Here is a 98,139-nt window from a genome sequence, read left to right as displayed (position 1 = left end):
CGTGGTTTGACGGGGCGCCTGAGATCAAGATCACAAGCAGATCAAGATCAAGAGCGGCTCGCTTCGCATCGTGGTTAGCGGGGGCGGATACTGCTCATATTGTGTATATGGATTTTTCCGAGCAAAAGGCGGTCAGTATCATTACAGCCCGTCCCCTCCTTGCGGAAAATCGCCGGGCAGATAGCGCAAAATGCAGGATGCACGATGGCCCTTCATGCAAATTGCACGAAAATGAAAATCTTGTAAATTTGTAACACGCTGATTTATAACGATTTTTTACAATACCCAATACTGGCACAATCACTGCACCTATCACTCCATGCTTGCCAACTTGAGCCAATGGAGCTGATAGACATGAGCCTGATCCAAGATAAATTCGCTTCGGTATTCTCCAACTACGACGTCACCACCCAGCCACGTCCGGACGGCGGTATCCTGTTGACCCTGCGTAACAGCGAAGGTAAGCAGGTCAAGCGCTCGATCTCTTATCAGCAGCTGCACACTGCCGACCAACTGACTTGGGTCATCAGCGCCATTCGCCGTGACTTGGCCGAACAAGCCAGCGAACTGCCGCAGATTTCGATGTTGCAAAGCCAGAACCGCTTTGCGCTGCCGACGTATCATTCGGCCTAAGCTACAAACCTGAAAAAGGGCCGCGACGCTACCAGCGTCGCGGCCCTTTTTCATGTCGTTAACATAAGCCCTGGCGGGCGGCCTCATTCTTTGCCTGCACACGGTTGGTGACATCCAGCTTTCCGTAGATGTTGCGCAGATGAAATTTCACGGTGGCTTCAGAGGTGGCGCGAATCTGGCTGATTTCCCAGACAGTCTTGCCCTCGGAGGCCCATCGCAGGATTTCCAGCTCCGTGGCAGTCAGGGGCTTGCCGCACAAGCTCAGGCGTTTTCTGATAGCCGTCGGTACAATAACCAACGGGCGATACGTCTCCTCGGGGCCACTCATTGTTCTCTCCTTTATGTCTGCTGATGCGCTGCCACCTTTCGGATTCCTCCTATTGACAGATGGCATAAACATTGGCGCTGAACAGAGAGTTACATAACGAGTGGAGTCAAAGCGCACAGCACAGAACAAACAGCTTTGCCCTACAAATAATTAAGTTTCTTCCCACAGCAACTTCCAACTTGCCAGGGTTGAACATTCAACTATTTATGCTTAGTCATCCAGCCCTGGAAAACGCGCGGCAATCTCATTGCCCGTAAACGAGGGCACACTGCCTTGGGCCGTGTTGAACAAGCGCAGTGTCACACAGTGCGGGTTTTCGCCCATGTCGAACCAGTGCGGCACACCGGCAGGGATGATCAGCAAGTCATTCTTCTCACAGCGCAAGCTGTACACGTAGTCGCCTATGTGCAGCGTAAACAGCGCCTGGCCTGCGATGAAGAAACGCACCTCGTCTTCACTGTAGGTACGTTCGGCCAGGAACTGTGCACGTAACTCGTCCTTCTGTGGATGGTCTTGGGTCACGCGCACCACTTCCACAGCGGCGTAGCCGAGGGCTTTGATCTGAGCCTGGTAGGCGGCAATCATTTGAGCATCCGTGGCGCCCTTTTCTATTGGGCTGGGCTGCCAGCGTTCGAACCGTACACCGTGCTCGGCCAGGGTCGACTGGATGTCGTCGGCATGGGTCAACACTTTGTTTGGGGTGTCCGGGGTGGCGATGGAGTAGACGGCTACATAGCTCATTGCACGGTTCCTTGGTTCGGCTCTTGCAATCGAAGGCCAATGATAATGGCGGCGGCCAGCGCCGCGAGGCTGGCGATACTGAACGTGAAGGTTGGCCCCAGCAGGTTCCAGCTGTAGCCGGAATACAAGGCGCCGAGCGCGCCGCCGGTGCCGGCCAGCGCCGCATAAAGGGCCTGGCCCTGGCCTTGCTGGCGGTCGCCGAAGCTGCGTTGCACAAAGGCAATCGCCGCCGCGTGGAAGCTGCCGAATGTGGCGGCGTGCATCAGTTGCGCCACCAGCAGCAGCCAGAAAACCTCGGCAAATGAACCCAGCAGCCACCAGCGCAGCGCGGCCAGCAGGAAACTGGCGAGCAGCACCCGGCGCACCGAAAAGCGCGCAAAGATACGGCTCATGGCCAGGAACATCAGCACTTCCGCCACCACCCCCAGCGCCCACAGCAGGCCGATCACGCCACGGCTGTAGCCCAAGTGTTCCAGGTGCAGGGTGAGGAAGGTGTAATACGGGCCATGGCTCATTTGCATCAGCGCCACGCAGGCATAAAACGCCAGCACGCCGGGGCTGCGCAATTGCTTGAGGAAACCCTCACCGGCCAAGCGGTTGCCGTGGCTGGCAGGCTGCGCATTCGGTACCCAGAGGCTGGCGCCGATGATGCCGGCCATGATCACCACGACCGCCACCGGGTAAATATCCAGGCTCAGCCAATCGAACAGGCGCCCCATGACCACCACGGTGAGGATGAAACCGATGGAGCCCCACAGACGGATCTGGCTGTAGCGTGAGGTTTGCGTGTGCAGGTGGGCCAGGGTGATGACTTCAAACTGCGGTAGCACCGCGTGCCAGAAGAACGCGTGCAGGGCCATCACCAGCGCCAGCCAGGCGTAGGTCTTGCTGACAAAAATCAGGCAGAAGCTGGCCAGGGTGCACACCGCGCCGAACCGCACGATGGCCAGGCGCCGACCGGTGTAGTCGCCGATCCAGCCCCACAGGTTGGGGGCCACGCAGCGCATCAGCATCGGGATGGCTACCAGTTCGCCGATGCGTGCGCTGGAGAAACCGAGGTGATCGAAGTACAGCGCCAGGAACGGCGCGGTCGCCCCCAGCAGGGCGAAGTAAAAGAGGTAGAAGCTGGAGAGGCGCCAGTATGGGAGGGCTGGGGTCATTTTATGTGGGGCTGCTTCGCAGCCCAGCGCGAGCAAGCTCGCTCGCCACAACAAGCGTGCTTGCCGGAAGCGATCACAGCTGGCCCAACACCGGCGTGGTCACGCGCACATCGGCATTTTGCCCACGGTTACGCAGCAGGTGGTCCATCAGCACGATGGCCATCATGGCTTCGGCAATCGGGGTGGCGCGGATGCCGACGCAGGGATCGTGGCGGCCCTTGGTGATCACGTCCACCGGGTTGCCGTGTACATCGATCGAACGGCCTGGTGTGGTGATGCTCGACGTGGCCTTGAGCGCCAGGTGCGCCACGATCGGCTGGCCGGAAGAAATACCGCCGAGGATGCCGCCCGCGTTGTTGCTGAGGAAACCTTCAGGGGTCAGCTCATCGCGATGCTCGGTACCGCGCTGGGATACGCAGGCGAAACCAGCGCCGATTTCCACGCCTTTCACCGCGTTGATGCTCATCAGTGCGTGGGCCAGTTCGGCGTCGAGGCGGTCGAAGATCGGCTCGCCCAGGCCCGGCTTCACGCCCTCGGCCACTACAGTGATCTTCGCGCCGACCGAGTCCTGGTCGCGGCGCAACTGGTCCATGTAGGCTTCCAGTTCCGGCACCTTGTCCGGGTCGGGGCAGAAGAAGGCGTTGTCTTCGACGCTGTCCCAGGTCTTGAACGGGATTTCAATCGGGCCCAACTGGCTCATGTAGCCACGGATGACGATGCCCTGGGTGGCCAGGTATTTCTTGGCGATGGCACCGGCCGCCACGCGCATGGCGGTTTCGCGCGCCGAGCTGCGGCCACCGCCACGGTAGTCGCGTTCGCCGTATTTGTGGTGGTAGGTGTAGTCGGCGTGGGCCGGGCGGAACAGGTCCTTGATCGCCGAGTAGTCCTTGGACTTCTGGTCGGTGTTGCGAATCAGCAGGCCAATGGCGCAGCCCGTGGTGCGGCCTTCGAACACGCCGGAGAGGATTTCGACTTCGTCCGGTTCCTGGCGCTGGGTGGTGTGGCGGCTGGTGCCGGGCTTGCGGCGGTCGAGGTCGCGCTGCAGGTCGTCCAGGCTCAGCTCAAGGCCTGGCGGGCAGCCGTCGACAATGGCGACCAACGCCGGGCCATGGCTTTCGCCCGCGGTGGTGACAGTGAACAGCTTGCCGAAGGTATTGCCGGACATGCAGGGCGCTCCGTGAAATCAGTTGAATCAAGTCAACCGTAATAACTTAAGGCGGCCAGTATACGCAGGCTAACCGACTAGTTCATCCTCGAAACCTTACCGGTAGACGTTGGTCCAACCGGCACCTCTCCAATGATGGCGCTATGATGCTGCGAGCTCTGCTGTTCACCCTCACCCTGTTTACCGCCGTGGCCCAGGCCGCCTCCCCTGTAGTGCTGCAACGCCCGATCAGCCTGGACACCGGCAGCGGCCAACTCTTTGGCTCGTTGCTGTTGCCGCAATCGGATAAACCGGTGCCGGTGGTGCTGATCATCGCCGGTTCCGGCCCCACCGACCGCAACGGCAACAGCGCCGACGGCGCGCGCAATGATAGCCTCAAGCGCCTGGCCTGGGTGCTGGCCCGGCATAACATCGCCAGCGTGCGCTACGACAAGCGCGGCGTGGCCGCGAGCCTGGCGGCCACGCCAGACGAGCGCAACCTGACCCTGGAGGCCTATGTGGCCGACGCCGTGGCCTGGGGCAAGTTGCTCAAGGCCGACAAGCGCATGGGCCCGCTGATTGTGCTGGGCCACAGTGAGGGCGCGCTGGTCGCCGCCCTCGCCGCGCCGCAACTTGAACCGGCCGGAGTCATTTCCTTGTCTGGCAGCGCCCGCCCGGTGGACCAGGTGATCCGTCAGCAACTGGCCGATCACTTGCCCCCTGCCCTGTTGCTGCGCAGTAATGAAATCCTCGATCACCTCAAGGCCGGCCAGGTGGACGCCGATGTGCCGCGCCCGCTGGAGGGCATTTTCCGACCCAGCGTGCAGCCGTATCTGATCAGCCTGTTCCGCGCCGATCCGTCGGCCGCTTTTGCCCGCCTGGACATGCCGGCGCTGATTATCCAGGGCACCAACGATATCCAGGTTGGCGTAGGCGATGCCCGACAACTGAAGCAGGCCAAGCCCGACGCGCAGTTGACGGTGATCGAAGGTATGAACCACGTGATGCGCATCGTGCCCAATAACGTGAAGCAGCAACTGGCCTCCTACAACGACCCGAAACTACCGCTGGCTGCGGAGCTGGGCCAACGTATCGTCAGCTTTATCGAAGGACTTCAACCCCGTTAAGAGGCAATTGGCCTCCAGTCCTGGAAAAAACGGCCGATAAGTCCAGAGTCGACAGTAAAAAGACTGTCGGCTCGCAGGGCTTGGACAGGATCGCGCCGCATGACAACCACCGAAACAACACCCGAATCTACCGCCGAGACCCCGGCCGCAACCGAGGCTAGCGCAGCAGCGGCACTGCCGTGGGCCGACGTTCACGCCGAACATTTCAAGATGCTGCGCCTGGCCCCACTGGCCACCGACCGCGCCACCGGCGCACGGCCATTGCGCTTTGTGCAGTTCGGCTATGCCGAACGCCATGACAAACACCACAGCCTGTTGCGCATGATCATCCAGCTACCGGGCCAGCGCGTACGGCGCGAGCAGAACCACCTGGATATCTGGGTCGATCACGATAAACACCGCGTGCACTTTGGCCCCGGCAACAGCCTGGAAATCGAGCCGGCCAACCGCGGTCTCGGGCGCTTCCTGGTGGCCCAAGGCGCTGCGTGGGCGAAGAAGAAGTGGTCACACTACCGCGTCGACGGCGTGGACCTGGCCAACAAGGACGCCCTCAACGAAGCCACGCGCTTGCGCCGCGATCACTTCCTGCGTATCCAGGGTTTCGATGTGGCCTACGCCGATGTGCAGCACCTCAAAGGCAATGTGCAACCGGGCAAGGTCAGCGACGTGCTGGACAGCTGGAATACCGAGAAAGTGCAGTTCGTGGAGATCCTGGAAGCCGCGCAAATGCTGCAACAGGCCGAGCAGAACCTGGCGGAGCAGGAAGTGAAGCTGCGCAAGGAAGAGGAAAAAGTCACCAAGTTCAAGCGAGAAGACAGCGGGCTGCGCTTTACCATCACCTGCCTGGTGGCGTTTACGGTGTTTCAGGCGGGGTTGTTGATCTGGATTGCCACACACCGTTAACAGGCTGAAATACAACCAGGCATGTGGGAGCTGGCTTGCCTGCTCCCACAGTAGACCGCGCCCGGCCATACACTCCACGATGCGAAGCGAGTCGCTCTTGATCTGCTTTTGATCTCAGGCGCCCCGTTAAACCACGCTGGCCGGAATTCGACAGGGATTTGGGGGGTAAACCGGCAGGGATGCCGGTTTAGCCGCCCCGCGCCATGGATGGCGCGTGGCGGCGGCCCCCCAAATCACTGGCTAATTACGGGCACACCGAGCCCAAGCGAGGTGCCGAGTGGTGGGGCAAGAGCGTTTTGCTTACTTTGCCGCTTTTGCAAAGTGAGCCGCCGTCAGGGCGGAACCCTAAGTGGCCGTTACCGCAGCAATGGATATACACACAATCCAACTGTGTTGACTGCCAAGCCGCCTTCGCGAGCAAGCCCGCTCCCACAGTTGGATTGTGGGGTGTCAGGTAGATAGATGTCGGCTGGCAGGCCGCTATCGCAGGCAAGCCAGCTCCCACATTGACCGCGTTTGTGCAGTTATACCCGCGCGGCAAATACTGCCTGATGCGCACGGCACTGTTCAGCCGTGAGCATGAACACCCCATGCCCACCGCGCTTGAAGTCCAGCCAGGCAAAGTCCACTTCCGGGTACAGCGCCTCGACATGCACCTGGCTGTTGCCCACTTCGACAATCAGCAAGCCCTTCTCGGTCAGATGGTCCGCCGCTTCAGCCAGCATCCGGCGTACCAGATTCAGGCCGTCGTCACCGCAGGCCAGGCCCAGTTCCGGTTCGTGTTGGTATTCGTCGGGCATGTCGGCGAAATCTTCGGCATCCACGTAGGGCGGGTTCGACACAATGAGGTCGAAACGCTGGCCGGGCAAACCGTCAAAACCATCGCCCTGCACGGTGTAGACGCGCTCGTCGACGCCATGGCGCTCGATGTTCTGGTTCGCTACTTCCAGGGCTTCGAAGGACAAGTCTCCCAGCACCACTTCGGCCTCGGGGAATTCGTAGGCACAGGCGATGCCGATGCAGCCGGAGCCGGTGCACAAATCGAGGATACGTGCCGGCGGCTGGGCCAGCCAGGGTTCAAAGCGGTCTTCAATCAGCTCGCCTATGGGTGAGCGCGGAATCAGTACGCGCTCATCGACGATAAACGACATGCCGCAAAACCAGGCTTCGTTCAACAGGTATGCGGTAGGGACACGCTCATGGATACGGCGATGCAGCAAGCGCTGCACGTGGGAGATTTCCTCTTCTTCCAGGTTGCAATCCAGATAGCTGTCGGCGATTTCCCACGGCAGGTGCAAGGCGCCCAACACTAATTGCCGGGCTTCGTCCCAGGCATTGTCGGTGCCATGGCCAAAAAACAGGTCTTCCCCATGGAAACGGCTGACAGCCCAACGGATATGGTCGCGCAAGGTGCGCAGGCGGGAAGTGATCACGGGGCAAGCTCCTGGAAAAAACGACTGGCGATTCTAACAGCCTTCACCTGTACCGACGATGTACGAAACACCTGGCACCGTACGTCGGATTTCATCCAATTTGCCCGCATTGTGTTAAACAGGCCTGCCTCTTGACATGGCTGCACGCCAGCAACGGCGTACCTTACGATAGTAGCGATTCACAGAAGCGCTCAGCCAGTGGACAATGTCGCAAAAGCCCCACTCACAGGAGCCCCAGAATGTCCGTTCCAAAGACGATGTTTCAACTCAGCGGTCGCGGTTACGCAGCAGCCAACCTCAATCATGCGACCCTGGTGATCATCGACGCCCAGAAAGAATACCTCAGCGGCCCGCTCGCCCTCTCGGGCATGGACGCGGCGGTGCAGAACATCAAGCAACTCGTGACAGCAGCGCGCAGTGCCGGGCGCCCGATTGTGCACGTGCGCCACCTGGGCACCGTGGGCGGCCTGTTTGACCCCCAGGGCGAGCGCGGCGAATTCATTCCGGGCCTTGAGCCTGAGGGTGACGAAACCATCATCGGCAAACTGCTGCCCAGCGCCTTCCATGGCACCGGCCTGGAAAAACACCTGCAAGACCTCGGCTCCCTGGACCTGATCGTCTGCGGTTTCATGAGCCACTCCAGCGTCAGCACCACCGTGCGCGCGGCCAAGAACCTGGGCTTTCGCTGCACCCTGGTGGAAGACGCCTGCGCCACCCGCGACCTGCCGTACAAAGGTGGCATCCTGAGCGCCGAGCACGTGCAGCAAACTGAAATGGCCATCATGGCCGACAACTTCGCCACCCTGGCGCTGGCCAAAGATCTGATCTGATCCTGCTGGCGGTGAGCGGCGTGTTTATTGCTCCGCTCATCCGCAAAGCCCTTTCATTTGGCGCATTTACCCCTCCCCCCGGAACAACCTGTGTATCTTCCGGTCGAAGGGCCGATACCCTGGAGGAAAGGTCGGAATGAAGATATCCGATGGTTTTGATGCTCGTCGCTTGCGCCCCAAGGGCCCGAGCAATTGGCGTCTGCGCCTGGTAGCGTGCATTGCCGCGTTGCTGGCGATAGTAGGCTTGTTGTTGGCGGGCGCTGGTGGCGCCGGCCTGTTTGGGCATTCGCCGGCACTCGGCGAACTGAATGCCAGCCCGGGCGGCTCGGCACTCCTGCTGGGTGTCGGCTTGTTGGTGCTGTGGTTGGGTGTGTGGCTGTGGCGTCGCAGCCGTCGGAAAATGCGCCAACCGTTGTCGTTGAATATCGCCTCTCACCTGATGAAAAAGCACGACTGATGGCGCTTGGATAGCGTTTCCTGCGCCCTGGCCGCCGCGATTTAGGTAAACTGCCCGCCCTTCGCGGAGGCTGACATGCAAGACGACGATTTTTCCCTGTTCAAAAACGAGCTGCGCGGCGTCAAGCCGATCAAGCACGACCGCGCCGACACCGGCAAACCCAAGACTGACCGGGCGCAGATCGCCAAGCTGCGCCAGGCCGCGACCGTGCGCACCGATGCCACCACCGTGGATGGCCTGTCGGACCAGTTCGTGATCGACGTCGGCCCCGAAGATGAGCTGATGTGGGCCCTCGACGGCGTGCAGGAAAGCCAGATGCGCAAGCTCAAGGCCGGCCAGATCCCGTTCGAAGGCAGCCTCGACCTGCACGGCATGACCGTGGAAAAAGCCCGGGAAACCCTCTGGGCCTTCCTGGCCGAAGCGACCAAATTCGAAATTCGCTGCGTGCGCGTTACCCATGGCAAGGCTGTGCGGCTGGACGGCAAGCGGCCGATGATCAAGAGTCACGTCAACACCTGGCTGCGCCAGCATGCCCAAGTGCTCGGTTTTACCTCCTGCCAGGCTCGTCACGGCGGTGCCGGCGCGGTGTATGTGATGCTCAAGCGCACCATGATGGAAGGGCGCGACGAGTAACAAGTGCCATCGTCAGGCTTGCAGCGATGTGTCCGCCACCGTAACCTTGCGCTTTGCGAAAATCCCACAGGTAGTTTCATGTCCCTGGAACAGAATTACACCGCGATTCTCGGCCAACTCGGCGAGGACGTGTCCCGCGAGGGCCTGCTCGACACGCCAAAGCGTGCCGCCAAGGCCATGCAGTACCTCTGCCGCGGCTATGAACAGACACTCGAAGAAGTCACCAACGGTGCCTTGTTCAGCTCTGACAACAGCGAAATGGTGCTGGTCAAGGACATCGAGCTGTACTCGTTGTGCGAGCACCACCTGCTGCCGTTTATCGGCAAGGCTCATGTGGCGTATATCCCGAGCGGCAAGGTGCTGGGCCTGTCAAAGGTCGCGCGCATTGTCGATATGTATGCGCGCCGCCTGCAGATCCAGGAAAACCTCAGCCGCCAGATCGCCGACGCCGTGTTGGAAGTCACAGGCGCCCTGGGCGTGGCCGTGGTGATCGAGGCCAAGCACATGTGCATGATGATGCGCGGTGTCGAGAAACAGAATTCGTCGATGATCACCTCGGTGATGCTGGGTGAGTTCCGCGAGAACGCGGCCACCCGCAGCGAATTTCTCAGCCTGATCAAGTAACCGGCCAGGCAGGAAAAAACCGGCGTTCATCGCCGGTTTTTTTTCGCCTGCAGAAATCAGGTAAGCTGCGCCCCCTCAGTCATGGGCAAGAGGTTTCAGCCATGTTCGTCAAAGCACTTCGAGTGGGCCTCGGCCACGTCATCATCGCGGGCGACTTTCTTACCCGCCCACGCAAAAAACAACGCCCTGCCGAGCAACAGGCCAAGGTCAATGCTGCCGCCAAGGACCTGACCCTGTATCAGTTCCACGCCTGCCCATTCTGCGTGAAGACCCGCCGCACCCTGCACCGCCTGAATGTGCCGGTGGCCTTGAAGGACGCGAAGAACAACGAACAGGACCGCCAGACCCTGCTGGAGCAAGGCGGCAAGATCAAAGTGCCGTGCCTGCGCATCGAAGAGAACGGTCAGACTACCTGGATGTATGACTCCAAGGTGATCATCGAGTATCTGGACAAGCGCTTCGCTGCGATCTGAAGCACACGGCGATCAATGTAGGAGCGAGCTTGCTCGCGAAAAACTCACAGGCACCGCGTTTATTCAGGCCGCCCGCGTTATCGTTGACGTTTTTCGCGAGCAAGCTCGCTCCTACAGAAATCAGGTGGGTATTGTCAGGTCGAGATCCAGCAATGCCGAACCCAGGCACTTGCCGTGGGCGTCCAGGGCCAGCGAGCGGGTTACGCCGCCGCGCAGGATTCCCGGCAGGACGAAGTTCAGCGCCTGCACGTTCGGCAACTCATGGCGCTGAACCGGTGCCGCATCGGGATCGCGTAAATCGGCAAAGAACTCGGCCACGCGCTCAGCCGTCAGTTGTTCACACAGCAACGGATAATCCTCGGCGCGATAGGCAATGATCGAGATGTTCGACGTATCGCCCTTATCCCCGGTGCGGGAATGGGCCAGCGTGTGCAGTTTCATTCTTCAATCCTCGGTTTGACCGCTTCACGGGGCAACAGCAACGACGCCACCGCCACCACTTGACGCACGCCCTTGCTCGCCCCGCCGCCGCCGGCCGGGCCGTTGGTGTAGAGGGTCTCCACTTCATTACCGATCCGCACCGCTTCGCCGCGCTCTTCACAACGGGCGGCGACCCGCAGGCGCACCTCCCAAGGCTCGACGTTGCTGCGTGGGCCGTGCAGTGAATCCATGCCGATCAACTCGGCGCGCAGGTCCTGCATCTTTACGCCGATCAACGCGAGACGCTTGAGTACCACGTCCCGCGCCAACTCAGCCCGTGCGACAGCACCGGGACCGCCGTAGGACATCTGCCCCTCACCGATCCAACCGTCCAGATAACCGACGCTGACCTTCAGTTGATCAGGCCGGGCACGCCCGCTCGCCCCCCCAGCGCGCACCCGGTCCACGCCCTCCTCGACAAACCCCACCTGGGAAAAGTCGGCCGTCACATCCGGGGTCAAGTAGGCTGCCGGGTCGTGAACTTCATAAATCAGTTGTTCTGCGCAGGTCGCGCGGCTGACCCGCCCACCGGAGCCTGCCACCTTGGTGATCACTGCATTGCCGTCGGCGTCGACCTCGGCCAGGGGAAAGCCCAGGCGTGCCAGATCCTCCACATCCTTGAAGCCGGGATCGGCGAAGTAACCGCCACTGACCTGCCCTGCGCACTCCAGTAAATGCCCGACCAACGTGCCCCGGCCCAACCGCTGCCAATCATCGAAGGCCCAGCCGAACTCAAACATCTGCGGCGCCAGAAACAGCGAAGGGTCGGCCACGCGCCCGGTGATCACCACATCGGCGTCGGCGCGCAACGCTTCAATAATGCCCTCCACACCCAAGTAGGCATTCGCGGAAATCAGCCGCTCGCCCAGCGCCCCCACGGTCTGGCCGTTATCCAGCAACTGCCCGGCAGGCAAGGCGTGCAGTACGTCATCGCCGACCACGGCCACGACCTTGAGGCCCAGGCCCAGCTCGCCCGCAATACGCCGTACCTCCCTGGCCGCCGCCAGCGGGTTGGCCGCGCCCATATTGGTGATCACTCGCAGGCGTCGACGCCCCGCCCGCTGCCCCACAAAGGGCAAGACACGGCGCATGCGCTCAGCGAGCAGCGGGTCATAACCGCTCTGCGGGTCGCTGATACGCGCCTGTTGCGCCAGGGCGATGGTGCGTTCGGCCAGGCATTCGAAGACCAGGTAATCCAGGTCGCCGTGTTCGGCCAGTTCCACGGCAGGTTCTATACGGTCGCCGGAGTAGCCGGCGCCGGAGCCGATGCGCAAGGTATTCATCTCAAATCACTCCCAGAAGCAACGCCGTCAGGGTCATCAACACCGAGGCGGCAAACAGGAAAGGAATGGTGAAGCGCTGGTGATCGGCCAGTTCGATCTTGCACAGGCCCACCAACAGGAAGGTCGCAGGGGTCAGCGGGCTGACCGGGAAACCGGTGGTGTGCACGCCCAGCAGCGAAGCCTGGGCCACCTGCAGCGGGTCGACGCCCAGGGCCTTGCCGACTTCGGCGATCACCGGCATCACGCCGAAATAGTAGGAATCGGGGTCAAACAACATGCTCAGGGGCATGGACAAGAAGCCCACGACGGCCGGGATCAACTTGCCGTGGCCCGCCGGAATCTGCGCCACCGCGACTTCGGCGATGGCCTTGAGCATGCCGGTGCCTTGCATGATGCCGGTAAATACCCCGGCGGCGAGCAGGATACTGGCCATGGTCAGGGCGGTTTTCGCATGGGCGTCGATGCGCGCACGCTGGGCGTCCACGTTGGGGTAGTTGATGCACAGCGCAACCACGGTGCCGAGCATGAACATCACCACCGGGTCGACCCAGCCGGCGATCATCACCACCATCACCAGCACGGTCAGCACCAGGTTGACCCAGAACAAGCGTGGACGGCGCAGCTTGATGTCGTCATCGCTGAGCACTCGTTGCGGCACCGCCTCCACGCTGGAACCCGCGCCCAGGCCCAGGCGCTTTTCTTCGCGATGGCCCAGCCACCAGGCGCAAGCGAAGACAAAGATCAGCCCGACGATCTGCACCGGGATCAATGGCTGGAACAGGTCGGCCACCGGCACATGCAGCGCCGCCGACGAGCGCAGCACCGGGCCGGTCCAGGGCAGGAAGTTGACTCCGGCCGCCATCGCACACACGCAGGCGAGGATGCGTTTATCGATGCCGAGGCGCGTATACAGCGGCAGCATCGCTGGCACCGTCACCAGAAAGGTCACCGCCCCTGAGCCGTCCAGATGCACCAGCAACGCCAGAGTCGCGGTACCCACCACAATCCGCGTAGGACGCGTCCCGACCGTGCGCAAGATGCGATCAATGATGGGGTCGAGCATGCCCGCATCGGTCATGATCCCGAAAAACAGGATCGCGAACACAAACATGCCAACCACGGGGGCGACGTTCTTGATACCGGTAATGATGAAAGCGCTGGTCTGCAGGCCAAAGCCACCGAGCAGCGCAGCGATGATCGGCAAGGCGATCAGGGCCACCAGCGGCGAGAGGCGCTTGCTCATGACGGCAGCGAGCAGGCACAGAATGGTGATGACACCCAGGGTTGCGAGCATGGGTTACTCCAGGGCGGCCTGGTTGGCCGGTTATTGTTTTCCCTGGAGTATTGGAATCGCGCTAGGCTTTGTAAATTGCAATATTCAGCCACCGGCGTTCGGAAAAACAAAATGAAGCGACGCTTATGAAAAACAGCATCCAGCACATTCAAGCTTTCCTTGCGGTTGCCCGCACAGGCAGCTTCACCAAGGCGGCTAACGAACTGCATCTGTCGCCGTCGGCCCTCACCGTGCAGGTGCAGCAACTGGAAGACTGGCTCGGCGTCGCCCTGCTCGACCGCAGCCCGCGCCACGTGAGCATTACCGCCGCAGGCCAGGACGCGCGCGGGCCTATGGAAAAACTGCTGTTGGACCTGGACAACATCGTCACCGGCTCCCGCGACCTCGCTGCATTGCGCCGTGGCGTAGTAACCATCGCCGCACTGCCCTCAGTATGCGCTGGCGCGCTGCCCCCGGCCTTGCGCCTGTTTCGCGAACGCTTCGCCGGCATCGAAGTGCGCCTGCATGACCTGGTGGCCCAGCGCATTCACGCAAAGGTTCGCAACGGCGAAGTGGATTTCGGTATCGGCGTGCGCGCCCGCCTGAGCCACGGCCTGGACTTCGTGCCGGTGCTCAATGATCGGCTGTGCGCGTTTGTGCCGTCGGGTCATACGCTCGCCCGCCACCGCCAACTGACTCTGGAACAACTGGCAGACCAGCCGATCATCCTGACCGGGCGCGACAGCAGTGTGCGCGAGCAAGTGGATACGCTGTTCGATGAGACACGGCTGACGTTGAACGCCGGCATGGAAGCCAACTACATGTCGACCGTATTGGCCCTGGTGCGCCAGGGGTTGGGCATCAGTGTGCTGCCGGAGTCGGCGGCGGATAGCCTGGAGGGTTTGCAGCGGATCAGCATCGACCATCCCGGGGTGAATCGGGAGATCGGCTTGATCAGCCGTAGCGGCATGGGCTTGAGCCCGGCGGCGCAGCGCTGCTTTGAACTGCTCAACAACGCATTACCTGACACGCCGTCGCGCTGAATGTGGGAGCTGGCTTGCCTGCGATAGCATCACCCCGGTGCCACGGATAAACCGAGGCGCCTGCATCGCAGGCAAGCCAGCTCCCACATTGGACCGAGTAAGTCAGTCGAGCATCGGCGCATACCGAGGATGGCTGGCCACCCGCTGCAACCATGCCTGTACACCCGGATAAGCGTCCAGATCAAAGCCGCCCTCTTGGGCCACATGGGTATAGGCATATAACGCCACATCGGCGATGGAGAATTGGTCGCCTACCAGATACGGGGTCAACTGCAGTTGGCGCTCCATTACCTTAAGGGCCTTATAGCCGCCTTTGTGCAGTTTCTTGTATTCCTCCAGGCGATCTTCCGGCAGCCCCAGGTAAAACTGAATAAACCGCGCCACCGCAATGTAGGGCTCATGGCTGTACTGCTCGAAAAACTGCCACTGCAATACCTGGGTACGCAGGCGCGGTTCGGTGGGCAAGAATTCGCTGCCATCGGCGAGGAAGTTAAGGATCGCGTTGGACTCCCACAGGCAGGTGCCGTCTTCGAGCTCCAATACCGGGACCTTGCCATTGGGGTTCTTGGCCAGGAACTCAGGGGTCTGGGTATCGCCCTTGAGGATATCGATATCGACCCACTCATACGGAATGCCCAACAGAGTAAGCATCAATTTGACCTTGTAGCAATTGCCCGACTTGTAATCGCCATAAACCTTGTACATGGGGGCTCCCCTTTTCGCCGCGCTGACCGAATGCTTGCGCCCACAAGGTGCGGGTATCGAGGGCTTGTTTCAAGGCGTCGCGCAGAATAAATCCCCTGGCGTGGGCCTTTCATCCCTTTTCGCCGAGATAATCGAAAACATTATTTGCTTTATTTGTATACAAAAGCATAATTCGCTTCGTGCGAGTTCCTGACCTTTTGGTCAACAAACCCGCCAGTACCTCAAAGCGCTGTTGCCCACTCATGTGACCGGCGCTGGAAATAACAATAAAACGATTGAGGAGTACTCGCTGTGGATAGCCGCAAAACCGAAGCCCCCACGTTGGACCTGGCCGCGCCCCGAGGCGGTTGGTTGGAACGCCTGTTCAAACTGCGCTTGCATGGCACCACAGTGAAGACCGAGCTGATCGCCGGCCTCACCACCTTTATCACCATGGCCTACATCATCTTCGTCAACCCCAATATCATGGCCGATGCCGGTATCGATCACGGCGCGGCCTTCGTCGCCACCTGCATCGCCGCAGCGCTGGGTTGCCTGCTGATGGGCCTGTACGCCAACTGGCCCGTGGGCCTGGCGCCGGGCATGGGCTTGAACGCGTTTTTCACCTACACCGTGGTCGGTACCATGGGCTACACCTGGGAAACCGCCCTCGGCGCGGTGTTTATTTCCGGCGTGCTGTTCATGATTCTGACGCTGTCGCGCATCCGCGAGTGGCTGCTCAACAGCATTCCGGTCAGCCTGCGCCACGCCATGGGCGCCGGTGTCGGCTTGTTCCTCGGCGTGATCGGCCTGAAAACCGCCGGCATCATCGTCGAGAGCCCGGCCACGCTGATAAAACTCGGTTCCCTGCACGAGCCGGCGCCGCTGCTGGCGGCCGTGTGTTTCTTGATGATCGCCATCCTCAGCTATCACCGCGTCTTCGGCGCCATCCTGATCAGCATCATTGCGGTGACGCTGGCCGGCTGGGGCCTGGGCCTGGTGCACTACAACGGCATTCTCGCCACCCCACCGAGCCTGGCACCGACCTGGATGGCAATGGACGTGATGGGTGTGTTCAATGTGAGCATGATCAGCGTGGTATTTGCCTTTCTTTTTGTACACATGTTCGACACTGCCGGTACACTGATGGGCGTTGCGCAACGCGCAGGCCTGGTGAATGCCGATGGCAAGATCGACAACCTGTCTCGCGCCTTGAAGGCTGACAGTGCGTCCAGCGTGTTCGGCGCCATGGTCGGTGTACCGCCTGTGACCAGTTATGTAGAGAGCGCTGCCGGTGTGGCTGCCGGCGGCCGTACGGGGTTGACCGCGGTGACCGTGGGCGTGCTGTTCGTGGCGGCGATGTTCTTCGCACCACTGGCCGGCATGATCCCGGCCTACGCAACGGCCGGCGCGCTGATTTATGTAGCAATGCTGATGATGGCGAGCATGGCCCATATCAATTGGGATGAGGCCACCGACAGCATTCCGGCGATCGTCACCGCGATCATGATGCCACTGACGTTTTCGGTCGCCGACGGCATCGCCCTGGGCTTTATCACCTATGTGGCGTTGAAGGCCGGCACCGGCAAGTACCGCGAAATTTCCATCAGCCTTTGGGTGCTGTGCGCGATCTTTATCGCCAAGTTCGTGTTTTTGTAAAAACAGCAGCAAGTTTTCAGCTACAAGCTACAAGCTTTAACTTGCCGCTTGAAGCTTGTAGCTGACTACTGGAGAAATGAAATGACGACTGATACCTGGCTGCTGTTCAGTGGCGCCGCGCTGGTGGTGATCCTGATCCCAGGCCCGCTGTCCCTGCTGATGATCAGCAACAGCCTCAACTACGGCCTGCGCCGCTCGTACCCGGCGTTTCTGGGTGGCGTGTTCGCCTCGATCTGCCTGTTGAGCGCCTCGGCCCTCGGCCTGGGCGCGCTGTTGCTGGCCTCTGAGCAATTGTTCAGCGCATTGAAGATCGTCGGCGCACTGTACCTGTTCTACCTTGCCTGGCAGAGCTGGCAGCAGTCGCGCCAGCCAAGCCAGGGAGCAGTGGTACCGCAAACACCCACTGTGCCGCGCTTTCGCGCCTTGTTTGGCCGCGCATTTGTGCTGGGTGCCAGCAACCCCAAGGACATTCTGTTTTTCGCCGCCTTCCTGCCGCAATTTCTCAGCGCCCAGCAGGCCTTTTTACCGCAACTGCTGATCATGATCGCCACCTGGACGGTGCTCGACCTGCTGTGCAAGCTGGCTTATGGCCTCGGCGCCCATGGCGCAGCGCGGTACTTGCGATCAGGCGCTGGCCAGAGCTGGTTCAACCGAGTCAGTGCGGCCTTGTTTGGCGGTGCAGGTGCAGCGGCACTCCTCAACGCTAGGGCTTCAATTTGACGAAGTAAACGGTTGGATTGAGGTTTCCCTTGGTGGCCCATTGGATGCCAGCCACAATCCGCACCAAGCGCTGTTCTTTCATCGCGCGGTGGACCGCCATTAATAGAAGAGAGTCGGGGTGTGCGTTGATTGCTACCCGAATCCACTTGTCCGTAAGTTTCGTTCTCACGGTCATTCGCCCATGTTCAAGCCATTGGTAGGCCACGTAATAAATTTTGTTCGAATGGGGATGAGTCACGACTGATTCGGTATTGGGCTCTCCGGCACGCCCCCCACGACGCCGAACTGACAAGTCCTGAACGGTGAAACCCTGCTGCTCCAGCACGGTCCTGACTGCAGCGCGCTCGGCATCGAGCCGCTGCGTCCTGACCGGCGTGACACCAAATTGGAGATCGGGGTTTAACGGATGAGGCGGTGTGAAATCAACACGCGTGAAGCCAGGCGCCTTGCCTTCATAACCGACATATAAATATTCGTTGCGCCTTTCATTAACCCGCAACAGCTGCAGTAGATCGTCCGTCTGGCCACGCCTCCCCTGCACCGACGTCAACCAGTCATCGAGTGTTGCTCGAATGTTCAGCAGATGGCTGGCCGTCGCCAGTTGCGGCGGACCAGACAGCTCAATCAGCCTGGCGACTGCGAATTCTCGGCTTGCGCTTGTCATGGAGGAAAAAGCCGTGTGCACGTAGTACTCCAACGGCCTATCAAACAAAGGCGCATGGAACAGCCATTCGCCCGTAGCGGTACGCGATACCGGAATGGGCTGATCGCTCATCGCAGTACTTGTCCAGCGCTCAATCTGAGTGCGGGCCAATACAACCGACTGCGTATCCCGGGTAACAAACGCAATATCGGTCAACGGCGCCTGATCACCGCTGTCGAGTAGCCTGTAATACCCAACTCCCGATCCGCCCGCCTGCGTGTCATACCTGGCCCCCACATAGATGGCATTGTAAAAGGCTCCTGGGGTAGCTAACTGAACATGGTAGACGCCGGGTATCGCTGAATCCGACAGCTGGGTTGCCTGAACTTGAACACGCCAATCAAACCAGTGGGTCGCTACCATGGAAGACTGAACAATGCGGTTTTTTGTAGCTGCACGCACCATCGGTGGGTACCAGTCCCGCAGCGGCTCTACCTGCACGCGCCAAGGGTTGAGCACACCCGAACTGGGGCCCGGTTGAGGGGCGTCCGCGCCCAGCAACCACTCTGGGGGCTGATGGATATTCAATACCAGTTCATTTTGCGACTCTTTAAAGCGCACGACTGATTCGGCCTTGCGCTGATACACCGTGTAGAGCTCGCCCCCCTCGGCAAGCAACTGCTGGCCATTCTTCACGTACTGAGTCTTGCTTGCTGGCCTCTTCAACTCAACGGCGCCTTCCAATACGTCGGTTGATTTGAAGCGCGCAAGCAGATGAGTCGGCTTGGTCGACGGTGCCTTCAGGCCTGTGAGAGCGAGTGTGTTGCCTTTATAGCGAGGCAGAGCGCCCCGTGCGACGCGAGCACCCTTGGGGCCTGGGGCGAAGGTAGACAGCCCATCAATAAATGCAAAGAGCGTCAAAGCCACCACATCTACCGCGTCATGACCAGAACCGCTCAAATGATAGCGCCGCGCCGCCAGCAGCATCTCATACAAGCTGATGCCCACCCCTAGCACTGGAATAAATGCCAGTAACCCACGAATCGTGGCCTCGAACTGTTCTCTCAGGCGTCGCTCACGGTACTCCTCCATTCCCTGGGAGGAATTGGAGCGGGCCTGCGTACGCCGTTGCAGCTCGAACATCCGGGCATGGGCCAGCAGCGCCGTGGGATTGGAATAGGAGGTGGCCACAACCTCCAACCAACGTTCTGGTTGCAGCGCAATCTGCTCCTTGATTTGCGCTTCGACAGCTTCAAGCCCGGCCGCCGGGACTTTATGCTTGAGCAGGAAAAATTCAACGAGAACAGCCACCAAGCGTACCCCGCCGGGTGGAAGCTGCTCGGAGTAAGGCAGCCTGGGCTCTACCCCGAGGCTTTCGTCGGGATAATCTTGCACCGCTTGATACTCCCAGCCGGGAGCCACCAGGCGCGCCACCTCTTTCAGGTTGGCAGGTAATGCGCCCAACAGATTCAGGGCTTGCTCGGCCTCGGCCAAACTGGGGTACCCGACCAGCACCCGACTTGCCACTGCCGTGGGCCAGTACACCACGCATTTCCCCGTGGGCTTGTCATGAATCACCAGTATTCCTGCGATGTGGCGATCATATTCCAGGGTAACGCCCACCAGGCGCAGGACAGCCAGTTGCACGTCAAACTCGTCGTTTTTCAAATCGCCCGCCTTGCGCGCGGCCATGGCGAAGGTAAACAGGCGCTGGCCCCAATCCTTCAAGCCTTGTCGTACCGCCGAGTACAACTGCATCTCGGCGCGCTGTTTAAAGCCTCGATCAATCAGCGCCTGAGCTAACCCGAAGGACGAGCCAGGGCTCGGATAAAAAGCCCTACGGATCTGCTTGTCGTATTCGCCCCCCACATCCAGCGATGCGATCATTTTGATCAGGTAGCTCACACTCAAGCGTTCTTTCCAGGTCGGGTCCAGCCAGCGCGCACGGTTCAAGCGCCAGCGAGTCCAGGGTGCCTCAGGGTCGAGGTTGTGCAACGCCAATTGCAGCATGCTGAAGGTGGTACGTTCCTTACTGACCACCGTTTTAATCTGGCGATCACCCACCGCCCCCTGGCTCGTCCAGCCCTCGTAGTGAGTGCTGACATCATCGGGCATGTCGAACAGGGGGGTCTCGATATCCAATTGCGGGTAGAAACCGTCCTCGGTCAATTTGGCAATCAGGGCTTTGCGAGCAAAGGGCTCCAAGTCAGGCAAGTCCTGCCAGAGCTTGGTTTCCAGTGCAAAAATACTGACCAGATAGCGGCGTAACAAACGCTTATAGTGTTTGCGCTGAGCCGGCGATGCGATACCGAGCCACGGAGGAAGTTTTTTCGCTTGAGTAGCTGCCGCCTGTAACAAGTCGACGTTGGCCAAGGCCAGCGTCCGAGCATCATTGTCAGGTACTTGCAGACACTCGAACAGATCCCGAGCCAGCAGCATCCGGCTCAACTGCGGATCACTCACCTCGCTGAACAGCCTCTCTCCCTTATCAATACGCTTGTTCAGCGCGATGTGGTGTTGCGCCTGTTTGATGAACAGGTCTTTGAGCACGTAACGCTCGATAGCGATGTAGCTCACCACCAGTGGAGCCGCCTCAGGCAGCAAACTGATCGCTGTGCGCAATGCCTCGCGCCGGTGGCGCTCGACGCAGCGCCATAACACCGAGCTATCGCGGCTTTTCAGGCTGGCTTGCAGGCCCGTGACAAAGGCGTTCAAGCTATCGAACGCCACCAGCCCGCCATGCTGGCCCATCACACATAACACTACGGGGTGAAGGGCTGCCGGCTGAGTCCGGGCCGCTTGGGTGGTTACCACGACTGCGCCCAGCAATGAGTACGATTTTGTTGCCTCGCAACCCACCGATACTTGCAGTACGCAGCTGTCCGTGGCATTGGCCCCGGGAACCCATGCTTCATTCAACACGGCATCCAGACAATCCAGATGGGCGCGACTCATCAGGCTCAAACGGTGCTGCATCTGCGCCTCCCCCAGCAAGGCGCCGCGCTGTGCTTGCGCTACTAACGAACCACGGCTGCGTGAACCCTCGGGTTGTTCCAGCCAATAAGCTTTCTGAAACACGCGCTCAAGCGGGCCTTGCGACCACTTGCGCGCCACCGCTACTTGGTCCTGCCACTGGCGTTCAAGGCTCAAAAACTCTTGATAGGCCGTGCTGGCGATCCCCACATCCGTGTTGTCCAGCAACCCCATCAATTTTTTTTCGTAACGCTTGAGCTGTGCTTCCTGGGTTTTGAACGCGAGGTCCGGCGTCAGGCGCCCAAGTACAATTTCGTCGCTGCGGCGCTTGTAATCCCACTCCAACAAGGAATCCAGGGTACGGCCCAAACGAGTGAACGCCACCAGGCGCAGACGCCCTTTTTGGATAAACCTGAGAAAGCGTTGGGTACCGGCTATAGCCGGCTGGCCCGCGTCCTGAATGCCCATCACGCCATGATTGATCGATAAGGCACACGCCAGCTCATTATCCCACTGCCCGTCCAGCAATTCGCTCGCACTGGTTCGCAACGCGTCCCCATGTTGCCGGACGAATGTTATGGGTGTTGCGCCTATGGTGTTACACGCCTCATGCCGACGACGCAGCGGCAGGCATTGCCATAAAACACTGCTCAAGGGGCCGTTGACCAATAGCGGCAAATCACACTGCAACTGGTTGAAGGAATCGAACTCATAGAATTCGCGGAACAGACCGGGCAGATAAATCACCTGGGGCGTCGCCCCAACGACGCCATCACGATAAATATGCATCGCCCCCGGGATCGGCACCATCGCCCGATTAGTCCCGGGCCACATGATGTGGCTCACCTGAATCGCAGCCCATTCCCCGCCGGCCTGCTGGCGCAAGCCGCCGTCAGGTATTTGCAGCAGTTTGCTTAGCATGTCATAGCCGCTGTCTGTCAGTTGAGACGTGCGATGGGCCAAAAACGCATTCTCGGCGAACAACGATGTGCGCAATTGCACCCAGCGCTCTCGACGCGTCAGCCAGGAACCGTAGGCCAGCTGCTGCCAGTACTCGGTTACCGCGCGCTCTAATAGAGCGAGCAGCGCCAAGTCCTTGACTCGAACCAACGCTTGCCTGGCGGTAAACGCTAGACGTTTGGTCGGCTCATCCTTGAGGCTCAATGAGGTGAACTGGTTGATATTGAGCGGCACATTGGGCTGGACCAGCAACGCCAGGGCCCGCTCGGTCAAGCTGTTGACCTTGCGCGCGGGAGCCGGGGGCAGAGGTTCGGTGAACAGCAGGGTGTCAGGGTCGAGGGAGAGGGCTTCGCGCAATGCGCCACGAATGACCCCCAGTATCCTCGGTGCGCGTCCAATCAGGCCGCTGAGGGCTTTGGCCGATTCGCGCCCTCTGACCTGAGCCTGGTGGATCTGGTTGATTTCATGGCTGGGGTGCGCGACCGCATTGAGCCGACGGGCCAGCAACACGCGAATGGCCTCGTCACGCTCCAGGGAAGAGGTGTGTGGGTCATCGAAATCAAGCTTGTCGGCCCAGGCCGTGGTGTCGGTGCTCATAGCGTCTATTCCGTACAGAAAAACCGAGACTAGGCACCCTTGCCGCCCAGGGTGCGTTACATACTTGAGCAGCCAATCCACAAACCACGGGCAAAAAAAAGCCCGCAGTGTGCGCGGGCGAAACCAACGAAGAGCATTTGGGGGTGTGAAGCGAGGTGACGACTCAGCTACCGCGATAAGTGGAGTAGCTGTAAGGCGAAATCAGCAGGGGCACATGGTAATGGTCCTGTTCGGCACTGATGCCAAAGCGCAGTACCACCACGTCCAGAAAAGCCGGCTCGGGCAGTTGCACGCCACGGGCGCGGTAGTAATCACCGGCGCTGAACTGCAGTTGGTACACACCACTGCGGTAGTCGTCGCCTTGCAGCAGCGGTGCGTCGCAACGGCCGTCGCTGTTGGTGGTGGCGGTGGCAACCAGTTCCAGCTGCGCGCCTTCGACGCGGTAGAGCTCAACCTTGATGGCGCTGCCGGGGCAGCCGTGCGCGGCGTCCAAAACGTGTGTGGTCAAACGTCCCATGGCTTGTATGCGCCTCCCGAAGTCAGTCATAGAGAAACCCGCACTCTTTCAGGGCAGTGAAAAAGCCGGCGATAGCTGATTAAGACATTTTCAAAGAAAATTGTACACAATAAATTTCACAGCGCTTCAACCCCCTGTAGGCGCGAGCTTGCTCGCGAAAAACGCCAACGATAATGCGGGCTCTCAGGATGAAAAGTGGCGCCCTCAGGTTATTCGCGAGCAAGCTCGCTCCTACAGTGGGCTTTTTGATCTTAACCTGACCACTTAGGCAAGTTTCTTGCAGAGGCCCGTAGAGAGCCCGTTCAGAAAAAATGCAGAAATGCAGGCTTACAAAGTTCGCGATAAGTTGTATACAATCACTCATCGCTGTGACGCCACTCAGTCATTCCACTGCCCGGCCGCCACACATTTGCTACCACGAACAAGAAGGAAGACTGCAGTGAGCGCTGACTACCCACGCGACCTGATCGGTTACGGCAGTAACCCTCCTCACCCCCACTGGCCGGGCAAGGCACGCATTGCGCTGTCGTTCGTACTCAACTACGAAGAAGGCGGCGAGCGCAACATTCTGCACGGTGACAAAGAGTCGGAAGCCTTCCTCTCGGAAATGGTCTCGGCCCAGCCGCTGCAAGGCGAGCGCAACATGAGCATGGAGTCGCTGTACGAGTACGGCAGCCGTGCCGGCGTGTGGCGCATCCTCAAGCTGTTCAAAGAATTCGATATCCCGCTGACCATCTTCGCCGTGGCCATGGCCGCCCAGCGCCACCCGGATGTGATCCGCGCCATGGTTGCCGCCGGCCACGAGATCTGCAGCCACGGCTACCGCTGGATCGACTACCAGTACATGGACGAGGCCCAGGAGCGCGAGCACATGCTCGAAGCCATCCGCATCCTCACCGAACTCACCGGTGAACGCCCACTGGGCTGGTACACCGGCCGCACCGGCCCCAACACCCGTCGCCTGGTGATGGAGGAAGGCGGCTTTCTGTACGACTGCGACACCTACGACGACGACCTGCCCTACTGGGAACCCAACACCCCCAACGGCAAGCCGCACCTGGTGATCCCCTATACCCTGGACACCAACGACATGCGCTTCACCCAGGTGCAGGGCTTTAACAAGGGCGATGACTTTTTCGAGTACCTCAAGGACGCCTTCGATGTGCTGTATGCCGAAGGTGCCGAGGCGCCGAAGATGCTGTCCATCGGCTTGCATTGCCGCCTGATCGGCCGCCCGGCACGCCTGGCCTCGCTCAAGCGCTTCATTGAATACGTCAAAGGCCACGACCAGGTGTGGTTCACCCGCCGCGTGGACATCGCCCGTCACTGGCACCAAACCCACCCTTTCCCGGGAGCGGCGAAATGACTGCGTTCCAAACCCTGAAACCTTCGACCTTGAGCCGCGACGCCTTCGTCCAGGCCTTCGCCGATATCTACGAACACTCGCCATGGGTGGCCGAAAAGGCCTTCGACCTGGGCCAGGACACGTCGATCGACCAGATCGAAACCCTGCACCAGCGCATGAGCGATATCCTGTTGAGCGCTGATCACGCCTCGCAACTGGCGCTGATCAATGCTCACCCGGACCTGGCAGGCCGTGCGGCCGTCCAGGGCCAACTGACCCAAGCCAGCACCGATGAACAAGCGGGCGCGGGTATTCACCAATGCACGGCCGAAGAGTTTTCTCGCTTCACCGAGCTGAATGAGGCCTACAAAGCCAAGTTCAAGTTTCCCTTCATCATGGCGGTAAAAGGCAGCAACCGGCACCAGATCCTCGCCGCGTTCGAAACGCGCATCCACAACTCGGCAGACACCGAGTTCAAGTGCGCGCTGGACGAGATCAACAAGATCGCGTTGTTCCGCTTACTGACCCTCTAGCAGTCCATCCCCAGCCACTCTATCTAAGGCAGACAAGAAGAATGAAAGCTTACGCCGTACCTTTCGAGAAGTTCGTCAACCTGGCCGACGCCCGCCTGGGCACCAAGATCATCTCGGTGACCGATGACTGGTTCGCTGACGCCAACCGCCTGTTCCAGCCGACCCCGGCCGTGTGGAAGGAGGGCGTTTTCGATGACAACGGCAAGTGGATGGACGGCTGGGAGTCGCGCCGCAAGCGCTTCGAAGGCTACGACAGCGCGGTGATCCGCCTGGGCGTACCGGGTTCGATCAAAGGCGTGGACATCGATACTTCATTCTTCACCGGCAACTTCCCGCCGTCGGCCTCCCTGGAAGCCTGCTTCCTGGCCTCGGGCGAGCCGGATGCCAACACCCAGTGGGTGGAAGTGCTGTCGGCCGTCGAGCTGCAAGGCAACAGCCACCACTACCACGAGATCAACAACGAGCAGGCGTTCAGCCACCTGCGCTTCAACATCTACCCGGATGGCGGCGTAGCCCGTCTGCGTGTGTACGGCGTGCCGTTCCGCGACTGGTCTTCGGTGGGCGACAACGAACAGGTCGACCTGGCCGCCGCGCTCAATGGTGGCCGTGCCCTGGCCTGCTCCGATGAACACTTCGGCCGCATGAGCAACATCCTCAACCCAGGCCGTGGCATCAACATGGGCGACGGCTGGGAAACCGCACGTCGTCGCACACCAGGCAATGACTGGGTAATCGTCGCCCTGGGCCACCCGGGCGAGATCGAGAAAATCGTCGTCGACACCCTGCACTTCAAGGGCAACTACCCGGACACTTGCTCGATCCAGGGCGCCTTCGTAAAAGGCGGCACCGACAGCCAGATCGAAACCCAGTCGCTGTTCTGGCGCGAATTGCTGCCGGCGCAGAAGCTGGAAATGCACGCCGAACACACCTTCGCCGAGCAGATCAAGGCGCTGGGGCCGATTACCCACATCCGCTTGAACGTGTTCCCGGATGGTGGTGTGAGTCGCCTGCGTGTCCTGGGCAAAGTGTCGAAATAAGCGGTGATGCCATCGCAGGCAAGCCAGCTCCCACATTTGAATGTATTCGCAAATCAAAATGTGGGAGCGGGCTTGCCCGCGATAGCAATAGACCAAACAACACAGCATTTGGATAAGAAGACAGCCATGCGCACACTGATGATCGAACCTTTGACCAAAGAAGCCTTCGCCCCCTTCGGAGACGTTATCGAAACCGACGGCAGCGACCACTTCATGATCAACAACGGGTCGACCATGCGCTTTCACAAACTGGCCACGGTCGAAACCGCGAAGCCGCAAGACCACGCCATCATCAGCATTTTCCGCGCCGACGCGCAGGACATGCCGCTGACCGTGTGCATGCTGGAGAGACACCCGCTGGGCAGCCAGGCTTTCATCCCGCTGCTCGGCAACCCCTTTCTGATCGTGGTCGCGCCACTTGGCGATGAACCTGTATCGGGCTTGGTCCGCGCCTTCGTTACCAACGGCAGGCAGGGCATTAATTACCATCGCGGCGTCTGGCACCACCCGGTGCTGACGATCGAAAAGCGGGATGACTTCCTGGTGGTTGATCGCAGTGGCACAGGCAATAACTGCGATGAGCATTTTTTCAAAGAGGATGAGCGGTTGATCCTCGCCCCCCACCAATAAGAGAAGGTCTGATCACCCGACAACAAGGGTGACAGGCGAGAGGTAAAGACTGTGGAAGCACATCTGTTGGAATGGCTGAACCTGAGCGTGCGCTGGGTTCACATGATCACTGGCGTCGCCTGGATCGGCGCTTCTTTCTACTTCGTCTGGCTGGAAAACAACCTCAATCGCGTCAACCCCAAGAGCGGCCTGGCCGGTGACTTGTGGGCGATCCACGGTGGCGGTATCTACCACCTGGAAAAATACAAACTGGCCCCGCCGACCATGCCGGACAACCTGCACTGGTTCAAATGGGAAGCCTATTTCACCTGGATGTCGGGCATTGCGCTGCTGTGCGTGGTGTTCTACCTCAACCCGACGCTGTACCTGCTCGCCCCCGGCAGCAGCCTCAGCGGCACCGAAGGTGTATTGCTGGGCATCGGCTCACTGTTCGCCGGCTGGTTCATCTACTCCTTCCTGTGCGACTCGGCCCTGGGCAAACGCCCTGCCCTGCTTGGTTTGATCCTGTTCGTGTTGTTGATTGCGGCGGCCTACGGCTTCAGCAAGGTGTTCAGCGGCCGCGGTGCGTACCTGCACGTGGGTGCGGTGATCGGCACGATCATGGTGGGTAACGTGTTCCGCATCATCATGCCGGCCCAGCGCGCGCTGGTGGCGGCCATCGCCGAGAACCGCACACCCGACCCGGCGCTGCCGGCCAAAGGCCTGCTGCGCTCACGGCATAACAACTACTTCACCTTGCCGGTGCTGTTCATCATGATCAGCAACCACTTCCCGAGCACCTATGGCAGCCAATACAACTGGCTGATCCTGGCCGGTATCGCGGTGGCGGCGGTGTTGGTGCGCCACTACTTCAATACCCGGCATGACAGCCAGAAGTATGCGTGGACCTTGCCCGTGGGCGCCTTGGCGATGATCAGCCTGGCTTACGTGACCGGGCCAAAACCGGCTGAACCGATTGCCAAGGCTCCGGCGGCCATCGAGTACCAGCCCCTGCCGGAAACCGCCTTGGGCGGTGGCTTGAAACCCGCCGCGCCTGCCGCACCTGCCGCTGAACCGGCGCCGGCCCAGGCCACCACGGACTTCGGCCAGGTGCACCACGTGATCGAGCAACGCTGCACCGTGTGCCACTCGGCCAAGCCCACCAGCCCGCTGTTCAGCACCGCCCCGGCTGGAGTGATGTTCGACACACCGGCACAGATCCAGCAGCAGGCCGCGCGGATTCAAGCGCAGGCCGTGGCCAGCCAGATCATGCCGCTGGGCAACATTACCCAGATGACCCAGCAAGAGCGGGATTTGATTGGCACCTGGATCAACCAGGGGGCGCGCACCAACTGACTGTTTCACACCGTTCCATGTGGGAGCTGGCTTGCCTGCGATAGCGGCAGATCACCAACATTTTCGGTGACTGACACACCGCCATCGCAGGCAAGCCAGCTCCCACAAGGGAAATCAGTGATGGTTTGAAGATTAAGTTCCATCCGGCAATTGAATGCCAAACAACACAAAAATAAAAAGATTCGAGGTGTTGCATGTCCCAGTTAGAAACGCAGACTCCTGCCGCGCCCGCCATGGTGCGGCTGCCCCTCTTGCAACTGATCCTGGTAGGCCTGCAACACGTCTTGCTGATGTACGGCGGTGCCGTCGCCGTGCCTCTGATCATTGGCCAGGCCGCCGGCTTGAGCCGTGAAGAAATCGCCTTTCTGATCAACGCCGACCTACTCGTAGCCGGTATTGCTACCATGGTGCAGTCGTTCGGCATCGGCCCGATGGGGATCCGCATGCCGGTGATGATGGGCGCCAGTTTTGCCGCCGTGGGCAGCATGGTCGCCATGGCCGGCATGCCCGGTATCGGTTTGCAGGGCATCTTCGGCGCGACCATCGCCGCCGGGTTCTTCGGCATGCTCATCGCGCCGTTCATGTCCAAGGTGGTGCGCTTTTTCCCACCGCTGGTGACCGGTACGGTGATCACCGCCATCGGCCTTTCGCTGTTTCCGGTCGCAGTGAACTGGGCCGGCGGGGGCAGCGCCGCCGCTACGTTTGGCTCGCCGGTCTACCTGGCGATTGCCGCCCTGGTACTGGCCACTATCTTGCTGATCAACCGCTTCATGCGCGGCTTCTGGGTGAACATCTCGGTGCTGATCGGCATGGGCCTGGGTTACGCGCTGTGTGGTGTGATCGGCATGGTCGACCTCAGCGGCCTGGCCCAGGCGCCGTGGGTGCAGGTGGTGACGCCGTTGCACTTTGGCATGCCCACGTTCGAGTTGGCGCCGATCCTGTCGATGTGCCTGGTGGTGGTGATCATTTTTGTCGAGTCCACCGGCATGTTCCTGGCCCTGGGCAAGATCACCGGCCAGGAGGTCACGCCCAAGATGCTGCGGCGCGGCCTGCTGTGCGATGCCGGCGCGTCGTTCTTTGCCGGCTTCCTCAATACCTTTACCCACTCCTCTTTCGCCCAGAATATCGGCCTGGTACAGATGACCGGCGTGCGCTGCCGCTCGGTCACGCTCATGGCCGGCGCGTTCTTGATCGTGCTAAGCCTGTTGCCCAAGGCGGCCTATCTGGTGGCGTCGATTCCGCCCGCAGTCCTCGGCGGCGCGGCGATTGCCATGTTCGGGATGGTGGCGGCGACCGGGATCAAGATCCTGCAGGAAGCCGACATCGCTGATCGCCGTAACCAGTTGCTGGTGGCGGTGAGCATCGGCATGGGCCTGATCCCCGTGGTGCGCCCGGAGTTCTTCGCACAGCTGCCGTTGTGGATGAGCCCGATTACCCACAGCGGCATCGCCATGGCGACCCTCAGCGCGCTGTCGCTGAACATTCTGTTCAACATCCTCGGCGGCGCTGAGCGTCCCGAAGTAGCCCATACGCATTGATTCCTTTGTTAGTACAAAAATAACAACATACAGGGAACACCCACATGCACAGCCTTGACGTGGGGCCGGCCATACGCCGCGCCCCATTCTTGCCCCTCGCGCTCTGTTACAGCGCACTTGAGCCCAGGCCTGGGAGCCAGTATTCTCCGCGCCCGCTCGAATCGACTCAAAAAAAAACAGCGAATGTAAAAGCTGACCTCAAGGCCAACTTATCCCGGCCTGATGTTTGCTGCCAAAGTGCGCAAAAGTCCCCTGAATTCGACTGCATCCGTTGCAGCCGACGGGGATTTTTTGGCTTTTTGAACACCTTGGCGCAGCTCTTGCTAAAAGCATCAAAGCTGACCGAACAGACGATTTTTGCAGCGAACCAAAAGGCGCCACACCAGAGCGCCTGCGTAGAAGAAAAACCATAAAACTTTAACTCGGGAGCAACCGAATGAAACCTATGTTCAAAGGCCTGATGCTGGCAGGGTCGCTGTTGGCCGGTGGCCCGGCCATGGCCGGTGACTTGTTGCAATGGCAAAACAACAGCCTGACTTACCTGTGGGGCAAGAGCTTTACCGTCAACCCGCAGATCCAGCAAACCGTCACCTTCGAACATGCCGACGCGTGGAAGTATGGCGACAACTTCTTCTTCCTCGACCGCATCTTTTATAACGGCAAGGAAGACGGCAACGTCGGGCCCAACACTTACTACGGCGAGTTCAGCCCACGCTTGTCGTTTGGCAAGATTTTCAACCAGGACCTGTCATTCGGCCCGATCAAGGATGTATTGCTGGCCTTCACCTACGAGTTCGGCGAAGGCGATAACGAGTCCTACCTGCTGGGCCCGGCATTCGATTTGAACATCCCCGGTTTCGACTACTTCCAGCTGAACTTCTACCAGCGCCAGACCGAAGGCAATCGCCCGGGTGACGGCGTATGGCAGATCACCCCGGTATGGTCGTACACCATTCCCGTGGGCAACTCCGACGTGTTGATCGACGGTTTCATGGACTGGGTGGTGGATAACGACAAGAACGCCCGTGGCACTTACCATGCCAACCTGCACTTCAACCCACAGGTCAAATACGACTTGGGCAAGGCGCTGCATTGGGGCGACAAGCAGTTGTATGTGGGTTTTGAATACGACTACTGGAAGAACAAATACGGGATTGAAGACAGCGGCGCCTTCAAGACGAATCAGGACACGGCAAGCTTCCTGGTCAAGTACCACTTCTGACGGCCCCGTGTAGGAGCGAGCTTGCTCGCGAAAAACTCAAGATCACCGCGCTCATGCTGAATAAACGCGGCGTTCTCAGGTTCTTCGCGAGCAAGCTCGCTCCTACAGAGGTTTACGTCAGGCCGAGGAACCGAGTGATTTCTTCACGCTTGGCCAGCGCATCCTTGCGCCCCAGTTCGATCAACTCGCTGCAATAGCCCGCCTCGAACAACAGATAACTCAAGACCCCCGCGCCGCTGGTCTTGGTTGCCCCCGGCCCACGCAGGAACACACGCAACGCCGCCGGCAACTCCTGGCGATGTCGCGCGGCGATTTCATCGATGGGCTGGCTGGGGGCAATCACCAGCACTTCCACTGGCGCCAGGCCCTGAACCGCCGCATCCGCAGGCACGACGCGGCTGAACTGGTTCAAGCGCTCCAGCAGCTCGATATCGCTTTCCAGGCTGTCAATGAACGTGCTGTTGAGCATGTGCCCGCCGATTTGCGCCAGGGTCGGTTGCTGACCGGTGTAAGTGCGTTGCACCGAAGGCTCGTTGCCCCGTGGGTTGCCACTCACCCCCACCACCAACACGCGACTGGCGCCCAGGTGCAAGGCCGGGCTGATGGGTGCGGACTGGCGCACCGCGCCATCGCCGAAGTACTCCTGGCCAAGCTTGACCGGGGCAAACAGCAGCGGGATCGCCGAACTGGCCAGCAGGTGTTCCACCGTGAACTGGGTGGGCACGCCGATACGCCGATGGCGCAACCAGGCATCGATGGTGCCGCCGCCCTGATAGAAGGTCACCGCTTGCCCGGACTCATAACCAAACGCGGTCACTGCTACCGCCTGCAAATGCTCGCGACGGATCGCTTCGTCGATGCCGTCCAGGTTCAAGCGCTCCTGCAACAGCTCGCGCAGCGGCGAGCTGTTGAGCAACGCCACCGGCACCTGGGCGCCCAGGCCCAGCAGACTGTGGATCAGGAAACGGCTCGCCTGGCGCATCACCCCCGGCCAGTCACTGCGCAGCACCTGATGGCTACGAAAGCCCTGCCAGAAGGCCGTCAGCCGCTGGATAGCGGCCGAAAAATCACTGGCGCCACTGGCCAGGCTCACCGCATTGATCGCGCCGGCCGAGGTGCCGACGATCACCGGAAAAGGATTCGCTGCCCCCACGGGCAGCAACTCGGCAATCGCCGCCAACACCCCCACCTGATACGCCGCGCGCGCCCCGCCGCCGGAAAGAATCAAGCCTGTGACCGGTTCCGCTGGGCGCATTGCGTCATTCCATATGGCAAAAGGGTTGGGGTTATCGACGGCGCTTTTCGTACAATTTGGGCTCACCCGGTGGCCGGCTCTTGAACCGGCGGTGCGTCCACAGGTATTGCTCGGGGCATGCGCGTACTGAGGCTTCGACCCACTGGTTGATGCGCAGGCAGTCGATCTCGTCGGTTTCACCCGGGAAGTCGGTCAGCGGCGGATGGATCACCAGGCGGTACCCGCTACCGTCAGCCAGGCGCTCCTGGGTAAACGGCACCACCAGCGCCTTGCCCAGGCGGGCGAACTTGCTGGTAGCGGTAACGGTCGCGGCCTGGATGCCGAACAGCGGCACGAAGATACTTTGCTTGGCGCCATAGTCCTGGTCTGGCGCGTACCAGATGGCCCGGCCGGCGCGCAGCAGCTTGAGCATGCCGCGCACGTCGTCACGCTCCACGGCCAGGGAATCGAGGTTGTGGCGTTCGCGGCCACGGCGCTGGATAAAGTCGAACAGCGGGTTGCCGTGTTCGCGGTACATGCCGTCAATGGTGTGCTTTTGCCCCAGCAGCGCCGCGCCGATTTCCAGGGTGGTGAAGTGCAGCGCCATGAGGATCACGCCCTTGCCGTCCAACTGCGCCTGCGTGAGGTGCTCCAGCCCTTCGACATGGGCCAGGCGCGCCAGGCGCGGCTTGGGCCACCACCAGCTCATGGCCATTTCAAAGAAGGCGATGCCGGTGGAAGCGAAGTTTTCCTTGAGCAGGCGTTTGCGTTCCTTGGCGGATTTTTCCGGGAAGCACAGCTCGAGGTTGCGTGCCGCGATACGGCGACGATCACCCGCCACGCGGTACATGCCCGCGCCCAGCAGGCGACCAATGGTCAGCAGGGCCCGATACGGCAATTGAGTGACCAGCCACAGCAGGCCGAGCCCCAGCCATAGCAGCCAAAAACGCGGGTGAAGAAATACAGCTCGAAAACGCGGGCGATCCATTACAGATTCCGGTAAAGACAAGGGCCGCGCATTCTACAACGGTTCGACTCGGCTTGCGGCGGGTGAGTGTTCTCGTTATAAGTCTCGACACTTTTCGTGACAAGCCGCTTTCGCCGACCATGAGCCAAACCGAACCGCTAGACCAAGATCCCGTGTTCCAGCTAAAAGGCAGCATGCTCGCCATTACCGTGCTGGAACTGGCCCGCAATGACCTCGACGCCCTGGACCGCCAACTGGCCGCCAAGGTCGCCCTGGCGCCGAACTTCTTCAACAACGCCCCGCTGGTGCTCGCGCTGGACAAGCTGCCAGCCGGCCAGGGCGTGATTGATTTGCCCGGCCTGATGCGCGTTTGCCGTTCCCATGGCCTGCGTACACTGGCCATCCGCGCCAGCCGCATCGAAGACATTGCCGCCGCCATCGCCATTGAACTGCCAGTACTGCCACCGTCCGGCGCCCGCGAGCGTGCGCTGGAACCATCGGTCGGCGAAGAAAAGAAAAAACCGGAAAAACCGCCCGAGCCTACGATCAGGCCTACCAAGATCATCACCTCGCCGGTGCGCGGCGGGCAGCAGATTTACGCCCAGGGCGGCGACCTTGTGGTGGTTTCCTCGGTGAGCCCGGGGGCGGAACTTCTTGCCGATGGCAACATCCATGTATACGGCCCGATGCGCGGACGCGCACTGGCCGGCATCAAGGGTGATACCAAGGCGCGTATTTTTTGCCAGCAGTTGACCGCTGAGCTGGTTTCCATCGCGGGTCAGTACAAGGTTTCCGAAGATTTGCGCCGCGATCCGCTGTGGGGCGCGTCGGTACAGGTCAACCTGTCGGGCGATGTGTTGAACATCATCCGTCTTTAACGGATACTGCCGCATTTTCCAAGCATCTCTAGACTCTGATAGCAAAGCGAAACCGGCAAGACTTGTGTAGGACTTTTTGGAAGTTGGTGTTTTCCATGGAAACCCCGGCTTTTTCCTGCAAAGGCTGTCCGCCTGCGGCGAGTTTCAAGAGATGTTTTTCAGGGACCGAAAGTCCTTTTTCCTTAGGGGTGAAACACCTTGGCCAAGATTCTCGTGGTTACATCCGGCAAGGGTGGTGTGGGTAAGACCACCACCAGCGCCGCTATCGGTACCGGCCTCGCTCTGCGCGGCCACAAGACAGTCATCGTCGACTTCGACGTCGGCCTGCGTAACCTTGACCTGATCATGGGCTGCGAGCGCCGCGTGGTGTACGACTTCGTCAACGTGGTGAACGGCGAAGCCAACCTGCAACAGGCCCTGATCAAGGACAAGCGCCTTGAGAACCTGTACGTGCTGGCCGCCAGCCAGACCCGTGACAAAGACGCGCTGACCAAAGAAGGCGTGGGCAAAGTCCTCGCCGAGCTCAAGGAAACCTTCGAATACGTGGTGTGCGATTCCCCGGCCGGTATCGAAACCGGTGCTCACCTGGCGATGTACTTCGCCGACGAAGCCATCGTGGTGACCAACCCGGAAGTGTCCTCGGTACGTGACTCGGACCGCATGCTCGGCCTGTTGGCCAGCAAGTCCCAGCGCGCCGAGAAAAATGAAGACCCGATCAAGGAGCACCTGCTGCTCACCCGCTACAACCCGGAGCGCGTCAGCAACGGCGAGATGCTCGGTGTTGACGACGTGAAGGAAATCCTCGCCGTGACCCTGCTGGGCGTGATCCCGGAATCCCAGGCCGTCCTGAAGGCATCCAACCAGGGCGTACCGGTGATTCTCGACGACCAGAGCGACGCCGGCCAGGCGTACAGCGATGCCGTGGATCGCTTGCTGGGCAAGACCGTGGAACACCGCTTCCTCGATGTCAAGAAGAAGGGATTCTTCGAGCGTATCTTTGGAGGCAACTAAACAATGAAATTTCTCGACTTCTTTCGCGCCAACAAAAAACCCAGTACCGCATCGGTCGCGAAAGAGCGTCTACAGATCATCGTGGCGCACGAACGCGGCCAACGCAGCACCCCGGACTACCTGCCAGCCTTGCAGAAGGAACTGGTCGAGGTGATCCGCAAGTACGTCAATATCGGCAACGATGACGTGCATGTCGCTCTGGAAAATGACGGCAGCTGCTCGATTCTGGAACTCAATATCACCCTGCCTGATCGTTGATCGAACGGGCGGTCGCCACGGCGGCTCTGCTACCTGGCCCCTGTACTGCTTGTAGGAGCGAGCTTGCTCGCGAAGAACTCAACGGCACCGCGTTCATTCAGGTGAAACGCGGTGCTCTGAGGTTCTTCGCGAGCAAGCTCGCTCCTACAGGGTGAGGGGGCAGTCAGTGGAGCCGCCGTTGGCGTTTGTTACGAGGCTGTTTAATGCCGCTGTCCAATATCCATATCCTGCATCAGGACGACGCTGTCCTGGTGGTGAACAAGCCAACCCTGCTGCTCTCGGTGCCTGGCCGCGCCGATGACAACAAGGACTGCCTGATCACCCGCCTGCAAGAAAACGGCTACCCCGAAGCTCGTATCGTCCATCGCCTGGACTGGGAAACCTCGGGGATCATCCTGCTGGCCCGGGACGCTGATACCCACCGCGAACTGTCCCGCCAGTTTCACGACCGTGAAACAGAAAAGGCCTACACCGCCCTGGCCTGGGGCCAACCGGCACTGGACAGCGGCAGCATCGACCTGCCCCTGCGCTACGACCCGCCGACCAAGCCTCGCCATGTGGTCGACCATGAGTTCGGCAAACATGCGCTGACCTTCTGGAAAGTGCTGGAGCGTTGCGGCGACTGGTGCCGCGTGGAGCTGACACCGATCACCGGGCGCTCGCACCAGTTGCGCGTGCATATGTTGTCCATCGGGCATCCGTTGCTGGGTGATGGCTTGTACGCCCATGAACAAGCCCTGGCCGCCTGGCCGCGCCTGTGCCTGCATGCAAGCATGCTCAGCTTCACCCATCCGCAAAGCCGCGAGCGCCTGCGCTTCGAGTGCCCAGCCCCTTTTTGAAGCACAGACGCTTACCTGTAGGAGCGAGCTTGCTCGCGAAGAACCTGAGAACACCGCGTACAACCTGAATGACTGCGGCGCCGTTGAGTTTTTCGCGAGCAAGCTCGCTCCTACAATGAATCGGCGGGGCCAATACGGTAAACTCCGCGCACTGCTGTCTGGAGCTATTTATGCGCGAAGCGTTGAATCAAGGCCTGATCGACTTCCTCAAGGCCTCCCCTACTCCTTTTCATGCCACTGCTGCCCTGGCCCAGCGCCTGGAAGCGGCCGGTTACCAGCGTCTCGACGAGCGCGACACCTGGGCCACCGAGGCCAACGGTCGCTACTACGTGACCCGCAACGACTCCTCGATCATCGCCTTCAAGCTCGGCCGCCAATCGCCGCTGCAAGAGGGTATCCGCATGGTCGGCGCCCATACCGACAGCCCATGCCTGCGGGTCAAGCCCCAGCCGGAGCTGCAACGCCAGGGCTTCTGGCAACTGGGTGTGGAAGTCTACGGCGGCGCGCTGCTGGCACCCTGGTTCGACCGCGACCTGTCCCTGGCTGGCCGTGTCACCTTCCGCCGCGATGGCAAGGTCGAGAGTCAACTGATCGACTTCAAGCTGCCGATCGCCATCATTCCCAACCTGGCCATTCACCTCAACCGTGAAGCCAACCAGGGCTGGGCGATCAATGCCCAGACCGAGCTGCCGCCGATCCTCGCGCAGTTTGCCGGTGACGAGCGCGTGGATTTTCGCGCCGTGCTCACCGAACAGTTGGCCCGCGAGCACGGGTTGAATGCCGATGTGGTGCTCGACTACGAGCTGAGTTTCTACGATACCCAGAGTGCCGCCGTGATCGGCCTCAATGGCGACTTTATCGCCGGTGCGCGCCTGGACAACCTGCTGTCGTGCTACGCCGGTTTGCAGGCCTTGCTCACCAGCGACACCGATGAAACCTGCGTGCTGGTGTGCAACGACCACGAAGAAGTCGGTTCCTGCTCGGCCTGCGGCGCCGATGGCCCGATGCTGGAACAGACCCTGCGTCGCCTGTTGCCCGAAGGTGAAGAATTCGTACGCACCATTCAGAAATCCCTGCTGGTGTCGGCAGACAACGCCCACGGCGTGCATCCCAACTACGCCGAGAAACACGACGCCAACCACGGCCCGAAACTCAACGCCGGCCCGGTGATCAAGGTCAACAGCAACCAGCGCTACGCCACCAACAGCGAAACCGCCGGGTTCTTCCGCCACCTGTGCATGGCCCAGGAAGTGCCGGTGCAAAGCTTCGTGGTGCGCAGCGACATGGGTTGCGGCTCGACCATCGGCCCCATCACCGCCAGCCACCTGGGCGTGCGCACGGTGGACATCGGCTTGCCGACCTTTGCCATGCACTCTATCCGCGAGCTGTGCGGCAGCCATGACCTGGCGCACCTGGTCAAGGTGCTGGGGGCGTTCTACGCCAGCCGCGATTTGCCCTGAGACCGAGGCGCGCCCATCGCGGGCAAGCCCGCTCCCACACTTGAATGTATTCACAGATCAAATGTGGGAGCGGGCTTGCCCGCGATGGGTTCCAAACAGACATAAAGCTATCTGACTCACATCAACTGCACTTCTGCCAATCCGGCCTAGACTTGTCAGACTTCCACTCCGACAAGGCCACCCCCGCCATGATCTCAATGTCCTCATTCCACGCCATGCTGATCCCCATCCTGATCGGCATGATCATGCTCGCCGTCGGCTTCAACTTTCGCGACAAGCCCCTGGGCGTGTTTGGCATGTGGATCGGCATGCTGTTGATCCTCGGCACCGTGCTCTACAAGATCCTCGCCAAACTGGCGCAGTGACAAATGCGCTCGCATTGGGCATAGCGGCCTCGTACACTCGGTCAATTCGTCGTTTTCAAGGTTGACCGCCTCGTGTTCTCCCGTCTGTTTGCCCTGCCCTGCTACCTGCTGATCGCCCTGCTCACGCTGCTGCCGCTGACATCCGCCCAAGCCGTGGGCTTGCCCGGCATGCTCGGCGGCTCCAGCAAGACCCAACCCCAGGCCGAAGTGCCCCTGGGGCAGTCGCTGGACGAAGTGATCAAGACCCTCGAAAACGACCAACAGCGCACCCAGCTGCTCAGCGACCTGAAGAAGCTGCGCGCCGCCACGCAAAAAGCCCAGCCCGCCGCCGAACTCGGAGTACTCGGGTTGATCGGCAGTACGCTGTCGGGCTTTGAACAGCAGTTTTCCGGCGCCGACAGCCCGCTGGGGCGCTGGTCCAATGAAGTCGACCTGGCCAAGGATGAACTCGCCGCGCTGATGTTGCCGGCCAGCGAATGGCTGCCAATCATCTTCGGTTTTGCTGTGATCCTGGCCGTGTGGAGCCTGCTGGCCGCCGCGCTGATCTGGCTCAGCCACCGGGTGCGCGAGCGCTTCGGCCTGCCCGAAGAGTTGCCGCAGCATCCGCGCACCTGGGACATGCTGCGCTTCGCCCTGCGCAAGCTGGGCCCCTGGTTGATCGCCCTGGTGATCACGGTGTACCTGAGCTACGCCCTGCCCTCATCCCTGGGTAAATCCCTGGCCATGGTGCTGGCCTATGCCTTGGTGGTCGGCACCTGTTTCTCGGCCATCTGTGTGATTGCCTTCTCGCTGCTCGACGGCCCGCACCGCCACCGCGCCCTGTATATCCTGCGTCACCAGGCGTTCCGGCCACTGTGGTGGATCGGCAGTTTTGCCGCCTTCGGCGAAGCCCTGAGCGATCCGCGCCTGGTTGCAGCCCTCGGCCAGCACTTGGCCCACACTGCCGCGACCGTGGCCAATGTGATGGCGGCGTTGTCCACCGGGGTGTTTATCCTGCGGTTCCGCCGCCCGATTGCGCACCTGATCCGCAACCAGCCGCTGTCGCGCCGCCTCAACCGCCGTGCACTCACCGATACCCTGTCGATCATCGGCACCTTCTGGTACCTGCCGGCGCTGTTGCTGGTGGGCATTTCGCTGTTCGCCACCTTTCTCTCCGCCGGCGACACCAGCACCGCCTTGCGCCAGTCGCTGCTGTGCACGGTGTTGCTGGTGCTGTGCATGGTGCTCAATGGCCTGGTGCGCCGCCACGCCCTCAAGCCGCAACGCGGGCACAAGCGCCATGCGCTGTATTCCGAGCGCCTCAAAGGCTTCGTCTACACCCTGGTGCACCTGGTGGTGTGGCTGGTGTTTATCGAGCTGGGGTTGCGCGTGTGGGGCCTGTCGATGATTCGCTTTGCCGAAGGCGACGGCCATGAAATCGCCGTCAAGCTGATCGGCCTAGGCGGGACCTTGCTGTTTGCCTGGCTGATCTGGATCCTCAGCGACACGGCCATTCACCACGCCCTGACGCGCTCGCGCAAAGGCCTGGCCAATGCCCGCGCGCAAACCATGATGCCGCTGATCCGCAACGTGCTGTTCGTGACCATTTTCATCATCGCCGCCATCGTCGCCCTGGCGAACATGGGCATGAACGTCACGCCTCTGCTGGCCGGTGCGGGTGTGATCGGTATCGCCATCGGTTTTGGTGCGCAATCGCTGGTGGCGGATTTGATCACCGGCCTGTTCATCATCATCGAAGACTCTCTGGCCATCGACGACTACGTGGATGTGGGCGGCCACCTCGGCACGGTGGAGGGCCTGACCATCCGTACCGTGCGCCTGCGCGATATCGACGGCATCGTACACACCATCCCGTTCAGCGAAATCAAGAGCATCAAGAACTACTCCCGTGAGTTCGGCTACGCGATCTTCCGCGTGGCGATCCCTTACAACATGGAAATCGACGACGCGATCAAGCTGATGCGCGACGTCGGCCATGCCATGCGCAACGACCCGCTGCAACGCCGCAATATCTGGTCGCCGCTGGAGATCCAGGGCGTGGAAAGTTTCGAGTCCGGCAGCGCGATCCTGCGCGCACGCTTCAAGACCGCGCCGATCAAGCAGTGGGAAGTGTCGCGGGCATTCAACCTGTCGCTCAAGCGGCACCTGGATGAAGCCGGGCTTGACCTGGCAACGCCGCGCTTGAGCGTGCAGGTGCTGACCGCCGGCAGCGTGCAGGAGAAAGATCCACAACAATAAGCAAGGAGAGGTTGGTATGCGAATCAACGGTCTGACACACCAATGGGTTTTAGGGTTGCTCGGCGCGGTCGCAAGCAGCGCAGTGATTGCCGCCAGCAGCGGCCAGGACGGAGCCCGGGAGGAAATTGCCGCCCAGGCAAAAATCCTCGAACCCAGCCTGTTGGAAACCCGCCGCGATATCCACGCCCATCCCGAACTGGGCAATACCGAAACCCGCACCGCCGAGTTGGTCGCCAAACAGTTGCGCGAACTCGGCCTTGAGGTGAAGACCGGGGTGGCCCGCACCGGCGTCGTCGCCATCTTGAAAGGCGCCCTGCCCGGCCCGACCGTGGCGCTGCGCGCCGACATGGATGCGCTGCCCGTCAAGGAAGTCGCCGACCTGCCCTTCGCCTCCAAAGCCAAGGGCACCTACCTGGGCAAGGAAGTCGACGTGATGCACGCCTGCGGCCACGACGCCCATACCGCTATCCTGCTGAGCACTGCGAAGATTCTTACCGGGATGCGCGAGCGCCTGCCCGGCACCGTGGTGTTTTATTTCCAACCGGCCGAAGAAGGCCCCAGCGACTTTATCCCCGACGGCAAGAACACCTGGGGCGCGAAGATGATGGTGCAGGAAGGCATAATGAAAGCGCCCAAGCCTGACGCGGTGTTCGGCCTGCATGTATGGGCCGGTGTGCCTGCCGGGCAAATCGCCTACCGCCCGGGCCCGACCCTGGCCAGTTCCGATGACCTGCGCATCAAAATCCTCGGCAAACAGACCCACGCCGGTCGCCCCTGGGACGGTATCGACCCGATCACCGTTGGCGCGCAAACCATTGTCGGCCTGCAGACCGTGGTCAGCCGCCGTACCGATATTTCGTCATTCCCCTCTGTGGTGAGCATCGGCACCATCAACGGCGGCACCCGCTACAACATCATCCCCGAGTCGGTGGACATGAGCGGCACCATTCGCTCCTACGACTACGGCATTCGCCAGAAGCTGCATGGGGATGTGCGCCAGACCGTAGAGAAAATCGCCGAAAGCGGTGGCGCCAAAGCCGAAGTGACGATCATCGAGAAGTACGACCCCACCATCAACAACCCGGCGCTGACCGAGAAAATGCTGCCGAGCCTGCGTTGGGCGGCTCAGGATGATGTGGTGCAAGGCCCATTGGTAGGCGGCGCCGAAGACTTCTCGTTCTATGCCAAGGAAGCGCCGGGGCTGTTTGTGTTCCTGGGGGTGACCCCACGGGACCAGGACATGAGCAAGGCAGCGCCGAATCACAACCCAGGGTTCTTTGTGGATGAGTCGGCGTTGGTGGTGGGCGTGAGGACACTGGCGTCGTTGGCGACGGATTACCTCTACACCCACGCACCACTGTAGGAGCGAGCTTGCTCGCGAAAAACTTCAGAACGCCGCGTTTATTCAGGGTAAACGCGGCGTTCTTGCGTTCTTCGCGAGCAAGCTCGCTCCTACAGTGTATTGGGGTGAATCAGTTGGCGAGGGCCGCGCCGTCCATCTTCTGGCGCAGGCTCAACGGGCGCATGTCGGTCCAGACTTCCTCGATGTAGGCCAGGCATTCTTTCTTCATGCCGCTCTTGCCCACGGTGCGCCAGCCTTCCGGCACGGCCTTATAGTCGGGCCAGATGGAATACTGTTCTTCGTGGTTGACCACTACCTGAAAGAGGATGTCGTCGCGGTCAAATACTGAGGTCATTGCTGTTCTCCGTCGCTCAAAGGCTGGCTGCGCACCACGCGCAGCACATATATCTGTAGAAACGTACCAAGGGCCTGGAAAATTAGACGCTGGCCACGGCCGCCGCCAAGGCGCGCCCGAAGATCTCGGCCACCTGGTCGACTTCACCAGCGGTGATCACCAGCGGTGGCAGAAAACGCACCACACTGCCATGGCGCCCGCCCAGCTCCAGGATCAGCCCGCGCTTGAGGCATTCGCGCTGCACCAGCGGTGCCAACTGGCGATGCACCGGTGGGTGGCCCTGACTATCCGGCGTGCCCGTCGGGTCGACCAGCTCCACCCCCAGCATCAGCCCACGCCCGCGGATATCCCCCAGGTGCGGGAAATCGCGCTGCAGAATGCGCAGGTGTTCACCCAGGCGCTCGCCCATGGCCGCCGCATGGCCTGCCAGGTCGTGATCCTTGAGGTAGCGCATCACCGCCGAGCCCGCCGCCATCGCCATCTGGTTGCCACGGAAGGTCCCGGCATGGGCACCCGGCAGCCAGGTGTCGAGCCAGTCGCGATACACCACCACCGCCAGCGGCAGGCTGCCGCCAATCGCCTTGGACATGACCACCACATCCGGAATGATGCCAGCGTGTTCGAAGGCAAACATTTTGCCGGTACGCCCAAAGCCACTCTGGATTTCATCGACAATCAGCGCCACCCCCGCTTGCGCGGTGATACGGCGCAGGCCACGCAGCCAGTCGAGGTCCGCCGGGATCACGCCACCTTCGCCCTGGACCACTTCGACAATCACCGCCGCTGGCAGCAACACGCCGGCTTCCGGATCGTTGAGCAGATTTTCCAGGTAATGCAGGTTAACCCGCACGCCTTCAGCGCCACCCAGCCCAAACGGGCAACGGTAGTCATACGGGAATGGCAGGAATTGCACGCCGTTGCCGAGCAAGGCGCCCAAGGGTTTCTTCGGCCCCAGGCTGCCCATCAGACTCAGCGCGCCCTGGCTCATGCCGTGATAGCCGCCCTGGAACGACAGCACGGTGCTGCGCCCGGTGGCAGTGCGCACCAGCTTCAACGCGGCTTCCACCGCATCGGTGCCGGTGGGGCCGCAGAACTGGATTTTCGCTTCTCGCGCCAGCTCCGAAGGCAGCAAACCGAACAGGTCCTGCACGAACTGATCCTTGACCGGCGTAGTCAGGTCCAGGGTGTGCAGGGGCAGTTCGTCGCTCAACACTTGCTGGATGGCCTGGATCACCACCGGGTGGTTATGCCCCAGCGCCAGGGTGCCGGCACCGGCCAGGCAATCGATGAACCGGCGCCCCTCCACGTCTTCCACATAAATGCCCTTGGCGCGCTTGAGCGCCAGGGGAATGCGCCGTGGGTAGCTACGGGCGTTGGATTCCTGCTGGCGCTGGCGGGCCAGCAGCGGGCTTTCGTCAAACTGATAGAGCGTTTCCGCGGCCTGCACCGGGGCGTCTTCGATACGGCTGGTAGCGACTGACATCTCTGGATCCCTCAATACGCTGATGATGGTGACCAAACTGCCGATCCGTTGGCGTCTGGCCCAAGGGCATGCGCACGGATTTCCTGTTGTGGAGACGCTTCAGGTGCACGGTGATTTAGGAAGTTGGTCGGATATTTACCGACTGTGCAGTTCGCCGCAGCCACCGGTAACCACGATGCGAAGCGAGCCGCTCTTGATCTTGATCTGCTGTTGATCTGCTTTTGATCTTGATCTCAAGCGCCCCGTTAAACCACGCTGGCCGAACGCAGGCTTGAATTCGTGGGTAACCCGGCAGGACGCCGGGTTAGCCGCCCCGCGCCATGGATGGCGCGTGGCGGCGGCCCACGGATTCAAGCCTGTGTTCGGGCACACCGAGCCCAAGCGAGGTGCCGAGTGGTGGGGCAAGAGCCTTTTGGTTACTTTGGGGCTTTTCCAAAGTGACCCGCCGTCAGGGCGGAACCCTAGGTGGCCGTTACCGCAGGAATGGATATGTGCCCGGTCCAACTGTGTTGGCTGTCAGGCCGCCATCGCAGGCAAGCCAGCTCCCACATTTGGATTGTGGGGTGTCAGGTAGACAGGTGTCGGCTGGCAGGCCGTCATCGCAGGCAAGCCAGCTCCCACATTTGAATCGCGGCGCGTTAGTTAGATCGACGTCGGCTGTCAGGCCGTCACGGGGGCAGCCCCCTCCCACATGGGGCCCCACATTTGAACAGTGCTCGGCATCAAATCCCGCGGTACTTTTCGTTCAGGGCATACAAGATCGCGCAAGTCTCTGCATCCACGAATCCACAATAATCCCGTGGCCGAAAGTGCATCTGGAACGCTCGGGTACGCTGTTCAAAAGCCCGGCGATTCTGCGCGGGCTTGTAGCCATACCGCTGAAACGCCCGCTCCACTTCCACTTCCGGCGGCAAGCCGAGACAAAAGCGGCGCTGGTACATCGCCCGGGTCGATTCATCAAACCAGGCCCCGATGCCGGCCTCATGCAGCACCCGCCAGGGCAACCGAGGCCCGGGGTCGCTCTTGCGCCAGTAGGCCACGTCTGAATGCCCGAGCCAGTCAGTGGGGCCAACCTTCGGGTAGCGTTCCAGCAAATCGCGAAGCAATGCAATCAGTACGTCAATCTGTGCCTGTGCATATTCAGGAAAGGTAAAGACGCCGTCGTCATCGCGCGCCAGGTTGACGATTTCAATGCCCATCGAGCGGCTGTTGAGATCGGCCTTCCCCGCCCAATAGCTCACGCCGGCATGCCAGGCGCGCTGGTCCTCGTCCACCAGGCGAAACACGCGCAGCTCTTCATAACCGGCAGCGCGGTAGCTGGGTTCATCGGGGTCGGGCAGCAGATAGTGGGCGCTGACGCCATCTTGAGTGAGGGTGCGTAGCGAGGAAGCAAAGGGCGAAGCGGTGTAGTGCAAAACCACCTGTTGCACGGTTTCGCCGCGGCGGTCGTTGAAATCCCTGGCGGGGAAACTGGTGTCAATCACCAACATATGAACGGTCCTTTTCAATTCAGGCCGACTCATTCGGCCCGTTCAAGCGCAAAAAAATTACCGCCATCCTGAAGGCTTGAACCTCAGGCGGGCGGTAATTATTTGCCGCGTGAAAAGAGCGGTTCAGCGCCGCAACGGCATACCCAAGTCAACCCGCAAACCGTCGGGCTGGCTGTCGAAGTGCAGCGAGCAGGAACAGCGCTGCACGATCGCCTGGACAATCGCCAGGCCCAGGCCACAGCCTTCGCTGCTGCCATTGCGCCAGAAGCGTTGGGTGAGGTATTGCAGATCTTCACTGGAGATCTGCTGGCCATGGTCACGCACGCGGAACACCACGTTATCCGGGGTGGAAAACACCTGCAGTTCCACACGGGTATCGGCCGGGGTATGGCGCAAGGCGTTGTCCAGCAGGTTACGCAAGGCCGCGACAGCAAGGCCCACGGGCATTGCCACTGGCACAGGGGAAAGATCCGGCGCCAGGATCAGATCAATGCGTGAATTGTCGCCGGCGTTGGCATCCTGGATCGCCAACCGGGCGACTTCCTCGGCACTCGATTGCAGGCCATCGTCAAACGACAGGCTGCCCTCCACCCGCGCCAGCAGCAACAGTTGCTCCAGGGTGCGATGCAAGCGGTCGGCGCCCTCCTCGGCGTGCGCCAGGGACTGGTCGCGGGCCGCGCCCTCGGTCATGCGGGCGACTTGCAGGTGGGTCTTGATCGCGGTCAAGGGGCTGCGCAGTTCATGGGCGGCGTCACCGGTCAGGCGGCGTTCGCGCTCAATAGTCTTGGCGATGCGTTGCAGCAACTGGTTCTGGGTGTCGAGCAACGGCTTGAGTTCGCTGGGCAACGGGTGAATCTGCAAGGGTTCGAGGGAATCGGCACTGCGCCGCATCAGCGCGTCACGCATACGGTTGAGCGGCACCAGGCTCTGGCCGATGCCCAACCACAGCAGGCACAGGCAGCCCAGCAACGCCACGCCGACCGGCACCGAAGCCGCCAGCAGGATCGACAGGTTCAGGGCCTCGCGCTCCACCTGGCGGTCGGCGGTGGTGATCAGCAAGTCGCCACGGGACAGGGTAAAACTGCGCCAGCCCACGCCGTCGATGATCTGGTCACGAAAGCCGCTGCGGCGCGACTCCAACCCTTCCTCCGGCGTGGTATGGCTGCGCGCCAGGATCTCGCCACGCAAGGAGCTGACCTGGCAAGCCATGCCACCCGGCACATTCAGTTGTTCGGTGCGCAAATGCGCGCCCCCGCTGACGCTGGCCAGGCCCGGCATCTGCTCGGTGAGCCCGGCCACCATGCGCGCCGAAGCCACCAGCCGCTGGTCGAGGGAAAACATCATCTGGTTGCGCAAATCGTTGAGCATCCAGGCCGCCGCCAGCACCCAGATCAGTACAAAAGCGGCGCCCAGCTTGAACGTCAGGCGTAGACGCAAGCTCATCACGGGGTGTTTTCTCCCCCATCAGCCGTGCCCAGGCGATAGCCCAGCCCCCTGACGGTTTCGACGATGCCATTGCCCAACTTGCGCCGCAGGTGGTGGATATGCACGTTGAGGGCGTTGCTTTCCAGTTCGTCGCTGAAGCCGTAGACGCTGTCCTTGAGCTGTTCGCTGGACAGTACGCGGCCCTTGTTGTGCAACAGCGCCTGCAACAACGCCTGTTCACGCCGGGACAGGTCCACCGGCTGGCCGCCGAGGAAGGTCTCGCGGCTGCTGGGGTCGTAGGCCAGGCGGCCATGTTCGATCAGGTTGACGCTGCGCCCCGCCACCCGGCGCAACAGGGTTTGCAGGCGAGCGGCGAGTTCGCGCAGGTCGAAAGGCTTGAGCAGGTAGTCGTCGGCGCCGGCTTGCAGGCCGTCGACGCGGTTGGTTACCGAGTCCCGCGCGGTGAGGATCAGCACCGGAATCTCCAGCCCCTGGCTGCGCTGTTGTTGCAGCAGCTTGAGGCCGTCCTCGTCGGGCAGGCCGAGGTCGAGCACCATGATGTCGAAGGCTGCGGCCTTGAGCATCGCCCGCGCAGCCGAGGCCGTGGCCACGCGCTCCACGGTAAAGCCCTGGGCGGTCAGGCCGGCTACGATGCCACTGGCGATCAGTTCGTCGTCTTCACAGACCAGTACGTGCATGGTTAACCCTTCATGAATGATGGCGCGATTAGAAAAGCCACGGATTAAGCGCGCATTATGCCGCTAAAGTTCGCAACACCGGATAATCCCTACACTCTAGAATAGCGGCGGTTAATCATCGGTTAATCAACGCCACACATTGTGTGCCTCACTTGCATCGAACTAAGGCTTGACCATGCGGCATCTGTTTACCTTTCTGCTGGTGTTGTTCGCGGGATTCGCCCAGGCAGCGCCGGGTAGCCCCTTCGAAACCAAACCCGACTTCCTCCCGGTGGGCAAAGCCTTCGCCTTTACCTCCGAACGTCTTGAAAGCGGCGAAACCCAGCTGTTCTGGCAGATTGCCGACGGTTACTACCTGTACCAGCAGCGCATGAAGTTCGACGGCCTGGCCGAAAAACCCGTGCTGCCCGAGGGTGAAGCCCATAGCGACGAATTCTTTGGCGAGCAGCAAGTGTATCGCCAGGGCCTGGAAGTGAAGATTCCCGCCGGCACCACCGGCCAGGTCAAGCTCGGCTGGCAGGGCTGCGCCGATGCGGGCCTGTGCTATCCGCCGCAGTCGATCACCGTGGACCTGGGCGGCAACCCGGCCGTCGCCGCGACCGCGCAAGCCCAGGATCAAAGCCTGGCCAGCGGCCTGCAGCAGCGCAGCCTGGGGTGGAGCCTGCTGGTGTTCTTCGGCCTGGGCCTGCTGTTGGCGTTTGCGCCCTGCTCGTTGCCGATGCTGCCGATCCTCGCAGGCCTGGTGGTCGGTAGCGGCGCCAGCCCGCGTCGCGGCTTTGCCCTGGCCGGCAGCTACGTGGTGTGCATGGCGCTGGTGTATGCCGCCCTGGGGGTGATGGCCGCGTTGCTCGGCGCCAACCTCGCCGCGCTTTTGCAAACGCCGTGGATCCTCGGCAGCTTTGCGGCGTTGTTCGTGCTGCTCGCCCTGCCGATGTTCGGCTTCTTTGAACTGCAACTGCCCGCCTTTCTGCGCGACCGCCTCGATAACGTCAGCCGCCAGCAAAGCGGTGGCAGCCTGGTGGGTGCCGGTGTGCTCGGCGCGTTGTCCGGCCTGCTGGTGGGCCCGTGCATGACCGCGCCCCTGGCCGGCGCCCTGCTGTACATCGCCCAGAGCGGCAACGCGCTGCACGGCGGGCTGATCCTGTTTGCCATGGGCATCGGTATCGGTATTCCGCTGTTGCTGCTGGTGACCGTGGGCAATCGCTTCCTGCCCAAGCCCGGCACCTGGATGAACGTGCTCAAGGGCATCTTCGGCTTCCTGTTCCTGGGCACCGCGGTGCTGATGATTCGCCCGGTGGTCGGCGACAGCCTGTGGATCGGCCTGTGGGGCGCCTTGGCGCTGGTGATGGCGTACTGTGGCTGGGCGCTGGCCCGTGAGTCCGGCCTGGCGGCCAAGGTATTTGGCGCCGGTTCCCTGGTGCTGGGCCTGTGGGGCGCGGTGCTGGTGGTGGGTGCGGCCGGTGGCAGCGATGAGCTGTGGCAGCCGTTGAAGGTCTACAGCGGCTCGCGGCTCGCCGCTGCACCCAGCGCTCACGATGCCTTCACCACCGTAAGCGACCCGGCGGTATTGCAAAGCCAACTCGACAGCGCCAAGGCCCAGGGCCAGTGGGTGCTGTTGGACTATTACGCCGACTGGTGCGTGTCGTGCAAGATCATGGAGAAACAGGTGTTCGGCAAACCCGAGGTGATGGACGCGCTCAAAGACGTGCGCCTGTTGCGCCTGGACGTCACCGCCGACAACGCCGCCAGCCGCGAGCTGCTGGGCCGCTACAAAGTGCCAGGGCCACCGAGCTTCGTGTGGATCGGCCCGGACGGTGAAGAACGCCGCGCCCAACGCATCACCGGCGAAGTAGATGCCGCCGCGTTCCTGCAACGCTGGACCCAGACGCGGGACGCTCTCTGATGCTGACCCTCACCATCGGCACCTTCGCCATTGCCCTGAATCACCTGCTGCTGATCAGCGCGCTGATTCTCGCCACCCTGGTGGGCTGGCGCGTGGCCAAGCGCGGCGGCGAGAACCCGGAGTCGGTGCTGTTCAGCCTGTTCCTGCTGGGCCTGCTCGCCGCCCGCGTCAGTTTTGTGCTGATGTACTGGAGTTATTACAGCAACGACTGGGTGGAGATGGTCGACCTGCGTGACGGCGGCTTTCTCGCCTGGCCCGGGATCATCGCGCTGATCCTCGGGGCGCTGGCGTACGGCTGGCGTCGCCCGGCCCTGCGCAAGCCCCTCAGCGCCGGGGTGATCACCGGCCTGTTGTTCTGGGGCATGACCAGCCTGTCCCTGAGCCTGTATGAAAAAGGCACGCGCCTGCCGGACATCACTTTGCGCAATGCCAATGGCGAGGTGGTGCAACTGGCGGATTATCAAGGCGGCCCGTTGGTGATCAACCTGTGGGCCACCTGGTGCCCGCCGTGCCGGCGCGAAATGCCGGTGCTGGAAAACGCCCAGCGCATGCGCCCCGACGTGACCTTCCTGTTCGTCAACCAGGCCGAAAGCATGCAAAGCGTCAGCACCTACCTGGCCACCCAGGGTCTGAACCTCGACAACGTGCTGTTCGACGCCAGCGGCCGCCTCGGCCAGGCCGTGGGTTCCATGGCCCTGCCGACTACGCTGTTCTACCAAGCCGATGGGCGCCTGATCAACAGCCACCTGGGCGAACTCTCCGAAGCCAGCCTGGCCCGCGCCATGGAACCCTTCGACAACACCACGATAAGGAAACCGACATGCCTCGCCTCCGCCACCTGCTGACCCTGCTGCCTTTGACGCTAGCCGCTGCGCTGGCCCAGGCCGAAGACCTGCCGGCGCCGATCAAGCAGATCGAAGCCAAGGGCGCCAAGATCATCGGCAAATTCGATGCCCCCAGCGGCCTCACCGGCTACGCCGCCCAGTACCAGAACCGGGGCATGGCCCTGTACCTGACCGCCGACGGCAAGCACGTGATCGCGGGCAACCTGTACGACGCCCAAGGCAACGACCTGAGCACCGCGCCCCTGGAAAAACTGGTGTACGCGCCGATGGCCAAGGAAGTCTGGGCCAAGATGGAAAACAGCAGCTGGATCCAGGACGGCGACAAAAACGCCCCGCGCACCGTCTACCTGTTCAGCGACCCCAACTGCCCGTACTGCAACATGTTCTGGGAACAGGCCCGCCCGTGGGTGAAGGCCGGCAAAGTGCAGTTGCGCCATATCATGGTCGGCATCATCCGCGAAGACAGCCCAGGCAAATCCGCCGCCCTGCTTGCCGCCAAAGACCCGCAAAAAGCCCTGCAAGACCACGAAGCCGCTGGCAAGGGCAGCAAGCTCAAGGCCCTGGAAAAGATCCCGGCCGCGGTCGAGGCCAAGCTTGATGCCAATATGAAGTTGATGGATGAACTGGAATTGTCGGCGACGCCGGCGATTTTCTATCTGGACGACAAGGGGGGGTTGCAGCAGCAGCAAGGGGCGCCGTCGCCGGAGAAGCTTGTGAAGATTTTGGGGCCAAAATAAGCAGCGCCCTCCCGGGCGCCATCGCAGGCAAGCCAGCTCCCACATTTTGAGTTGTGAATACATTCAAATGTGGAAGCTGGCTTGCCTGCGATGAGGCCCTTACAGACAACGAAGATTAAAGCCCCTCCAACTCCGCCATCAAATCACTCAACCGATCCACCTTCTCGGCACTGATCTCATTGCCCGCCAACCCCTCGATATACCCGGCCAACTCCGCCACCGTGCTGCACTCGAACATCGCCCGCAACGGCACATCGCGCTGCAGTGTCTTCTGCACCCGCGAAGCGATCTGCGTAGCCAGCAGCGAGTGCCCGCCCAGTTCGAAGAAATTGTCCTGCACCCCGACCCGCTCCACCTTCAGCACCTCGGCCCAAATACCCGCCAACGTGGTTTCCAGTTCACTGCGCGGCGCCACGTAGTCCTGGCTGTGCAACTGGCCGATCTCCAGGGTCGGCAGGGCCTTGCGGTCGAGTTTGCCGTTGGCATTCAGGGGCAGGCGGTCAAGCCATAGCCAATGTAGCGGCACCATGTATTCGGGCAGCTCGGCACGCAGGCGTTGCTTGATGCGCTCCAGCTGTTCACTCGGGTCGAGTGTGGCATCGGCGGCCACCAGGTAGCCGACCAGGTGCTTGCCGTTGGCCCCCTCTTGCACACCCACCGCCGCGTCACGCACGTGCGGTTGTTCGTGCAGGCGCGCTTCGATTTCACCCAACTCGATGCGATAGCCGCGAATCTTCACCTGGTGGTCGATACGCCCGACATACTCCAGCACCCCATCGCTGCGACGCCGTGCCAGGTCGCCGGTACGGTAGAGGCGCTCGCCAGGCGCGCCAAAGGGGTTGGGTACAAACACCTGGGCAGTGCGCAGCGGATCGCTGACGTAGCCGCGACCAACACCGGTGCCGGCGACGCACAACTCACCGACCGCGCCTTGGGGCACCAACTCCAAGGCGCCATCGAGCAGGTACAAACGGTTATTGTCGGTCGGCGTACCAATCGGCAGGTAAGTACCACGGGTGGAGGCCAGATCGACGCGGAAGAACGCCACATCATCGGAACATTCCGCCGGGCCGTAGGCATTCACCAGGGCGATCTGCGGGTAACGCAACAGCCACTGATGGGCCAACTCCGGCGGCATGGCCTCCCCGGTCGGCAACATCCAGCGCAGGCCGTCGAGGCTGATGCGGTCCTGGGCCAGCATGCCATGGATCAGCGATGGCACACTCTCCAGCACGGTGATGCCCTGTGCTTGAACGTGGGCCAGCAACCCTTGCGGATCATGGGCGATGGTATTGGGCACGATATCCACTCGTGCGCCAAACAGCGGCGCGGCGAGGAACTGCCACACAGAAATATCGAAGCTTTGCGACGCGGTCTGGGCGATCACATCAGCATCGCTCAAGCTCAGGTACGGCACCTTGCTCAACTGGTTATTGAGCATGCCACGCTGTTCGACCATCACGCCCTTGGGCAAGCCGGTGGAACCCGAGGTGTAGATCACGTAGGCAAGGTTGTCCGGGCCGCTGTAGACACCGGGGTTTTCGCCACGGGCGGGGATTTCCTCCCACACCAGCAACTGGCAGTCGAAGCCTTCAAGCAGTTCGATGGCCTGTTCCCGGCACGCTTCGGTGCACACCAGCAACGGTGTGCGGCTCAGGTCGATGATGCGGCTCAGGCGCGGGCCGGGCAGCCCTGGGTCCAGCGGCAGGTAACCGGCACCGGCCTTAAAGCTGCCGATGATCATGCCGAGCAAGTCCAACCCACGTTCAGCCAGCAACGCCACCGGTTGGTCCAGGCCCACACCGGCCGCAATCAGCGCGTGGCCGAGGCCATTGCTGAGGCGATTCAGATCCTCGTAGCTCCATTGCCGGTCAAGACAACTGGCGACGATACGCTGCGGATGCTGCGCGACCTGCGCCTCGAACAACTCGATGTAGCTGCGTTCCAGCGGGTAGGCATGTGCGCTCTGGTTACAGCCTTCCACGAGGAATTCACGCTCCTGCTCGCCAATCAAAGGCAGCTCAGCCATGTCGCCATGGAAGCCCTGCACCAGCGCCAGCAACAGGCGTTTGAACTCAGCGAGCATGCCTTTCACGGTGCTTTCGTCGAAATAACGCTGGTCGTAGGACAGGTGCAAACCGAGGTCATCCCCCGGATAACACACCGCCGTCAGCGGGAAGTTGGTGTGGGTGCGGCCAGAATCCGAGGTAGCATTGAGGCTTTGCGCACGGTCCAGCACCGAGACTTCCACTGGCGCGTTCTCGAACACGAACAGGCTGTCGAACAGCGGCTGGCCCTTGGGCAATTCGCTGTGTTCCTGGATCGTCACCAGCGGCAGGTATTCGTACTCGCGCAGTTGCATATTGCTGTCGAGCAAGGCGCTCAACCACTGGCGCACGCTGCACGTCTGGCCGTCCTCGGGCAGTTTTACCCGCAACGCGATGCTGTTGATAAACAGGCCGACGGTGCGTTGCATCTCGGGCATGTCCACCGGGCGCCCGGCCACGGTGACGCCGAACAGCACGTCGCGATCGCCACTCAAACGCCGCAGCACCAGAGCCCACGCCGCCTGGGCGAAGGTGTTGACGGTAAGCTGATGCGCCTGGGCCAGTTCGCGCAGTTGCGCACCGTCGCGGGCATCCAGGCGGGTGTAGCAGTCGCCCACCACCATGCCGCCGCTGCCACCGGCGTGTTCGCGCAAGAACGGGCGGTCGCTCGGGATCGGCGTGGCGCGCTCGAAGCCTTGCAAGTTTTGCTGCCACCACTGGCGCGCCTCGTTGAGGTCCTGGCGTTGCAGCCAGGCAATGTAGTCGCGGTAGCGCGGCGGCGTCGCCAATTGCGCATCGCGGCCTTCGCCCAGGGCTGTGTAGATATCGAAGAAATCATTCATCAGCAGCGAACGGCACCAGGCATCGATCAGGATGTGGTGGTTGCTCATCATGAACCAGTAGCGCGCCTCGCCCACGCGAATCAGGCGCAAGTGGAAAGGCGCCTGGTTGAGCAGATCGAAACCGGCTTCGCGCTCGGCCTTGAGCAAGGCTTGCAGACGCGGCTCCTGCTCATCCTGCGGGTCGGCGCTCCAGTCCAGGTATTCAATCGGCGTGCTGCCGGGTTTGTGGATCACTTGCAGCATGTCTTCGCCGACGTTCCAGCAGAACGAGGCGCGCAAGGCTTCGTGGCGGGCGATCACCGCTTGCCAGGCCTGGGCAAAACGCTCCGGGTCCAGGGCGCTGTTGATGCGGTAGCGGTCCTGCATGTAATACAGGCCGGTGCCGGGCTCCAGCAGGGTATGCAGCAGCAAGCCCTCCTGCATCGGGGTCAGCGGGTAGACGTCTTCGATGGCGCTGGCTGGGACCGGCAAGGCGTCCAGTTGCACCTGGGTCAGGCGTGCCAGGGGGAAGTCGGACGGCGTGAGGCCGCCGGCATCGTCCTGTAGGCAATGGGCGATCAGGCTGTGCAATTCGGCCAGGTAAGCCTCGGCCAGATCGCGGATCACTTGTTGATCATGACGCTCACGACTGAAGGTCCAGCGCAGCACCAGCTCGCCGCCGTAGACCTGGCTGTCGATGCTCAGTTCATTGGGCAACGGCGCATCCGGGTCATGGGCCAGGCCGGCGGATTCCTCCAGTGGATGGAACAGCGCCTCAGTGCCAAAGCTCTGGTCGAACTGGCCCAGGTAGTTGAAGGTGATCTGCGCGCTCGGCAATGCGGCCATGCTCTGCTTGCACAGGTCATCGGCCAGGTAACGCAGCACGCCATAGCCCAAGCCTTTATGGGGCACGCCACGCAGTTGCTCCTTGATCGCCTTGATCGAGTCGCCCTGCTCGGCCTGGGGCGTCAGACGCAACGGATAGGCACTGGTGAACCAGCCCACGCTGCGGGTCAGGTCGATGTCATCGAACAAGGTTTCGCGGCCATGGCCTTCCAGCTGGATCAATGCCGAGGCCTGCCCGCTCCAGCGGCATAGCACGCGGGCCAGGGCGGTCAGCAGCAGATCATTGACCTGGGTGCGATAGGCACTCGGCGCCTGTTGCAGCAACTGCCGGGTGCGCTTGGCATCCAGGCGCACGCTGACCGTCTCGGCATCGCAGTTTCGCAATGTTCCTTGTGGGCGCTGCACCGGCAAGGCCACGGTGGGGCCAGCCAATTGCGCTTGCCACAGGCTCAGCTCTTCGCACAGGGATTCACTCTGGGCATAGGCTTGCAAGCGCGCTGCCCAATCGCGCAGCGCGCTGGTTTTGGCCGGCAGGCTGACGGACTGGCCTTCACTCAGTTGGCGATAAACGTTTTGCAGGTCTTCCAACAGAACGCGCCACGACACGCCGTCCACCACCAGGTGATGGATGGCGATCAGCAAGCGTTGCTGGCCTTGCGGCCCGTCCACCAGCAAGGCGCGCAACAGCGGCCCCTGTGCCAGGTCGAGGCTGCGCTGGGTGTCGGTGAACAACGCCTCGCACGCCTGCATGTCGCGCACCTGCGCCTGCAGCAGCACGCCGCCTTCCGGTACGCCCAGGTGTTCGGCATGCCATTGCGCACCACGCGGGGTAAAGCTCAAGCGCAGCGCGTCGTGGTGTTCCAGCACGGCCAGCAGCGCTTGCTCCAGGCGATGGGCATCGAGCAGTTGCAGCGGCTTGAGCACCAATGCCTGGTTCCAATGCTGGCGCGCCGGGATATCGGTGTCGAAGAACCCGTGCTGAATCGGCGTGAGGCCCGAGGGGCCGGTCAGCAATCCTTGCTCGGCGATGATGAGCTCCGAGCGGGTCGCCACGGCAGCCAGGCTCTGTACGGTCTGGTGCTGGAACAGGTCACGAGGGCTGAAATGAATCCCGGCCTGGCGCGCACGGCTGACCACCTGGATCGACAGGATCGAGTCGCCGCCCAGTTCAAAGAAGTTATCGTCGAGGCCGACTTGCTCCACGTTCAGCACCGCGCACCAGATGGCGGCCAGGCTGTGTTCCAGCTCACTGCGGGGCGCCACGTAGGCTTGGCGATTGGCCTCTGGGTCCGGCTCCGGCAAGGCGCGGCGGTCGAGCTTGCCGTTGGCGGTCAGCGGCATGCTCGGAAGCACGATCAGATGCGCGGGCACCATGTAGTCCGGCAATTGCGCCTTGAGGTGTGCCTTCAACGCGTCGCGCAAGGCGGCGTGTTCGGCATCGCTGACCAGGTATGCCACCAACTGTTTGCCGCTCGGTGCATCCAGGGCCAGCACCACCGCTTCACGTACAGCTTCATGTTCGAGCAAGCGCGTTTCGATTTCGCCCAGTTCGATGCGGAAACCGCGGATCTTCACCTGATGGTCGATGCGCCCCAGGTACTCCACCAGGCCATCGGCGCGTTGGCGTACCAGGTCGCCGGTGCGGTACAGGCGCCCGCCTTTGGCGACAAACGGGTCTGCGACAAAACGCTCGGCGGTCATTCCCGGCCGCTGGTGATAACCCTGGGCCAGGCCGGCGCCACCGATATACAGCTCACCGCTGGCGCCCTGTGGCACCAGCGCCAGGTCGGCGTCGAGAATGTAGGCCACGCGCGCGCCGACGATGCTGCCAATCGGCACACTGCCAGCGCCCTGCTCCAACTGCTCAGGCGCCAGGCTGGCCAAGGGCATCACCACGGTTTCGGTGGGGCCGTAGGCGTTGAAGAACAGCTGGGGCGTGAACGCCGCACGGATGCGTTGCAGGTGTTCGCCGGTCAAGGCTTCGCCACCGGTGATGCACATGCGCACCGGCAGCGTCTGTTGTTGGGTCGCCAGCCACTGCGCCAACTGGCTGCCGTAGCTGGGGGTAAAACCGAGCACATTGATGCGATGGGTACGGATCAGCCCACAGATTTCTTCGGCATCCCACTGGCCCTGGGCGCGCAATACCACCCGCGCCCCGCACAGCAGCGGCACCAGCAAACGCTCGGTGGCGGCGTCGAAGTTGATCGAATAAAAGTGCAGCTCGCAGTCATCCGGGCGCATGTCAAAGCGCTCGATCACCGCTTGGCAATGCATGGCGATCTCACCGTGGGACACCACCACGCCTTTGGGCTTGCCCGTGGAACCCGAGGTGTAGATGAGGTACGCCTGGTGTTGCGCCAGACTCACAAACGGCAGCGCTTCGGCGGGGTAATTGGCCAGCACCGGCGAGTCATCCTCCAGGCACCAGCACGCCACCGTCGCCGGCAATTCGCCCAGGGCTTCGAACAGGGCCGCATCACTGAGCAGCAGGCCGATGCCACTGTCTTCGATCATGTAATGCAAGCGGTCCAGCGGGTATTCCGGGTCCAGCGGCACGTAGGCGCCGCCGGCCTTGAGGATCGCCAGCAAACCGATGACCATTTCCAGCGAACGCGGCAGCGCCAGGCCCACGCGCACCTGCGGGCCCACGCCACGCTCGCGCAGCATCCAGGCCAGGCGGTTGGCGCGCTCATCCAGTTGCGCATAACTGAGGGTCACACCGGCAAAGGTCAGCGCCGGGGCATCCGGCCGCTGGCTGGCCTGCTGACTGAACAGCTGATGGATGCACTGGTCGAGGCGATGCGCGCCCTTCTCAACGCCCAGGCTGTCCTGCAAGGCGCGTTGCTCATCGGCGCTCAGCAACGGCAATTCGCTGAGGCGCTGGCGGGGATCGGCGATCAACGCTTCGAGCAGGTTGCGCCAATGCGCGGCCATGCGCGCAATGCGCGGCTCATCGAACAGGTCGGTGCTGTAGGTCAGGCAGCAACCCAGGCGATGGTCGAGGTCGGTGACTTCCAGGTTGAGGTCGAACTTGGTCGCCCGCGCATCGTTGGCCAGGTACTCCACGGTCATGCCGGCCAGTTGGCGGCTTTGCTGGAATTCCCAGCGCTGCACGTTGCACATCACCTGGAACAACGGGTTGTACGCCGCGCTGCGCGGTGGTTGCAGAGCTTCCACCAGGTGGTCGAACGGCAGGTCCTGGTGGGACTGGCCCTCGATCACGGTGTGACGCACCTGCTCGAACAACTCGCTGACCTGCATCTGCCCAGTGAGCTGGCAACGCAGCACCTGGGTATTGAGGAACGCGCCAATCAAGCCTTCGCTTTCCGGGCGGATACGGTTGGCCACGGGCGCGCCGATGCGCAGGTCGGTCTGGCCGCTGTAGCGGTAGAGCAACACCGCCAGGGTCGCGGTCATGGTCATGAACAGCGTGAGGCCGTGTTGCGCGTTGAAGGCACGCACGCGGGCGGCCAGTTCATCGCTCAAGTCAAAACGGTACAGCTCGCCCCGGTGGCTTTGCACGGGTGGCCGGGGACGGTCACCGGGCAGTTCCAGCAACGGGTGTTCGTTGCCCAATTGCGCGGTCCAGTAGTCCAGCTGGCGCTGGCGTTCACCGGCTTCCATCCACTGGCGTTGCCACACGCTGTAGTCGAGGTACTGCACCGGCAACGCTGGCAGCGGCGAGTCGCGCTCGTCGATAAAGGCTTCATACAAGGCGCTGAGTTCACGGGCAAAGATGTCCATGGCCCAGCCTTCGGTGACGATATGGTGCAGGGTCAGCACCAGGTAATGTTCCTGCTCGCCGGCCTTGACCAGGCAAGCGCGCAACAGCGGCCCGGTTTCCAGGTTGAACGGCGTGTGCGCCTCGACATCGGCCAGTTGCTGTAAACGCTGCTGGCGTTGCGGCTCATCCAGCGCGGAGAAATCCTGCCAGCCCATGCGCATATTGGTTTGCGACGAGACCTTCTGACAGGCCACACCGTCAACGCTTGGGAAGGTGGTGCGCAGGGTTTCATGACGCATGATCAAGGCCTGCAAAGCGGCCTCGAAACGCCCCACATCCAGCACACCGCGCAGGCGCGCCATGCCACCGACGTTATAGGCCGGGCTGTCCGGTTCCATCTGCCAGAGGAACCACATGCGCTGCTGGGAATAGGACAAGGGGACCGGCTGGCTGCGGTCGACTTTGGCGATGGCCGTCTGTTGGTTGCGCTGGCCCGCCGCCTGGATCAGCCCGACCTGCTCGGCAAAATCGCCCAGCTCGCTGGCTTCGAACAGGGTGCGCAGCGGCAGTTCGACGTCACAGGCCTGGCGGGTGCGAGAGATGATTTGCGTGGCCAGCAACGAGTGCCCGCCCAGTGCGAAAAAGTCATCGCGCAGGCCGATGCGTGGCAGGCCAAGCACCTCGCGCCAGATCGCGGCGATTTGCAGTTGCAAAGGTGTGTGCGGTTCGACGTGTTCGCGGGTTTGCCATACCGGCTCTGGCAAGGCACGCCGGTCGAGCTTGCCGCTGGGGCTCAGGGGCATGGCGTCCAGGCGCATCAGCAGCGCGGGCACCATGTACTCCGGCAGCTCGGCGGCCAAGGCGATTTTGACCGTTTGTTCATCCAGTTCGGTGTCGGCGGTGTAGTAGCCGATCAACTGGGCATCACGCACCAGCACCACCGCCTGGGCGATGCCTGCGAGGGCCAGCAGGCGCGCTTCGATTTCTTCCGGTTCCACACGGAAACCGCGCAGCTTGACCTGCTGATCGAGGCGTCCGAGGTATTCAAGCACGCCATCGGCGTTCCAGCGCGCACGGTCACCGGTGCGGTACAACCGAGTGCCCGCCGCCCCCAATGGGTCGGCGACAAAACGTTCGGCTGTCAGCCCGGCACGGCCCAGGTAACCCCGCGCCAGGCCGATACCGCCGATGCACAGTTCGCCCGGCACACCGGCCGGCAACGGGTTGAGCTGCTCGTCCAGCACGCGGCAGATCACATTGCCCAACGGCCGGCCAATCGGCGAGCGCTCGCCATCCGAGGCGCTGCAGTGCCAATGGGTGACATTGATCGCGGTCTCGGTCGGGCCATAGCGGTTGTGCAATTGCGCCGCGGGCAAGCGCGCCAATACGCGGTTACGCAACTCGGCGGGCAAGGCTTCGCCACCGGAGAACAGCCGACGCAGGCTGGTGCATTCGGCCACCAGCGGCTCGTCGATAAACAGCTGCAACAGCGGCGGCACGAAGTGCAGCGTGGTCACCCCATGTTCCTGCACAAGCTGCGCGATACGGTGCGGGTCGCGATGTTCGCCCGGCCCGGCCAACACCAGGCGGCAACCGGTAATCAATGGCCAGAAGCATTCCCACACCGACACGTCAAAACTGATCGGCGCCTTTTGCATCAGCACATCGGTGTCGTTCAGTTGATAGGTGGCCTGCATCCACTGCAACCGCTCGGCCAGGGCGCCGTGGGTGTTGCCCACGCCTTTGGGTTGGCCGGTGGAACCGGAGGTGTAGATCACGTAGGCGAGGTTATCGCCGTGCAGGTGTAAACCTGGCGCCTGGGTCGGCCAGCTGTCGAGGTGCAGGCTGTCCATGGCGATCACGCACACGCCTTCGGCACTGGGCAGTTGGGGGAGCAAGGCGGTCTGGGTGAGCAGCAGTTGCACGCCGCTGTCCTTGAGCATGTAGGCCAGGCGTTCGGCGGGGTAATCCGGGTCCAGCGGCACGTAGGCGCCACCAGCCTTGATGATGGCGAGCAGGCCGATCAGCAGTTGCGGCGAACGCTCGGCGGCGATGGCCACGCACACGTCCGGGCCGACGCCTTTGTCACGCAGGTAATGGGCCAGGCGGTTGGCCTGGGTGTGCAGTTGGGCGAAGGTCAGGCTGCCGTCCTGCCAGACCAGCGCGGCGGCGTCCGACGTCTGTTGGCTGAGCAGCTCGGGCAGCCAGTGCCGGGCCGGTGCGCAGGGGGCTTCGCTCCAGGCCTGCTGTTCGTCAGCTTGCATCAACGGCAGGTCGCCGATGGCGTGTTGTGGTTGCGCGCACACAGCGTGAAGTAGATGGATGAACTGCTCGGCCAGGCGCTGGATGGTCGCGGGCTCGAACAACTCGTCGGCGTAGTCGAACGACAGGCTCAAGCGCCCATTGCGATCTTCTTCGCTGTGCAATTGCAGATCGAACTTGGCTTCGCGGCTGTGCCAGGGCAATTCATCGGCCAGCAGGCCCGGCAGGCGGCGCAAGGCACTGAGGTCACGTTGCTGGTGATTGAACATCACCTGGAACAGGCCCTGCTCGCGGGCCTGGGGGAAGGCTTCCAGCAATTGCTCAAAGGGCAGGTCCTGATGGGCCTGAGCGGCCAATGTGGTCTCGCGAGTGGCGGCCAACAGCTGGTTGAACGGCAGGCGCCCGTCCAGCTCGGCGCGCAGTACCAGGGTGTTGATAAAGAAGCCGATCAAGCCCTGGGTTTCCTGGCGTGGGCGGTTGGCGTTAGGCACGCCGATACGGATATCGCGCTGGCCACTGTAGCGATAGAGCAAGGTCTGGAACGTTGCCAGCAGCAGCATGAACGGCGTCGAGTCGTGGGCCTGGGCGGTCTGGCGGATCGCCGCGCTGAGGCGCGCATCCAGACGCTGGCTATGGCGCGCGGCGCTGTGCCGATGCTGGGCGGCGCGCGGGTGATCGGTGGCCAGGTTCAGGGCCGGATGCTCGTCACCCAACTGTGCTTTCCAGTACGCGAGCTGTCGCTGGCCCTCGCCTTCGGCCAGCCATTGGCGCTGCCAGCTGCCGTAGTCGGCGTATTGCAAGGCCAGCGGCGGCAGCTCCAGGAGTTGGCCCTGGGCGGCAGCGGCGTACAGGCGCGAGAACTCGTCGATCAGGATATTCAGCGACCAACCGTCGGCAATGATGTGGTGCAAGGTCACCAGCAAATGGTGCTCTTCATCGTCCAGGCGCACCAGGGTCACCCGCAGCAATGGGCCTTTTTCCAGGTCGAACGGGCTGCGCGCCTGGTCTTCGCGAACCTGTTGCGCACGGGCTTCGCGCTCGGCGTGGGGCAAGTCGCTGAGGTCGATGAGCGGCAGTTCGAAATCCGCCGAAGCCTCGACACGCTGGAACGCCTGGCCGTCGCGCTCGTAGAAGCATGTGCGCAGGGCTTCGTGACGCTGGATCAGCTGCTGGAAGCTGTGGCGCAGTGCGTCCTCATCCAGCTCGCCGCGCAGGTGCAAGGCGCCGGGAATGGTGTAGGCGCTGCTGTGGGGGGCCAGTTGCCAGGTGATCCACAGGCGGTTCTGTGCCAGGGATTGGGGCAGGTCTTCCTGGCGCGACAGGGCATGGATCGAACCTTGGGCCACGCCGCCGTCCTGTTGCAGTTGCGCCACGGCCGTGGCAAAGGCCGCGAGGGTCGGCGCTTCGAACAGCAGGCGCAGATTCAGCTCCAGCCCGAGGGTTTCGCGCAGGCGGGCGACCACTTGGGTCGCGGTGATGGAGTTGCCACCCAGCAAGAAAAAGTGATCGTCGCCCGCCACATGAGCCAGTTGCAGTTGCTCGCACCAGATCGCCGCGATCTGCTGTTGCAGGTCCGATTCCAGCGCCACTTCGCTCGCCGGCCCCTGCTGCCCGGGGAACTGCGCGTAACTGTCGAGGCTGCCATCGGCATGCCGAAGCGCACAGGCCGCACGCTGCACTTTGCCGCTGGAGGTCTTCGGCAAGGCACCGGGGTTGAGCAGCACCACCACGCTCGGGGCTTGCTGGCAGGCCTCGGCCACGGCTTGGCGGATCGCTTTGATCAGCGCTTCGGGCGGCAGGATTTTCTGCACGCTGCGGCTGATTTCCGCGGCGATGCCGATGCCTTCCAGGCCCTGGTCATTGACCGCAAACGCGGCAACCCGGCCCTTGCGCACCCCTTCCACTTCGCGCTCGATGGTCTGTTCGATGTCCTGGGGATAGAGGTTATGGCCGCGCACGATCAGCAGGTCTTTCAGGCGCCCGGTGATGTACACCTCGCCATCGCGGATAAAGCCCAGGTCACCGGTGCGCAACCAGGTGCGGCCAGCGTGCTGGACGAAGGTCTTGGCGCTGGCTTCAGGGTTGCGCCAGTAGCCGTGGGCGATGCTCGGGCCCGCGGCCCAGAGTTCGCCGACGCACTGGTCGGGCAGCTCGGTGAGGGTGTGCGGGTCGGCGATCAACACGGCGTGGTCCGGCTGGCGGGTGCCGCAACTCATGATCGCAGGGCCCTGCCCCGGTTCAGCGCGGTTGGCGGCCAGCGCCTGCTCGTCCACGCGCAGCGCGGGAATGCCACGGCCACGAATACCGCCCGCGACAAACAGGGTGGCTTCGGCCAGGCCGTAGGAGGCGAAGAAATTATTGGGGGTGAAACCACAGGCGGCGAATTTTTCCGCGAAGCGTTCCAGGGTGTCGAGGCGGATCGGTTCGGAGCCCGAATAAGCCACGCGCCAGCGGCTCAAGTCCAGGCGCTCCAGGGCCGACTCACTGACCCGTTCGCTGCACAGGCGGTAGGCGAAATCCGGGCCACCGCTGATGGTGCCGCCGTATTCGCTGATCGCCTCCAGCCAGCGCAAAGGTCGGCCAAGGAAGTAGGCCGGCGACATCAACACGCAAGGCACGCCGCTGAAAATCGGTTGCAGCAAGCCGCCGATCAGGCCCATGTCGTGGTACAGCGGCAACCAGCTGACGATCACGTCGTCGGGGTTGAGGTCGATGCCAAAACCACGGCGGATCAGCACTTCGTTGGCTACCAGGTTGCCGTGGCTGACTTGCACGCCCTTGGGCAAGGCGGTGGAGCCGGAGGTGTATTGCAGGAAGGCGATGTCGTCGGCCTTGAGGTCGGGCTCGACCCACTGGTTGGCCTGCTGCGCCTCCAGGGTGTCGACGCTCAACACCGTGGGCGCATTTTCAATCTGCGCCAGGCCCTCACTGAGGCTGGCAATGGTCAACAGCAGCCGCGGCTCGGCATCGCTGATGATCGACAGCAGGCGCTCCTGGTGATGACGACGCGTGGACTCCGGCGGATACGCCGGCACCGCGATCACCCCGGCGTACAGGCAACCAAAGAACGCCGCCACATAGTCCGGGCCACTGGGGAACAGCAACACCGCGCGCTCGCCCAGGCAAGCAGTGGCTTGCAAGGCAGCGGCGATGGTGCGGGCGCGTTGGTCGAGGTCGCGATAACTGAGCACCACACTGTGCTCGGCGCTCTCGGCGAGGAAGCGCAACGCCACCTGGTCCGGCGTCTGCGCAGCACGCTGTTGAAGGGACTGGACCAGGGTGCGGGGGAGTTCGAAGGCGTCCATCATGGGGTTCCTGCCTGAAATCGGCTTACGGGAAATTCGGGAAGTCGGTGGGGTTCAGCCGGCGACGAGCTGCCGCGCCGCGCCAATGCGCCAGCGGGTCAGATGCTCGTCGGCATAGCGACGCACACAGCGCAGCACGGCGCTTTCGTGCTGCACGAGGAAGAAGTGGTGGCCGTCAAACATGTCCAGGGAAAACCCACTGGCGGCCTCAAGTTGCCAGTCGAGCAACTGGTCGGCACGTACGCTGTCCTGCTTGCCTCCGAACACATGGATCGGCAGCGCCAGGGGCTGGCGCTCGCCATAGATGAAACTGCCGCACAGCAGAAAATCGGCACGCAGGATCGGCAACATCAGTTGCATCAACTCAGGGTTGGCCAGGGCTTCCTCGGCGGTGCCTTGCAATTGCCGCAGGCGGGCGATGAGTTGGGCATCGGTCTTTTCGACGGCGTACTCGCTCACATCACGACGCGCCGGGCCCGCCGTACCGGACGCAAACAACGCCAGGGGCGCAGGCAGATTGCGCGCGTTTAAAGCGTGAGCCAATTCAAACGCCAACAGCCCGCCAAGGCTATGGCCGAACAAGGCATAAGGGCCATCCAGATCACGGCTGATTTCTTCAGCAAGCTGCGCGGCCAAGGCCTTGATATCGCGCTGCAACGGCTCGTCCATGCGCATGCCGCGCCCCGGCAATTCCAGCGGGCACACCTGCAGCCAGTCCGGCAGCACCCGGCGCCAGCGCGCATAGACCGAGGCGCTGGCGCCTGAATGGGGCAGGCAAAACAGGCGTAGCCGCAGGGGCGTACTCATCGCGCGAGGACTCCAAACTGAAACACGCTGAATGCACGATAAAAACCCATCTGGTCCTCCTGCGGGTGCTGATCCTTGGCCGTTGTACTAACGAACCTGTCACCCATGAGAACGGACGGAGCCTTCAAATAATTAGTCGCCGGGGGCGAGCGAGACGTGGTTCACACCTTCGCCAAAGGCATAAGATTAGTTCGTCTTCTCATTTGACAATCATTATCATTCAGCATAATTTGTTGCCCGATGTGTAGGAGGCCTCAGCAGGGATGCCCTCCCCTAACCTATTAGCAACAAGGTGATTTCCATGACGGAACAAGTATCCACAGGCAGGTGCGATTCACCCCTTCTCCAGGCGTTCGTCGACAATCGGCTGATCCTGGTGAAGATCGCGGCCCGCATCACCGGGTGCCGCTCCCGCGCCGAAGACGTGGTGCAAGACGCGTATTTTCGGTTGCAGTCGGCGCCGACCATCACCTCATCGTTCAAGGCCCAACTGAGTTATCTGTTCCAGATCGTGCGCAACCTGGCGATCGATCACTACCGCAAGCAGGCCCTGGAGCTCAAATACTCCGGGACCGAAGAGGAAGGCTTGAATGTGGTTATTCACGGCGCTTCACCGGAAACCTCGCACATCAATTTCAACACCCTGGAAAACATCGCCGACGCCCTGACGGAGTTGCCACAGCGCACCCGCTACGCGTTCGAGATGTACCGCCTGCATGGCGTGCCGCAAAAAGACATCGCCAAGGAGCTTGGGGTGTCGCCGACCTTGGTGAACTTTATGATTCGCGATGCGCTGGTGCATTGCCGCAAGGTGTCGGGTAGCCATAGCGATACGTTTGCGCGGCGGGTTTGAGCGCAGCGAGGGCATTCTGGGTAAGGGCCCACGGTAACCACGATGCGAAGCGAGTCGCTCTTGCTCTTGATCTGCTTTTGATCTTGATCTTAAGCGCCCCGTCAAATCACGCTGGCCGAACGCAGGCTTGAATTCGTGGGTAACCCGGCAGGACGCCGGGTTAGCCGTCCTGGGCCAAGGATGGCCCATGACGGCGGCCCACGGATTCAAGCCGGAGTGAGGGCACACCGAGCCTAGGCGAGGTGCCGAGTGGTGGGGCAAGAGCCTTTTGCTTACTTTTGGGCTCTTTTCAAAAGTGAGCCGCTGTCAGAGCGGAACCCTAAGTGGCCGTTACCGCAGGAATGGATATGTACTCGGTATAACTGCGTCGACTGTCAGCCCGCATTCGCGAGCAAGCCCGCTCCCACAGTTTGATGTGGGGTGTCAGGTAGATTGGCGCCGGCTAGCAGGCCGCTATCGCAGGCAAGCCAGCTCCCACAGTTGATCCCACTGAGCCCGATGGATTTTATTTACAAAGACCTCAGGGCAGCGGCGTCACATCAATACGATACGGCTCAAAAATTTTCAGCATCTGGCCACTGTCGCGCAGACGCTTGAGCAGTTCGGCAAACGCCTCCCCCGTGATCGGTGCCTTCGGCCGCAGCAACGCATAATGGTGATACACCTGATCAATACGCTCCGACACCAAAAACTGCCCCGCCATGTCCGCGTTGCGCACCATGAAATCACTCAGGTACGAACGGGTAACCAACGCAATATCCGCACGCCCACGGGCAACCATCAGCAAATTACTGTCATGGGAATAGGTCAACGTCGCATTGAAACGCTCGGCCATGTTCTTGGGATCAGGATTGAAGTCAGCAAAGGCATAGTGATACCCGCTGAACACCGCCAGGCGCTTGCCGGTGAGGTCGGCAAAATAACCCTGGTCGCGCCCAGGCTGACGCTGAGCAACAAAAATCTCCGCATCTTCCAGCCCCATATCAACACTGGTATGCGCAATATTCTGCCAACCCCAAGACGGGTTTTCGAAGATCGCCATGTCAACCCGGCCTTGCTCGAAGTCACGAAAACGCCGGGGAATCGAGGTAGGCACCACCACAAACTGGTAATCAGTTTGCGCAGCGTTCAACGCCTCGACCAATTGCGGCAGCAACCCGGTGTCGGCGCCTTGTTCGGGGCGTACGGTGTAGGGCGGAAAATGCGCCGCGCCGATTCTCACCAACTGCGCGGCACCGACCTGCGTCCACGCGGCGGTGCCCAGTGCCCATAAAGTAAGTCCTGCAGCCAGCCGCCATGGCGAAAACATCGAGGCACACACCGTTGAAGAGTTTAATGCCGATAAGCTAGGCGTTTTTACTGGGGGAGACAACTTTCGCCAGCAAATTAATAACTTGCGCCTCAGTCCGACTTCAGCACCATCAACAGGGCCTCTTCGGCCAACTCTTCAAGGGTCAGGCTGCCTTGGGCGCGAAACCAGGTGGTGGTCCAGGACAAGGCGCCAGTGAGGAAGCGCCGGGTGATAAACACATCGCCCCGGATGTAGCCAGCGGCCTTGGCCTCGCCCAGCACCTGCAACCAGATCTGCTCGTACACGTCACGCAGGGCCAGCACGTGCGCCTGGCCTTCGGCCGACAACGAGCGCCATTCGTAGACCAGCACCGCCATGGCCTCGCCACTGCCGCCCATGATCGACTGCAACTCGCAGCGGATCAGCGCCAGCACGCGTTCACGCACCGTGCTCGCCTCCTCCAGTGAAGCGCGCATCATCGCGGTGTTGTAATGGATGGTTTCCTCCATCACCGCACGCAATATCTCATCCTTGCTCTTGAAGTGATGGAAGATGCTGCCGGACTGGATGCCCACGGCGCTGGCCAGATCTCGCACAGTGGTGCGCTCGAACCCCTTGTTGCGAAACAGATGAGCCGCGGTTTGCAGCAACTTGCCGCGGGCGCTCTCGGGGTCGGTCAATTGGCCTGCGTCGACCATGGTGCGCATCACCCCCAGGGCTTTGTGCTCATCCATGCTGCTCTCCTTCACGTCTACTGTCGTCTTGGCCGGCAATTTAGGCCGTGACTGCCACCCAAGCAAGCGCTTGGGTAAAACTTGTGACTGGAGTTTACAAACCAAGCGCTTGCTTGGTAGTCTCGACGCCAGCCCTTGGAGGAAGGATTTCTCATGAGCAAGACGGTACGTATCGGCTGCGCCAGCGCCTTTTGGGGCGACACCTGCACCGCCGCCGCCCAATTGGTGCAGGGCGGCGCCCTGGATTATCTGGTGTTCGATTACCTGGCGGAAGTCACGATGTCGATCCTCGCCGGTGCCCGCCTGAAAGACCCCAAAGCCGGTTACGCCACGGATTTTGTCGAGGTGCTGACACCCCTGTTGGCGGATATCCAGCGCCAGGGCATCCGGGTAATCAGCAATGCCGGCGGTATCAACCCCCAGGCCTGCGCTGCCGCCCTGCAAGCGGCCTGCGATAGCGCGCACATCCCGCTGAAAATCGCCGTGTTGCTCGGCGATGACCTGCACCCTCAACTCAAACAGCTGCCGCCTGTCACCGATATGTTCAACGGCGCCCCACTGCCGCCCCTGTGCGTGTCCGCAAACGCCTACCTCGGCGCACCGGGCATTGCCCAGGCCCTGGGGCTCGGCGCTGATATTGTCATCACCGGCCGGGTGGTCGACAGCGCAGTGGTCAGCGCGGCACTGGTGCATGAATTCAACTGGTCGTGGCAGGACTACGATCACCTGGCCCAGGCCGCCCTGGCCGGGCATATCATCGAATGCGGCGCCCAATGCACCGGCGGTAACTTCACCGACTGGCGTGACGTGCCGGACTACGAACACATCGGCTTCCCTATCGTCGAAGTCAGCGCCGACGGCCAGTTCACCGTCAACAAGGTCGAGGGCAGCGGCGGGCTGATCAGCGAACTCAGCGTGGCCGAACAACTGCTGTATGAAATCGCTGACCCGCGCGCCTATGTGCTGCCAGATGTGATCTGCGATTTCAGCCAGGTCAAACTGCAGCAACAAGGCAAACATGCAGTGCGCCTGCACGGCGCCAAGGGCCTGCCACCCACCGACCAGTACAAGGTCAGCGCCACCTACCCCGATGGTTTTCGCTGTACCGCCAGTTGCCTGCTTGCCGGCATCGACGCGGTGGCCAAGGCCGAGCGGGTCAGCCAGGCGCTCATCAACAAGACCTCGGAGCTGTTCAGCCTGCGCGGCTGGGCGCCCTACACCGACGTCAACATCGAACTGCTCGGCAGCGAAGCCACCTACGGCGCCCACGCCCGGCGTGCGGATTGCCGTGAAGTGGTGGTGAAGCTGGCGGTGCGGCACCCGAGCAAGCAGGCGCTGGTGCTGTTCGCCCGCGAGATCGCCCAGGCGGCCACCGGCATGGCCCCGGGGCTGACCGGCATTGTTGGCGGGCGGCCGACGGTGTATCCGCTGATCCGGCTGTTTTCGTTCCTGGTCGACAAATCATCCTGCAGTGTTTCCATCGAGTACCAAGGCCAACGCCATGCCGTTGAGTTGCCCGCCTGCGCGCCCCTGCTCACGCCCGCTGCGCCCATCGAGCCAGCCAAGCCCCAGGGCCGTGCCGACGCCAGCGTGCCGTTGGTCAAACTCGCCGTGGCGCGCTCCGGTGACAAGGGCAACCACAGCAATATCGGCGTGATCGCCCGCCATCCGGACTATCTGCCGTGGATCGCCGAGGCCCTGACCCCGGAGGTGATCGTCGACTGGATGGACCACGTGCTCGACCCGATCCATGGCCGCGTCGAACGCTGGTACTTGCCCGGCAGCCACAGCCTCAACTTCCTGCTGGAAAATGCCCTGGGCGGTGGCGGCATCGCCAGTTTGCGCATCGACCCCCAGGGCAAGGCCTTCGCCCAGCAACTGCTGGAAATCCCCATCGCCGTCCCGCAACACATTGCCGACCAACTCAGCTAAAGGACCGTCGCCGTGGCCTTCGATTCGATCTTCAAAGCCGACCTGTTCCAGGGGCACACCGTGATTGTCACCGGTGGCGGCAGTGGCATTGGCCGCTGCACCGCCCATGAACTGGCGGCCCTTGGCGCCCGCGTGATCCTGGTGGGGCGCAAGCCGGACAAGTTGCAGCAGGTAGCCCAGGAAATTACCGAAGACGGCGGGGTCGCCCATTGGCGGGCCTGTGATATCCGCGATGAAGAGGCGGTGAAAGCACTGATCACGCAAGTTCTGCACGACCACGGTCCCATCCATGGCCTGGTGAACAACGCTGGCGGCCAATACCCGTCGCCACTGGCCGCGATCAACCAGAAGGGCTTTGAAACCGTGCTGCGCACCAACCTGGTGGGCGGTTTCCTGATGGCGCGGGAAGTGTTCAACCAGTCGATGAGCAAGCACGGCGGCGCAATCGTCAACATGCTCGCCGACATGTGGGGCGGCATGCCCGGCATGGGCCACTCCGGCGCGGCGCGCTCCGGCATGGACAACTTCACCAAGACCGCCGCGTTTGAGTGGGGCTATGCCGGGGTGCGCGTCAACGCCGTAGCGCCTGGCTGGATTGCCTCCAGCGGCATGGACACCTACGAAGGCGCGTTCAAGGCGGTGATTCCCACCCTGCGTGAGCATGTACCGCTCAAGCGCATCGGCACCGAGTCGGAAGTCAGCGCGGCCATCATATTCCTGCTCAGCCCGGCTGCGGCCTTTATCAGCGGCAGCACCCTGCGCATCGACGGCGCCGCCAGCCTGGGCAGCCGCGCATGGCCGCTGCACAAGGCGCAGGCGCCGAGCGAGCCGTTCAATGGGTTCCACCGCGCTTACCTGCCGGATGTGCTCAAGGCGGAGCAATAACGCCATGCCAGTCATTGAAACCCTGATCGACCCCAACAGCCCAACGTTCGCGCAAAACCGCGAAGCCATGCTGGCGTCCATCGCCCAGTTGCGCCAGCTGGAACACACCCTGCTGGCCAAGGCCCAGGAAGCCAAGCCCAAGTTCGACAAGCGCGGCCAATTGCTGCCCCGTGAGCGCCTCAACCTGCTGCTGGACCCCGGCGCGCCGTTCCTGGAGCTGGCCAGCCTGGCCGGCTACAAACTCCACGACGACAAGGACGGCAGCGCCGCCGGTGGCGGGCTGATCGCCGGTATCGGCTATGTCAGCGGCGTGCGCATGCTGGTGGTGGCCAACAACAGCGCGATCAAGGGCGGCACCATTTCCCCTTCCGGGCTGAAGAAATCCCTGCGCCTGCAACAGATCGCCATGGAGAACAAATTGCCGGTGGTGACTCTCGCCGAAAGCGGCGGCGCCAACCTCAACTACGCCGCCGAGATTTTCGTCGAAGGCGCGCGCAGTTTTGCCAACCAGGCGCGCATGTCGGCCATGGGCTTGCCGCAGATCACCGTGGTACACGGCTCGGCCACGGCCGGCGGTGCGTATCAGCCGGGCTTGTCGGACTACGTGGTGGTGGTGCGCGGCAAGGCCAAGCTGTTTCTCGCCGGACCACCGTTGCTCAAGGCCGCCACCGGTGAAATCGCCACCGATGAAGAACTGGGGGGCGCGCAGATGCACGCGCAAACCGCCGGCACCGCTGAGTACCTGGCCCAAGACGATGCCGACGGCGTGCGCATCGTGCGTGAAATTGTGGGCCTGCTGCCCTGGAATGACCGCTTGCCGCACGCGCCCCAACGCGCCTATCGCGAACCGCTGTACCCGATTGAAGAGCTGTTGGGGCTGATCCCCGAAGACCCGAAAAAACCCTACGACGTGCGCGAAATCCTGGCGCGCCTGGCTGACGGTTCCAACCTGTTGGAATTCAAGGGCGAGTTCGACCCCCACACCATCTGCGCCCATCTGCATATCCAGGGGCGCGCGGTGGGAGTGATCGGCAACAACGGCCCCATCACGCCGAAGGGCGCGAGCAAGGCCGCGCAGTTTATCCAGCTGTGCGACCAGAGCCGTACGCCGTTGCTGTTTTTGCACAACACCACCGGTTTCATGGTGGGCACCGAGTCGGAACAGCAAGGGGTGATCAAGCACGGCGCGAAGATGATCCAGGCAGTGGCCAACGCCCGAGTGCCTAAACTCACCATCGTCGTCGGTGGCTCCTACGGTGCCGGCAACTACGCAATGTGCGGCCGCGGCCTGGACCCGCGCTTTATCTTCGCCTGGCCCAACAGCCGCACCGCGGTGATGGGCGGCGCACAAGCGGGCAAGGTGCTGCGCATTGTCACCGAGGCCAAGCAACTCAAAGACGGCCTGGTGCCCGACCCCAAGGTGCTCGACATGCTTGAACAGGTCACCGCGCAGAAACTCGACAGCCAGTCCACCGCCCTCTACGCCAGCGCCAACCTGTGGGACGACGGGCTGATTGATCCACGGGACACCCGCACCTTGCTCGGGTTTTTGCTGGATATCTGTCACGAAGCCGAACTGCGGCAACTGCAACCGAACACCTTCGGCGTAGCGCGCTGATCGTTCCCACGCTCCGCGTGGTAACGCCAACCAGGACGCTCCGCGTCCCAACCGGGAGAACAACAAAAATGATCTTCACCCAGGAACACCAGGAACTGCGCCGCACCGTGCGCGCCTTCGTCGACCGCGAGATCAACCCGCACGTGGATGAATGGGAAAAAGCCGGGCGCTTTCCCATTCACGAGATCTTCCGCAAGGCCGGCGACCTCGGCCTGCTGGGTATTTCCAAACCAGAAAAATTCGGCGGCATGGGCCTGGACTACAGCTATTCCATCGTCGCCGCCGAAGAGTTCGGCACCATCCGCTGCGGCGGCATCCCCATGTCCATCGGCGTACAGACCGACATGTGCACCCCGGCCCTGGCGCGCTTCGGCTCCGATGAGCTGCGCGAGGAGTTCCTGCGCCCAGCCATCAGCGGCGAACAGGTGGGCTGCATCGGCGTCTCGGAAACCGGTGCCGGCTCCGACGTGGCCGGGCTCAAGACACATGCGCGCAAGGATGGCGACGACTATGTGATCAACGGCAGCAAGATGTGGATCACCAATTCACCCAGCGCCGACTTCATCTGCCTGCTGGCCAACACCTCGGACGACAAGCCGCATATCAACAAGTCGCTGATCATGGTGCCGATGAACAGCCCCGGCATCAGCATCAGCCCGCCCCTGGAAAAACTCGGCATGCACAGCTCCGAGACCGCCCAGGTGTTTTTCGACGGCGTGCGCGTGCCGCAACGCAACCGCATCGGCCACGAAGGCGCTGGCTTCATGATGCAGATGTTGCAGTTCCAGGAAGAACGCCTGTTCGGCGCGGCCAATATGATCAAGGGCCTGGAGCACTGCATCGACAGCACCATCGAGTACTGCAAGGAGCGCCAAACCTTCGGCAAGGCGCTGATCGACAACCAAGTGATCCACTTTCGCCTGGCAGAACTGGCCACCGAAATCGAATGCCTGCGCGCCTTGGTCTACCAGGCCACCGAGCAGTACATCAAGGGCCAGGACGTCACGCGGCTCGCCTCCATGGCCAAGCTCAAGGCCGGGCGCCTGGGCCGTGAGGTCAGCGACAGTTGCCTGCAATATTGGGGCGGCATGGGCTTCATGTGGGACAACCCGGTGGCCCGCGCCTATCGCGATGTGCGCCTGGTGTCGATTGGCGGCGGTGCCGACGAAATCATGCTGGGCATCATCTGCAAACTGATGGGCACCCTGCCCGGTAAAAAGCCATGAATACCTTGCTGCTCGAAGCCCATAACGGCGTGCTGCACATCACCCTCAACCGCCCCGAATGCCGCAATGCGATGAGCCTTGAAATGGTCAATGAACTGCGTGCGGTACTGGCGCAGTTGGACAGCCAGGTGCGTGCCGTGGTGATCAGCGGCGCGGGTGGGCATTTTTGCGCGGGGGCCGATGTGAAGGATCTGGCTCGCGCCGGGGGGCAGTTGCAAGCATTGAACCGTGCATTTGGCACCTTGCTGCAAGAGGTGCAGGCGCTGGCGCAGGTGGTGATCGTGGTGCTGCAAGGCGCGGTGCTGGGCGGTGGGTTCGGGCTGGCGTGTGTGAGTGATATTGCGATTGCAGCAGGCCAGGCGCAGTTCGGCTTGCCTGAGACCCGCCTGGGGTTGCTGCCGGCGCAGATTGCGCCCTTTGTGGTCAAGCGTATTGGCCTTACCCACACGCGGCGCTTGGCGCTGACGGCGGCGCGGTTTGATGGGGTGGAGGCCGGGCGGCTGGGCGTGGTGCATTTTGTCGAGCACGACTCGCAGGCATTGGCGCAGCGGGTGGAAGAGGTATTGGGGCAGGTATTGCAGTGTGCGCCAGGGGCGAATGCACGGACCAAGACCTTGTTGTTGGCCAGTGTGGATGAGCCCCTTGAGGCAGTGCTGGATCGCGGGGCGCAGTGGTTTGCCGAGGCGGTGAGGAGTGAGGAAGGGGTTGAGGGGACGCAGGCGTTTGTGCAGAAGCGAAAGCCGAGTTGGTCTGGATGACGCCATTGCAGGCAAGCCAGCTCCCACAGGGAAACATATTTCAAATGTGGGAGCTGGCTTGCCTGCGAAGAGGCCCTATCACACGCCACATTCATCAAGGGATAACCCAATGCCCGCCTTCACCAAGATCCTGATCGCCAACCGCGGCGAAATTGCCTGCCGCATCCAGCGCACCGCCCAGGCCCTGGGCTATCGCACCGTGGCCGTCTACAGCGACGCGGATACCGATGCCCTGCACGTACAGATGGCCGACGAAGCCGTGCACATCGGCCCGGCGCCCGTACACCAGTCCTACCTGAACACACAGGCCATCCTCACCGCCGCCCAACTGACCGGCGCCGACGCCATTCACCCCGGCTACGGCTTCCTCTCGGAAAACCCTGACTTCGCCCGCGCCTGCCAACAGGCCACGCTCACCTTCATCGGCCCTAGCGCCGAGGCGATCGAACTGATGGGCAGCAAACGCCTGTCCAAACTCGCCATGCTCGACGCCGGCGTGCCCTGCATCGCCGGCTACCAGGGCAGCGCCCAGGACGATGCCACCCTGCAACAGGAAGCCGAGCGCATCGGCTTCCCACTGATGATCAAGGCCAGCGCCGGTGGCGGTGGGCGTGGCATGCGCCTGGTGCACCAGCGCGAACAGTTGCTGGAGCAATTGCGCACCGCACGCTCGGAAGCCATGAATGCGTTCGGCAGCGACGAGTTGATTCTCGAACAGGCGCTGATCGACCCGCGCCACGTGGAAGTGCAACTGTTCGGCGACCGCCATGGCAACCTCATCTACCTCGGCGAGCGCGACTGTTCGATCCAGCGCCGCCATCAGAAAGTCATCGAAGAAGCGCCCTGCCCCGTGATGACGCCCGAACTGCGCCAGGCCATGGGCGAGGCCGCGCTCAAGGCCGGGCGGGCGGTGAATTATGTGGGCGCCGGCACCGTGGAGTTTCTGCTCGACCGTAACGGTCAGTTCTATTTCCTGGAAATGAACACGCGCCTGCAAGTGGAACATCCCGTTACCGAGATGATCACCGGCCTCGACCTGGTGGACTGGCAGTTGCAGATCGCCGCCGGGCAAGCGCTGCCACTTACCCAGGCACAGGTGACCCTGACCGGCCACGCCATGGAAGTGCGCCTGTACGCCGAAGACCCGGCCCAGGGCTTCCTGCCGCAAACCGGTGACGTGTTGCGTTGGGAACCCGCCCCCGGCGTGCGCATCGACCATGGGTTGCGTGAAGACCAAACCATCAGCCCGTTCTACGATCCGATGCTGGGCAAGATCATCGCCCACGGCGCCAGCCGCGAAGAAGCCCGGCGAAAACTGCTGCGGGCCGTGGAAGACACGATATTACTGGGCGTAGCGACCAACCAGCGCTTGCTCATCGACCTGCTCAAGCACCCGGACTTTATCGCCGGCGACTTCAGCACGGCCTTGATCGCCGAACACTTCAGCGTCATCCCACAGCACACGGCGAGCGCTGAACAACTCTCGCTGGCCGCCGCGCTGTTTTATCAACACAGCGCCAACCAGCACTCACATGCCCTCGCGCGCTGGCGCAACACGGCGAGTGCCCCGGTGACGTACCGCCTGGAGGCCAACGGCCAACTCCACAGCGTCAGCGTTGAAGACCTGCTACTCACCACCGACGGTCGCCACGCCACCTTTGTCATCAAGGGGGTTCGCCGCCGCATCGCCTATCACCTGGACGGCAACCGGCTGTGGCTGCCAGGGCTGACCGTCACCGACCGCACCCAGCAAGTCGCCAGCCGCCCGGCCGATGCCAGCAGTGGCACGGTCCAGGCACCCATGGACGGCGCCATTGTCGATATACGGGTGTGCGTCGGTGAGAACGTCAGCAAAGGCCAACTGTTGCTGGTGCTCGAAGCGATGAAAATGGAGCACCCGTTGAAGGCCGGTATCGATGGCACGGTCAAGGAACTGCGCGTCGTGACGGGCGATCAGGTGCGCAACCGCCAGGTTTTGCTGGAGATCGAATAACGCCCCTAGGCGGAACTACAGGGCCGGGCTACGCTCTATCCCCATCAGGAAGGGACGAGTACGGGAACCTGCACCATGCCTCATTGGCTGATTATTGACCTTGAAGCCACAACGGATGACGGCGGCTGGCCCGTGACGGAGATGGAAGTCATCGAGATCGGCGCCAGCCTGGTCAACCGCCAGGGCCGCGAACTGGACCACTTCCAGCGCTTTGTGCGGCCCTTGCGGCGGCCATTGCTGACGCCCTTTTGCCGCAAACTCACCCATATCACCCAGGCCAATATCGACATGGCCGCGCCGATCACCGAGGTATGGCCACTGTTCGAGCGCTGGCTGGGCCAACATCAGCCACGCCTGGAAGGCTGGGCCAGCTGGGGGGATTATGACCGCGTGCAGCTTGAACTGGAGTGGCAGCGCCACGGCCTCGCCAGCGCCCTGGGCGACACCCCGCATGTGAACCTCAAGCAACGCTTTGCCAAGGCCCGGCGCCTGGACAAACCGCTGGGGCTCAATGGGGCGCTGCAATTGGCCGGGATGCAATTCAATGGCCAGCAGCATCGCGCCCTGGAGGATGCACGCAATACCGCGCGCCTGCTGCCGCTGATATTGCCGGTCTAGGCAGCGTCCACAGCCTTGGGCATACTGGCCAGCCAATTTCCTTTGATGCTACCCACCTGTAGGAGCGAGCTTGCTCGCGAAGATCGCCAACGAAAACCCAGCGCTTCTGGTTAAACGCGGTGTTCTCAGGTTTCTCGCGAGCAAGCTCGCTCCTACAGTGGTTGGCGTAAGCCTTGACCTTTTTCCGAGGATTCACCCATGTTCAAAGTCAACGAGTACTTCGACGGCACCGTCAAGTCGATCGCTTTCGGCACCGCAGAAGGTCCGGCGACCATCGGCGTGATGGCTCCGGGTGAATACGAATTTGGCACCGCCCAACGCGAAATCATGCACGTGGTCTCCGGCGCCCTGACCGTGAAGCTGCCTGAGAGCAGCGACTGGGAAACCTTCGCCGCCGGCAGCCAGTTCCACGTCCCGGCCAACAGCAAGTTCCAGTTGAAGGTCGCGGTGGACACCGCCTACCTGTGTGAATACCGCGGCTAAGCAGTACCCGCCACACAAAAAAGCCCGTCTCTCACGAGACGGGCTTTTTTTATTCCAGCACCGTTACCGGCATGCCGACTTCCAGGCGCCCAATGCCATCGTTGACCAGGTTCTGGCCGAACATCGCGCCCTTTTCGGTCTTGCGGTAGGTTTCCAGCGTGGCGAAGGGCTCGCGGTCGGCGCTGCGTTCGCCGGTCTGGGGGTCGATGGTGGTGAGGATGCACCGCGAGCACGGCTTGACCACCCGAAACTCCACGTCGCCGATGCGCACGCGCTTCCAGCCATCTTCGGCGAAAGCCTCGGCGCCTTCGATGACCAGGTTGGGACGAAAACGCAGCATCTCCATCGGGCGACCGATCTTCGTACACAGATCGTCGAGGGAGCCCTGGCCGATCAACAGCAAGGGGTAGCCGTCAGCGAAGCCGACCTTGTCGTCATCCTTGCCATACCCGGCTTCGGTGGTGCGCGCTCGTTCCAGGGGCAGTTGCACCAGGCGCGTCGGCTTGCCAATGAACGCGCTGACCCAGGCCGCGGCCGCATCGCCAGCATCCGGCACGCGCAGGGTGTCACGCCAGATGGTCACACCACGCAGTTCGCTGGCGCTGCCTGGCAATGCCACGTCCAACGGCGCGTAGCCCGGCGAACTCAGGGTCAGGCCCCCGCTGCTGTTCCACAACGCGATGAGCTGGCTCATCTTCGCCACGGCCCGCTGCGTCAGGAACCGCCCGCTGGCTTCATCCACCAGCATCCAGCGTCGATCCCCGTCCAACCCGAGTTTATCCAGGCCAATCTGCTGCAAGGCTTCGGCCTTGCCGGACTTCAAGGGGTAACGGTACAACGCGCTGAGACGCAGCATGGGCCTGCCTTCCTAGGAAACAAAGTGTCATCCTAAAGTCAGGCGGGCATTTCGTCCAACATCAGACGCTGACGCACCACATCCACCAGCTTGTCCGGCTGGAATTTGGAGAGGAAATTGTCGCAGCCGACCTTCTTGACCATCGAGTCGTTGAAGCTGCCCGACAACGAGGTGTGCATCACCACATAGAGGCCACGCAGGCGCGGGTCGTTGCGGATCTCGGTGGTGAGACGGTAGCCATCCATCTCGGGCATTTCGGCGTCGGTGAAGATCATCAGCAGTTTGTCGGTCATCATCTGGCCGCTGTCGGCCCAGGCCTTGAGCATGTTCAGTGCCTTGAGGCCGTCGCTGGCAATGTGCATCTTCACGCCCAACTGGCCCAGGGTGTCGCGCAACTGCGACAAGGCCACGTTGGAATCATCCACCAGCAGCACTTCACGGCCACGGGCACGCTCCAGCACCGGGTCTTCAAGTTTGTCCCGGGAGACCTTGGCGTTGTAGGGCACGATCTCGGCGAGGACTTTTTCCACGTCGATGATTTCCACCAGTTGCTCGTCGACCTTGCTGATGGCCGTGAGGTAGTGCTGGCGACCGGCGCTGGTCGGCGGCGGCAGGATGGCTTCCCAGTTCATGTTGACGATTCGGTCGACGCCACCCACCAGGAACGCCTGCACCGAGCGGTTGTACTCGGTGACGATAATGGTGCTGTTGGGGCCCGGCACCAAAGGCCGCATGCCGATGGCCTGAGACAGGTCGATCACCGGCAGGGTCTGGCCACGCAGGTTGACCACGCCGCAAACAAAGGGATGGCGCTGGGGCATCAGGGTCAGTTTGGGCAGTTGCAACACTTCCTGCACCTTGAACACATTGATCGCGAACAACTGCCGTCCGAAAAGGCGGAACATGAGAATTTCCAGGCGATTCTCACCCACCAATTGCGTGCGTTGATCTACCGTGTCGAGAATGCCGGCCATTGAAAGCTCCTGGTGTACACGCAGGTGTGCGCTGAAGGGGTGTGCGGTTCGTATAGGCGGTTATCGGCGGCAAGCGCCAAACCTTGACCCTGTTAAAATGCCACGCAAACACGTTGATGTCACACTGACATCATGCTTTACTGCATTCACCCCTCTCAACGCTTACAACGACCCCGCACGACACTCGAATCGGCGCGCGGTTCCCCCATGTAAGGGATTCCCCTATGCGCAATCGGGCCCAACCTGATATTCGCGATATCTAATAGCCATTAATGTGACGCCATTCTCATTGCATGAATGGAGTCAGGCTTTTGTTTGCCAACCCAAGCCCTTGGTCTGCGGGCCTTTCAGGCACTCACGTATCGGCAACTGAAGTTGCGTCATCTCGCATAACAGCGGCTAAAGGCGGCATTCGTGAGTTTTTCAATAAACGTCCTACTGGATTATCGGAAGCAGCCTACACACCCCAGTCGTATTTCAGCGCTAGTTTTAAGCCATTCACCCGGTGCGACATCTCATCACCCGACCTTAAGTTGTGGAGACTTGCATGATGAATAGCGCGAACGAATGGCAAACCGCACTTCCCGAGTTTTTGCTGGAAGCCGAAATGCTGCTGGCCAAGTCTGAGGAATGCCTGAACCACCTGCATTTGATCCGCAATGACAGCGACGCCATCGACTGCATGAAAACCAGCCTGGCCAAACTGGCTGAAAAGGCCGACGGCCTGGCCCTGCAGGCGATCAGCGAATTCTCCCGGCATATTCAATACCTGATCGCCAATGCTGTGAGCCCGGTGCAGCTGCATGACCAAGCCCTGGATGCGTTGCACGACTGCCTGACGTTACTGGCCTGGCAACTGGAGCTGATTGACATCCGTACCGGGGAACTGGGCCTGGATGACAGTGAGCAAACTTCGCTGATTGCCACGGTGACCTCGCAGATTCCGCAAAAAGACTACGGCCATCACCAGCTTCTACAGCAGAGGTCTTAATGCCAGGAAAGGTCGTATTTAATACCCAAGTTATCTAAAAGCGACCGTTTAAGCCAAAGATGAAACACTTCTAGAGGCTGAAGAAATATCAATTAGCCAGCACCTTAAAAATTGTACAAATCAGTCTAACTAATACAACTCAAGAGCGCTGGCCTGACCGTCAGGGCATTGATGTGGTTAATATATCGACCGAGGAATATGCCAGGCGACCAACGGTAATAGTGGTGGTACCATGCCCCGCTCGAAATGAAGCAACTTCATTATGGATAACCACGATCCGGCACCGCACGCTCGACAGAGCCCAGTCAACCGCCGTGACCGGTCTTCGCGCAGTGAACCCTCATTGGCTCCATCCGCTATGTACGCCAGCCTCAAATCACTCATCACAAGGTTCGTGTGCCGCAGCCATGCACGCCACCTCATCTTTGCCCTGTGCCTGTGCTCGCTGCTGGTCAGCCTATGGGTTTACCTGCAAGGTGCGCCGCTGCCGTTAGTGATTGTGTTACTCAACCTGGCCACGTTGGCGGTGGTAGCCCTGCACCAGTGGCGCTCGCGCAAAGCCATCAAGTTTCAGCCCCAGGAACTGGCCGACCGCCTGCTGCAAGTCCAGGAAAACGAACGCCACCGACTCAGCCGCGAGCTGCACGATGACATCGGCCAACTGCTGACCGCCGCCAAGCTGCAAAGCGAATGGCTGCAGCGTCGCCTGCCCCAAGACCTGCAAAGCCATTGTTCGGTGCTGTGCAACACGCTCAATGAAACCCTGGCCAAGGTGCGTGACGTGTCCGCCATCCTCAACCCTCGCCAACTGGCAAGCCTGGGGCTGGAAGCCAGCCTGCGCGCGCACCTGCTCAAGACCCTGGAAAATACCCAGGTGTGCTGGAGCCTGGAGTGCCAGCAACGGCTCACCGGCATTCCCGAAGAAATGGCCGTGGCGGCCTTTCGCATCACCCAGGAAGCGGTCACCAACATGCTGCGCCATGCCAACGCGCACAACCTGCTGGTGCGCCTGCAACGCTTGCCTGAAGGGCTGTCGCTGATGATCTGCGATGACGGCCAGGGCTTCGAACCTGCCGCCGACCCCGCCAAGGTAGGCCAACGGGGCATGGCCGGCATGTGCGAACGGGCCCTTCAGTTGGGCGGCACCTTGTCCGTCAGCAGCCAGCCGGGCAAAGGCGCACGTATCCACGCACTTTTCCCCTGGGCACCCCGCGCCCTCGAACGGGCCAGTGCCCATAAGGTTCTGCAGTGACCTGCAATCTGCTCCTGGTCGATGACCATGCCTTGATTCGCGCCGGCGTGCGCGCACTGATCCTGGATATCCCTGGCTACAGCGTGGTTGGCGAGGCCAGCGATGGCGCGCAACTGCTTGAGACATTCAGCGCCCTGCAGCCCGACATTGTGCTGCTGGACCTGTCGATGAAACACACCGGCGGCCTGGATGCCTTGCAGCAACTCAAGCGCGCCTACCCCAAGTGCAAGGTGCTGATCCTGTCGATGCACACCGACCCCGAGATGATCATGCGCGCCCTGGAGTCTGGCGCCCACGGCTACCTGCTCAAGGACACCACCGCCCACGAACTGGAACACGCCCTGCAGGCGCTGCGTAACAACGAACGCTACCTGAGCCCCGCCATTGCCCACACGGTGATCAATCAGGCGCTGGTTCGCAGCCAGGGCCCGAGCACACCAGTCGCCCACAGCCACAACCTGACGGCGCGGCAATTGGAGATCCTGCGCTTGATCGTGCGCGGCAAATCCACCCGGGAAATTGCCCACGGCCTGGGCCTGAGCATCAAGACCGTCGAAGCCCACCGCTCGCAGATCATGAAGCGCTTGCAGATTTTTGACGTGGCGGGCCTGGTGTTATTTGCCGTGCGTGAGCAGATCATCAGCCTGGACGACTAACGGCGAACCCAGCGGCAAGTGCACGCGCAGGGCCTTGGGCAGCGCCTCGAAATGCAGATCGTCGCCTTCCAGCGGCTCACCGTCGAGGTTGATGTACAAGCCCTGTGCCACCTTGATCTTCACCCACGGCAGGCGCGCGCGCACAAACATGGTGTCCAGGCCCCAGCCGTTGTTCATCAACTCACGCAGCGTGCCAACCACTTCCTGGGGCGCCGGCAGAATGCTGACATCCAGCAGCCCGTCATCAGCCAATGCACCGGGGCACAACACATGCCCACCACCGGCCTGGCGACCGTTGCCGATACCCAGCGCGAGCAACTCGCCTTTCCAGTGGAAATCCGGGCCTTCCAATTCACCGTAGGCAGCTTTCAATTCACTGAAGCGGGTTAAACCGGTAAACAGGTAAGCGGCACCGCCCAAAACCTTCTTCAAATCTTCGGAGGTATTGGCCGTGACCTGGCTGCCAAACCCACCGGTGGCCATGTTCAGAAAGATTTGCCCACCCACCTGGCCAAGGTCGATGGCCCTGGGCTGTACGTCCAGCAAGGCCAGGGCGCCAGCCGGCTCCAACGGCACACCTGCCGCCTTGGCGAAATCATTGGCGGTGCCCAGGGGCATCAGCACCAGGCTGGCGTCAGTGTTGGCATGGGCCATGGCTTCAGCCACATCGCGCAGAGTGCCGTCGCCACCGCCGGCAATGATGTGGGTGTAGCCCGCGGCCAAGGCTTCATTGACCAGGCGCTGAGCATCGCCGCCCTCCCACGTCACCCGCACGGCCAGCTCCCCACCCTGCTCCCGCCGCGCCAGCACGGCAGCGCGCACATCCTCGTTGAGGGCTTGTTTGCCGTGGAGGATCAACAGGGCTCTGGGGGCGGTCATTTGAGGGAATCTCCTGGGTCTAGGTGCATGAAGGATGTTGACCCTGGGGGAACAGGAAAAGTCTGTGGGCTGAAGAAAATTGATTGAAGTACACAAATCAAACTGTGGGAGCTGGCTTGCCTGCGATGGCGGCGGCTCAATCGACAAACATCTCAAATCTGCCACCCAACGGTAACCACGATGCGAAGCGAGTAGCTCTTGCTCTTGCTCTGCTTTTGATCTCAGGCGCCCCGTTAAACCACGCTGGCCGGAATTCGACAGGGATTTGGGGGGTAAACCGGCAGGGATGCCGGTTTAGCCGCCCCGCGCCATGGATGGCGCGTGGCGGCGGCCGCCCCAATCACTGGCGGATTACGGGCACACCGAGCCTAAGCGAGGTGCCGAGTGGTGGGGCAAGAGCCCTTTGGTTACTTTGGGGCTTTTCCAAAGTGACCCGCCGTCAGGGCGGAACCCTAAGCGGCCGTTACCGCAGAAATGGATATGTACACAAATCCAATTGTGTCGCCTGCCAGGCCGCCTTCGCGAGCAAGCCAGCTCCCACAGTTGGATTGTGGGGCGTCAGGTAGATATGGGGCGCCTGGCGGGCCGTCATCGCAGGCAAGCCAGCTCCCACATGAACCAAGCAAGCCCAGCCCCAATCAGCCCTTGTGCAACTTGCTCATCAACTGCGCCTCAGCCTGAGTCAACCCACACGACTGGGTCAACTCATCCACCGTCGCCCCCATGCCAACCAGCTTGGCCGCCTGGGCAAACGACAGGTTCGACGGATCACGCTGCTCCAACTGCACCAACCTGTCCGGCAACGGCGCAAGAATCGCACGCAGTTCATGCACCTCATCCCCCACCCGCACCGCACTTTGCTGGAAATGATCAACACGCTTGACCAGTTCCAGAATGCGCCGGTCACGCACCGCATCGCGCTCGGCCTGTTGCAAGGCCAACTCCCGCTGCTGGCGCACATAGCGCAGCACAAACGCCAAGGTCCCGGCCCACAACAGGGCCAGGACAATCACCGCTGCCTCAAGGAACAATCAGATGCTCTCCAGTTCCGACCACTCTTCTTCGCTCATCATCTTGTCCAGCTCAACCAGAATCAGCAGTTCGCCGTTCTTGTTGCACACGCCCTGGATGAACTTGGCCGACTCTTCGTTACCGACGTTCGGTGCGGTTTCCACTTCCGATTGGCGCAGGTAGACCACCTCGGCCACGCTGTCGACCAGAATGCCGACCACTTGCTTGTCAGCCTCGATGATCACGATACGGGTGTTGTCGCTGACTTCAACCGTGTCTAGGCCGAACCGCTGGCGGGTGTCGATCACCGTCACCACGTTGCCACGCAGGTTGATGATGCCCAGCACGTAGCTTGGCGCGCCTGGAACCGGGGCGATCTCGGTGTAGCGCAGCACTTCCTGCACGCGCATCACGTTAATGCCGTAGGTTTCGTTGTCCAGCTTGAAGGTCACCCATTGCAGGATCGGATCATCCAAACCTTGTGCGGACGCTGACTTGTTCATTCATCTGACCCCTTCAAATGCCGCTATCGACGGCGTGTGTGCAAGTGGGCCGCGCAACCGCACGGCCCTTATTGTTCAATCAACTGCGTTTGTTCTGTGGCATGGCCTTCACCGCACCGCTGGCGATCAACTCGGCCAGTTCGGCGACATCCAGCAACGCGCACATGTGTTCGATCACAGTGCCCGCCAACCACGGCCGCTGGCCACGGTGGCTGCGCCATTTGATTTCATTGGGGTCCAGGCGCAACGAGCGGCTGACTTGATGCACTGCCAGCCCCCACTCGTAGCCCTGCACCGAGATCACGTATTGCAGGCCCTGGCGAAAATCATCGCGGTAGCGGTCGGGCATCACCCAGCGCGCCGTGTCCAGCACTTTGAGGTTGCCGGCCTGGCTGGGCAGGATGCCGAGGAACCACTCTGGCTGCCCGAACAACGGCGTCAGCTCCTGGCCTTCCAGGGAATAGATCGAGCCCAGGCACACCAGCGGCACCGCCAGGGTCAACCCGGCGACATCGAACAGCAGGCACTCGAACGGCTCGGCAGCCCACGAAGGGCGACCGTCGCCCGTCACCGGGGGCGGGGTGATGCTGGGCGGCAGGTGCACGTCCACCAGCGGTTCGACCACCGGCGGCGCCACCACGGCCGGGGCGCTCGGCACCACGACGGGCGCCTCCACCACCTGCGCGTCACGCGCCTGCTCTTCCATCACCGCCTGCTGGAATTCATCCAGCGGGCGGTCGGGTTCGACAGCAGGCTCGAGTACCAGAATCGGTTCTGGCATTTCTTCGGCCGTCGCATCCTGCAGCAAGGCATCCAGGTAGGATTCCAGTGCCAGTTGCGGCCGGGTCTTGAATTCGACGGGACGGTTCATCACGCCACCTGCGCCACAAGCTGTTGCGACAGCAGGTGCTTGAGCAACGCACGGTAAGCCAGCACGCCACGGCTCTTGCCGTCGAACTGCGACGGTGTGAGCCCGGCACGGCTGGCGTCACGCAGGCGCGTGTCCACCGGGATGTAGCCGTTCCAGATGGTGTCCGGGTAGGCATCGCGCAACACGCGCAAGGTGCCGAGTGACGCCTGGGTGCGACGGTCGAACAAGGTCGGCACGATGCTGAACGGCAGCGCTTGCTTGCGCGAGCGGTTGATCATCGCCAGGGTGCTGACCATGCGTTCCAGGCCCTTGACCGCCAAGTGCTCGGTCTGCACCGGGATCACCAATTGCTGGCTGGCCGCCAACGCGTTGACCATCAGCACGCCGAGCAACGGCGGGCTGTCGATGATCGCGTAGTCGAAGTCCTGCCACAGCTGCGCCAGGGTCTTGGCGATCACCAGGCCCAGGCCGCTCTGGCCCGGCGACTGGCGCTCCAAGGTGGCCAGGGCGGTGCTCGACGGCAACAGGGAAATACTGTCGTTGCTGGTGGGCAACAGCAGTTGCCCAGGCAGATCCGCCGGCACGCTGCCCTTGTGCAAAAACAGGTCATAGCAGCTGTGTTCCAGCGCATCCGGGTCGTAGCCGAAATAGCTGGTCATGGAACCGTGGGGGTCCAGGTCGACCACGACCACACGCTTGCCCGCTTCGGCCAGCAAGCCGGCCAAGGCGATGGAAGTGGTGGTCTTGCCGACTCCACCCTTTTGATTGGCAACTGCCCAGACTCTCATTCGGTTGGTTCCTCCCGGCGGGCACAGGCGCGACCGAGACATTGCATACGGTTATTGAGCCGGCGACGGAGAATTGACGTTACTCGGTCGGACCGGCGGCTTGACAACGGGCGGTGCAGTTTGTGTGCCAGCACGCTTCAACGCCGCATCCGGGGTGGCATTGGCAGTGCCGGTACCGGTCAGGCTGCGACGCACATCCAGGTTGCGCGAGACCACCAGCACCACCCGGCGGTTACGTGCACGCCCCTCCACCGTGGCGTTATTGGCCACCGGCTGGAATTCACCATAGCCCACCGACGCCAGGCGCTGGGGGTTCACCCCCTGCATGGCCAACATGCGCACGATGCTGGATGCACGGGCCGAGGACAGTTCCCAGTTGGTCGGGTACTGCGCGGTGCTGATGGGGAAATTGTCGGTGAAGCCTTCCACGTGGATCGGGTTTTCAAACGGTTTGAGGATCAAAGCGACCTTGTCGATGATGGTGAATGCCTGGTCACTGGGCAACGCATCGGCACTGGCGAACAGCAGGCTGGAGTTCAGCTCGATCTCCACCCACAGCTCGTTGCCACGCACGGTCATCTGGTTGGAGCTGATCAGGTCGCCAAAGGCAGCACTGATATCGTCGGCGATGCTTTTGAGCGGGTCGCTGGTGCCTTGGATGCCGGCGGCGGTTTCATCACTGTCATTGACCAGAGGCTTGGCCGGGGTCACGGTCTTGGGCCGCTCTTCACCGATGGGGATCGGCTTGAGCGCCCGCTCGGAATCGTTGAATACACCGACCAGTGCTTGGGAAATGATCTTGTACTTGCCTTCGTTGATCGACGAGATCGAGTACATCACCACAAAAAACGCGAACAGCAAGGTGATGAAGTCCGCGTAGGACACCAGCCAGCGTTCGTGATTGACGTGTTCTTCAGGCTCGCGACGGCGACGGCTCACAGACACTCCCCCCCACACACCCACCCCACTGTAGGAGCGAGCTTGCTCGCGAAAAACGTCAATACAGACGCGGGCATCCTGAATGCACGCGGCGCTCTCGGGTTCTTCGCGAGCAAGCTCGCTCCTACGGGGGTGCGGGTGCTCATGGGCATCAATCCATGAAGCCCTGAAGCTTCAATTCGATGGAGCGCGGGTTTTCGCCTTCGGCAATCGACAGGATGCCTTCAAGCAGCATTTCGCGATAACGCGACTGGCGCATGGCAATCGACTTGAGCTTACTGGCCACCGGCAGCAACACCAGGTTGGCACTGGCCACGCCGTAGATGGTGGCGACAAACGCCACGGCAATGCCGCTGCCCAGTTGCGAAGGGTCGGCCAGGTTGCCCATCACGTGGATCAGGCCCATCACCGCACCGATAATGCCGATGGTCGGCGCGTAGCCGCCCATGCTTTCAAAGACTTTGGCTGCATTGATGTCACGGCTTTCCTGGGTGTAGAAATCCACTTCGAGGATGCTGCGGATCGCTTCCGGCTCGGCGCCATCGACCAGCAGTTGCAGACCCTTGCGCGCATAGCTGTCGGGCTCGGCATCGGCCACGCCTTCCAGGCCCAGCAAGCCTTCCTTGCGGGCGGTGAGGCTCCAATTGACCACGCGGTCGATGCCGCCTGCCAGGTCAACCCGTGGCGGAAAAATGATCCACACCAGAATCTGCATGGCACGCTTGAACGAGCTCAAGGGCGACTGCAACAACGCCGCGCCCACGGTGCCACCGATCACGATCAGCGCTGCCGGGCCGTTGGCCAAGGCGCCGAGATGGCCGCCTTCCAGGTAGTTGCCACCAATGATGGCGACAAACGCCATGGTGATGCCGATCAGGCTCAACACATCCATCAGAGGCAGGCCTCCACCAGGTGCTTGCCGATGTCGTCCAGGCTGTAGACCGCATCGGCCAGGTCAGCCTTGACGATGGCCATGGGCATGCCATAGATCACGCAACTGGCTTCATCCTGGGCCCAGATGGCGCTGCCGCCCTGCTTGAGCAGGCGCGCACCTTCACGGCCATCGGCGCCCATGCCGGTGAGCACCACCGCCAGAACTTTGTCGCCGTAGGACTTGGCCGCCGAACCGAAGGTGATGTCCACGCACGGTTTGTAGTTCAGGCGCTCATCGCCCGGCAGGATTTTGATCGCGCCACGCCCGTCCACCATCATCTGCTTGCCGCCCGGCGCCAGCAGTGCCAGGCCAGGACGCAGGATGTCGCCATCCTCGGCTTCCTTGACGGTGATACGGCACAGCTTGTCCAGGCGCTCGGCGAACGCCTTGGTGAACGCCGCCGGCATGTGTTGCACCAGCACAATCGGCGCCGGGAAGTTGGCCGGCAGTTGGGTCAGCACCCGCTGCAAGGCCACCGGGCCACCGGTGGAGGTGCCGATGGCGACCAGCTTGTAAGCCTTGCGCTTGGGCGCCGGCGAATGGGCACTCGGCGTTGCGGCGGCACGTACCGGCGCTGCCGCAGGCCGGGCAACGGGCGCAGGCGCCGGGCGCGCAAACGACGAGCTCGGCGCCGCTGCTGCGGGCGCAGGCGTGGGGGCTGGCGCGGGTGTGCTGAACAGGCTGCGACGGTTACTGCGGGAAATGCTGTGCACCTTCTCGCACAGCATCTGCTTGACCTTGTCGGGGTTGCGCGAGATGTCTTCGAAATTCTTCGGCAAAAAATCCACCGCACCGGCATCCAAGGCGTCGAGGGTCACCCGCGCGCCTTCGTGAGTCAGCGAGGAAAACATCAAGACCGGTGTGGGGCAGCGTTGCATGATGTGGCGCACGGCGGTGATGCCATCCATCATCGGCATCTCGTAGTCCATGGTGATCACGTCCGGCTTCAAGGCAATGGCTTGATCGATCGCCTCTTTGCCGTTAGTGGCCGTGCCGACCACCTGGATCGTTGGATCAGCGGAAAGAATTTCCGAGACGCGGCGGCGGAAGAAACCCGAATCGTCCACCACCAGGACCTTGACTGCCATAAACACTCCGTTAGGCGGGGCGGGCATGACCGCCCTGCCCCACCAGAATCAAATTCGCCGTGCGGCGTAACGCTTGAGCATGCTCGGAACATCGAGAATCAGTGCGATGCGACCGTCACCGGTAATGGTTGCGCCCGACATGCCTGGGGTTCCCTGCAGCATCTTGCCCAAAGGCTTGATCACCACTTCTTCCTGGCCCACCAGTTGGTCGACCACAAAGCCGATGCGCTGGGTACCCACGGATAGAATCACCACATGGCCTTCGCGTTGTTCTTCATGGGCGGCCGAGGCCACCAGCCAGCGCTTGAGGTAGAACAGCGGCAACGCTTTGTCGCGCACGATCACCACTTCCTGGCCGTCCACCACGTTGGTGCGCGACAGGTCGAGGTGGAAGATCTCGTTGACGTTGACCAGCGGGAAGGCGAAGGCCTGGTTGCCCAGCATCACCATCAGGGTCGGCATGATCGCCAGGGTCAACGGCACCTTGATGACGATCTTGGAGCCCTGGCCCTTGGTCGAGTAGATATTGATCGAGCCGTTGAGCTGGCTGATCTTGGTCTTCACCACGTCCATGCCCACGCCACGCCCGGACACGTCGGAAATCTCGGTCTTGGTCGAAAAGCCCGGGGCAAAGATCAGGTTGTAGCACTCGGTATCGGTGAGGCGGTCGGCGGCGTCCTTGTCCATCACGCCACGCTTGACCGCGATATTGCGCAAAATGGTCGGGTCCATGCCTTTGCCGTCATCGGTGATCGACAGCAGGATGTGGTCGCCCTCTTGCTCCGCCGCCAAAATCACCTTGCCGTTGCGGGACTTGCCGGCGGCTTCGCGTTCTTCCGGGGTTTCTACACCGTGGTCGACCGCGTTGCGCACCAAGTGGACCAGCGGGTCGGCCAGGGCCTCGACGAGGTTTTTGTCGAGGTCGGTTTCTTCGCCCACCAGCTCCAGGTTGATTTCTTTCTTGAGCTGGCGCGCCAGGTCGCGAACCAGGCGCGGGAAACGGCCGAAGACTTTCTTGATCGGCTGCATCCGCGTTTTCATCACCGCGGTTTGCAGGTCGGCGGTGACCACGTCGAGGTTCGACACGGCCTTCTGCATGGCTTCGTCGCCGCTGTTCAGGCCCAGGCGCACCAGGCGGTTACGCACCAGCACCAGTTCGCCCACCATGTTCATGATGTCGTCCAGGCGCGCGGTATCCACGCGCACGGTGGTCTCGGCTTCGCTGGCGGGCTTTTCCGCTGCTGCCTGGGCCGCTGCACGCGCAGGGGCCGGGGCGGCGGCAGGTGCTGGCTTGGCAGCCGGCGCAGGTTTGGCAGCAACCGGTGCCGCAGTGGCAGCGGCTGGCGCTGCAACCTGGGCGGCAGCGGCCGGGGCCACTTCGCTGAACTTGCCTTTGCCGTGCAACTCGTCGAGCAGCGCTTCGAATTCGTGATCGGAGATCAACCCGTCGCCGGCCGGTGCGGCACTGGCCGCTGGCGCAGCGGCGGCCGTGGCGGCAACCTCGGGCAAGGCTTCGGCCACAAAGGTGCCTTTGCCATGCAGTTGGTCGAGCAGTGCCTCGAATTCGTCGTCGGTAATGTCGGTGCTGGCGTTGGCAGCGGGAGCTTCTGGCGCTGCGGCAGGCGGTGCCACGGCATCTGCTGCGAACTGGCCTTTGCCGTGCAACTGGTCGAGCAACGACTCGAACTCAGCGTCGGTAATGTCTTCACTGCTCGGCGTCGCGGCAGGTTGCACCGGCGCTTGCGCTTCGGCCTTGACCGCGCTGAGGGAGTTGAGCAGTTGTTCGAACTCGCTGTCGGTCACGTCCGGCTCGGCTTGCGCCACCGGCTCCGGCGCGGCCTCGACCACCGGCGCAGCCGCGGTGTCGGCAGGTTCGGCCAGGCGCGCCAGGGCGGCCAGCAGTTCCGGCGTTGCGGCGGTGATAGGCGCACGTTCACGCACCTGGCTGAACATGCCGTTGACCGCATCCAGTGCTTCGAGAATCACGTCCATCAGTTCCGAGTCGACGTGACGCTCACCCTTGCGCAGGATGTCGAACACGTTCTCGGCGATGTGACAGCACTCCACCAGCTCATGGAGCTGGAGGAAGCCGGCGCCCCCTTTTACAGTGTGAAAACCGCGAAAAATTGCATTGAGCAGGTTCGCATCATCCGGTCGGCTTTCCAGCTCGACCAGTTGTTCGGACAGTTGCTCTAGAATTTCGCCGGCCTCTACAAGGAAATCCTGAAGGATTTCTTCATCGGCGCCGAAGCTCATGTGGGTGCTCCTTAGAAGCCTAAACTGGATAACAGGTCATCTACGTCATCCTGACCTGACACAACGTCTTCACGTTTATCGGCATGAATCTGCGGACCTTCACCCTTGGCGAGATGTTTTTGTGGATCTTTTTCCGAGAGGATCGCTTCGCGGTCATGTTCGATGCCGGCAAAACGATCGACCTGGCCGGCCATCAGCACCAATTTGAGCAGGTTGCTTTCCACTTCGGTAACCAATTGGGTCACGCGCTTGATCACCTGGCCGGTAAGATCCTGGTAATCCTGGGCCAGCAGGATGTCGTTGAGGTTGCTGGCCACCGTGCGGTTTTCCTGTTCGCTGCGCGACAAGAACCCGTCGACGCGACGCGCCAATTCACGAAACTCTTCAGCGCCCACTTCGCGGCGCATGAAGCGGCCCCAGTCCTGGCTCAAGGCCTGGGCTTCGGTGGCCATGCCGTTGACCAGGGGCGTGGCGTTTTCCACCAGGTCCATGGTGCGGTTGGCCGCCGCCTCGGTCAGCCTGACCACATAGGACAGGCGCTCGGTGGCATCGGTGATCTGGGAAATTTCTTCGGCCTGGGGCATGCGCGGGTCAATCTGGAAATTGACGATTGCGCTGTGCAGCTCGCGTGTGAGCTTGCCCACTTCCTGGTACAGGCCGCGGTCACGGGTCTGGTTAAGCTCATGGATCAACTGCACCGCATCGGCGAACTGGCCTTTTTCCAGGCTGTCGACCAACTGGTGAGCATGTTTTTTCAGGGTCGACTCAAAGTCGCCCTGTGACGTTTCGTTATGCTCCATAGCTCCCCCGCGATGGCATTAGCCGTGGATGCGTTCGAAGATTTTCTCGATCTTCTCTTTCAAGGCCAGTGCCGTGAATGGCTTGACCACGTAACCGTTGACCCCGGCTTGGGCGGCTTCGATGATCTGTTCACGCTTGGCTTCGGCGGTCACCATCAGCACAGGCAGGCTGCGCAGTTTTTCATCGGCGCGCACGTGGCGCAGCAGGTCGATACCGGTCATGCCCGGCATGTTCCAGTCGGTCACCAGAAAGTCGATGCTCCCGCTGTTGAGAATCGGAATGGCCGTCAGGCCGTCATCCGCCTCCACCGTGTTGGTGAACCCAAGGTCACGCAACAGGTTTTTAATGATCCGCCGCATCGTTGAGAAGTCATCAACGATGAGGATTTTCATGTTCTTGTCCAATTCGACCTCCAAGCAGTCTTAAACGCGCCCAGCACCTGGACGCGCCATTTCAATCAACAGGCGTTACACAAAAAGGACTGCCCAGGGCACCACGGTACTCACCCGCAAAACCCTGCGGTTTCACGGTAGCGTCTGCAGTGTCCCCACACTGCCTGTCAGCGCGCGCGCCACTCGGCCAATCGCCCCCGCAAGCGGGCTGCGCACTGGCTATGCAACTGGCTGACACGCGATTCGCTGACCCCCAGGACCTCACCGATTTCCTTGAGGTTCAGCTCTTCGTCGTAGTACAGCGCCAGCACCAGCCGCTCACGCTCCGGCAAGTTGGCGATTGCGTCGGCCAACGCGCCCTGGAAACGTTCGTCTTCCAGGTCGCGCGACGGCTCCGTATGCGCGCTCGCGCCGTCCTCGTGCAGCCCTTCGTGCTCGCCGTCCTGTAAAAGGTCGTCGAAACTGAACAGGCGGCTGCCCAAGGTATCGTTCAAAATCCCGTAGTAATCGTCGAGACTCAATTGGAGTTCGGCCGCAACTTCATGATCTTTAGCGTCACGACCGGTTTTTGCTTCAATTGCACGAATTGCATCACTGACCATGCGCGTATTGCGGTGTACCGAACGCGGCGCCCAATCGCCTTTACGCACTTCATCGAGCATCGCGCCACGGATACGGATACCCGCATACGTTTCGAAACTGGCACCCTTGCTCGCGTCGTATTTGGTCGACACTTCAAGCAAGCCGATCATGCCGGCCTGGATCAAGTCTTCAACCTGCACACTCGCGGGCAGGCGCGCCAACAGGTGATAGGCAATGCGCTTGACCAGCGGCGCATAGCGCTCGATCAATTCGCCCTGGCTGTCACGTGCCGACTTTTTGTAAAGGTTGTAGCCGCTGGATGTCATAGCACCGGTCCTGCGCTCGTCTGATGCACCAATCGCTCGACGAAAAACTCCAGATGCCCCCGCGGGTTGGCAGGCAACGGCCAGGTATCGACCTTCTGGGCAATGGCCTTGAACGCCAGTGCGCATTTCGAACGAGGGAACGCTTCATAGACCGCACGCTGCTTTTGCACGGCCTTGCGCACACACTCGTCATAGGGAACTGCGCCGACGTATTGTAAAGCCACATCGAGGAAGCGATCCGTGACCTTGGTCAACTTGGCGAACAGGTTGCGCCCTTCCTGCGGGCTCTGGGCCATGTTGGCCAGCACGCGAAAGCGGTTCATGCCGTAGTCACGGTTAAGCAGTTTGATCAGCGCGTAGGCATCGGTGATCGAGGTGGGTTCGTCGCACACCACCAGCAGCACTTCTTGCGCAGCGCGCACAAAGCTGACCACTGACTCGCCGATGCCGGCGGCGGTGTCGATCACCAGCACGTCAAGGTTGTCGCCGATGTCGCTGAACGCCTGGATCAACCCGGCATGCTGCGCGGGGCTCAGGTGCACCATGCTCTGGGTGCCCGAGGCCGCCGGCACAATACGGATGCCTCCGGGGCCCTGGAGCAGCACATCGCGCAGCTCACAACGGCCCTCGATCACATCGGCCAGGGTATGTTTGGGTGTCAGCCCCAGCAGAACGTCCACGTTCGCCAAGCCCAGGTCAGCATCCAGCAGCATGACGCGACGGCCAAGCTCTGCCAGCGCCAGGGACAAATTCACTGACACGTTAGTTTTCCCGACGCCACCTTTGCCGCCGGTCACCGCGATCACCTGTACGGGATGCATGCTGCCCATTTTATTTCTTTACCTTGTCTTGCTTAGACGCAGGCTACATGGCTTGGCCGCGTGAATCGCTTGCAGACCATCGATGTAGGTACATTTCACGGTGTTCATCCTGCCTCAACCCACCCGTTTAGCCGGGTGGTGGTAAAGGTCGGCGAACATATCGGCCATCGCTTCCTCGCTAGGCTCGTCTTGCATTTGCACACTCACGGCACGGCTGACCAACTGATGACGGCGCGGCAGATGCAGATCATCCGGGATCCGCGGCCCGTCGGTGAGGTAGGCAACCGGTAATTCATGGCTGATGGCCAGGCTCAATACCTCGCCCAGGCTCGCGGTTTCGTCGAGCTTGGTGAGGATGCAGCCGGCCAGGCCGCAACGCTTGTAGCTGTGATAGGCAGCGGTAAGAACCTGTTTCTGGCTGGTGGTTGCAAGCACCAGGTAATTTTTCGACTTGATGCCACGCCCGGCCAGGCTTTCGAGCTGCATGCGCAGCGCCGGGTCGCTGGCTTGCAGGCCGGCGGTGTCGATCAGCACCACGCGCTTGCGCAGCAACGGCTCGAGGGCATTGGCCAGGGACTGGCCCGGGTCGACATGGGTCACCGGCACGTTGAGGATGCGGCCCAGGGTCTTGAGCTGCTCCTGGGCGCCGATGCGGTAGCTGTCCATGCTCACCAGCGCGATATTCTGCGCGCCGTACTTAAGCACGTAACGGGCGGCCAGCTTGGCCAGGGTGGTGGTCTTGCCCATGCCGGCGGGGCCGACCATGGCGATCACACCGCCCTCTTCCAGGGGTTCGATTTCCGGCGTGGCGATCATGCGCGCCAAGTGCGCCAGCAGCATGCGCCAGGCCTGGCGGGGTTCTTCGACTTCGGCGGTCAAGGCCAGCAGGTCGCGGGACAACGGGCCAGACAGGCCGATGCGCTGCAGACGACGCCACAGGTTAGCTTGCTGCGGCTTGCTGCCTTGCAGTTGGGTCCAGGCCAGCGAGCCCAGCTGCACTTCGAGCAATTCACGCAGGCCGTTGAGTTCAAAACGCATCGAGTCGATCACGCGCTGGTCAACTGCGGCAGCCGGGGCAGGCGCTGCAGGACGCGGCGGTTCGACGAACGTGGGCTCAACCAGCGGCTCAGCGGCGGTGAGCGGCAGGCCGGCAAACAACTGGCGATTGGTGCTGGCATCGCTGTCGCCACGCATGCTCAGTTCAGCCTGGGCCGACACAATGCGCGAGGCGGTCTTGCGCAACTCGTCTTCGAGTTCCATGTTCGGCACGCGCGGGGCCAGCGCCTGGGGCGTGTAATCCAGGGCAGCCGTCAGCTCGACACCGCCGGCAATCCGACGGTTACCGATAATCGCGGCATCGGCGCCCAGCTCATCGCGGACCAGTTTCATGGCCTGACGCATATCGGCGGCGAAAAAACGCTTAACTTGCATAACCCACTACCTCAGCCATTGGGCCCAACTGTCGCGACGATAGTCACTTGCTTATTGTCAGGAATTTCCTGGTAAGCCAACACGTGCAAATTCGGTACAGCCAGGCGTCCAAACCGCGACAACATCGCGCGAACCGGGCCGGCCACCAGCAGGATCACCGGGTTGCCCTGCATTTCCTGGCGCTGTGCGGCGTCGATCAACGAACGCTGCAGCTTTTCAGCCATGCTTGGCTCCAGTAAAACGCCCTCTTCCTGGCCTTGCCCTGCCTTCTGAATACTATTGAGCAATATTTGTTCCAACCTGGGTTCCAGGGTGATCACAGGCAGCTCGGACTCAGTCCCTACAATGCTTTGCACGATTGCGCGGGACACGCCGACACGCACCGCCGCCACCAGAGCGGCAGTATCTTGACTCTTGGCGGCATTGTTGGCGATGGCCTCGGCAATGCTGCGAATGTCGCGCACGGGCACCTGTTCGGCCAACAGCGCTTGCAGCACCTTGAGTAACTGCGACAACGACAGCACACCCGGCACCAGTTCTTCGGCCAGTTTTGGCGACGATTTGGCCAGCAAGCCCATCAATTGCTGGACTTCCTCGTGGCCGATCAGTTCGTGGGAGTGCTTGTAGAGAATCTGGTTGAGGTGCGTGGCGACCACGGTGCTGGCATCCACTACGGTGTAACCCAGGGACTGCGCCTGGCTGCGCTGGCTCACTTCGATCCACACCGCTTCCAGGCCGAAAGCCGGATCTTTGGCGGTGATGCCGTTGAGCGTACCGAACACTTGGCCGGGGTTGATCGCCAGTTCGCGGTCCGGGTAGATCTCGGCTTCGGCCAGGATCACCCCCATCAGCGTCAGGCGATAGGCGCTGGGAGCCAGGTCGAGGTTGTCACGGATATGTACAGTGGGCATCAGGAAGCCCAAGTCCTGGGACAGCTTCTTGCGCACGCCCTTGATCCGCGCCAGCAATTGCCCACCCTGGTTGCGGTCGACCAGCGGGATCAGGCGGTAGCCGACTTCCAGGCCGATCATGTCGATGGGCGTGACGTCGTCCCAGCCCAGCTCCTTGGTTTCCTGGGCACGGGCCGGAGATGGCAGCAGCTCCTGTTGACGGGCGATTTCCTGCTGGGCCTGGACCTTGACCTGGTTCTGCTTCTTCCAGAACAGGTAGGCCGCGCCACCCGCCAGGGCCGCCATGCTCAGGAACGAGAAGTGCGGCATGCCCGGCACGATGCCCATGATCGCCATGATGCCCGCCGCCACGGCCAGGGCCTTGGGCGAAGCGAACATCTGCCGGCTGATCTGCTTGCCCATGTCTTCGGAGCCCGAAGCACGGGTAACCATGATGGCCGCCGCTGTGGATAACAACAGTGATGGCAACTGCGCCACTAAACCGTCACCGATGGTCAGCAAGGCGTACACCTTGCCAGCATCACCGAACGTCATGCCGTGCTGGAACATACCGACGGCCACGCCGCCGATCAGGTTGATGAACAGGATCAACAGGCCGGCGATGGCGTCACCGCGCACAAACTTGCTGGCACCGTCCATGGAGCCGTAGAACTCGGCCTCCTGGGCGACTTCCGCGCGACGGGCCTTGGCCTGGCCCTGGTCGATCAGGCCGGCGTTGAGGTCGGCGTCGATGGCCATCTGCTTGCCGGGCATGGCGTCGAGGGTAAACCGCGCGCTCACCTCGGAAATCCGCCCGGCGCCCTTGGTCACCACCACGAAGTTGATGATCATCAGGATCGCAAACACCACGATACCGACCACGTAGTTACCGCCGATCACCACCTCACCGAAGGCCTGGATCACCTTACCGGCGGCGGCATGACCGTCCTGGCCGTGGAGCATCACCACCCGCGTGGAGGCCACGTTCAACGCCAGGCGCAATAGGGTTGCCACCAGCAGAATCGTCGGGAATACCGCGAAATCCAGCGGCCGCAGGGCGTAGACGCACACCAGCAGCACCACGACGGACAGGGCAATGTTGAAGGTAAAGAACACATCGAGCAGGAACGGCGGCATCGGCAACATCATCATTGCCAGCATCACCAGCAACAACAACGGCACACCCAGATTGCCCCGCGACAGGTCAGTCAGGGTGCCACGGGCCGTGTTGAGCATTTGAGAGCGATCTACCACCGGTATTCCTCGGGTCCTTGAAGCAAAGTTTTGACGCTGGAGGGCGACTTGGAGGCGGGGTTGCAAGAAGCCTTCCAACTTTGCTCTTGGAGTGATCGTCGGGTGGTAACCGATTCGAGTGTGGGAGCTGGCTTGCCTGCGATTGCGGTGTGTCAGGCATTAAGGTATCGGCTGTGAGCCAGCTATCGCAGGCAAGCCAGCTCCCACATTTGGATATGTGTGCATTCGGTACTGCTGAGGAAATTTCCGACAAGGATTTGGGGTTGCCCCTAGGAAATGCGCTCTCTAGTCTCCGTACACCGCTGCAAACGCAGCGGACGGGCGTCGCGGCCCGGATTACCTAGGAGCAAAAGCACCCTCTCCCTTTCAGTAAAAGGAGCTTCACAGTGATCAAACCCGCCCCAAATGCCCCCATCCGGCTGTTTACCGTAGCCAACGGCATCAGCACCGAAGACCTGCTGGTCAACCTCAGCGAAACCCTCGCCTCGGCCAATGCGCTGAGCTGCGACCTGGCCTTTGACCTGGACGGCCCTAAACGAGAGGAATTGCTTGGCGTTGCGCAGTTGATCGAACTGGCGCAGTTACTGGCTGATCGCCTGCACGTTGGCGCCGGAATAACGAGCGCCGCAAGCCGCGGATAACACGGTTCAAATGTGGCATTGCCCCCTGTAGGAGCGAGCTTGCTCGCGAAAAACGTCAACGATAACGGGCTTGCTGAATAAAGCGGCGCCTGCAAGTTTTTCGCGAGCAAGCTCGCTCCTACAAAATGCTTTAACTGACTGGCATTGGGGCAAACCTCCTCCCACACATGCAAATACTTCCAGGCGTCAGTTATCTTTGAAGCCCGGCAGCCCATGAGCAATACGCCATGCCTTCACGGTCTGCGTTACACCTTTGGGGGAGTTATCGACTCCAGGCTCTGGGTAATAGATCAAATCGGATCCCACCGGG

At 61.8% G+C, this 98,139-nt stretch carries 84 protein-coding genes (1 of these 84 cut by a window edge); 44 read left to right on the top strand and 40 right to left on the bottom strand.

The features are described 5' to 3' along the window. Together DK871_RS28745 and DK871_RS06930 are read left to right on the top strand one after the other, a co-directional pair. On the top strand, positions 1–254 hold a 254-nt coding region (locus tag DK871_RS28745; protein ID WP_218581338.1), incomplete at its 5' end, for a hypothetical protein. 100 nt (positions 255–354) lie between these two features. After that, positions 355–633, top strand: coding sequence for a DUF3509 domain-containing protein (locus DK871_RS06930; protein WP_003172952.1), 279 nt, complete (start codon positions 355–357; stop codon positions 631–633). 58 nt (positions 634–691) lie between these two features. Here the strand turns inward: DK871_RS06930 and DK871_RS06925 are convergent, their stop codons facing one another. The 4 genes from DK871_RS06925 to aroC all read right to left on the bottom strand — a co-directional run bounded on the left by DK871_RS06925 (position 692) and on the right by aroC (position 4,027). Continuing rightward, positions 692–961: a response regulator transcription factor gene (locus DK871_RS06925; RefSeq protein WP_003192780.1), complete on the bottom strand. Its 270-nt coding sequence runs from the start codon at positions 959–961 to the stop codon at positions 692–694. Positions 962–1,171: 210 nt separating this feature from the next. After that, a complete protein-coding gene (locus DK871_RS06920) occupies positions 1,172–1,702 on the bottom strand; it encodes an acireductone dioxygenase (RefSeq protein ID WP_161904475.1) in 531 nt (176 codons plus the stop codon). Further along, positions 1,699–2,862 (bottom strand): MFS transporter, encoded by a 1,164-nt coding sequence (locus DK871_RS06915; protein WP_161904474.1) that lies wholly within the window; start codon positions 2,860–2,862, stop codon positions 1,699–1,701. Before DK871_RS06915 ends, DK871_RS06920 begins: the two co-directional genes overlap by 4 nt. 73 nt (positions 2,863–2,935) lie before the next feature. Beyond that, a complete protein-coding gene (gene aroC / locus DK871_RS06910; protein ID WP_161904473.1) occupies positions 2,936–4,027 on the bottom strand; it encodes a chorismate synthase in 1,092 nt (363 codons plus the stop codon). A gap of 143 nt (positions 4,028–4,170) precedes the next feature. Between aroC and DK871_RS06905 the strand changes: the two genes are divergently transcribed. Together DK871_RS06905 and DK871_RS06900 are read left to right on the top strand one after the other, a co-directional pair. After that, positions 4,171–5,133, top strand: a complete 963-nt coding sequence (locus tag DK871_RS06905; RefSeq protein ID WP_161904472.1) for an alpha/beta hydrolase — start codon at positions 4,171–4,173, stop codon at positions 5,131–5,133. 99 nt (positions 5,134–5,232) lie between these two features. Next, a complete protein-coding gene (locus DK871_RS06900; protein ID WP_161904471.1) occupies positions 5,233–6,036 on the top strand; it encodes a hypothetical protein in 804 nt (267 codons plus the stop codon). Positions 6,037–6,560: 524 nt separating this feature from the next. Here DK871_RS06900 and prmB read toward each other — a convergent pair. Further along, the gene (gene prmB, locus DK871_RS06895; RefSeq protein WP_047711471.1) at positions 6,561–7,469 is read right to left on the bottom strand and encodes a 50S ribosomal protein L3 N(5)-glutamine methyltransferase; all 909 of its coding nucleotides are present in this window, start codon (positions 7,467–7,469) and stop codon (positions 6,561–6,563) included. Positions 7,470–7,708: 239 nt separating this feature from the next. Between prmB and DK871_RS06890 the strand changes: the two genes are divergently transcribed. From DK871_RS06890 to DK871_RS06870, 5 genes are all read left to right on the top strand, one after another. After that, on the top strand, positions 7,709–8,299 hold the full coding sequence (locus DK871_RS06890; protein WP_003192792.1) for a cysteine hydrolase family protein: 591 nt from the start codon (positions 7,709–7,711) through the stop codon (positions 8,297–8,299). A 136-nt stretch (positions 8,300–8,435) separates the two neighbouring features. Beyond that, positions 8,436–8,756, top strand: a complete 321-nt coding sequence (locus tag DK871_RS06885; protein WP_003192794.1) for a hypothetical protein — start codon at positions 8,436–8,438, stop codon at positions 8,754–8,756. A gap of 75 nt (positions 8,757–8,831) precedes the next feature. Next, positions 8,832–9,389 (top strand): Smr/MutS family protein, encoded by a 558-nt coding sequence (locus tag DK871_RS06880; protein ID WP_161904470.1) that lies wholly within the window; start codon positions 8,832–8,834, stop codon positions 9,387–9,389. 78 nt (positions 9,390–9,467) lie between these two features. Then, a complete protein-coding gene (gene folE, locus DK871_RS06875; RefSeq protein ID WP_014719282.1) occupies positions 9,468–10,013 on the top strand; it encodes a GTP cyclohydrolase I FolE in 546 nt (181 codons plus the stop codon). 101 nt (positions 10,014–10,114) lie between these two features. Next, on the top strand, positions 10,115–10,486 hold the full coding sequence (locus tag DK871_RS06870) for a glutathione S-transferase N-terminal domain-containing protein (protein ID WP_003192799.1): 372 nt from the start codon (positions 10,115–10,117) through the stop codon (positions 10,484–10,486). A gap of 120 nt (positions 10,487–10,606) precedes the next feature. Here DK871_RS06870 and DK871_RS06865 read toward each other — a convergent pair whose 3' ends face one another. The 3 genes from DK871_RS06865 to DK871_RS06855 are packed head-to-tail and all read right to left on the bottom strand — an operon-like array spanning position 10,607 to position 13,543. After that, positions 10,607–10,927 carry a hypothetical protein gene (locus DK871_RS06865; protein ID WP_161904469.1) on the bottom strand — a complete coding sequence of 107 codons (321 nt, stop codon included), beginning with the start codon at positions 10,925–10,927 and terminating at the stop codon, positions 10,607–10,609. After that, positions 10,924–12,249, bottom strand: a complete 1,326-nt coding sequence (locus DK871_RS06860; RefSeq protein WP_161904468.1) for an acyclic terpene utilization AtuA family protein — start codon at positions 12,247–12,249, stop codon at positions 10,924–10,926. Before DK871_RS06860 ends, DK871_RS06865 begins: the two co-directional genes overlap by 4 nt. 1 nt (position 12,250) lies before the next feature. Continuing rightward, on the bottom strand, positions 12,251–13,543 hold the full coding sequence (locus DK871_RS06855; protein ID WP_161904467.1) for a CitMHS family transporter: 1,293 nt from the start codon (positions 13,541–13,543) through the stop codon (positions 12,251–12,253). A gap of 125 nt (positions 13,544–13,668) precedes the next feature. On the opposite strand from DK871_RS06855, the gene DK871_RS06850 reads away from it, so the two are divergent. Further along, on the top strand, positions 13,669–14,565 hold the full coding sequence (locus DK871_RS06850) for a LysR family transcriptional regulator (protein ID WP_161904466.1): 897 nt from the start codon (positions 13,669–13,671) through the stop codon (positions 14,563–14,565). A gap of 102 nt (positions 14,566–14,667) precedes the next feature. Here DK871_RS06850 and DK871_RS06845 read toward each other — a convergent pair whose 3' ends face one another. After that, entirely contained in the window at positions 14,668–15,270 is a 603-nt protein-coding gene (locus DK871_RS06845; RefSeq protein ID WP_161904465.1) for a glutathione S-transferase family protein, read from the bottom strand. A gap of 291 nt (positions 15,271–15,561) precedes the next feature. Here DK871_RS06845 and DK871_RS06840 point away from each other — a divergent pair, with 291 nt between their 5' ends. Continuing rightward, positions 15,562–16,908, top strand: a complete 1,347-nt coding sequence (locus DK871_RS06840; RefSeq protein WP_161904464.1) for an NCS2 family permease — start codon at positions 15,562–15,564, stop codon at positions 16,906–16,908. Between the two features lie 81 nt (positions 16,909–16,989). Continuing rightward, positions 16,990–17,628, top strand: coding sequence for a LysE family translocator (locus DK871_RS06835; RefSeq protein ID WP_161904463.1), 639 nt, complete (start codon positions 16,990–16,992; stop codon positions 17,626–17,628). On the opposite strand, the gene DK871_RS06830 is transcribed toward DK871_RS06835, so the two are convergent. Together DK871_RS06830 and uraH are read right to left on the bottom strand one after the other, a co-directional pair. After that, positions 17,612–22,801: a dermonecrotic toxin domain-containing protein gene (locus DK871_RS06830; RefSeq protein ID WP_161904462.1), complete on the bottom strand. Its 5,190-nt coding sequence runs from the start codon at positions 22,799–22,801 to the stop codon at positions 17,612–17,614. The genes DK871_RS06835 and DK871_RS06830 overlap by 17 nt on opposite strands. Positions 22,802–22,964: 163 nt before the next feature. Beyond that, positions 22,965–23,318, bottom strand: coding sequence for a hydroxyisourate hydrolase (uraH, locus tag DK871_RS06825; RefSeq protein WP_032896006.1), 354 nt, complete (start codon positions 23,316–23,318; stop codon positions 22,965–22,967). Between the two features lie 439 nt (positions 23,319–23,757). On the opposite strand from uraH, the gene puuE reads away from it, so the two are divergent. The 8 genes from puuE to DK871_RS06785 all read left to right on the top strand — a co-directional run bounded on the left by puuE (position 23,758) and on the right by DK871_RS06785 (position 30,958). Beyond that, complete coding sequence (gene puuE / locus DK871_RS06820) at positions 23,758–24,684, top strand: allantoinase PuuE (protein ID WP_014719292.1); 927 nt, start codon at positions 23,758–23,760, stop codon at positions 24,682–24,684. Beyond that, a complete protein-coding gene (gene uraD, locus DK871_RS06815) occupies positions 24,681–25,196 on the top strand; it encodes a 2-oxo-4-hydroxy-4-carboxy-5-ureidoimidazoline decarboxylase (protein ID WP_161904461.1) in 516 nt (171 codons plus the stop codon). The genes puuE and uraD overlap by 4 nt, the downstream gene beginning before the upstream one ends. 41 nt (positions 25,197–25,237) lie before the next feature. Beyond that, positions 25,238–26,233 (top strand): allantoicase, encoded by a 996-nt coding sequence (alc, locus tag DK871_RS06810; protein ID WP_161904460.1) that lies wholly within the window; start codon positions 25,238–25,240, stop codon positions 26,231–26,233. A 126-nt stretch (positions 26,234–26,359) separates the two neighbouring features. Continuing rightward, a complete protein-coding gene (locus tag DK871_RS06805; RefSeq protein WP_161904459.1) occupies positions 26,360–26,863 on the top strand; it encodes an ureidoglycolate lyase in 504 nt (167 codons plus the stop codon). 51 nt (positions 26,864–26,914) lie between these two features. Then, on the top strand, positions 26,915–28,198 hold the full coding sequence (locus DK871_RS06800; RefSeq protein WP_161904458.1) for a urate hydroxylase PuuD: 1,284 nt from the start codon (positions 26,915–26,917) through the stop codon (positions 28,196–28,198). A gap of 194 nt (positions 28,199–28,392) precedes the next feature. Continuing rightward, the gene (locus DK871_RS06795; RefSeq protein WP_161904457.1) at positions 28,393–29,736 is read left to right on the top strand and encodes a nucleobase:cation symporter-2 family protein; all 1,344 of its coding nucleotides are present in this window, start codon (positions 28,393–28,395) and stop codon (positions 29,734–29,736) included. 44 nt (positions 29,737–29,780) lie between these two features. After that, the gene (locus DK871_RS06790) at positions 29,781–30,149 is read left to right on the top strand and encodes a hypothetical protein (RefSeq protein ID WP_138762440.1); all 369 of its coding nucleotides are present in this window, start codon (positions 29,781–29,783) and stop codon (positions 30,147–30,149) included. Between the two features lie 23 nt (positions 30,150–30,172). After that, on the top strand, positions 30,173–30,958 hold the full coding sequence (locus tag DK871_RS06785) for an outer membrane protein OmpK (protein WP_161904456.1): 786 nt from the start codon (positions 30,173–30,175) through the stop codon (positions 30,956–30,958). Between the two features lie 112 nt (positions 30,959–31,070). On the opposite strand, the gene DK871_RS06780 is transcribed toward DK871_RS06785, so the two are convergent. Then, complete coding sequence (locus tag DK871_RS06780) at positions 31,071–32,213, bottom strand: patatin-like phospholipase family protein (protein ID WP_161904455.1); 1,143 nt, start codon at positions 32,211–32,213, stop codon at positions 31,071–31,073. 31 nt (positions 32,214–32,244) lie between these two features. Next, positions 32,245–33,180 carry a lipid A biosynthesis lauroyl acyltransferase gene (locus tag DK871_RS06775; RefSeq protein ID WP_161904454.1) on the bottom strand — a complete coding sequence of 312 codons (936 nt, stop codon included), beginning with the start codon at positions 33,178–33,180 and terminating at the stop codon, positions 32,245–32,247. Between the two features lie 119 nt (positions 33,181–33,299). On the opposite strand from DK871_RS06775, the gene minC reads away from it, so the two are divergent. The 8 genes from minC (at position 33,300) to DK871_RS06740 (ending at position 41,571) form a co-directional block, all read left to right on the top strand. Further along, positions 33,300–34,037: a septum site-determining protein MinC gene (gene minC / locus DK871_RS06770; protein ID WP_032895999.1), complete on the top strand. Its 738-nt coding sequence runs from the start codon at positions 33,300–33,302 to the stop codon at positions 34,035–34,037. A gap of 198 nt (positions 34,038–34,235) precedes the next feature. Beyond that, positions 34,236–35,048 carry a septum site-determining protein MinD gene (gene minD / locus DK871_RS06765; protein WP_161904453.1) on the top strand — a complete coding sequence of 271 codons (813 nt, stop codon included), beginning with the start codon at positions 34,236–34,238 and terminating at the stop codon, positions 35,046–35,048. A 3-nt stretch (positions 35,049–35,051) separates the two neighbouring features. Then, a complete protein-coding gene (gene minE, locus DK871_RS06760) occupies positions 35,052–35,306 on the top strand; it encodes a cell division topological specificity factor MinE (protein ID WP_003175252.1) in 255 nt (84 codons plus the stop codon). A gap of 203 nt (positions 35,307–35,509) precedes the next feature. Then, positions 35,510–36,145, top strand: a complete 636-nt coding sequence (locus tag DK871_RS06755) for an RluA family pseudouridine synthase (RefSeq protein ID WP_161904452.1) — start codon at positions 35,510–35,512, stop codon at positions 36,143–36,145. 170 nt (positions 36,146–36,315) lie between these two features. Next, a complete protein-coding gene (locus DK871_RS06750; protein ID WP_161904451.1) occupies positions 36,316–37,605 on the top strand; it encodes a M18 family aminopeptidase in 1,290 nt (429 codons plus the stop codon). 188 nt (positions 37,606–37,793) lie between these two features. Next, on the top strand, positions 37,794–37,970 hold the full coding sequence (locus DK871_RS28580) for a hypothetical protein (RefSeq protein ID WP_164545339.1): 177 nt from the start codon (positions 37,794–37,796) through the stop codon (positions 37,968–37,970). Between the two features lie 72 nt (positions 37,971–38,042). Then, complete coding sequence (locus DK871_RS06745; protein WP_161904450.1) at positions 38,043–40,208, top strand: mechanosensitive ion channel family protein; 2,166 nt, start codon at positions 38,043–38,045, stop codon at positions 40,206–40,208. Between the two features lie 16 nt (positions 40,209–40,224). After that, a complete protein-coding gene (locus DK871_RS06740) occupies positions 40,225–41,571 on the top strand; it encodes an amidohydrolase (protein WP_161904449.1) in 1,347 nt (448 codons plus the stop codon). A gap of 109 nt (positions 41,572–41,680) precedes the next feature. On the opposite strand, the gene DK871_RS06735 is transcribed toward DK871_RS06740, so the two are convergent. The 5 genes from DK871_RS06735 to DK871_RS06715 form a co-directional block, all read right to left on the bottom strand. Beyond that, on the bottom strand, positions 41,681–41,905 hold the full coding sequence (locus DK871_RS06735) for an MbtH family protein (RefSeq protein WP_003192847.1): 225 nt from the start codon (positions 41,903–41,905) through the stop codon (positions 41,681–41,683). Between the two features lie 82 nt (positions 41,906–41,987). Further along, on the bottom strand, positions 41,988–43,388 hold the full coding sequence (locus tag DK871_RS06730; protein ID WP_003192849.1) for an aspartate aminotransferase family protein: 1,401 nt from the start codon (positions 43,386–43,388) through the stop codon (positions 41,988–41,990). A 722-nt stretch (positions 43,389–44,110) separates the two neighbouring features. Next, positions 44,111–44,878: an N-acetylmuramoyl-L-alanine amidase gene (locus tag DK871_RS06725; RefSeq protein WP_161904448.1), complete on the bottom strand. Its 768-nt coding sequence runs from the start codon at positions 44,876–44,878 to the stop codon at positions 44,111–44,113. Between the two features lie 123 nt (positions 44,879–45,001). After that, positions 45,002–46,321, bottom strand: a complete 1,320-nt coding sequence (locus DK871_RS06720) for an ATP-binding protein (protein ID WP_161904447.1) — start codon at positions 46,319–46,321, stop codon at positions 45,002–45,004. Further along, positions 46,321–47,001, bottom strand: a complete 681-nt coding sequence (locus DK871_RS06715; protein ID WP_032895992.1) for a response regulator — start codon at positions 46,999–47,001, stop codon at positions 46,321–46,323. Before DK871_RS06715 ends, DK871_RS06720 begins: the two co-directional genes overlap by 1 nt. Positions 47,002–47,176: 175 nt before the next feature. Between DK871_RS06715 and dsbD the strand changes: the two genes are divergently transcribed. From dsbD to dsbG, 3 genes are read left to right on the top strand one after another with little or no spacing between them, the layout of a single operon-like run. Next, the gene (gene dsbD, locus DK871_RS06710; RefSeq protein ID WP_161904446.1) at positions 47,177–48,904 is read left to right on the top strand and encodes a protein-disulfide reductase DsbD; all 1,728 of its coding nucleotides are present in this window, start codon (positions 47,177–47,179) and stop codon (positions 48,902–48,904) included. Beyond that, positions 48,904–49,749 (top strand): TlpA family protein disulfide reductase, encoded by an 846-nt coding sequence (locus DK871_RS06705; protein WP_161904445.1) that lies wholly within the window; start codon positions 48,904–48,906, stop codon positions 49,747–49,749. The genes dsbD and DK871_RS06705 overlap by 1 nt, the downstream gene beginning before the upstream one ends. After that, positions 49,725–50,486: a thiol:disulfide interchange protein DsbG gene (dsbG, locus tag DK871_RS06700; RefSeq protein ID WP_161904444.1), complete on the top strand. Its 762-nt coding sequence runs from the start codon at positions 49,725–49,727 to the stop codon at positions 50,484–50,486. The genes DK871_RS06705 and dsbG overlap by 25 nt, the downstream gene beginning before the upstream one ends. A gap of 115 nt (positions 50,487–50,601) precedes the next feature. Here the strand turns inward: dsbG and DK871_RS06695 are convergent, their stop codons facing one another. Further along, positions 50,602–63,498 carry a non-ribosomal peptide synthetase gene (locus DK871_RS06695; RefSeq protein WP_161904443.1) on the bottom strand — a complete coding sequence of 4,299 codons (12,897 nt, stop codon included), beginning with the start codon at positions 63,496–63,498 and terminating at the stop codon, positions 50,602–50,604. A gap of 51 nt (positions 63,499–63,549) precedes the next feature. Then, positions 63,550–64,302 (bottom strand): thioesterase II family protein, encoded by a 753-nt coding sequence (locus DK871_RS06690; RefSeq protein WP_161904442.1) that lies wholly within the window; start codon positions 64,300–64,302, stop codon positions 63,550–63,552. 301 nt (positions 64,303–64,603) lie between these two features. Here DK871_RS06690 and DK871_RS06685 point away from each other — a divergent pair, with 301 nt between their 5' ends. Next, positions 64,604–65,155, top strand: a complete 552-nt coding sequence (locus DK871_RS06685) for an RNA polymerase factor sigma-70 (protein WP_005789991.1) — start codon at positions 64,604–64,606, stop codon at positions 65,153–65,155. A gap of 520 nt (positions 65,156–65,675) precedes the next feature. Here DK871_RS06685 and DK871_RS06680 read toward each other — a convergent pair. Together DK871_RS06680 and DK871_RS06675 are read right to left on the bottom strand one after the other, a co-directional pair. Continuing rightward, positions 65,676–66,464, bottom strand: a complete 789-nt coding sequence (locus tag DK871_RS06680) for an ABC transporter substrate-binding protein (protein ID WP_161904441.1) — start codon at positions 66,462–66,464, stop codon at positions 65,676–65,678. A gap of 92 nt (positions 66,465–66,556) precedes the next feature. After that, positions 66,557–67,180: a TetR/AcrR family transcriptional regulator gene (locus DK871_RS06675; protein WP_161904440.1), complete on the bottom strand. Its 624-nt coding sequence runs from the start codon at positions 67,178–67,180 to the stop codon at positions 66,557–66,559. A 153-nt stretch (positions 67,181–67,333) separates the two neighbouring features. Here DK871_RS06675 and DK871_RS06670 point away from each other — a divergent pair, with 153 nt between their 5' ends. From DK871_RS06670 to DK871_RS06635, 8 genes are all read left to right on the top strand, one after another. Continuing rightward, on the top strand, positions 67,334–69,112 hold the full coding sequence (locus tag DK871_RS06670) for an acyclic terpene utilization AtuA family protein (RefSeq protein ID WP_161904439.1): 1,779 nt from the start codon (positions 67,334–67,336) through the stop codon (positions 69,110–69,112). 12 nt (positions 69,113–69,124) lie between these two features. Next, the gene (locus DK871_RS06665; RefSeq protein WP_161904438.1) at positions 69,125–69,997 is read left to right on the top strand and encodes an SDR family oxidoreductase; all 873 of its coding nucleotides are present in this window, start codon (positions 69,125–69,127) and stop codon (positions 69,995–69,997) included. Positions 69,998–70,001: 4 nt separating this feature from the next. After that, positions 70,002–71,615, top strand: coding sequence for a geranyl-CoA carboxylase subunit beta (atuC, locus tag DK871_RS06660; protein ID WP_161904437.1), 1,614 nt, complete (start codon positions 70,002–70,004; stop codon positions 71,613–71,615). A gap of 68 nt (positions 71,616–71,683) precedes the next feature. After that, on the top strand, positions 71,684–72,841 hold the full coding sequence (gene atuD / locus DK871_RS06655) for a citronellyl-CoA dehydrogenase (RefSeq protein ID WP_161904436.1): 1,158 nt from the start codon (positions 71,684–71,686) through the stop codon (positions 72,839–72,841). Next, complete coding sequence (locus tag DK871_RS06650; RefSeq protein ID WP_161904435.1) at positions 72,838–73,599, top strand: enoyl-CoA hydratase/isomerase family protein; 762 nt, start codon at positions 72,838–72,840, stop codon at positions 73,597–73,599. Before atuD ends, DK871_RS06650 begins: the two co-directional genes overlap by 4 nt. Positions 73,600–73,708: 109 nt before the next feature. Then, positions 73,709–75,592 (top strand): acetyl/propionyl/methylcrotonyl-CoA carboxylase subunit alpha, encoded by a 1,884-nt coding sequence (locus tag DK871_RS06645; RefSeq protein WP_161904434.1) that lies wholly within the window; start codon positions 73,709–73,711, stop codon positions 75,590–75,592. Positions 75,593–75,667: 75 nt separating this feature from the next. Continuing rightward, positions 75,668–76,210 carry an exonuclease domain-containing protein gene (locus tag DK871_RS06640; RefSeq protein ID WP_019818536.1) on the top strand — a complete coding sequence of 181 codons (543 nt, stop codon included), beginning with the start codon at positions 75,668–75,670 and terminating at the stop codon, positions 76,208–76,210. A gap of 198 nt (positions 76,211–76,408) precedes the next feature. Continuing rightward, positions 76,409–76,693, top strand: coding sequence for a pyrimidine/purine nucleoside phosphorylase (locus tag DK871_RS06635; protein WP_003192883.1), 285 nt, complete (start codon positions 76,409–76,411; stop codon positions 76,691–76,693). Between the two features lie 49 nt (positions 76,694–76,742). Here DK871_RS06635 and DK871_RS06630 read toward each other — a convergent pair whose 3' ends face one another. Continuing rightward, complete coding sequence (locus DK871_RS06630; protein ID WP_161904433.1) at positions 76,743–77,549, bottom strand: MOSC domain-containing protein; 807 nt, start codon at positions 77,547–77,549, stop codon at positions 76,743–76,745. A 38-nt stretch (positions 77,550–77,587) separates the two neighbouring features. Next, the gene (locus DK871_RS06625) at positions 77,588–78,523 is read right to left on the bottom strand and encodes a chemotaxis protein CheV (protein WP_161904432.1); all 936 of its coding nucleotides are present in this window, start codon (positions 78,521–78,523) and stop codon (positions 77,588–77,590) included. 547 nt (positions 78,524–79,070) lie between these two features. On the opposite strand from DK871_RS06625, the gene DK871_RS06620 reads away from it, so the two are divergent. The 3 genes from DK871_RS06620 to DK871_RS06610 all read left to right on the top strand — a co-directional run bounded on the left by DK871_RS06620 (position 79,071) and on the right by DK871_RS06610 (position 81,422). Continuing rightward, complete coding sequence (locus DK871_RS06620) at positions 79,071–79,514, top strand: hypothetical protein (RefSeq protein WP_178116027.1); 444 nt, start codon at positions 79,071–79,073, stop codon at positions 79,512–79,514. 358 nt (positions 79,515–79,872) lie between these two features. Then, entirely contained in the window at positions 79,873–80,766 is an 894-nt protein-coding gene (locus tag DK871_RS06615; RefSeq protein ID WP_161904479.1) for a sensor histidine kinase, read from the top strand. After that, entirely contained in the window at positions 80,763–81,422 is a 660-nt protein-coding gene (locus DK871_RS06610) for a response regulator transcription factor (protein WP_161904431.1), read from the top strand. Before DK871_RS06615 ends, DK871_RS06610 begins: the two co-directional genes overlap by 4 nt. Here the strand turns inward: DK871_RS06610 and yegS are convergent. From yegS to flhA, 15 genes are all read right to left on the bottom strand, one after another. Then, positions 81,381–82,301, bottom strand: coding sequence for a lipid kinase YegS (yegS, locus tag DK871_RS06605; protein ID WP_161904430.1), 921 nt, complete (start codon positions 82,299–82,301; stop codon positions 81,381–81,383). The genes DK871_RS06610 and yegS overlap by 42 nt on opposite strands. A 638-nt stretch (positions 82,302–82,939) precedes the next feature. Continuing rightward, positions 82,940–83,332 carry a DUF2802 domain-containing protein gene (locus tag DK871_RS06600; RefSeq protein WP_034126801.1) on the bottom strand — a complete coding sequence of 131 codons (393 nt, stop codon included), beginning with the start codon at positions 83,330–83,332 and terminating at the stop codon, positions 82,940–82,942. Beyond that, positions 83,333–83,815: a chemotaxis protein CheW gene (locus DK871_RS06595; RefSeq protein ID WP_003192896.1), complete on the bottom strand. Its 483-nt coding sequence runs from the start codon at positions 83,813–83,815 to the stop codon at positions 83,333–83,335. Positions 83,816–83,894: 79 nt separating this feature from the next. Then, positions 83,895–84,686: a CheW domain-containing protein gene (locus tag DK871_RS06590; protein WP_161904429.1), complete on the bottom strand. Its 792-nt coding sequence runs from the start codon at positions 84,684–84,686 to the stop codon at positions 83,895–83,897. After that, positions 84,686–85,474, bottom strand: coding sequence for a ParA family protein (locus tag DK871_RS06585; RefSeq protein ID WP_003192898.1), 789 nt, complete (start codon positions 85,472–85,474; stop codon positions 84,686–84,688). Before DK871_RS06585 ends, DK871_RS06590 begins: the two co-directional genes overlap by 1 nt. Positions 85,475–85,525: 51 nt before the next feature. Continuing rightward, entirely contained in the window at positions 85,526–86,413 is an 888-nt protein-coding gene (gene motD / locus DK871_RS06580) for a flagellar motor protein MotD (protein ID WP_161904428.1), read from the bottom strand. A 151-nt stretch (positions 86,414–86,564) separates the two neighbouring features. Further along, positions 86,565–87,305 (bottom strand): flagellar motor protein, encoded by a 741-nt coding sequence (locus DK871_RS06575; RefSeq protein ID WP_003192902.1) that lies wholly within the window; start codon positions 87,303–87,305, stop codon positions 86,565–86,567. Beyond that, positions 87,305–88,435, bottom strand: a complete 1,131-nt coding sequence (locus tag DK871_RS06570) for a chemotaxis response regulator protein-glutamate methylesterase (protein WP_161904427.1) — start codon at positions 88,433–88,435, stop codon at positions 87,305–87,307. The genes DK871_RS06575 and DK871_RS06570 overlap by 1 nt, the downstream gene beginning before the upstream one ends. A gap of 48 nt (positions 88,436–88,483) precedes the next feature. Next, entirely contained in the window at positions 88,484–90,691 is a 2,208-nt protein-coding gene (locus DK871_RS06565; protein ID WP_161904426.1) for a chemotaxis protein CheA, read from the bottom strand. 11 nt (positions 90,692–90,702) lie between these two features. Then, positions 90,703–91,491, bottom strand: a complete 789-nt coding sequence (locus DK871_RS06560) for a protein phosphatase CheZ (protein WP_003192906.1) — start codon at positions 91,489–91,491, stop codon at positions 90,703–90,705. A gap of 18 nt (positions 91,492–91,509) precedes the next feature. Then, positions 91,510–91,884, bottom strand: a complete 375-nt coding sequence (locus DK871_RS06555) for a chemotaxis response regulator CheY (RefSeq protein ID WP_003192908.1) — start codon at positions 91,882–91,884, stop codon at positions 91,510–91,512. A 167-nt stretch (positions 91,885–92,051) separates the two neighbouring features. After that, positions 92,052–92,792 carry an RNA polymerase sigma factor FliA gene (fliA, locus tag DK871_RS06550; protein WP_003192909.1) on the bottom strand — a complete coding sequence of 247 codons (741 nt, stop codon included), beginning with the start codon at positions 92,790–92,792 and terminating at the stop codon, positions 92,052–92,054. Further along, positions 92,789–93,622, bottom strand: a complete 834-nt coding sequence (gene fleN, locus DK871_RS06545; RefSeq protein WP_003192912.1) for a flagellar synthesis regulator FleN — start codon at positions 93,620–93,622, stop codon at positions 92,789–92,791. Before fleN ends, fliA begins: the two co-directional genes overlap by 4 nt. A 105-nt stretch (positions 93,623–93,727) precedes the next feature. Further along, positions 93,728–95,044, bottom strand: a complete 1,317-nt coding sequence (flhF, locus tag DK871_RS06540; RefSeq protein ID WP_019818351.1) for a flagellar biosynthesis protein FlhF — start codon at positions 95,042–95,044, stop codon at positions 93,728–93,730. Positions 95,045–95,055: 11 nt separating this feature from the next. Next, positions 95,056–97,170: a flagellar biosynthesis protein FlhA gene (gene flhA, locus DK871_RS06535; protein ID WP_034126796.1), complete on the bottom strand. Its 2,115-nt coding sequence runs from the start codon at positions 97,168–97,170 to the stop codon at positions 95,056–95,058. 404 nt (positions 97,171–97,574) lie between these two features. Between flhA and DK871_RS06530 the strand changes: the two genes are divergently transcribed. Next, positions 97,575–97,829 carry a DUF6124 family protein gene (locus tag DK871_RS06530; protein WP_161904425.1) on the top strand — a complete coding sequence of 85 codons (255 nt, stop codon included), beginning with the start codon at positions 97,575–97,577 and terminating at the stop codon, positions 97,827–97,829. Positions 97,830–98,015: 186 nt separating this feature from the next. Here the strand turns inward: DK871_RS06530 and DK871_RS06525 are convergent, their stop codons facing one another. Beyond that, a protein-coding gene (locus tag DK871_RS06525) for a bacteriocin immunity protein (RefSeq protein ID WP_161904424.1) crosses the window boundary here: on the bottom strand, positions 98,016–98,139 show its 3' end. The gene runs 152 nt beyond the window's last position; the window shows 124 of its 276 coding nt (coding positions 153–276); the start codon falls outside the window, past its right edge; its stop codon occupies positions 98,016–98,018.

It is taken from the genome of Pseudomonas sp. L13, from assembly GCF_009935965.1.
GTDB classification, from domain to species: domain Bacteria; phylum Pseudomonadota; class Gammaproteobacteria; order Pseudomonadales; family Pseudomonadaceae; genus Aquipseudomonas; species Aquipseudomonas lactis.
Note: the sequence above shows the minus strand (reverse complement) of the source record. Positions and strands in the feature narration are given on the sequence as shown.

Excerpts from the sequence above, each read along its gene's own strand:
- DK871_RS06930 (WP_003172952.1), top strand. The coding sequence starts at position 355 with ATGAGCCTGATCCAAGATAAATTCGCTTCGGTATTCTCCAACTACGAC.
- DK871_RS06925 (WP_003192780.1), bottom strand. The coding sequence starts at position 961 with ATGAGTGGCCCCGAGGAGACGTATCGCCCGTTGGTTATTGTACCGACG.
- DK871_RS06920 (WP_161904475.1), bottom strand. The coding sequence starts at position 1,702 with ATGAGCTATGTAGCCGTCTACTCCATCGCCACCCCGGACACCCCAAAC.
- DK871_RS06915 (WP_161904474.1), bottom strand. The coding sequence starts at position 2,862 with ATGACCCCAGCCCTCCCATACTGGCGCCTCTCCAGCTTCTACCTCTTT.
- aroC (WP_161904473.1), bottom strand. The coding sequence starts at position 4,027 with ATGTCCGGCAATACCTTCGGCAAGCTGTTCACTGTCACCACCGCGGGC.
- DK871_RS06905 (WP_161904472.1), top strand. The coding sequence starts at position 4,171 with ATGATGCTGCGAGCTCTGCTGTTCACCCTCACCCTGTTTACCGCCGTG.
- DK871_RS06900 (WP_161904471.1), top strand. The coding sequence starts at position 5,233 with ATGACAACCACCGAAACAACACCCGAATCTACCGCCGAGACCCCGGCC.
- DK871_RS06890 (WP_003192792.1), top strand. The coding sequence starts at position 7,709 with ATGTCCGTTCCAAAGACGATGTTTCAACTCAGCGGTCGCGGTTACGCA.
- DK871_RS06885 (WP_003192794.1), top strand. The coding sequence starts at position 8,436 with ATGAAGATATCCGATGGTTTTGATGCTCGTCGCTTGCGCCCCAAGGGC.
- DK871_RS06880 (WP_161904470.1), top strand. The coding sequence starts at position 8,832 with ATGCAAGACGACGATTTTTCCCTGTTCAAAAACGAGCTGCGCGGCGTC.
- folE (WP_014719282.1), top strand. The coding sequence starts at position 9,468 with ATGTCCCTGGAACAGAATTACACCGCGATTCTCGGCCAACTCGGCGAG.
- DK871_RS06870 (WP_003192799.1), top strand. The coding sequence starts at position 10,115 with ATGTTCGTCAAAGCACTTCGAGTGGGCCTCGGCCACGTCATCATCGCG.
- DK871_RS06865 (WP_161904469.1), bottom strand. The coding sequence starts at position 10,927 with ATGAAACTGCACACGCTGGCCCATTCCCGCACCGGGGATAAGGGCGAT.
- DK871_RS06860 (WP_161904468.1), bottom strand. The coding sequence starts at position 12,249 with ATGAATACCTTGCGCATCGGCTCCGGCGCCGGCTACTCCGGCGACCGT.
- DK871_RS06855 (WP_161904467.1), bottom strand. The coding sequence starts at position 13,543 with ATGCTCGCAACCCTGGGTGTCATCACCATTCTGTGCCTGCTCGCTGCC.
- DK871_RS06850 (WP_161904466.1), top strand. The coding sequence starts at position 13,669 with ATGAAAAACAGCATCCAGCACATTCAAGCTTTCCTTGCGGTTGCCCGC.
- DK871_RS06845 (WP_161904465.1), bottom strand. The coding sequence starts at position 15,270 with ATGTACAAGGTTTATGGCGATTACAAGTCGGGCAATTGCTACAAGGTC.
- DK871_RS06835 (WP_161904463.1), top strand. The coding sequence starts at position 16,990 with ATGACGACTGATACCTGGCTGCTGTTCAGTGGCGCCGCGCTGGTGGTG.
- DK871_RS06830 (WP_161904462.1), bottom strand. The coding sequence starts at position 22,801 with ATGAGCACCGACACCACGGCCTGGGCCGACAAGCTTGATTTCGATGAC.
- uraH (WP_032896006.1), bottom strand. The coding sequence starts at position 23,318 with ATGGGACGTTTGACCACACACGTTTTGGACGCCGCGCACGGCTGCCCC.
- uraD (WP_161904461.1), top strand. The coding sequence starts at position 24,681 with ATGACTGCGTTCCAAACCCTGAAACCTTCGACCTTGAGCCGCGACGCC.
- alc (WP_161904460.1), top strand. The coding sequence starts at position 25,238 with ATGAAAGCTTACGCCGTACCTTTCGAGAAGTTCGTCAACCTGGCCGAC.
- DK871_RS06805 (WP_161904459.1), top strand. The coding sequence starts at position 26,360 with ATGCGCACACTGATGATCGAACCTTTGACCAAAGAAGCCTTCGCCCCC.
- DK871_RS06795 (WP_161904457.1), top strand. The coding sequence starts at position 28,393 with ATGTCCCAGTTAGAAACGCAGACTCCTGCCGCGCCCGCCATGGTGCGG.
- DK871_RS06790 (WP_138762440.1), top strand. The coding sequence starts at position 29,781 with ATGCACAGCCTTGACGTGGGGCCGGCCATACGCCGCGCCCCATTCTTG.
- DK871_RS06785 (WP_161904456.1), top strand. The coding sequence starts at position 30,173 with ATGAAACCTATGTTCAAAGGCCTGATGCTGGCAGGGTCGCTGTTGGCC.
- DK871_RS06780 (WP_161904455.1), bottom strand. The coding sequence starts at position 32,213 with ATGCGCCCAGCGGAACCGGTCACAGGCTTGATTCTTTCCGGCGGCGGG.
- DK871_RS06775 (WP_161904454.1), bottom strand. The coding sequence starts at position 33,180 with ATGGATCGCCCGCGTTTTCGAGCTGTATTTCTTCACCCGCGTTTTTGG.
- minC (WP_032895999.1), top strand. The coding sequence starts at position 33,300 with ATGAGCCAAACCGAACCGCTAGACCAAGATCCCGTGTTCCAGCTAAAA.
- minE (WP_003175252.1), top strand. The coding sequence starts at position 35,052 with ATGAAATTTCTCGACTTCTTTCGCGCCAACAAAAAACCCAGTACCGCA.
- DK871_RS06755 (WP_161904452.1), top strand. The coding sequence starts at position 35,510 with ATGCCGCTGTCCAATATCCATATCCTGCATCAGGACGACGCTGTCCTG.
- DK871_RS06750 (WP_161904451.1), top strand. The coding sequence starts at position 36,316 with ATGCGCGAAGCGTTGAATCAAGGCCTGATCGACTTCCTCAAGGCCTCC.
- DK871_RS28580 (WP_164545339.1), top strand. The coding sequence starts at position 37,794 with ATGATCTCAATGTCCTCATTCCACGCCATGCTGATCCCCATCCTGATC.
- DK871_RS06740 (WP_161904449.1), top strand. The coding sequence starts at position 40,225 with ATGCGAATCAACGGTCTGACACACCAATGGGTTTTAGGGTTGCTCGGC.
- DK871_RS06735 (WP_003192847.1), bottom strand. The coding sequence starts at position 41,905 with ATGACCTCAGTATTTGACCGCGACGACATCCTCTTTCAGGTAGTGGTC.
- DK871_RS06730 (WP_003192849.1), bottom strand. The coding sequence starts at position 43,388 with ATGTCAGTCGCTACCAGCCGTATCGAAGACGCCCCGGTGCAGGCCGCG.
- DK871_RS06725 (WP_161904448.1), bottom strand. The coding sequence starts at position 44,878 with ATGTTGGTGATTGACACCAGTTTCCCCGCCAGGGATTTCAACGACCGC.
- DK871_RS06720 (WP_161904447.1), bottom strand. The coding sequence starts at position 46,321 with ATGAGCTTGCGTCTACGCCTGACGTTCAAGCTGGGCGCCGCTTTTGTA.
- DK871_RS06715 (WP_032895992.1), bottom strand. The coding sequence starts at position 47,001 with ATGCACGTACTGGTCTGTGAAGACGACGAACTGATCGCCAGTGGCATC.
- dsbD (WP_161904446.1), top strand. The coding sequence starts at position 47,177 with ATGCGGCATCTGTTTACCTTTCTGCTGGTGTTGTTCGCGGGATTCGCC.
- DK871_RS06705 (WP_161904445.1), top strand. The coding sequence starts at position 48,904 with ATGCTGACCCTCACCATCGGCACCTTCGCCATTGCCCTGAATCACCTG.
- dsbG (WP_161904444.1), top strand. The coding sequence starts at position 49,725 with ATGCCTCGCCTCCGCCACCTGCTGACCCTGCTGCCTTTGACGCTAGCC.
- DK871_RS06695 (WP_161904443.1), bottom strand. The coding sequence starts at position 63,498 with ATGATGGACGCCTTCGAACTCCCCCGCACCCTGGTCCAGTCCCTTCAA.
- DK871_RS06690 (WP_161904442.1), bottom strand. The coding sequence starts at position 64,302 with ATGAGTACGCCCCTGCGGCTACGCCTGTTTTGCCTGCCCCATTCAGGC.
- DK871_RS06685 (WP_005789991.1), top strand. The coding sequence starts at position 64,604 with ATGACGGAACAAGTATCCACAGGCAGGTGCGATTCACCCCTTCTCCAG.
- DK871_RS06680 (WP_161904441.1), bottom strand. The coding sequence starts at position 66,464 with ATGTTTTCGCCATGGCGGCTGGCTGCAGGACTTACTTTATGGGCACTG.
- DK871_RS06675 (WP_161904440.1), bottom strand. The coding sequence starts at position 67,180 with ATGGATGAGCACAAAGCCCTGGGGGTGATGCGCACCATGGTCGACGCA.
- DK871_RS06670 (WP_161904439.1), top strand. The coding sequence starts at position 67,334 with ATGAGCAAGACGGTACGTATCGGCTGCGCCAGCGCCTTTTGGGGCGAC.
- atuC (WP_161904437.1), top strand. The coding sequence starts at position 70,002 with ATGCCAGTCATTGAAACCCTGATCGACCCCAACAGCCCAACGTTCGCG.
- atuD (WP_161904436.1), top strand. The coding sequence starts at position 71,684 with ATGATCTTCACCCAGGAACACCAGGAACTGCGCCGCACCGTGCGCGCC.
- DK871_RS06650 (WP_161904435.1), top strand. The coding sequence starts at position 72,838 with ATGAATACCTTGCTGCTCGAAGCCCATAACGGCGTGCTGCACATCACC.
- DK871_RS06645 (WP_161904434.1), top strand. The coding sequence starts at position 73,709 with ATGCCCGCCTTCACCAAGATCCTGATCGCCAACCGCGGCGAAATTGCC.
- DK871_RS06640 (WP_019818536.1), top strand. The coding sequence starts at position 75,668 with ATGCCTCATTGGCTGATTATTGACCTTGAAGCCACAACGGATGACGGC.
- DK871_RS06635 (WP_003192883.1), top strand. The coding sequence starts at position 76,409 with ATGTTCAAAGTCAACGAGTACTTCGACGGCACCGTCAAGTCGATCGCT.
- DK871_RS06630 (WP_161904433.1), bottom strand. The coding sequence starts at position 77,549 with ATGCTGCGTCTCAGCGCGTTGTACCGTTACCCCTTGAAGTCCGGCAAG.
- DK871_RS06625 (WP_161904432.1), bottom strand. The coding sequence starts at position 78,523 with ATGGCCGGCATTCTCGACACGGTAGATCAACGCACGCAATTGGTGGGT.
- DK871_RS06620 (WP_178116027.1), top strand. The coding sequence starts at position 79,071 with ATGATGAATAGCGCGAACGAATGGCAAACCGCACTTCCCGAGTTTTTG.
- DK871_RS06615 (WP_161904479.1), top strand. The coding sequence starts at position 79,873 with ATGTACGCCAGCCTCAAATCACTCATCACAAGGTTCGTGTGCCGCAGC.
- yegS (WP_161904430.1), bottom strand. The coding sequence starts at position 82,301 with ATGACCGCCCCCAGAGCCCTGTTGATCCTCCACGGCAAACAAGCCCTC.
- DK871_RS06595 (WP_003192896.1), bottom strand. The coding sequence starts at position 83,815 with ATGAACAAGTCAGCGTCCGCACAAGGTTTGGATGATCCGATCCTGCAA.
- DK871_RS06590 (WP_161904429.1), bottom strand. The coding sequence starts at position 84,686 with ATGAACCGTCCCGTCGAATTCAAGACCCGGCCGCAACTGGCACTGGAA.
- DK871_RS06585 (WP_003192898.1), bottom strand. The coding sequence starts at position 85,474 with ATGAGAGTCTGGGCAGTTGCCAATCAAAAGGGTGGAGTCGGCAAGACC.
- DK871_RS06575 (WP_003192902.1), bottom strand. The coding sequence starts at position 87,305 with ATGGATGTGTTGAGCCTGATCGGCATCACCATGGCGTTTGTCGCCATC.
- DK871_RS06570 (WP_161904427.1), bottom strand. The coding sequence starts at position 88,435 with ATGGCAGTCAAGGTCCTGGTGGTGGACGATTCGGGTTTCTTCCGCCGC.
- DK871_RS06565 (WP_161904426.1), bottom strand. The coding sequence starts at position 90,691 with ATGAGCTTCGGCGCCGATGAAGAAATCCTTCAGGATTTCCTTGTAGAG.
- DK871_RS06560 (WP_003192906.1), bottom strand. The coding sequence starts at position 91,491 with ATGGAGCATAACGAAACGTCACAGGGCGACTTTGAGTCGACCCTGAAA.
- DK871_RS06555 (WP_003192908.1), bottom strand. The coding sequence starts at position 91,884 with ATGAAAATCCTCATCGTTGATGACTTCTCAACGATGCGGCGGATCATT.
- fliA (WP_003192909.1), bottom strand. The coding sequence starts at position 92,792 with ATGACATCCAGCGGCTACAACCTTTACAAAAAGTCGGCACGTGACAGC.
- fleN (WP_003192912.1), bottom strand. The coding sequence starts at position 93,622 with ATGGGCAGCATGCATCCCGTACAGGTGATCGCGGTGACCGGCGGCAAA.
- flhF (WP_019818351.1), bottom strand. The coding sequence starts at position 95,044 with ATGCAAGTTAAGCGTTTTTTCGCCGCCGATATGCGTCAGGCCATGAAA.
- flhA (WP_034126796.1), bottom strand. The coding sequence starts at position 97,170 with ATGCTCAACACGGCCCGTGGCACCCTGACTGACCTGTCGCGGGGCAAT.